The following is a 115,343-nucleotide window of genomic DNA, read 5'->3' as shown; positions in this document are numbered from 1 at the left end:
GCAGTCGCGGCTGAATTCGGCCAGGCGCACCATGCGCTCCTTGTTGACCGCATAGCGGTCGGCGGTGCAGTTGCGCAACATCTCGAGCATCCACTGCAATTGGAACAGGCTGCCGTCCGGGCGGATCGCCAGCGGCGCGTGGCGCTGGAACAGCCATTTCGCGGCCTTCAGGGGAATGCCGGGTGCGGCCCAGGGCGAGGCATAGCCGGGCGAGATCTGGCCGGCGTTGGCGAAGCTGGTCTCCAGGGCGGGGCCGGGTTGACGGTCGATGACGGTGACGTCGTGGCCGGCCTTGGCCAGATAGTATGCCGTGGTCACGCCGACCACGCCGCTGCCCAGTACGAGAACGCGCATGTTGTCCCTTGAATCCCGAAAGGATGAGTAAAAAAGCCGGATTTAGAAAAGATTGCCATCCTACCGCGGGAAGTGGAATAATTGATTCTGTTATTAACGCGGTTTTCAGTGAAAAATCATGCGCGTCCAAAAGAATTCCAACCGCGTCCTCGACAAGATCGACCTGCACATCCTGTCCATCCTCCAGATTGATGCGCGCATCGTCATGAAGGACCTGGCCGAGCAGGTGGGATTGTCGTTGACGCCCTGTATCGAGCGGGTCAAGCGCATGGAACGCGATGGCGTGATCGCCGGCTACCACGCGCGCGTGAACCCGCAGGCGATGGGCCTGCAGATCCTGGTATTCGTCGAGATCACGCTGCACCAGAAATCCGAAAAGGCTTTTGATCGCTTCCGGCGCGCGATGCTGGGCATTCCCGAGGTGATGGAATGCCACCTGGTGTCGGGCGACTTCGACTACCTGATCAAGGCGCGCATCCCCGAGATGTCGGAATACCGCCGGCTGCTCGGCGAGATCCTGCACGTGGCCGATGCCGGCCAGTCGAAGAGCTATGTGGTGATGGAAGAGCTGAAGGAAACGCTGGCGTTGTCGATCCCGCGCTGAACTAGTAGGGCATGCGCGCCTGCCATAAAGGCCGGCGCGCATGCTTGGAAGAACGGCTTACCAGGCCATCTTGTTCCAGGTGTCGTCGCCGACGATGCCGTCCGCGCTCAATCCCTTCGAGCTCTGGAAGTTGCGCACCGCCGTCGCCGTGGCCGGGCCGAAGGCGCCGTCCACCGTGATGCCCGCGCCGCTCTCATTGAGCTGGCTTTGCACCGCGCGCACCTTGGCGCCCGAATCGCCCTGCTGGGTGAGGATGACCAGCGCCGGCCAGGTGGCGTTGCCGACGATGCCGTCCGAGCCCAGGCCATGCGAGGACTGGAAGCTCTTCACCGCGTTCTGCGTGGCGGTGTCGAAGCTGGCGTTGACGGTCAGCGAATAGCCCCACTGCTGCAGCAGGTACTGGATGGTGCGTACGCGCTCGCCCGTGTTCCCGTACTGGACCAGCGGCCAGGTGGCGTTGCTGCCGCCCCCGGTGCTGCCGGCCACCAGCGATTTATAGCGCGGCCAGTCCCAGCCCGAACCCGGGTCGGTGTGGCTCTGGCTGGCGAAGTTGACGTGGCCCTTGACGTTGTACAGCGAGTCCGAGGGCACCGCATTCCAGCCGCCGGCGCCGTCGTAGACCTTCTGGGCCAGGCTGCGCGACGCCAGGATGTCGCGCGTGAGCGCGGCCGAGGCGGTGTACATCGCGGTGGTGTACCACACCGACGGGTTGGCGACATAGCCCTCGTGCTCGATGCCGACCGTGTAGCCGTTCGAGTTCCCCACGTGCCAGGCCTTGGCCGACTCGTTCACCATCTGGGTGACCTGGCCGTCCGAGGAGCGGATCACGTAGTGGGCGCTGACGCCGGCGCTGCAGTTCTGGAACCACGAGATCGAGCCCGCGTAGGAGCCCTGGGTGGTGTGCACGGTAACGTGGCTGATGGCGGCGGTGCGGGCCGAATAATTGCAGCTGGCCGCCGGGTTCCAGATGGCGGGAGGATAGTCGGTGGAAGCGAGCGCCGGCTGCACCGAAGCGAGTATGCACAGGCCTGCGAGCAAGCCTTTCAAGAAGGTCTTCATGGATTTGGTCTCCGTATGCTGCTTTATTTTTTATTCGGGGTATCGAAAAAATCAGGCGCCGAGATCTTCGGGTCCGGCGTGCCGGTTTCGACCACGATGCGGCGGGCGGACAGCTTTTTCAGCTTGTCGCGGCCGTAGGCCTTTTCCATCTCGACGTGCTTCTGGTCGATCTCGAACTTGTCGCTCCGGCGGCCCTGGCGGATGGCCGTGAGGACTTCGTAGCTGTAGATCTGTGCGATCTCGGGCTGCGGGATGCCGCTGTAGCGCGCCACGGCGCCTTCCCAGTCGGCGAGCGGGAAGGACTTGCTCTTGCGGGTGCCGTGCTGGGCCAGCAGGGCGGCGGCGGCGCGGATGTTGGTGCGGGTGTCCGAGGCCGCCTGTTCCGGCGTGACGCGGATCAGCGCCGCGCCCTGGACCAGCGACTGGCCGAAGTGGGTGTCGTTGCGCAGGCCCATGATGCCGTAGCTGATCGGCATGCCGTGGTGCGACTCGACCTCGATTTCGGGCTCGCCGTTTTTCTTGAGCTGGCCCTTGGGGACGTGGGGGTGCCAGCGCGTCTCGGCATACGCGATCGATTGCAGCAGCTCGACCGGCACGTTGAACTCGTTCGAGGCATCCCTGAAATACTGCTTGTACTGCTTGGCCGAGACGGTCAGTTCGGCCGGCTTGCCGTCGGCGTAGGCCAGCGGCGCGCCGGCCAGCGAGGCACAGAGCGCGACCAGCAGCCGCGCCTTGGTGGTGAGTTTCATTGCTTGTCTCCAGTCTTATTGGCTATGCCCCGGCGAACGGCCGGGGAGGGTGCTCCGGAGCGGCAAAATGACATACCGTTTCCGTGCCTGAGAAGTATATGCACACTCAGCAATAAGAAACGCTAAGCGTTTGATTCAAAACAATATTTCTTCAGAAATGAATCGTGCGCAAGGTGCCACTGAAAGTCGGTACATAAGCGCGCATTAAGGGTCCTTAATGGGCGGTTATCGCTCCATGCGATACGCATAATGGCAGGCGCGCAGGCGGCGTCGCGGCCGGTGCAAGCTGGCTAACCCGTTCACGGCGCGGCTGGCGGTACAATATCGAATTCACCATTCTTCGAACACGAGATCGCCATGGCCGTCAATTCCCCCCTGCCAGTCGCAGCTGAGCTGAAACCCGTCAACGGTATCGAGATCGGCTTTGCCGAAGCCGGTATCAAGAAGCCCAACCGCAAGGACCTGCTCGTGATGAAGCTGGCCGAGGACGCGACCGTGAGCGGCGTCTTCACGCTGAACCGCTTCTGCGCCGCACCGGTCCAGGTGAGCAAGGCCCACCTCGAAGCCGTCAGGAACGGCGGCAAGCCGATCCGCGCGCTGGTGGTCAATACCGGCAACGCCAACGCCGGCACGGGCGAGACTGGCCTGGCCAATGCGCAGGCCACCTGTCTCGAGGTGGCCAGGCTGCTGGGCCTGGAGCCGCAGCAGGTGCTGCCGTTCTCCACCGGCGTGATCCTGGAGCAGCTGCCGCTGCCGAAGATCGTCGCCGGCCTGCCGGCGGCTTGCGCCAACCTGAAGGCCGACAACTGGTTCAACGCCGCCGAGGCGATCATGACCACCGACACCCAGCCGAAGGCCGCGTCGACCACCGTCACCATCGGCGGCCACAGCGTCACCATGACCGGCATCAGCAAGGGCGCCGGCATGATCAAGCCGAACATGGCGACCATGCTGGGCTACCTCGCGATCGACGCCAAGGTCGCCCAGCCGGTGCTCGACGAACTGGTCAAGCACGCGGCCGACCACTCCTTCAACAGCATCACCATCGACGGCGACACCTCGACCAACGATTCCTTCATCGTCGTCGCCACCGGCGCCGGTTCCCTGGTGGTCGATACCGCCGGCGGCGTCGAATACGAAGCACTGAAGGATGCGGTAACGAGCATCTCGCGCAACCTGGCGCAGCAGATCATCCGCGACGGCGAAGGCGCGACCAAGTTCATGACCATCACGGTGGAGCAGGGCCGCGACGTCCAGGAATGCCGCAAGATCGCCTATTCGATCGCCCACTCGCCGCTGGTGAAGACCGCCTTCTTCGCCTCGGACCCGAACCTGGGCCGCATCCTGGCCGCCGTCGGCTATGCCGGCGTGGACGACCTCGACGTCACCACGCTCGACCTGTACCTGGACGACGTATTGGTGGCCAAGAACGGCGGCCGCAACCCGGACTACAAGGAAGAAGACGGCCAGCGCGTCATGAAGCAGTCGGAGATCACGGTGCGCGTCACGCTCGGCCGGGGCGAGGCCGCGGCCACGGTCTGGACCTGCGACCTGTCGCACGACTACGTGTCGATCAACGCCGACTATCGTTCGTAAGCGGCCCCGATGACGCCGCTGGAACAGTTCCTGCACCGCGCCGAAGCCCTGCTGGCGCGGGTGGAAGCGGTGCTGCCGCCAGCCGTGCCGCGCGAGCCGGACTGGAAGCGCAGCTTCGCCTTCCGCTGGCGGCGCCGCGCCAATGGCGGCGGCAACTACCTGCAGCCGGTGCTGCATGCGTCCACCATCCGGCTGGACGACCTGCACCACGTCGAGGCGCAGAAGCGCCAGATCGAGCAGAACACCCGCCAGTTCGTGCTGCGCCGCCCGGCCAACAACGTGCTGCTGACCGGCGCGCGCGGCACCGGCAAGTCGTCCCTGATCAAGGCTTGCCTGAACGGCTTTGCAGAGCAGGGCCTGCGCCTGATCGAAGTCGACAAGGCCGATCTCGCCGACCTGCCCGACATCGTCGACCTGGTGGCGGGCCGGCCCGAGCGCTTCGTGGTCTTCTGCGACGACCTGTCGTTCGAGGAGGGCGAGGCCGGCTACAAGGCGCTGAAGGTGGCGCTCGACGGCAGCATCGCGGCGCAGTCGGACAATGTGCTGATCTACGCCACCTCGAACCGGCGCCACCTGCTGCCCGAAAAGCATGCGGACAACGCCGGCTACCGCCCTGGCGAGGACGGCGACCTGCACCCGGGCGAGACGGTGGAAGAGCGCATCTCGCTGTCGGAGCGCTTCGGCCTGTGGCTGTCGTTCTATCCGTTCCGGCAGGACGACTACCTCGGCATCGCGGCGTACTGGCTGGCCAGCTTCGGCTGTACGCCGCAGCAGGTCGAGGCGGCGCGGCCGGAGGCGCTGCAATGGGCCTTGCAGCGCGGCTCGCGCTCGGGCCGCGTGGCCTGGCAGTTTGCGAAAGACTATGCCGGCCGCCTGCCGGACAATGGACACGATGAGTAAAGCAGAAGCACAACCGGTCGACGTCGCGGTCGGCATCCTGATGCGTCCCAACGGCGACGTGCTGCTGGGCCAGCGGCCCGAAGGCAAGCCCTACGCCGGCTACTGGGAGTTCCCGGGCGGGAAAGTCGAAGCGGGCGAGGACATCTTCCACGCCCTGCAGCGCGAGTTCGTCGAGGAACTGGGCGTGCAGGTCGTGAGCGGCGAGGCCTGGTGCTGCGTCGAGCACGTCTACGAGCACGCCCACGTGCGCCTGTATTTCTACATCTGCCGGGAGTGGGCGGGCGAGCCGCAAAGCCTGGAAGGGCAGGCCTTTGCCTGGCAGGGCGCCTATAGTGTGGCGCCGCTGCTGCCGGCGACGATTCCGCTGCTCGAGTGGCTGGACCGAGTGCGTTTCGCACCGACGCAGGGGTGATGGCGCCGCGCCGTATCCTGGGCATCGTGCTGGCCTGCATCGCGCTGGCGGCGTTCGGTGTCGGCGTACGCGGCGGCTGGCATCTCATGCAAGACTATGTGGCCGCTGCCGAGGCCCGCGCGCACTAATGCATGTGCGGGCGTGTCCCGCGTCAGTCGTCGGCCAGCGGATCGTCCTGGTTCTCGTTCGGCGCCGCACCGGGGATCGTGTACTTTTCCTCGGCCCAGGCGCCCAAGTCGATCTGCTTGCAGCGTTCGGAACAGAACGGGCGGAACTTATTGGCGGGGGTCCATTCGACCTTCTTGCCACAGGTCGGGCACGCAACGACAGTCATACCATTACCAATCAAGAATCAGAAATTACAGAGGGTCAGCTCGAAGCGCACGTCTTCTTCCAGCGCCTTGGGCTTGCAGTCGCCGTCCTGGCTGGTAAAACGCACCCACAGCATGTATTTATTGGCCGAGATCTCGGGGATCGCGCCCAGCTTGTCGTCGATCGACAGGCGCAGCATCTGGTACACCTTACCCTGCAGCATCTGCTGGTAGCTGCCGCCGTTGGCCACCATGGGCACCGGACCGCCCGAGTCGCGCAGCAGGCGCAGCACCAGCGACAGCGCCTCGAACAGCGGCGCCAGCGGTGCGAACCATTTCATGATGTCGGCATGGCGCTGGGCGCCGGGACGCTGTTGCCACGCGTGGTAGGAGGGCAGGTCGAATTCGGAGGCGCCGCCGGGAATGATGGTGCGGCCGCGGATGCTCATCAGCCACTCGTTGTCGCGCACGTTCTGGCCGGTCTTGCCCTGCGCGCCCACCAGGGCGCTGCTGACGCTGTCGAGCTCGGCCAGCACGGCGTCGAGCGCCTCGGCCGCCACGTTCGGATTGCTCCGGTAAGCCATCAGGCTTTGCTTCTGGCGTTCGAGTTCCTGCAAGAGGTCGGATTTCAGGTCGGCGCGGCCAGCCACTTCCAGCATGTCGAATATCGTGGCGAGCGCCACGTGATGCTGCATGGGATGTTCTTGCTGCACAAAGAACTTGAATTTCTCGTACAAATCTTCCAGCCGCAACAACGTGCGAATCCGCTCGTTGAAAGGATATTCGTAGACGATCAAAGTAACATTCCCCTGAATGTGGGCTGGAGAGCAACCCTGTGATTCTGAACCATGCAGCGCAAAATTACAAATAGCGCATTGACTTTATTGGTTTTCATGGCGTCCGGGCCCTGGCCAGGCCGAGATACAGGGCGTGCAGGGCCTCGACCTGGGGGCGCAACCGGTCCAGTCCGTCGTCGTTGACGATGATGTCGTCGGCCGCGGCCCGGCGCTGTGCGCGCGTGACCTGGGCCGCCATGACGGCGCGCACCTGCTCTTCGCTCAGGCTGTTGCGCGCCATGACACGCGCCACCTGCAGCTCTTCCGGGCAGTCGATCGCCAGCACCCGCGTGACGCGCTCGCGCCAGGTGCCCGATTCGATCAGGAGCGGCACCACATAGATGACGTAGTCGCCGGTGGCGATGCTGGCCGCCGCTGCGGTCGCGTCGCGGATGCGCGGGTGCAGGATGGCTTCCAGGCGCGCGCGCGCGGTCGCGTCCGAGAACACCAGGGCGCGCATCCTGGCGCGGTCGAGGGCGCCGTCCGGCGTGGCGAACGCGTCGCCGAATTCGGCTACCAGGGCCGGCATGGCCGCGCCGTGGGGTGCGGTGAGCGCATGCGCGATCGCATCGGTGTCGATGACCGCGGCGCCATGCGCCGCGAACATGTCGGCCACCGTGGTCTTGCCGCAGCCGATGCCGCCGGTGAGCCCGACCGAGAACGCGAGCGAGGCAGTCATGTCAGCCGGCGACCACGGCCTGGATCTGCTGGCTGATCTGGCTGCCATACAGAAGCGCGATCAGGCCGGCCGCCGCCAGGTAGGGACCGAAGGGGATCGGCTTGTCGCGGCCGCGCTTGGCGAGCACGATCAGGCTGATGCCCACCACCGCGCCCACCACCGAGGACAGCAGGATGATGGTCGGCAGCATCGCCCAGCCCAGCCAGGCGCCCAGCGCCGCGAGCAGCTTGAAGTCGCCGTAGCCCATGCCTTCCTTGCCGGTGACGAGCTTGAACAGCCAGTACACCGCCCACAGCGCCAGGTAGCCGGCGGCCGCGCCGATCACGGCGTCCTGCAGCGGCACGAAGGTGCCGTGCAGGTTCACCAAGAGGCCGGCCCACAGCAGCGGATAGGTCAGGTCGTCGGGCAGCAGCTGGGTGTCGATGTCGATGAAGGTCATCGCCACCAGCAGGTAGAGGAAGAGCAGGGTGGCCAGGCCCGCCATGCCGCTGCCGAAGGTCCAGACCAGCACGCCGGAGAGCACGCCGGTGAGCAGCTCGATGGCCGGGTAGCGCGCCGAGATCGGGGCCTTGCACTTGCTGCACTTGCCGCGCAGCGCCAGCCAGCTCACGACCGGGATGTTTTCCAGCGCCGTGATCTGGTGGCCGCAATGCGGGCAGGCGGAACGGGGCACCATCAGGTTGTAGCGGCCGGTATGAGGCGGCTCCTTGCCGCTTTCCTGGGCCACGTAATTGTCGGACTCGCGCTGCATCATCTTCGGGATGCGGTGGATGACCACGTTCAGGAAGCTGCCGATGAGCAGCCCGAACAGGACAGCCACGATGGTCGCGCCCAGGTTGGCGGGTGCGGCAAACAGGAAGGATTCCACGGGCATGGCGGTGAGGTCCGATCAATAAGGGTCGAAAAGATTCTTTACATCAACCTATTGTAGAGGTTTCCCCGCGATTTGGCGAAGCCTGAACACAGCGCTGCCGGGCTGCCTGCCTCTGGCGCCTGATTGTGGGGGATCATGGGACAAACGTGGCGCGCGGCTACGCTGGATTTTTCCGCCACTGCCGGGTGACTGCGATGCCGCGCGCAAACTTTACCTTCATTAATCACGCCTGCTTCATGGTGCGCACCGATGGCGCCCTCCTGGTGTCCGATCCCTGGTGCGAGGGCAGCGTCCTCGACGGCGCCTGGGACCTGGTCGACGGCTCGACCAGCAGCGCCGCCCTGATCGAGGAGCTCGGCGCCGCCGGCGTGCCGGTCTATATATGGTGCTCGCGCGCCCAGCCCGACCGCTTCTCGCTGCCTTTCCTGAAACGCTTCCGCGCCGAATTCCGCGGCATCGCCACTTTCCTCTACCGCCCCGGGCGCGACATGCGCATCGGCGACGAATTGCGGCGCTTGCGCCTGCCCGTGGCCGAATGCCCCGACGGCGTCACCGTCGGCCTGGCCGGCGACTTGCGCCTGACGGCAATCGCCAACGGCGACGGCGACACCGCCTGCCTCATCGGCTGCGCCGGGCGCACCATCCTGAACCTGGGCGAGCGCGCGCTCGTCACGGCTGCCGCCTGCCAGGCCGCCGCGCCGCGCATCGCCCGGCTGGCCCCGCGCATCGACCTGCTGCTCACGGGCTTCGGCAGCATGGGCTGGTGCGGCAACCCCGATGGCTTCGCCGAGCGCGAAGCGGCCGGCAACGCGGCGGTGGAGCGCCTGGCGCTGCAGGTCGAGGCCTTCCGGCCGAAGATGGTCGTGCCGGTCGCCTCGTTCGCCCGCTTCGCGCGGGCCGACAATGCCTGGCTCAACGGCGGCAGGCTGGCGCCGGCCGACCTGCTGGAAGCGCCGCGCCTGGAGGGCGTGCGCGGCTTGCTGCGCTTCCTGGCGCCGGGCGGCAGCATCGACCTGCAGCGCGATACGCCCGCATCGCTGGCGCCCATCCACCACCTGGCGCTGGCGCACTGGACCGATTGCTGGCGCAAGCGTCCGGCCCCGCTGCCCGGACCACAGCAAGCCTCGCTGGGCGAGCTCAAGGCCGCCTTCACCCGCTACCGCGAGCGCGTCGCGGCGGCCACCCACCTGCTGCCGCAACTGCTGGAAACCCTTGGCCTGCTGCGGCCGCTGCGGGTACACCTGCCCGACCTGCGCCAGAACGTCGAACTGTCCTACCGCCACGGCCTGCGCATGCTGCCGCGCGAAACGGCGGCGCACGTGGCCATGTTCTCGGGCACCGCGCTGCAGCTGCTGCGCCTGGAAGACGGTTTCGATACCGTGTACGCGGGAGGGTGCTTCTGGACGCTGCGGCGCAGCGGCTTGTCCGCCTTCGGGCGCTTCTTCCTGCCCCAGCGCATGGCCCGGCGCGGCGCCGACCGCCACCGGCCGCTGGCGATGGGCGGCTTCCTGCTGCGCGTCTTGCTGGGCAAGATGACGCGGCAGGTGCAGGCGGCGCTGCGCTAGGGCGCCGCCTGCTTCCCCGTCCCGGTTCAGCCTGCGGCCGGGTGCGCACCCTTGCGGGTGCGCCAGAGCGAGTACAGGATGCCCGATGCGATCAGCGCGCCGGTCACGGCCAGCGACAGCGTTGCCGGTACCTTGCCGCCGAACACGAAGTCGCCCAGGAAGATCTTCGAGCCGATGAACACCAGCACCGCTGCCAGCGAATACTTCAGGTAGCTGAAGCGCTCGACCATGGCGGCCAGTGCAAAGTAGAGCGCACGCAGGCCCAGCACGGCGAAGATGTTCGAGGTGTACACGATGAACGGATCGCTCGTGATCGCAAAGATCGCCGGCACGCTGTCGACCGCGAACACCACGTCGGTCAGCTCGACCATGCACAGGGCAAGGAACAGCGGCGTGGCCCACAGCAGCGTCTTGCCAGGCCGCGCCGGATCGGGCTGGCGCACCAGGAAGGCATTGCCGTGCAGCTCGGGCGTGATGCGCAGGTGGCGCCGTAGCCAGGCCAGCACCGCGCTGTCGCGGATGTCGTTGCTGCCGGTGGTCACGAAGAACATGCGGATACCGGTGAGCACCAGGAAGGCGCCGAACAGATAGAGCGTCCAGTAATAGCTCTCCACCAGCGCGGAGCCGGCGCCGATCATGATGCCGCGCGTGACGATCACGCCGACGATGCCCCAGAACAGCACCCGGTGCTGGTACAGGGGCGGGATCGCCAGCGTCGCGAAGATCAGCGAGATCACAAAGATGTTATCCAGCGACAGGCTCTTCTCGATCAGGAAGCCCGTGTAGAAATGCAGGCCCTTCTCGCTGCCCAGCTCGAACCATACCCACAGCCCGAAGGCCAGGCCCGCCGTCAGGTAGAGCGCCGACAGCTTCAGGCTTTCCTTGACCCCGATGACATGGTCGCGCTTGTTCAGTACGCCGAGGTCGAAGGCCAGCAGCACCACCACGATCGTCAGGAACACCAGCCAGGTCCAGGCCGGTGTTCCCAACCAGATAGCATTGAACATGTCCATGACGATCTCCTTGCAGGCCGGCGCTTAGCCGGCAACTTCCTCGAGCGGGAGTGGGGCATCGGGCCGGGCCTGGCCGAACCAGGCCCGGGCGGCGCGCCGCACCAGCGTGGTTTCGCGTCCGTCCAGGTGGCCGTCCGCATGGATGATGTCGACCATGGCTTTCCACAGGCGCAGCTGCAGCAGCGGATCGCGGATCTCGGCCAGCAAGCCGTCGAGCAGGACCGGGTCGATCTCGACCATGCCCGCATGGCGGTTGGCCGCGGCGCACAGCAGGTCTTCGCACAGCTGGCGCAAGGTGCGGTCGAAGGTGGCGTCGTCGACCCCGGCCGTTCCGATAAAGGGGCAGGCGTGCATGGCGCGCACCTCGGACGGATCGAGATGGCCGTCGACGATCATGCCCAGGGCAAGGATGCGGCTGACGGCTTCCGGACTGTTGACTGCGTAGACTTGCATGGCGATCTCCTCAAGTGGTTGGTGAAATCACTATAGGGATCGGCAATGCGAAAGTAAAATCGATTAATCTTTCGAGATAAGACAGGTTTTTCGATGTGTTCGCCGCCGGCGCGTGCCGGCCTGGGAGAGGGCGCGGCGCCGCCGGGGCCGGCGGCGCGCGCAGGGGAGAACTAGACCACCGAACCCAGCTTGAAGATCGGCATATACATCGCAATCACCAGGCCGCCAATCAGTACGCCCAGGATCACCATGATCAGCGGCTCCATCAAGGAAGACAGCCCCGCCACCGCCTCGTCGACTTCCTCTTCGAAGAAGTCCGCCACCTTGCCCAGCATGGCGTCGAGCGAGCCGGATTCCTCGCCGATCTGCACCATCTGGATCACCATGTTGGGGAACACGTTCACGTTCTGCATCGACAGCGTCAGGCTGGTGCCGGTGCTGACCTCGTTCTGGATCTTGCGGGTCGCTTCCAGGTAGACCGCGTTGCCGGAGGCGCCGCCGACCGAGTCGAGCGCTTCGACCAGCGGCACGCCGGCGGCGAACATGGTCGACAGGGTGCGGGTCCAGCGGGCGATGGTGGCCTTGCGGATCACCGCGCCGAAAATGGGCAGGCGCAGCATGATGCGGTCCATCGCCTGCTGCATCTTGAGCGAGCGCTGCCAGGCCTGGAAGAAGAAGTACAGGCCGCCGAAGATCGAGCCGAAGATCAGGTACCACCAGGTCACGAAGAATTCCGACATCGCCATCACGATCAGGGTCGGGGCGGGCAGGTCGGCGCCGAAGGTCTTGAACACTTCCTTGAAGGCCGGGACCACCCAGATCATGATCACGGCCGTGACGACGAAGGCGATCGCGATGATCGAAATCGGGTACATCAATGCCGACTTGATCTTGGCCTTGATGGCCAGGGTCTTTTCCTTGTAGATCGCCAGGCGGGTGAGCAGGTCTTCCAGGATACCGGCCTGTTCGCCCGCGCCTACCAGGTTGCAGAACAGCGGGTCGAAATACAGCGGGTACTTGCGGAAAGCGTTGTTCAGGCTGGTGCCGGTCTCGACGTCATTGCGCAGGTCCATGATCAGCTTGGACATCGAGGGGTTGGCGTGGCCCTTGCCGACGATGTCGAAGGCCTGCAGCAGCGGCACGCCGGCCTTCATCATGGTGGCCAGCTGGCGCGTGAACAGGGTCAGGTCCTTGTCGGTGATCTTCTTGCCGCTGCGGTAGGCCTTCTTCTTGACCTTGGTGACCAGGATGCCCTGGCGGCGCAGCGTGACGTTGACGATCGCCTCGCCGCCTGCGCGCAGTTCGCCGCGCACGGTCTTGCCGGTCTTGTCCTTGCCTTCCCAGGCGTAGACCGATTCCTTGACCTGCGCGCCGCTGCGGCTCCGGGTGGGTAGGGAGGTTGCCATAGTCATTTGCCTATTCGTTGGTGCAGCCGAGCACTTCTTCGAGGCTGGTCAGCCCCTGTTTGACTTTCATCAGGCCCGAGCGGCGCAGCGAGTTCACGCCTTCCTTCTCGGCCTGTTCGGCGATCTGCATGGAGTTGCCGTGCGCCAGGATCAGCGACTCGATCGCCGGGGTGATCGGCATGATCTGGTAGATGCCCACGCGGCCCTTGTAGCCGGAGCCCAGGCAGCGGTCGCAGCCCGCCGGGCCGTAGGGCTTCCAGCTGCCGTCCAGGTCGGCCTCGCGGTAGCCGGCGGCGACCAGCGCCTCGCGCGGCGTCTCGAGCGGCTGCTTGCAGGTGCACAGGCGGCGCGCCAGGCGCTGCGCCGTGATCAGGATGACGGACGAGGCGATGTTGAAGGGCGCCACGCCCATGTTCATCAGGCGCGTCAGGGTCGAGGGCGCGTCGTTCGTGTGCAGGGTCGAGAACACCATGTGGCCGGTCTGGGCGGCCTTGATCGCGATGTCGGCGGTTTCCAGGTCGCGGATCTCGCCGACCATGATGATGTCGGGATCCTGGCGCAGGAAGGATTTCAGCGCGACCGGAAAGGTGAGGCCGGCCTTGTCGTTGACGTTGACCTGGTTCACGCCGGGCAGGTTGATCTCGGCCGGGTCTTCCGCGGTCGAGATGTTGATGCCCGGCTTGTTCAGCACGTTCAGGCAGGTGTACAGCGACACCGTCTTGCCCGAGCCGGTCGGGCCGGTCACCAGCACCATGCCGTAGGGGCGCGAGATGGCGTCCAGCAGCAGGGCCTTCTGGTCCGGGTCGTAGCCGAGCGCGTCGATGCCCATCTGGGCCTGGGTGGCGTCCAGGATACGCATGACGGTCTTTTCGCCGAACAGGGTCGGCAGGGTCGACACGCGCAGGTCGATGGTGCGGGTCGGGCCCATGACCAGGCGCATGCGGCCGTCCTGCGGCACGCGCTTTTCCGAGATGTCGAGCTTGGCCAGCACCTTGATGCGCGAGACCAGCTTTTCGCGGATCGACAGCGGCGGCGAGGCATGGTCGCGCAGCACGCCATCGACGCGCATGCGGATCCGGTAGTATTTTTCGTAGGGCTCGAAGTGGATGTCCGAGGCGCCCATCTGCACCGCGTCCATCAGGATCTTGTTCAGGAAGCGCACGATCGGCGCGTCCTCGACCTCGTTGGTGGCGTCCGGCGGCGCCAGCGCCTGCGCTTCCTCTTCGGCGAACTCGATTTCCGCTTCTTCGCCGGCCAGCTCGTTCAGGCTCTGCTCGGCGCTCTTGGCCAGGCCGGCCAGCAGCTTGAGCAGGACGTCGTGGGCCACGATCACCGGTTCTACCGAGGCTTCGCTCTGGAACTTGATCTGGTCCAGGGCCTGGGTATTGGTCGGGTCGGACAGCGCCACCGACATCTTGTTGCCGCGCTTGGCCAGCGCGATGACGCGCTGGGCCTGCATCAGCTTGGCGTCGATGGCGGTGAGGGGGAAGGCTTCCGGCGCGAAGCTCGACAGGTCGAGCAGGGGGTAGCCGAAGGTCTCGGCGCAGAAGGCGGCCAGGGCGCCCGCGTCGATGATGGCGCTCTCGAGCAGGGCGTCGATGAAGGCCGTCTTGTCGGCCGCCGCCTTCTTTTGCAGCGCGTCGGCCTGCCCCACGCTCAGCCGGCTGGCCTGGACCAGCGCGCGCGCCAGTCCGGACAGTTGCGTGCCGGTCGTCGTGTTGGGGAGGACTGCTGCCATATGCGCCGTGTGAAGGAGGGCCGGAAAAGGGGAAACAATGCGGGAAGGATTGTTTGGATGATGCCTACAGGCATCAATTTTGTAAAGGATTTGTACCCTTGTAGATGCGTGCGCGCCACGCCGGCGCACCGGCAGCGCCGCGTTCATGGTGCACCCGACAAGCCTTGTGGTTGGGCCGACAAGGATTATGGTTCAGGCGACAAGGGAAGGTCTTGACGGCGCCGGACGCATCAGCTTGACCAGGCGGATGGCCTGGTTCTCGACCTGCACCACCTCGATGACACAATCGGCCAGCCTCAGGGCGATCGGCGCGTCGGGGATTTCCTGCAGCACTTCCAGCAGCAGGCCGTTGACGGTGCGCGGGCCGTCCAGCGGCAGGTCCAGGCCGAGCTGCTTGTTGATGTCGCGCAGCGGGGTGCTGCCGGCGATCAGGCATTCGCCATGCGCATCCCAGCTCGCCGCGTCGCACACTTCGCCTTGCGTCTGCGGCGTGGTGAAGTTGCCGACCATTTCCTCGATGATGTCGTCGAGCGTGACCAGCCCCTGCACCTCGCTGTATTCGTCGACGATGATGCCCAGCCGCTCGTGCGCTTCCTGGAAATGCTGGAGCTGGTCGAGGGCGCGCGTGTCCTCGGGGATGAAATAGGGCGGCGCCAGCAGGGCGCGCAAGTGGGCCGTACCCAGCTCGCCCGGCTCGCGCAGCAGCCCGAGCGCCTTGCGCACGTGCAGGATGCCGGCGATGCGGTTGATCTCGCCCTCGAACACGGGCAGCGCGTTGTGGGAGCTGGTCGCCAGCGTGGCGAGGATGGTGTCGATCGGGTCATGCAGGTCGATCGCTTCGATCTGGCTGCGCGGGGTCATGATGTCGTCGACCTTGACCGATTCCAGGTCGAACAGGTTGAGCAGGATGCTGCGGTGCTTCTGCGGGATGAAGCTGCCGCCCTCGAGCACCACCGAGCGCAGTTCCTCGCGCGACAGGCGCTGGCGCGCGGCGTCCGGCGCGGTCGAAATGCGCAGCAGCTGCAAGAGGCCGCGCACGAACAGGTTGACGAAGGAAATCAAGGGACGCCCCAGGCGCATCAAGGCCTTGAGCGGCAGGCTGGTGGCCACCGCGATCGGTTCCGGGTAGGTGGCGCCGATCACCTTGGGCGCGACTTCGGCAAACACGATCAGCAGGAAGGCCACGGCCGCCGCGGCCCCGGTGATCACGCTTTCCTCGGCGCCGAACAGGCGGATCGCGACCACCGTGAGCAGGGCGGCGCACATGGCGTTGAGCAGGACGTTCGCGATCAGCACCAGGGACAGGAAGCGGTCGGTGCGGTCGAGCAGCCAGAGGGAAGTGATGGCGCCGCGGTTGCCGCGGCCGGCCAGGTGGCGCAGTCGGTATTTATTGGCGGCCATCAGGGCCGTTTCCGTCATCGCGAAGAAGGCGGAAAACAGGATCAGCAGCGCGAGTGCCAGCACGAGCACCCACAAAGGGACGGTATCCAAGGGTCACCGTGAAGGAGCTTGCGGGGTATTGAGTTTAAGGCAAGCTGGGGTGGGGGGCAAGCGGGGGGGGTGAAGCAGGTGGTGCAAGGATGCGCCAGGGGTAGTCGGGCAAGATGGGGTCCCGGCCTTCGCCGGGACCCAGGTTCGTAGCAAGCCGCCAACGCCCGCGGTAGCCGCTACGATGAGAACAACTTAACGCAGCGCCAGGCGCTTGCCCGCGGCATCGCCCACCGGCGCACCCGCTTCCAGCTTGAACACCGACAGCGCCCCGGTCAGCTGGGTGGTCTGCTCGGTGAGCGACTCCGCCGCCGCCGACGCTTCTTCGACCAGCGCCGAATTCTGCTGGGTCATCTCGTCGATGCTGCCGATGGCGCGGCCGATTTCGTCGATGCCGGCGCTCTGGCGGGCGCCGGCGGCGCTGATTTCCATCATGATCGCCTGCACCTTGCGCACCGATTCCACGATCTGGCCCATGGTGACGCCGGCTTCGTCCACCAGCACGCTGCCGGCCGAGACCTTGGCCACCGAGTCGCCGATCAGGCCCTTGATTTCCTTGGCCGCCGCCGCCGAGCGCTGCGCCAGGTTGCGCACTTCGCCTGCAACGACCGCGAAACCGCGGCCCTGTTCGCCGGCGCGCGCCGCTTCCACGGCCGCATTGAGCGCCAGGATGTTGGTCTGGAAGGCGATGCCGTCGATGACCGAGATGATCTCGACGATCTTGTTGGCCGAGCTGTTGATGTCGCCCATGGTGGTGACCACGCCGCCCACCACCTGGCCGCCGCGGGTGGCGATATCGGTCGCGGTTTCCACCAGTGCGTTGGCCTGGTTGGCGGCGCTGGCGTTCTCGCGCACGGCGCCGGTCAGTTCTTCCATCGAACGGCTGGTGCGGTCCAGGCTCGCGGCCTGCGATTCGGTGCGCTGCGCCAGGTCGGCATTGCCGCTGGCGATTTCGGCGCTGGCCAGCGCGATGGTGTCGGCCGAGGCCTTGATCTCCGCGACCAGGGTCGCCAGGCGGCCGCGCATGTCCTTCAGCGCCACCAGCAGGCTGCTGTCGTCGCCGGCTTCGATGCGGATCTCGGTCGACAGGTCGCCGGAGGCCACTGCGCGTGCGATCTCGCGCGCATAGGCCGGCTCGCCGCCGAGCTGGGCCCAGATGGTGCGCACCACGAACCACGAGATCACGGCCAGGCAGGCGATCACCACCAGGGCGGTGAGCAGCATCGACATCATGACCTTGTTCACGCTGTTCTTGCTGTCCTCGATGCCGGTGGCGAACTGGCGCTGGGCCGCTTCGTTGACCTTGGCCAGGTCGGTGTTGAGCACCGCCAGCGAGGACTGCATCTTGCCGACGACCGCCTGCGGGTCGCCTTGCTCCATCTCGAGCATGATGCGCGCGGCCGACAGGGCCGGGGCGTAGTAGGCGTCGAATTCCTTGCCCAGGCGGGTGCCGGTCTCGAGCTGGCCCGGGATGGCCTTGAATTTGTCCAGTTTTGCGCGCAGCTTGCCAGCCTGCTCGCCGACCTGGCCGATCTTTTCCTTGTCGCCCTCGGCGACGGCGTCACGGAAGCCGTCGGCCACGGCCGCGACGTCCAGGGTCAGCGCCTTGGCGGCGTCCAGGACCGGGTAGTCGACGCTGGCGGTCGTGGTGATCGAACGGAGTGCGCCGTTCGCGATCATCGCGCTCGCGCCGGCACCCAGGCCGAAAATAATGGCGGAAATGACGGGCAGTGCCCAGATCCTGCGCTTGATGCTCATGGTTGTCTCCAGAATGCAGAAACCGCCGCGGGTGGTCATACCGGCGGCGGGTGATGCTGACGGTTGATCCGTTTATGGTGCGGTGTAGACGACTTTGACGGTCGCGTCGACTGCGCTCTTCTCGATGTAGCCGATGGCCTTCGGGTTGGCGGCGACGGCAGCCTTGACGGCGGCGTTGTCGGCGACTTCCTTCGGCATCGTGGCCTTGCCGGTGAACACCAGCTTGGACCACAGGGCCTTGGCCTGGGCCGCGTCCTTGTCCGCGACCTTCTTGTAGAACTCGGCGCGGACCGGGGCGGAGTCGGCCTGGTCGACCGGCGTCATCGACGACGACTTACCCAGGAAGAACTGGGCGACCTGCTCCTTGGTCATCGACGATTCGGCGGCCTTCGGGCTGACCACGACCACTACTTCGGCCAGGGCCGGCGCGGCGGAGCCCAGGGTAGCGGCTGCGAACAGTGCTGCAATAATCTTGTTCATGGTCGCTCCTTAGAAGACGAAATCGAGGGCGACGGCGCCGACGGTCACGGTGTCGTTGAAGCCGGGCTGCGCATTGATGAACAGGCCGTTGCCGTTCTTCGGCTTGATGCGGTCGACCTGGGCTTTCAGTGCGACCGAGCTGGCGAAGTCCCAGCGCACGCCGATCGTGTTGGTCGACTGCTCGCCCTGTCCCACGCCGGTGTTCGGCAGGCGGCGCACGCCGGCGCCGAGCGCCTGCATGGTCGGGGTGCAGGCGGCCGGGAAGCCGGCCGGGCAGGCGGCGCGCACGGTGTTGACGATGGCGCTGTCGACCTTCAGGTTGCTGTGGGTGACGTATGGCAGGAATTTGCCGATGCGGTAGCCGCCCATCACGTACCAGGCGCTGGTGTCGTTGATATAGGTCTCGGACTTGCGCTTGGCGAATTCGGTCTGGACGACGATGTTATTCCAGTCCATCGACAGGCCTAGCGAGCTGAAGCGCGCGCGCTTTTCCTTGGCTTCGATCTCGGCAGCCAGCGGAGCCAGTTCCGGGAAGCGGTAGCCGGCGGCGGCGGCGCGCAGGCCACCGACCAGGGTGTTGAGCGAGACCGAGTCGTCGATCGTGATCTTGCCGGTGGCGTGGCCGGCGCGGACGGTGAACGGGCCGTGTTCGGCGCTCACGTTGACGGCGGCCAGCTCCTTGCCCTGGGCGTGGATGTTGCCCGAGATCGGCGACTTCACGCGGCCATAGGCCAGCTGCGAGGTCACGGTGGTGTCGCCGAAGCTGTGCTGCCAGGTGACGTCGGCGCCGTCGATGCTGTTGAACGGCACCTGCGAATACACTTCCGCCGGTGGGCGCAGCATGTTGTTGGCGTAGCCGACGTTGCGGTAGTCCGAGATCATGAAGACCGGCAGGCCGACGCGGCCGACGCGCACGCTGATCTCGTCCGAGATGCGGGCCTTGGCAAATGCCCAGCTCAGTTCGGCGCCGTAGTTCTCTTCGGCGTCCTTGCGCACCAGGCCCTGGGCGGTCAGCGACAGCCAGCTGTTGACCGGCATGTCGGCCTGCAGGCCGAGGTTCGAATCGATACCGGTGCGGAAGTCTTTCGACGAGCCTTCGGCCTGGTTCGGACGTGCGAACTCGGCCTTGTCGGTATCGGCATAGGTCAGGGCGCCGGTACCGAAGCCGCTGATCTTGACGGATGGGAAGCCAGCGCTTTCCTGCGCGAAGCTCGTGGAAGCTGCCAGCGGAAACGCCAGCAGGGTAGCAATCAAACGTTTTTTCATGATGATTCTTGTTGCGCTCAATGTTGCATACAGCTGCTTGGGAAAGGCGGTGCGGCCAAAGCAGCGAGCAGGCAGCACCGTGAAACACTGGAAATCATTCTATCCAGTGGGCAATTTTTCCCGCAACATATTGATGAGAATCAGTGAGAATTTCTGTAGGATTAGTACTACACTGTTGTTAGATTGAAACAGTGCATTGTCAGAATTAATTCCACCAATGACAAGTCGTGCCGGCGGCCGGGAGCCGGGCCTGCACGGCCTCGTGGATAAGGCCGGCCTTGACGGCTTCGTCGGCGTCGAAGATGCGCGCGTTGCCAAACAGGTTGGCGTGGATGTCGGTGGGGGTGCCGGCCTCGGTGGTGGCGTCGAGCACGGCCTTGGCATAACGTTCGGCGTCGAAGTCGAGGCAGTCGCGCCATTCGGACACGCGGGCGTGGTCGGCCGCGGCCAGGCTGCCGAAGCCCCAGTGCAGCGGGTGGATCAGGAAGCGGGTGCCGGGGCAGGCATAGCGTTTTCGCCCGGCCAGGAAGATCACCACGGCGACTGACTCGACGCTGCCGATGTTGTGGGTGGTGAGCGGCACCGGGAGCGATTTCAGGAAGAAATAGAGCGCGAAGCCGGCCGTCATGTTGCCGCCTTCGCTGGACATGTGGAGTTCGATCTCGGTGGCGCCATTTTGCAGCGCCTGCAGGCACAGGTTGCGTACCGTGCTGGCGGAACTATGGTTGATGGGCCCGATGAAATGAACGATGTGCAATGCCATGTGCTCTCCCGATGCTGAAGGCCAGCATAGCAAGATTCACGGTGGTGCAGCGTCCGGCTGGACCGGCGCCGGCGGGGAAGCGGCGCCTTTCCCCGGCGCGCATTGAAACGGCCGGACCTGCTGCATCTCGAGCGGGAACCGCTGGCCGGCGATCTCGAGCTCGCTCCAGGCCGCCGGTGCGGCCTGAAACCTGCCCTCGCGCAGGGCCTGCAGCAGGGGTGGGCAGCTCGTCAGGGTGGGCGGGAGCGAGCCGACCACGCGCCATGCGCCGCCGGCTTCCTGCAACACTGCGGTGTCATGGGTCCGGGCCTCGCCCACCAGCACGACTTCCGGCGCGGTACTGCCGCCCAGGTCGAGCAGGAAGGCGTCGCACACGGCGCCGGCCCGGCGCAGGCATTCCGGCAATTCGCCCGCGCCTGCGCTCCAGTCCATCGTCATGAAGCTCTGCGGCAGCCGCGCGCCCTGCGGCCAGACACGCAAGCTGTCGGCCAGCACCGGCGGATCCTGCAGCCGCCTGTCCCAGCGCCGGTAGGTTTGCTTGCGCACTGCGGCGATGCGGGCGCGCAGGATGGCGGCCTGGGGCAGGGCGGCGTCGGCCTCGAGCCGCGCCAGGGCCGCGCGCCCGTAGCGGCCGGCGTCGAAATGCAGGTAGTCGACGTCGAGCTGCGCGGCCGTCACCTTGCCGGCCGCCAGCCGGGCCAGCTGGTTGTTGGTCGACAGGCGGTCCGGGTCGCCCAGCGGCGAGAACAGCAGCGCCAGCACGCCCAGCACGACAAAGGCGGCCGCGATGTTGACGCCGGCCAGCCCGGCCAGCCAGCCCCGGCGCCATGCCGCGGCCGCGTAGCCGCCGGCATAGCAGCCGGCCACCAGCAGGCAGGCGGCGGCGATCACCCGGTCGTCGGTCCAGCCATGCTCGCCGACCCGCACGGCCAGGGCGTAGACGGCAAGCGCCACCACCGGCACCAGCAGCAGGGCGGCGATGCGCGCCGCCAGCGCGACCGGGCGCGCGACTGCTACCTGGCCGTTTTGCCACGCCGCATTAATCAGCACCACGAAGGCCGCGGCCGCGCCCAGCAGCACGGCCGCGGCGCGGCGCGTGGCCCACAGCGGTTCCAGCCCGGTGAACAGCAGGCTGGCCAGGAAGCCGCCGACCAGCAGCGTGAGCACCGGGAGGAGCCAGGACAGCAGCACCAGCAGCAGGTTGCGGATGCCGCGCACGATGGCCGGGCGCACGTCGGTCAGGTGCATGGCGCAGGCGAAGGCGAAGGTGGTGACGGGAATGGCGAACCAGGATTGGCCGATCGCGCGGCGCAGGAAGTCGAGTTCGACCAGCAGGAACAGCTGGGCGCCGAGGTGCAGCACCAGCCAGGTGACGCCCACGAACAGGCCGCTGAACGCCAGCTGCACGCCCAGCTTCCAGGCGGTCTCGAAATACGCGTCGTAGCTGGCGACGCGGCGCCCTTCCTGCGCCCCGGACAGCACCAGCGCATGGGCGATGAAGAAGCCGGCCGCAAGGAACACGCACAGCTGGGACGAAGGCTCGGCGGCCCGCGGCGCCGCCTGGGGCAAGCCGGCGCCTGTCATGCGCCAGGCGTCGTAGAAGGCAAACGCGGCGACCAGGACCGCGGCGCCCGCGACCCACGGCAGCAGGCGGCGCCGCGCCAGCTGGCCAAGGCTGCTGATCGCGATCACCGGGACCATCACCGCTACCATCAGCAGGGGCAGGAAGAGCAGGGGTTCGGTCGCCGGCCAGGCCATGCCGGTCCCGGCGCGGTAGAGCAGGTAGACCAGCAGGCCCTGGACCAGGCCGATGGCGATGCGGGTGGAGGCGATGCCGGGCATCCCGGTCATCTCGAAATCGCTGGCGGACGACTGCACGGACAGCTGCCTAGCTTCCGCGATACGTGGAGTAGGACCAGGGCGTAACCACCAGCGGCACGTGATAGTTCTGGCTGCTGTCGAAGACGCCGAAGGCGATGGCGATGCGGTCGAGGAAACGCGGCGCCGGCAGATCGACCCCCTGGGCCGCGAAATAGTCGCCCGCATGGAAGACCAGTTCGTATTCGCCCACCCGCAGGGCCTCGCCTTCGAGCAGCGGGGCGCCGCAGCGGCCGTCGGCATTGGTCAGCTCGGTCTTGAGCAGGCTGCGCAGGCCCTGGTGGATGGCGAACAGCTCCACCTTGACGCCGGCGCCGGGCCGGCCGTGGGCGGTGTCGAGGACGTGGGTGGAAAGTTTGCCCATGCTGCTCCCATATTGGATGGATGAGTTGAAGTATGCGGCTAATCATATACCCTTGTGCTTCCTGCAATATATGATCGCCGATATACCTGCCTCTTGATGGATCCCATGGACACCTATTCGAACTATCCGCGCGACCTGGCCGGCTACGGCCGCAATCCGCCCCATGCCCAATGGCCGGGCCAGGCCAGGATCGCCCTGCAGTTCGTTCTCAACTACGAGGAGGGCGGCGAGAATTCCGTGCTGCACGGCGATCCGGCCTCGGAAACCTTCCTGTCCGAGATCATCGGTGCGCAAGCTTTCCCGATGCGCCACATGAGCATGGAGTCGCTCTACGAATACGGTTCGCGCGCCGGGCTGTGGCGGATCCTGCGCCTGTTCGAGGAGCGCGGCCTGCCGCTGACGGTGTTCGCGGTGGCGATGGCGCTCAAGCGCCATCCGGAGGCCGCCAGCGCCTTCCGCGAGCTTGGCCACGAGATCGCCTGCCACGGGCTGCGCTGGATTTCGTACCAGAACATGGACGAGGAGACCGAGCGCGCCCACATGCGCGAAGCGGTGCAGATCATGCGCGAGCTCACCGGCGAAGCGCCGCTGGGCTGGTACACCGGGCGCGATTCGCCCAATACCCGCAGGCTGGTGGTCGAGCACGGCGGCTTTGCCTATGATGCCGACCACTATGGCGACGACCTGCCGTTCTGGCAGCGCGTGGCGGTCCGCGGCCCGGCAGGCGAGGAGCGGGTCGCGCCGCACCTGGTGGTGCCGTACACGCTGGACACCAACGACATGCGCTTTGCCGCCATGCAGGGCTTCAATTCCGGCACCCAGTTCTTCGATTACCTGAAAGATGCCTTCGATGTGCTGTATGCCGAGGGCGACCCGAACGGCCTGGACCGGCCGAAGATGCTGTCGATCGGCCTGCATTGCCGCATCGTGGGGCGGCCGGCGCGGGCGGCGGCGCTGGCGCGCTTCCTCGATTACGTGCAGCGCCACAACCATGTGTGGATCACGCGGCGCATCGATATCGCCAATCATTGGAAAAGCGTCCATCCTTTCCTAGAATGAAGCTGCGAGCCCTTTCATAAGATATGCTTATATATTGATAAGCAATATATGCAAAATCTTATACTTGCCGGTGCCGCGGGTGGTAGCCTTCCGCCCTTGGTGAGTAGCCCCAGTACCCGATAACGAGACGAGACCCACGATGCAAGAGCCGATCCGATTTTTCTACCGTGGGGCCGTCCAGGAAGTGCGGGACGTTTCGCCGACCCAGACCATCCTGCAGCACCTGCGGGAAGACCTGCATTGCACCGGCACCAAGGAAGGCTGCGCCGAGGGCGATTGCGGCGCCTGCACGGTCGTGATCGGTTCGATGGAAAGCGGTACGCTCCAGCTCAAGGCGGTCAATTCCTGCATCCAGTTCACGCCCACGCTCGACGGCAAGGCCTTGTTTACCGTGGAAGACCTGCAACAGCAGGACGGCAGGCTGCATCCGGTGCAGCAGGCCCTGGTCGAATGCCATGGCTCGCAATGCGGTTTCTGCACCCCGGGTTTCGCCATGTCGCTGTGGGGCATGTACCTGAAACAGGAAGGGCGCCAGCCTTCGCGCTGCCAGATCGACGACGCGCTGTCGGGCAACCTGTGCCGCTGCACCGGCTACCGCCCGATCATCGACGCCGCCCGCCGCATGGTCGAGCTGCCGCCCGCGGCCTTCGACCGCGCAGCGCTGGCCGAGCGCCTGCAGGCCTTGCAGCGCGCGCACGGCTTCCATTACGAGGCAAGGGGCGGGCGCTTCCACGCCCCGCGCACGCTCGATGAACTCGTCCAGTTACGCGCCGCACACCCCACCGCATTGCTGCTGGCCGGGTCGACCGACGTCGGCCTCTGGGTCACCAAGCACATGCGCGAGCTGAACGACATCATCTACCTGGGCCAGGTCGAGGCGCTGAAAACCATCGCCGAAGCGGACGGCTCGCTGGAGATCGGCGCGGGCGCGACCCTGGACGATGCGTATGCGGCGGTGTGCCGCCACTATCCGAGCGAGCTGGGCGAGATGTGGCAGCGCTTTGCTTCGCTGCCGATCCGCCAGGCCGGCACCCTGGGCGGCAATGTCGCCAACGGCTCGCCGATCGGCGATTCGATGCCCTGGCTGATCGCGCTGGGCTCCCAGGTGGTGCTGCGCGGCGCCGCCGGCGAACGCACGCTGGCGCTGGAAGATTTCTACCTCGGCTATCAGCAGAAAGACCTGCGCGCCGACGAATTCGTGCAGGCGGTGCGCATTCCGCTGCCGCAGGCAGGCAGGCGGTTCCGCACCTATAAACTGGCCAAGCGCTTCGACCAGGACATCTCGGCCGTGTGCGCGGCCTTTGCGGTGACGCTCGACGGCGACACCGTGCGCGAAGCGCGCATCGCGTTCGGGGGCATGGCGGCCACGCCCAGGCGCGCGCCACACGCCGAAGCGGCGCTGGCCGGCCAGCGCTGGACCGAAGACGCCGTGCGCGCAGCGATGGAAGCCATGGCCCAGGATTACGCGCCGCTGAGCGACATGCGCGCCTCCAGCAGCTACCGCATGCAAGCCGCGCAGAACCTGCTGCGCCGCTTCTGGCTGGAGACGCGGATCGACGATCCGCTGCCGGCCACCGCCGTCAATGCCTTCGCCGCCGGCGCCTGAGAGGAGAACGACCATGAACGACGCAGGCGCACCACAGCTCTCGACCGCGGCGTGGAACGAAGTGGGCCGCGCGCGGCCGCATGAATCGGCCGTGCTGCACGTGCTCGGCCAGGCCACCTATACCGACGACATCCCGGAAATCGCCGGCACGCTGCACGCCGCGCTCGGCCTGTCCAGCCGCGCCCATGCGCGCATCACGGCCATCGACCTCGAACCGGTCCGCGCCAGCCGCGGCGTGGTGGCCGTGCTGCTGGCCCAGGACATCCCGGGCACCAACGATTGCGGCCCGATCATCCACGACGACCCGATCCTGGCCGATGGGCTGGTGCAGTATGTCGGCCAGCCGGTGTTCATCGTGGTGGCCGACAGCCACGACAACGCGCGCCGCGCGGCCAGACTGGCAAGGATCGACTACGACGACCTGCCGGCCATCCTGACCCCGCAGGCCGCGCGCGCCGCCCAATCCTGGGTGCTGCCGCCGATGCGCCTGGCGCGCGGCGACGCCGAAACTGCCTTTGCCCGGGCCCCTTACCGGGCCAAGGGCGAGCTCTACGTCGGCGGCCAGGAACAGTTCTACCTGGAGGGGCAGATCGCCTATGCGATTCCCGGCGAAGACCGCGGCATGCACGTCTACTGCTCGACCCAGCACCCGAGCGAGATGCAGCACGTGGTCGCGCACGCGCTCGGCCTGCATTCGCACCACGTGGTGGTCGAATGCCGCCGCATGGGCGGGGGCTTCGGCGGCAAGGAATCGCAGTCGGCGCTGTGGGCATCAAGCGCCGCGATTGCGGCGGCGCGCCTGCGCCGCCCGGTCAAGCTGCGCGCCGACCGCGACGACGACATGCTGGTCACCGGCAAGCGCCACTGCTTCCATTACGAATACGAAGTCGGCTACGACCGCGAAGGACGCATCGTCGCGGCCAAGGTCGACATGGTCACGCGCGCCGGCTATTCGGCGGATCTGTCGGGCCCGGTGGCCACGCGCGCGGTCTGCCACTTCGACAATACCTATTACTTGTCCGACGTCGAGATCCGCGCCGCCTGCGGCAAGACCAATACCCAGTCGAACACCGCCTTCAGGGGCTTCGGCGGGCCGCAGGGCGCGATCGCCATCGAATACGTGATCGACGAGATCGCGCGCAACCTGGGGCGCGACCCGCTCGACATCCGGCGCCTGAATTTCTACGGCCGCACGGACCGCAACGTCACGCCCTACGGCCAGGTCATCGTCGACAACGTCATCCACGAGCTGGTGGCCGAGCTGGAAGAAACGAGCAGCTACCGCGCGCGCCGCGCCGCCATTGCCGAATACAACTGCACCAGTCCCGTGCTGAAGAAGGGCCTGGCGATCACGCCCGTGAAGTTCGGCATCGCCTTCAACGTCACCCACCTGAACCAGGCCGGCGCGCTGGTGCACGTCTACGTGGACGGCTCGATCCTGGTCAACCACGGCGGCACCGAGATGGGGCAGGGCATCAACACCAAGGTGATGCAGGTGGTCGCGCACGAGCTGGGCGTGGACCTGGCGCGGGTGCGCGCCACCGCCACCAATACGAGCAAGGTGTCCAACACCTCGGCCACTGCGGCATCGACCGGCGCGGACCTGAACGGCAAGGCCGCGCAGGACGCCGCGCGCACCATCCGCGACCGCCTGGCTGCGTTCGCGGCCGGGGAATATGGCGGTGAGGCCCTCGAGGTGCGCTTCGCGGCCGATACCGTGCTCGTGGGGGGACGCGAAGTCCCCTTCGGCGAGCTGGTGGCCAAGGCCTACCTGGCGCGGGTGCAGCTGTGGTCCGACGGCTTCTACGCCACTCCCGGCCTGCACTGGGACCCGAAGACCATGAACGGCCACCCCTTCTCCTACTATGCCTACGGCGCGGCGGTGTCGGAAGTGGTGGTGGACACGCTGACCGGCGAATGGAAGCTGCTGCGCGCCGACGCCTTGTACGACGCCGGCAATTCGCTCAATCCGGCCATCGACATCGGCCAGGTCGAAGGCGCCTTCATCCAGGGCATGGGCTGGCTCACCACCGAGGAGTTATGGTGGAACCCGACCGGCAAGTTGATGACGCATGCGCCCTCGACCTACAAGATCCCGGGCATTTCGGACTGTCCGGAAGACTTCCGCGTGCAGTTGTTCAAGAACCGCAACGCCGAGGACAGCATCCACCGCTCCAAGGCCGTGGGCGAGCCGCCGCTGCTGCTGCCGTTCTCGGTCTTCTTCGCCATCCGCGACGCGATCTCCGCCGTGGGCGGGCACACCGTCAACCCGCCCTTGAATGCGCCGGCCACCTGCGAGGAAATCCTCAAGGCGGTGGCGGCCGTCGAAGCGGCCCGGGACGCGTGATGATCGAGGGATTGAACGCTGCGCCCCGGGCGCCGGCCGTGCTGGTTACGGTCGCCCGCGTCGAAGGCTCCGTGCCGCGCGAGCCGGGCGCACGCATGCTGGTGCAGGCCGACCGCTTCCACGGCACCATCGGCGGCGGCCACCTGGAGCACCGCGCGCTGGAGATCGCGCGTGCGATGCTGCAAACCGGCGGCGCCGCGCAGGTCGAGCGTTTTCCGCTGGGCCCGAGCCTGGGCCAATGCTGCGGCGGCGTCGCCTGGCTAGCCTTCGAGCCGGCCGATCCGGCGCAGTTGGCGCTGCTCGATGCGCGCCGCAACGACGATACCTGGCGCCTCGTGGCGCTGGGCGGCGAACCCCGCTGGGCCCTGGTCGATGCGGCCGGACGGCTTCTTGCAGGCGAAGCCGGGCCTGCGTTCGAGCGCGGCCGCGGCACCCATGTGATGGAGGAGGGCGGGCGACGCTGGCTGGTCGACGCGGTCCTCGCGCCGCGCGCGCACCTGATGCTGTTCGGCGCCGGGCATGTGGGCGCGGCCATCGTGCGGGCGCTGGCCGACTTGCCCTGCCGCGTGACCTGGGTCGACGAGCGCGACGACCTGTTTCCGTCCACGGTCCCGGCCAACGTGACGCTGGAAGCGACCGACACGCCCGAAGCGCTTGTTGAAAAAGCGCCACAGGGCACCAGCTTCCTGGTCATGACGCACAGCCATGCCCTTGACCTGCGCCTGTCGCACGCGATACTGTGCCGGCCTCTCGTGGGCCGCCCCGGCCCGGATTGGTTCGGCCTGATCGGGTCCGAGACCAAGCGCCGCCAGTTCGAGCACCGCCTGCGCGAGCGCGGGGTCGAGGCCGACCGCCTCGAGGCCATGGCCTGCCCCATCGGCTTGCCCGGCATCAAGGGCAAGGCCCCGGCCGTGATCGCGGCCTCCGTGGCGGCGCAGCTGCTGGCCATCTGGGAAGCAGCCGCCCGCCAACCTGACGTTTCTTCGGAAGTAAATTGATGTCCACCGTACCAAACAAGGTGCAAGCCTACCGCGCGAGCTTGCTGCATTTCCGCGCCGATCCGGCCTTCGATCCCGACGCCCACGCCTGGCACGAGGACGGCCTGCTAGTTGTCGAAGACGGCCGCGTCAAGGCCGCGGGCGACTACGCGAAGCTGGCCTGCACGCTGCCCGACGGCGTGACCCTGGTCGATCATCGCGGCAAGCTGATTACCCCCGGTTTCATCGACACCCACCTGCATTTCCCGCAGACCGACATGATCGCCTCTCCGGCGCCCGGCCTGCTGCCCTGGCTGGACACCTACACCTTCCCGACCGAGCGCCGCTTCGGCGAGAGCGACCATGCGCGCGAGACCGCCGAGTTCTTCCTGGACGAGCTGCTGCGCTGCGGAACCACCACCGCGGTGGTCTACTGCACCGTGCACCGCGAGTCGGTCGACACCTTCTTCGAGGCCAGCGCAGCGCGCAACCTGCGCATGGTGGCCGGCAAGGTGCTGATGGACCGCCACTGCCCGGACTTCCTGCGCGACGTCGAGGGCGGCGTGGGCGACAGCGCCGACCTGATCGAGAAGTGGCACAAGCGCGGCCGCGCGCTGTATGCGATCACCCCGCGCTTCGCGCCGACGTCCACCGACGCCCAGCTGCGCGCCACCGGCGAGCTGGCCGCGGCCTATCCGGACACCTTCATCCAGACCCACGTTTCGGAAAACCAGGACGAATGCAAGTGGGTGGGCGAGCTGCACCCGCAGGCGCGCAGCTACCTGGACGTGTACGAGCGCTTCGGGCTGATGCGCCCGCGCGCGCTGTTCGGCCACTGCATCTGGTTGGATAACGAAGACTTCGCGCGCATGACGGCCACCGGCTCGGCCGCGGCGGTGTGCCCGACCTCCAACCTGTTCCTGGGCAGCGGCCTGTTCGACTTCGACCGCGCCGACCGCGCCCGGACGCTCCTGTCGCTGGGCACGGATGTGGGCGCCGGCACCTCGTTCTCGATGCTGCAGACCATGAACGAAGCCTACAAGGTGGCGCGCCTGAAGGGCAGCTACCTGCCGGCCCTGCGCATGTTCTACCTGGCCACCCTGGGCGCGGCGCGCGCCATGGAGCTGGAAGGCACGATCGGCAGCTTCGCGCCGGGCGCGGAAGCGGACTTCATCGTGCTCGACCCGGCCTCGACGCCGCTGCTGGCGCGCCGGACCAGGAACCTGGCCTCGCTGGAGGAGCTGGTGTTTGCGCTGGCGCTGCTGGGGGATGACCGGGCGGTGCAGGCGACGTATTCGATGGGTACACTGGTTCATAGCCGCGACGCGTGAACATTGCTGACTCGTAGGGTGGGCAGGAAAACCTGCCCACCCTACGATGCGCGACTACGCTGGCACGACCATTGGCCATATTGCCAACCCTAACTCAACCGTATAGAGTTGCGCGGTCACCGCGAGCCCCTGGCTTGCTTTTAACCGCACCAGAAAGTCACCACCCATGCACATCAAACTGACCGGCAGCGCCTTGCTCGCCCTGGCTTTTGCCGCTGCCACGCCTGCCCTGGCCAAAGGCCCCGCGAACACCGCCAACGAAACCGCGACCGCGCGTCATTACGCCAGCCTGATCGCCGGCGAGCCGAAGACGGCCGAGCTGACCCTGTTCTTCACCCAGATGCCCAAGGGCGGCGACCTGCACCACCATTATTCGGGATCGGTCTACGCCGAGCAGTACCTCGACTTCGTCGACCGCCAGGGCCTGTGCGTCAACAAGCAGACCTACCGCATCGAGACCAAGAAGGAGCTGATCGCCCAGGAGCGCGCCAAGCCGGCCGAGGAGCGCAACTGCCTGTCGGGCGCCGAGGTGTTCGCCGACGACTTCACCTACCGCGAAGTGCTGCAGCGCTGGTCGAACAAGGATTTCCACAACCACGGCGCGATCCAGCCGCCGCCGGACCGCCTGTTCTTCCAGACCTTCGGCTTCTTCGGCCCGGTGTCGAACGCGAACTTCCGCGAGGGTCTGCAAGAGCTGAAGAAGCGCGCGATCGAGGAAAACGTCGGCTATATCGAGACCATGTTCAAGATGTCGCCATTCGTGGTCAACAAGGACTTCGACACCCAGGCCTGGCAGAACGCGAACGACGACAAGGCGTTCGACGCGCAGATGGGCGCCTGGCTGGCCGTGCTGGAGCAGGATGCCGCCTTCCGCAAGTCGACCGAAGACTTCGTCGCCAAGATCCACGAGTCGGCCGAAGGCATCGACGACGAGCGCTTCACCATGCGCTACCAGACCTATGTGCTGCGCCTGCTGAATCCTTCGCAGGTGTTCTCGTCGATGGTGTCGGGCTTCAAGTCCGCGAAGATGAGCGACAAGATCGTCGGCGTGAACATCGTGGGCCAGGAAAGCACCATGGTCTCGATGCGCGACTACGCGCTGCACATGAAGATGTTCCGCTTCCTGAAGGCGCGCTATCCAAGCGTGAAGGTGGCCATGCATGCGGGCGAGCTGGCGCTGGGCGACGTGCCGCCGGAAGGCCTGAAATTCCACATCGACCAGGCCCTGGTGGTGGCCGGCGCCGACCGCATCGGCCACGGCATCGACCTGGCCCATGAAACCAATGCAGCGGCCATCATGGCCAAGATGCGCAAGGACGACATCCCGGTCGAGGTCAACCTGACCTCGAACGCTTTTATTAGCGGCATCGAAGGGGCGAACCATCCCGTTACCCTGTACCGCAAATACGGCGTGCCCTATGTGATCTCGACCGACGACGCCGGCGTGACCCGCCACACGCTGTCGAACGAGTACGTGCTGTTCGCCAGCCGCTACAAGCCGGGCTATGCGGAAATGAAGAAGACCTCGTACAACAGCATCCGCTATGCATTCCTGCCGGTGGCAGAAAAACAACGCCTGACCCGCCAGCTGGATGCCCGGTTTGCCGCCTTCGAGGCGAAGATCGCCGGTCTCGTCAAGACGCAAACGGCAGCAAAATAAGTTTGCACGGGCGGTCCGGCAACGCGCCGGATCGCCTGCCAGTTACCCGGATTCGGTAACTTTTCGATCACGCCTGCTTCGTCGCGTAAATTCTGTGGCCATCCTGCTACAGATTCCCCCTCGCCCAGCGCGCTTCCGCGAAATTTATATCAAAAAAATTTCGTCCAAGAATGCCCCCCGTATAATTCCGCCTTGTAATTTCGCTTGGGCTGAGCCCAAGCCTGTAGTGTCAGATCAAGGTGCTGAGCCGTATTTATAGCTGGAAAGTATAAATAGCGAAGCCAAAACGAATTTGCCGGAATGTTAACGGTCATGCATATTGGACATCGATGTCCGTAGCTCTTGAAGTCGTTATCACCAACGCCGCCGTGTAATTTTGTTGAAATATTGACAGGTTAAACTTGCCGCCGCCAGTCGGCAGGCCCGCCGGCGCTACATGCAGCAAATAAAGATTGCAGTACTGTAAGAGAGGGGCAACCGTCGGCTGCCCGTTATAACTATTAAGTTCCTTTTGGGGTTATCAATGATCACTCAACAACAGATCCGGCTCACCAAGCTCGCGCTGGCTTTGTCGGTTGCGTTGGCTGCCGCGCCAGTCTTCGCACAGAACACCACCTCGGCCATCGGCGGCCGTATTTCGGCTGCGGACGGCAAGCCTGCGGCCGGCGCCCAGGTGCAGATTGTTCACGCTGAGTCCGGTTCTGTCAGCAATGTCGTCACCGACGCGGAAGGCCGTTACGTTGCACGCGGCCTGCGCGTGGGCGGTCCTTACACCATCGTCATCAGCAAGGATGGCGTCACCGAGCGCCGCGAGAACGTGTTCATCGAGCTGGCGGAAACCGCCGCCGTGGACGCGACCCTGGGCCAGGCGATGCAGACCGTGACCGTGACCGGTTCGGCTGCCCGCTCGGAGATCTTCTCGAACAACGCGATGGGTTCGGTCACCACCATCTCGCGCGCCGACCTGGAAACCCAGGCATCGATCAACCGCAACCTGCAGGACTTCGCGCGTATCGACCCGCGCATCTCGCAGACCGACAAGGACCGCGGCGAAATGTCCGTGGCCGGCCAGAACTCGCGCTACAACTCGATGACCATCGACGGCGTGGCCATCAACGATACCTTCGGCCTGGAAGCCAACGGCAGCCCGACCGCCCGCCAGCCGATCTCGATGGAAGCCATCGCCTCGGTGCAGGTCAACGTCGCCAACTACGACGTGACCCAGCGCGGCTACACCGGCGCCAACATCAACGCCGTCACCAAGTCGGGTACCAACCAGTACCACGGCGGCGCCTACTACGTGACCCGCGACGACCGCCTGGTCGGCAAGCGCTACAACCGCTCGACCGACGCCTACGTCGACGCGCCTGACTTCAAGGACAACACCAAGGGCCTGTGGGTCAGCGGCCCGCTGGTCCAGGACAAGCTGTTCTTCTTCGCCCTGGCCGAGAACTACGAAAGCAGCCGCAGCGGCCCTGAATTCGGCGCCATCGGCTCCGGTTCCGGCACCACCGTCGGCATCAGCCCGACCCAGATCGCCCGCCTGACCGACATCGCCAAGAGCCGCTACAACTTCGACCTGGGCAGCACCGAAGTGCCAAGCGGCACCAAGATGAAGGTCGAAGAGCGCATGATCAAGTTCGACTGGAACATCAGCGACGACCACCGCGCCAGCCTGCGCTACTCGAAGACCTCGCAGAACGAGCCGATCTTCCCAGGCTTCTCGCAGAGCGGCGTGGCGCTGAGCTCGCAGTTCTACAACCAGGACAAGACCATCGAAACCCTGGTCGGCCAGGTGTTCTCGGACTGGACCCAGAACTTCTCGACCGAGTTCAAGGTCTCGCAGCGCGACTATGATTCGGTGCCGATCAACAACTCGACCCTGCCGACCATGTCGTTCTCGTTCACCGGCCCGCTGCCGTCGGATGCACCGGCCGGCACCCGCACCGGTGGCCGTTTCCTGAACACCGGTACCGAGAGCAGCCGCCACAACAACGTGCTGGGCACCAAGACCCTCGACCTGTACGCCGGCGCCAACTACCTGTGGGGCGACCACGAGTTCAAGCTCGGCGCGGACTACACCTCGAACGAGGTCTACAACGCCTTCCTGCAGAACGTGTACGGCAACTACACCTTCCAGTGCGATAACAACTTCACCTACGGCGCCGTGCCGGGTGCATCGGCTGCCGGCGCCATCAACTGCGCAACCGCGACCGCGGCCCAGATCGATGCTGCGATCTACGAGAACTTCTCGCGCGGCCGTCCTTCGTCGTACACCGTGCAGCTGCCGGTCGCCGGTGGTTCGCTGAGCAACGCGATCGCCCAGTTCACGATGAAGAACACCGGTTTCTTCCTGCAGGATAACTGGTCGGTCAACAAGAACCTGACCGTCAGCGCCGGCGTGCGCGTCGACCTGACCAGTGTCGACAACAACCCGCTGCGCAACAACGCCGTGGCCCAGCCGACCATCGCCGGCAATCCAGCCACCTTCACGCGCCAGACCGGCGGCTACAGCCTGGACAACACCCGTACCTTCGACGGCAACAAGCTGTGGCAGCCGCGCGTCGGCTTCAACTACAAGTTCGACTCGGCCCGTCCAATGCAGCTGCGCGGTGGCGCAGGCCTGTTCCAGGGCGCCGCGGCGACCGTCTGGATGTCGAACCCGTTCTCGAACCCGGGCGCGGCTACCCGCAGCATCACCTGCTCGGGCTCGGGCGCGACCCGCTGCCCGAACACCGACGGCCTGTTCACCCCGGACGTCAACGCCCAGCGCACCGTGACCGGCTCGACGCCTGCGGCAAACGTCGACATCCTGTCGCCGGACCTGAAGCAGCCATCGATCTGGAAAGCCAACCTGGCCTTCGAGCATGAACTGCCATGGAACGGCCTGGTCTTCGGCGCCGAGCTGCTGGCCACCCAGAACAAGGATGCAATCTTCTACCAGCACCTGAACCTGGGCGCACCGACCCGCACCGGCACCGATGGCCGCGCGCTGTACTACAACGCCAACGGCCTGAGCGCCAACTGCTACACCTTCACCAACAACGCGGTGGGTACGGCAACCGGCTGCCAGAACACCGCCAAGGCGCTGTCGAACCTGAGCTACGACCGCGTGCTGCTGGCCCAGCATACCGACAAGGGCGACGCCCAGATCGTGACGCTGTCGGTCACCAGCCCGACCCGCAAGGGCTTCGGCTGGTCGGTCGCCTATTCGCACACCAATGCGACCGAAGTCTCGCCGCTGACCTCGTCGACCTCGAACTCGAGCTGGTCGGGCCGTTCGGTCTTCAACCCGAACGAAGAAGTCGCCGCCAACTCGTCGTACCTGGTGCGTGACCGCGTCAACGCCCGCCTGTCGTGGGAAAAGCGCTTCTTCGGCAACTACCGCACCCGCCTGGGCGTCTTCTACGAAGGCCGCGAAGGCAAGCCGTACAGCTGGACCATCAACAACGACCTGAACGGCGACGGCCTGGCAGGCAATGACCTGATGTACATCCCGTCGGCCATCGGTTCGGGCGAAGTCGTGTTCTTCGGCGACACCGCGACCAACAAGGCCAACGAGACCAAGTTCTTCGACATCGTCGAAGCGAACAAGGCCCTGCGCAATGCCAAGGGTGGCGTGGTGGAGCGTAACAGCGCCTTCTCGCCATGGACCAACAGCTTCGACGTGAAGGTCACCCAGGAACTGCCTGGCTTCGCCGCCAAGCACAAGGCCAGCTTCTCGCTCGACATCCTGAACTTCGGCAACCTGCTGAACAAGAAGTGGGGCCGTATCGAAGAAGTGGGCTTCCAGTCCGCCGGCGCGCAGGCTCGCAGCTTCGTCGACTACGTCGGCCTGAATGCCCAGGGCAAGTACGTCTACGCCGTGCGCAACAACGTCGAAGACCTCGACGTGCGCCAGGCCAAGGGCGAGTCGCAGTGGGCCATCCAGGCAACCGTCAAGTACGAATTCTAAGCAGCGCGATTCGTAGCCTGATGTGAAGAACGGCCAGTGGCGACACTGGCCGTTTTTTTATGGGTGAGGGCGGGTTTTTTCGCGCCTGTAAAGATGGCCTGCCCCTGCTTGCCCATGCAATAATGCCGAGGGCCGCTGCCGGCCTCCCGTCCCTGATCGAGAATAGTCCATGACCGTTTCCCTTCGTGCCCCGGCACGCCTTTCCTGCGCCGCCGTCGCCCTCGTCCTGGCAGGCTGCGCTGCTACCGCCAGCCGCGCGCCGGTGACCATCAACCTGGTTGCCATCAACGATTTCCACGGCAACCTCGAGCCGAGCCGCTATACGCCGACCGGGCTTGACGGCGCCAAGACCGCCGCCATCCGCGCCGGCGGCGCCGAAGCCGTGGCGGCCGCGCTGCAGGCCTGGCGCAAGGAAGACAAGGACCTGCTGTTCGTCTCCGCCGGCGACCTGGTGGGCGCCAGCCCGGCGATGTCCTCGCTGTGGGCCGATGAGCCGACCATCGAGGCGATGAACATGCTCGGCCTGCGTGCCAGCGCGGTGGGCAACCACGAGTTCGACGCCGGCCGCAAGGAATTGCTGCGCCAGCAGAACGGCGGCTGCGATTCGGTGCGCCCGGCCAAGGCCTGCCAGATGGCGCCGAACTACGGCGGCGCGAAGTTCACCTACCTGGCCGCCAACGTGGTCGACAGCGCCACCGGCCAGCCCTTCATCCCGGGCTTCAAGATCGAGACCGTCAAGGGCGTGAAGGTCGGCCTGGTTGGCGTGGTCCTGCAGGACACCCGGTCGGTCGTCATGGCCTCGGGGATCGCGGGCCTCACCTTCGGCGACGAAGCCGAGGCGATCAACCGCGCGATTCCCGCCATGCGCGCGCAGGGCGCCGACGTCATCGTCGCGCTGGTGCACGAAGGCGGCACCACCACCGACAACCCGATGGCTGCCGGCTGCAGCAACCTGAAAGGCCCGCTGGTCGACATCGTCAAGAAACTCGACCCGGCGATTCGCCTGGTCATTTCCGGCCACTCGCACCAGGGCTACCTGTGCAAGGTGGACGGCCGCACCGTGACCCAGGCCGGCTCGTATGGCCACCTGGCCACCCGCATCGCCATGCAGGTCGATGCCGCCACCGACACCGTCACCGACCTGCGGGTGGAGAACGTGGTGCTCAAGCCGGGCGACTTCCCGGCCGACCCGAAGATGGCGGCCTTCATTGCCTCGGTCAAGGAGCGCAGCCGCGCGGCCTTGACGCGCCCGGTGGCGCGCCTGGCGACGGCGCCGCTGCTGCGCAAGAAGAACGAGGCCGGCGAATCCGCGCTGGGCAGCACGATTGCCGACGCGGTGCTGGCGGCCACGCGCAACCTCGGCGTGCAGGTCGGCTTCATGAACGAAGGCGGCATCCGCAAGGACCTGGAAGCGGGCGAGAACAATGTGGCCGCCTTTGGCCAGACCCAGGCCGTGCTCCCGTTCGGGAACACCCTGGTGGTCATGGACCTGAGCGGCGCCCAGATCCGCAGCCTGCTCGAGCAGCAGTGGGCGCGCCCGGAATCGTCCTCGCCGTCGATCCTGCAGGTGTCGAACGGTTTCAGCTACCAGTGGGACGAGAAGCGCCCGGTCGGCAGCCGCGTGGTCCCGGGCAGCATCCGCATCAACGGCGCGCCGCTGGAAGACGCCAAGCGCTACCGCATCGTGGCCAACAACTTCCTGGCCGAGGGCGGCGACAACTTCCCCGAATTCGCCAAGGGCACGAATCGCCTCGAGACCGGCATGCTGGACCTCGACGCCTTTACCGAATTCCTGCGCGCCAGCGAAGGGCAGGGCGCTTCGCTGGCGCCCGCCGCGCCGCGCATCGTCAAGACGAAGTAAAACAGCAGATAAGCAGTACTGTCCAACAAGGATCGACCATGAAAAAACTCGCAGTCGTACTCGCGCTCACCAGCGCATTCGCCTCCTTCGACGCCATGGCCTGGGGCCGCGACGGCCACAAGGCCATCGGCGCCATCGCCGACAAGCTGCTCAAGGGCACCAAGGCGCAGAAGGAGATCGCTTTGCTGCTCAAGCCGGGCGAGTCGCTCGAGCTGGTGGCCAACTGGGCCGATTGCGTCAAGGGCACCTATTGCGGCGAGCAGACTGCCGAGATGGTCGACTACGTCAACGCCAATCCGCAGCACGACAAGTACCACTACACCAACGTGCCCTTCCAGCAGGACCACTACGACGACCACGGCGTGGGCCGCACGGGCGTGGACATCGTCCAGACCCTGCGCCAGTGCATCGCGGTCCTGCAGGGCAAGACCGACCCTGCGCTGAACCCGCACAAGTTCACCAAGCGCCAGGCCCTTATCCTGATCGCCCACTTCGCCGGCGACATCCACCAGCCGCTGCACGTGGGCGCGGCCTATGTCGGCAAGGACAGCAAGTTCGTGGTGCCGGCCAGCCAGGCCGACGTCAACGAAGTGGCGATCTTCGATTCGCGCGGCAGCAACAACCTGCTGCTGGACGACGCGAAGATCACCTCGCTGGCCGATGGCCTGATCGGCCCCGGCGAGCCGATGCCGGTGCGCGAAGGCGTGCCGAAGGCGCTGACCAAGCCCTTCCACTCGTACTGGGACAGCACCACGGTCGACTACGCCTTCCGCCGCATCCAGACCAAGACCCCGGACCAGTTCGCCACCAAGGTCATCGGCAACAACATGCAGATCCCGAAGATCGAGGGCGACCCGATCGTCGCACCGTATGCGTGGGCCAACCACTCGCTGTTCGTGGCCAAGCAGGCCTTCGAGGGCGTGGTGCCGGGCAAGCTGGTTCCGCAGACCAGCCGTAAGGGCGAGACCTACTACACCTTTGCGCTGGAAGTGCCGGCCAACTACCCGGTGCCGAGCTCGGAGATCGCCAAGCAGCAATTGATCAAGGGCGGGTACAACCTGGCGGCGCTGTTGCAGGCGATCTGGCCGGAAAAGACCTGATCCGCTTCCAGCATTGCCCGCGGGGCCGCGCGCACGCCACGTGCGCGGCGCGCCCTGCAGCTGGTCTTGGATAGAATCCGGTTCACCCACCGAACCGGATCCAGGACCATGACCCTTCTGTCCAGGGCAGCCTGCTGCGCTGCCTGCTTGCTGCCGCTAGCTTCCCTTGCCCAAACCGACCCCGAACGCGGCCTGCCGCTCTGGGAAATCGGCCTGGGCGCCGCCGCCATCTCCACCCCTGCCTACCCGGGCGCCGACGAGCGCGAATCCCGGCTGCTGGTCTTCCCCAACATCGTCTACCGCGGCAAGGTACTGCGTGCGGACCGCTCCGGCATCGCGGCGCGGGTGTTTCGCAGCGACCGGGTCGAGCTCGATGTCGGCTTTGCCGGCGCGCTGCCCTCGGACTCGGACGATGTCGACGAGCGCGCGGGCATGCCGGACCTGGGTCCGCTGGTGGAGTTCGGCCCGCGCCTGAAGGTCAAGCTGGCGGACCTGGGCGGCAACCGCAGCCTGCGCGCCGAACTGCCGCTGCGCGCAGTGATCGAGGCGAGAAGCGGCCTGCATCATCGCGGCTATACCTTTGAACCGCGCCTGGCCTATGAGCTGGCTGGAGAGCGGGGGCTGTGGTCGCTGGAGGGAAATGTTTCGGTGGTCGTGGGCGACCGCAAGATCAACCGGCATTTCTATGAAGTGGCGCCGCAGTTTGCGCGGGCGGGAAGGCCGGCCTATGCGGCCGATGCCGGACTGTTGCTGACGCGCCTGGGCCTGTTCGGCACGCGCCGCATCAACGAAGACCTGCGGCTGTTCGGCTACCTGCGCTACGAGACCTACCGTGGCGCGGCCAACCGGGAGAGTCCGCTGCATGTGAAGGACAACGGGGTGTCGGGAGGCGTCGGGCTGGCCTGGATCTTCAAGCGCTCCAGCCGCCGTGCAAGCGGGGAGGAAAGAATCGATCCGGCGACGGAGTAGCCGCCGCGCGGGGGCCCGCGCGACGGCAACCCGGGCGTGAGCCCGGGTGAGGGGACTTACTTGGTGCCGTCCTTGGCGTCCTTGGACTTCTTGTCGTGCTTGGTGTGCTTGTCGTGCTTCATGGCCGCCTTGTCGGTCTTGTCGGTCATGTCGGCCTTGGTTGCCGATGCAGGAACGGCCGGGGTGGCCGGCACGGCCGGGGTAGCAGCGGTGTCCGCCGTGGCCGGCACTGCCGGCGTGGCAGGAATGGCAGGGGTGGCCGTAGTCGGGCCGGTGCCGGTCGCCGGCATGGTGGTCGTGGTCGGCACCGCGGTGGTGGTCGGGGTGGCCGTGGTGGTGGTCTGGGCGAAGGCCGAGGTAGCGGACAGGGCGACGATCAGGGTAGCGATAGTGTTCTTCATGTGAAGTTCCTTTCTGGTTCGGTTTCTGGCGTACGTGGTTCGTTTCACCTCTGCCAATAACGGCTTGCCGGACCGGGCTGTTGACCGTCCTTACATTGGCTTACGCCCGTCACATTTGCTAACAAGTCTGGCAACGTTCAGTTTCACGAGGCAAAAAAAAGGGCCCGCAATTGCGGGCCCTTGTTTCACGCCGAAGCGTTCAGCGCGACTTGACGAACGGCCGTCCCAGCGCCTTGGGCGCCACCGACTTGGCCATCAGGCCCGCCAGCACGATCACGGTCAGCACGTAAGGAATCATCTGGATCAGCGAGCCCGGGATGCGGCCGACCACCGGCAGGTCCACGCCCTCGATCTGGATCTGCACCGCGCCGAAGAAGCCGAACATCAGGCAGCCCAGCACCGTGTGCAGGGGACGCCAGTTGCCGAACACCATGGCCGTCAGGGCCAGGTAGCCGGCGCCGGCCGACATGTCGCGCAGGAAGAAGCCGCTCTGGACGATCGACAGGTAGGCGCCCGAGAACGAGCACAGCACGCCGGCGATCAGCATGGCCGCATAGCGGGTCTGCTGCACCGACACGCCGGCCGCGTCGGCCGCATGCGGGTTCTCGCCGCAGGCGCGCAGGCGCAGGCCGAAGCGGCTGTGGTAGAGCACCCAGTGGATCACCGGCAGCAGCAGGAAGGCGGCATAGACCAGCACCGTATGGCCGCCGATCACGTGGCCATAGAACCAGCCCATGAAGGGGATGTCGGCAAGTAGCGCGGTTCCCGGCAGCACGATGTCGGTGAGACGCGCCGCGCCCAGCTCCGGCGTGCGTCCGCCCTGCTGGAAGAAGTACTGCGCCACGACGAAGGTCAGGCCGCTCATCGCGATATTGATCGCCATGCCGGCGACCAGCTGGTTGCCGCGCTGGGTGATCGACACGAAGGCCTGCACCATGGCCAGCACGCTCGACGCGAGGATGCCGGCGGCGATGCCCAGCCACGGGTCCTGGTAGGCATAGGCGACGCCGGCCGAGACAAAGGCCGAAGCGAGGATCTTGCCCTCCAGGCCAAGGTCGATCACGCCGCTGCGTTCGGCGAACAGGCCGGCCATGGCTGCGAAGATCAGGACCGGCGCATTGCGGATCGTCGAGACGACGATACTGGCGAATTGGAAGTCTTCCATGGCTTAACCCTTGCGTGCGTTGATCAATTTAAGGACTGCCGGCGCGTACAGATTCTCCATCGCGCCGCAGAACAGGATGATCAGGCCCTGGATGAAAATGAAGGTCTCCTGCGGGATGTTCGGTTTTTCCAGCGACAGGTCGAAGCCGCCCTGGATCAGGGCGCCGAACAGCACCGACGACAGGAAGATGCCCACCGGGTGCTGGCGGCCCATCAGGGCAATCGCGATGCCGATGAAGCCGGCGCCGGCCGGGAAGTTCAGGCTCAGGTAGTGGGTCGACCCCAGGATCGAGTTCACCGCGGCCAGGCCGGCCAGGGCGCCCGAGATCAGCATCGCGACGATGATCATGCGGCTGATGCGCACGCCCGCGTAGTGGGCCGCATGCGCGTTCAGGCCGGTGGCCTGCAGCTTGTAGCCCCAGGCCGAGCGCGAGATCACGACGCCGTAGATCGCCAGCGCGGCGATCGCCAGGAAGAAGCCGATGTTCAGCGGGGTGTCGCCCAGCGCCGGGAACCATTCGCCCAGGCGCGGCATCCACGCCGCTTCCGCGAACACGCGGCTGGCAGGATTCTGGTCGCCTTCGGGAATGAGCTTGAGGATCAGGTAGTTCATCAGGCTGGCGGCGATGAAGTTGAACATGATGGTCGTGACGACCACGTGGCTGCCGCGCTTGGCCTGCAGGTAGCCGGGCAGGAAGGCCCAGCCGGCGCCGAACACGGCGCTGGCCACCATCGCCAGCGGGATCAGGAGCCAGGGCGAGAGCGTGGCGTCGAACGCCAGCATGGCCAGGGTCAGGCCCAGGCCGCCGAGGTACATCTGGCCTTCGGCGCCGATGTTGAACAGGCCCGCCTTCATCGCCACCGAGACCGCCAGGCCCGTGAAGACAAAGGTGGAGGCATAGAACAGCGTATAGCTCAGCCCTTCCGGATTGACGATGGCGCTGTTGACCAGGATCTGCAGCGACTCGACCGGGCTTTCGCCGAGCAGGTGGATGACCAGCGCCGCGACCAAGAGGGCCGAGAGCAGGTTCAGGACGGGCAGGACGAAGCCGGATGCCCAGCGTGGAAGTTCAGTGGTTTTCATGTGTGTGCACCCGCTCAGGATTTATGCATCCCGCCCATCAGCAGGCCGATGCGGGTGGTGTCGAATTCGTCGATGTTCAGTTCCCCGGTCACGCGTCCGCTCGAGACGACCACGATGCGGTCGGCCAGGGCGCGCACTTCTTCCAGCTCGGTCGAGACCAGCAGGATGGCCACGCCTTCGTCGCGCAGGCGCAGCAACTGGGTGTGGATGCTTTCGATGGTGCCGATGTCCACGCCGCGGGTCGGCTGGCCGACCAGCATCAGTTTCGGCGCGGCCGAGACTTCGCGCGCGATCACCACCTTCTGCTGGTTGCCGCCCGAGAGAAGACCGATGCGCAGGTCCGGGTTCTTTGGGCGTACATCGAAGGCTTCCAGCAGGTGGGCGCAGCGCTTGGCGATGGCCTCGAAGTCGAACAGGCCGAGCTTGTTCTTCACGCGGTCCTGGTAGCCGAACACGGTGTTCTGCATCACCGAGAAATCCTTGATGACGCCGTCGCGCAGGCGGTCTTCCGGCACGTGGCCGATGCCCAGCTCGCGGAATTCGGCGGGCAGGCCGTCGGCGTTGGAGCGGCGCGCGTAGGGCAGTTCCTTGCCGAGGAATTCCACCTTGCCGGAAGTCGGCAGGCGCATGCCCGACAGGATTTCCATCAGTTCGCTCTGGCCGTTGCCCGATACGCCGGCAATGGCGACGATCTCGCCGGCGCGCACCGTGAGGTCGATGTCGGCCAGCAGCCGCACCTTGTTCTTGTCTTCCAGCTGCAGGTTCGACACCTGCAGCACCGGCGCGCCGGGCTGGTAGGGTTTGCGCGGCAGGTTGCCCTCGATCGGGCGGCCGACCATCATGTTGGCCAGCTGCTCTTTCGAGGTCTCGCGGGTCGACACGGCGCCCACCACGCGGCCGGCGCGCATCACGGTCACCTGGTCGGTGATGTCCATGATCTCCTGCAACTTGTGGGTGATCAGGATGATGGTCTTGCCCTGTTCCTTGAACAGCTTCAGGATCTCGAACAGCGAGGCCGTTTCCTGGGCGGTGAGCACGGCGGTCGGCTCGTCCAGGATCAGGATGTTGGCGCTGCGGTAGATCTGCTTGAGGATCTCGACGCGCTGCTGGGCGCCCACCGACAGATCGTGGATGGTCGCGAGCGGGTCGACGTCGAGGCGGTAGCGGGCGCAGATCTCGCGCAGCGCCTTTTCCGTCTCGGCGCGCTTGGCAGCCAGCTTGAACCCGCCCTCGGTGCCGAGCATGACGTTGTCGAGCACCGTCATGTTCTCGACCAGCATGAAGTGCTGGTGGACCATGCCGATGCCCAGCGCGATCGCTTCGTGCGAGGTACGGATGGTGCGCTCCTGGCCATCGATCAGGAGCTGTCCGCTGTCGGCATTGTAGTAGCCGTACAGGATGCTCATGAGGGTGGACTTGCCCGCGCCATTCTCGCCGATCACACCGTGGATCGAGCCCTTGGCGATCGGGAAGCTGACGTCAGCGTTCGCCTGCACGGCCCCGAAGGCCTTGCTGATGTTGCGAAATTCTACGGCTGGCTGCATTGCGATCAATAGTAAAAAGGGGTGTGCTTCATTCAAAAGCGCGCCGGGCCGGATTGACCGGCGCGGCGCGCTTTTTCATGGAGAGGAGTAGATCAGACCGGGCAGCTGCTCGCGGCGCGGTAGTCGATGACCTTGATCTTGCCGTTGATGATGTCCGAGCGCACGCCCATGACGCGCTTCTCGATTTCCGGCGTGACGACCTTGCGGTTGTCCTTGTCCAGCACCCAGTCCACGCCGCCTTCTTTCAGGCCCTTGTGGGTGACGCCTGCTTTCCAGGTGCCGTTCTTCTGCGCCATGAAGGAGTCGTAGACGGCGATGTCCACGCGCTTGACCATCGAGGTCAGCATGGTGCCCGGATGCAGGTAGTTCTGGTTCGAGTCGACGCCGATGGCCAGCTTGCCTTTTTCCTTGGCCATCTGCAGGGTGCCCATGCCGCTGCCGCCGGCAACGGCGAACACCACGTCCACGCCGCGGTCGAACTGCGCGCGCGCCAGCTCGCCGCCCTTGGCCGGATCGTTCCAGGCGGCGGCGGTGGTGCCGACCATGTTCTGGACGATTTCGGCTTTCGGGAACTGCGCCTTGGCGCCTTGTGCGTAACCGCAGGCGAAGGCGCGGATCAAGGGGATGTCCATGCCGCCCACGAAGCCGAGCTTCTTCGACTTGGAAGCCATGGCGGCGGCGACGCCGACCAGGTAGGAGCCTTCCTGTTCCTTGAACATCACCGAATTGATGTTGTTACCCGGCGCGATGCTGTCGATCAGCACGAAGCGCACGTTCGGGAATTCCTTGGCGACCTTGGCCACGGCCTGGGTCTGCGAGAAGCCGATGGCGGCGATCAGGTCGAGCTTCTTGCGGGCCAGGCCGCGCATGACCTGCTCGGCCTGGGTGTCGCTGCTGGCTTGCGCCTCGAACACCTTGACGCCGGTTTCCTTGGAAAAGCGCTGCAGGCCCTCGAAGGCCGACTGGTTGAACGATTTGTCGAACTTGCCGCCCGCATCGTAGACCATGCCGAGCTTGGGTGCGGCAGGGGCTGCGGCCGCGCTGCCGGCGACGCACAGCGCCGCGATGGTCATGGTGAATTGCTTGAGTTTCATGAATGAGGCTCCTGGAATTTCGATATTGTACCCGGCACAACGGTAAGCTTGGAACGGGCTGCGCAAGCTGCATCGTCAACAGCCAACCGGCCGACCATGCGAAGCGCATTGTGTCAGCCAAGGACAGCATGAGGGGTTACGATTTGTATCGCGGCCTTGCTTCCCTCGACAGTGCCAGAAACATGTAGCCTAGTTGCAACATCACAGTCGCAGAACCCGGCCGTCACATGGCCTGGGCCTGGAGGTGGAAGCGCCGCGGCGCCGCATACCGGGCCAAACGGCCCTATGCAGCGCAACCTGTCAAATATGCATCAATCCGCATATTGATGACAAATACGATTTTACTTGGCAATTTATTCCAAGGAAATATAACTGCTGACAATTTTCGCCAATTATTTTGCAATAGCGGCGATCTTGTCCTCGGCGGCAGCGGGCGGGACGGCCGGAAGCGCCGCCCTGGGCAGGGAAATCGCAGGCGCGACGGGCGCGATGGGCGCGTCGGCCGGCTTGGGACCGACCTCGATGCCGACTTCGGCCACGGTGGCCGGGTCGGCAGGCAGCAGCGCGCTGGCCTGCGCCAGCGCCGTGTCGACCGGCTGGGCGAAGCGGCGCGTCAGGAAGCTGGCGATCAGCGCCTGGGTCGCCTCGAGATAGGGGATGTTCATGTGGTCCGAGGCCGGCACCGTGTCGTCGCCGACCAGGGTGGCGAGCTTCTCGACCAGCTGGTCGGTGTGCGAATGCGGCACCACGTCGTCCATCGCTGCGCGCAGCACGTAGGTCGGGGCCTTGAGCGAAGGCGCATGCTTGATCGACTCGAAGCGGTGGCGCAGCATGTACTCGATCGGCATCACGCGGAAGCGCCGCTTGGCGATCGCGAGGATCGAATCGTAGGGCGTGATCAGGACCACCGCATTGGCCGGGCGTTCTTTCGCCACCTGCACCGCGACGCCGGAACCCAGGCTGCGGCCGACCACGGCGATGCGCGCCGCGTCGACCTGGCCGAGCGCGGCCAGCCAGTCGAACAGGGTGCAGCCGTCTTCGATCATGTGCAGTTCGTCGGGCGCGCCGTGGGACTGGCCGTAGCCGCGGTAGTTCATGGCCAGCACGGTCATGCCGGGGAAGAGCTTGCCGGCGTCGCGCGCGACCCAGGAGACTTCTTCGGAGCGTCCGCCGAAATACATGACGGCCGGACGCGGACCCTGGACCAGCGGGGTGAGCAGCCAGCCGCACAAACGGGTGCCGTCCTTGGCGCGCAGGACGATGGGCCGGGTGCGGTGCCCGGTGCTGCGCGGGCTCTCGACTTCGGGCGTGATGCAGGGATTGAAGACCAGGCGACGCTGGTTGGCCGCGATCGCGGCCGTCATCGTCAGCCACAAAAAGCTGGCAAACCCGGTGAGCCCCGCTGCCATTTTCTTTGAAGTGTCCATGGTTCCAGTCTACCCCTGCCGTACAGAGTTGTTCTGTGCGGCACTTCGCTAAGTGAGCAGCGATAAGGATGAGATGTGGAACAGTTGGCTTATTACAACAGCGAGTTCACGGGCAGGCAGGCAGGGGCCTGGCGGCCCCCTTGTTTACTGCGGTGGGTGGAGCGTGGAGGGACCGGCGGCGACGTACTGTTCGACGTCGACATTGGTGTGGTCGATGCGCACCTTGTCGTCGTCGGTATGCACGCCGGCCTCGGCGTGCTCGCCCCCCGTGTGCTTGCCGACCGCGCCATTGGCCAGCGTACCGGCCGCGGCAATCGCCGACAGCACCAGGGCGCCGGTGCTGTTCTGGCGGTTGCTGCGTTTCAGGATCAGGTTGGCGACGCTGGCCAGCAGGGCCGCGCCGGTGAGCACGGCGTGCAGCTGGGTCTCCTGCTTGGCCTCGCCCTGCGGCTTGTCGGCCACGTAGTCCGCGACCCCGACCGCGCTGGCGGCCAGCCCGCCGACCACGCCGCCGGCCATGCTGTAGAACGAGGCCTTGGCATAGTCTTCGTCGCCGGTGGCGCTGTGCAGCGCGTCGAGGATGAAGCCGAAGGGAATGAGGACGGCCGGCGCGGCCATCAGGATCGTGTGCAGCGGCTGGCCGGCGATGGTGGTCTGGTGCATGGCGTTCTCCTGGCGGTTGTTGTGCTGTCCGCCCAGTGTGACATAGGGGCGGAGACGGACACGCACGCTTGGCGCCGGTTCACTGCCGGGTGAAGCCGATGCCGCCTTCCACTTCGGCCGCCACCTGCTGCTTGTTCTCGGCGCTTTCGCTGAACTCGGCCAGCACCCGCTCGACGCGCATGCCCCTGGCCATCTGGTCCAGCCAGTAGGCGGCGCCCGCGGCGTCCGGCACCCGGTGCAGCACGTTCCAGTACAGCGCGGTGACCACCTGCTGGTGCGTCGGCGCGGCGCCCACCAGGCTGGCGAACTCGGTCGAGGTGGCGAATTCGCGCGCCATCGGTTCCAGGGCCAGGCCGCCGTCCATCGACTGGATCCAGAAGCCCAGGCCGGCCGCGTCGGGCTTGCGGTTGAAGGCTGCGCGGTAGAGGCGGTAGGCCTTGCCGGCATTGCCATCGATGTCGAAGGCCAGCGTGAGGTCGGTGAAGTCGAGGCGGAATGGGTTGCGCACGGTCTGGGTGCCGTCCAGGCCCGTGTTGTCGACGATGGTGAGCACGCCGTCGCGGCGCGTGAGCGTGTAGGCCGCGCGCGGGCCGTGCAGGACCGCTCCCTCGATGATGGTCTGGACCGGCATGCCGTCGTCGCCGTAATACAGGCCTTGCAGCTCGATGCGCGGGCTGAACACATAGGTGCCCGGCTGGCCCCCGGTGAAGTGGAACACGCCGTCGGCGCTGCGGTATTCGCGTTCGTCGGCGAGCTCGCCGACGCCTTCGAACGCGATGCTGCCGACGGTCCATCCGGTGTTGCGCCCCAGGTAGGCTTCGCCCACCTGGTCGGCCATCAGGCGCAGGCGCACGTGGCGGCCCGCATAGCGCTCCAGCGATACCTTCAGCTGCGCGGTCGCGTCCACGTTCGAGACCCGGCCCGGCTCCATATGGATGTCGCTCCAGGTCGCCCCGTCGTCGACCGACACCTGCACATGGAAGCGCTGCTTGGGCGAGGTGAGCCGGACCGTGCGGGTCAGGCTCACGCTGGCGCCGGCGGATCCGATCGACAGCTTGCGGTTCAGGACGGCCGTTTGCTCCTGCATGTTGGCGCCACCCGATTCCATATAGAAGTTCAGCACGCCGGGGCTGAACAGGGAATGGGTCCCGCCATGTGCGACGGTCCAGTTGCCCGCATCGAAGCCGGGCGCATTCGCCGCCCCCATCGGCTTGCGCAGCCAGCTGCGCAGGCTGTAGCCGGTGGCCTGGGGCAGACGGCCGACCTGCACCGTATAGGACTGGCCGGGGAGCACGCTCTGGGGAGCGCTGACGCTCGGGTTGAGCGCGCTCGGCGCGGCCACCGCAGGATCGAACACGGTGACGTCGTAGGAGAAGCTGCGCACCTGGCCGCCGACCACCACGTTCGACACGGTGACGCGGTAGGCCAGGTCGGCCTCGGGCCGGGCGTGGGCGCCGTTCGGGGCGCTGCTGGCCAGCAGCCACACGATCGTGTTCTCGCCGGCGTTGTTGGCGACCGGTTCCAGCGTCACGCCGACCGGCTGGCCGTCGCGTGTGACGGCGACCCTGGCATGCGTGAAATCGGCGCCGGGATAGGACAGCGACCAGCGCGGGAACACCACCTGGTAGGGGACGTAACCTTTTGAGGGCCAGGCCACGAAGTCGTCGCGCACCCGGGGACGGGCGCTGCCGTAGTTGCCGTCGAAGACCCACAGGGCGTTGGCGCCGTTGATGCCGGGCGCACCGCCGCTGGGCGGCACACCCGGGACGTCGCCGGTGCCGAAGCTGCGGGTCTGCGGATACAGGATCCAGCGCCGGTGGCCGACCGCGGCATTGTTGTCGCCGTAGTCGTGCATGTAGGCCGTGATCGCATCCGGACCGGTGTTGCCTAGCGCCAGGTTCGACGAACCGGCAGCCTGGGCGCCGGCGGCGCTGTAGAACTTCCAGGTGGAGGGCGGCGTATGCGACAGCGCGTTGTTGGCGCTCATCATGAGCGCCGCTTCCTGGGCCTTGGCGCCGTGTTCGGCCGACAGGGTGGTGGCGGCGGACAGCCCGGCCATGGCGCGGTACCAGTTCAGGCGCTGCAAGGTGGAAGCCTGGAAGGCCGCGCTGGTGGCGCCGGGCGTGCCGCTCGCATGATTGCCGGTCCATCCGATCGGGACCGGCGGCTCCAGGTAGAGGCGGTTGTAGAACAGGCGCACGGCTTCCCGGTCGCTCGTATCGACCGCCAGTGCCTGGCCGCTTGCGACCAGGGCCGATTGCCCTTGCTGGTAAGCGGCGCCTGGATGGACGGCGGCCTTGCGGGCATCCGCATGGGTCAGGTGCGTGTCGAGCCGGGCCTGCGCGGGCGATAGTTGCGCACGCTGCGCGGAGACGCTGGCATGCGCGCTGGGCGGCGGGTCTTCCGGGCTGCCGCAGCCGGCCAGGGTAAGCAGGCCGAGCAGGGCAAGGGAGGCAAATGGGGTGGGCTTCATCATGGGGGCCAGGGAGCAGGGAGACAGCCGGGGATTATGCCGTGCCGGCCACAATGTTGCCTATAGTCAACTGCCAGCTTTGTCGGGAAAAGGCCTCATTGCACGCAATTCATGCGCGGTGCATGCCGGCGCGGCCGCGGCAGGCCCCATGGCGGATTGCGTCGGCAGAAGCCGGCACGATCAAGTACCATCGTCGTTCCGGCCCCGCGCCGCCCCTTCCTGGAGACCCCGTGCACTACCTGCTCATGTATGACCTCGCCCCCGACTACCTCGAGCGCCGCGGCGAATTCCGCGATGCGCACTTGCAGCTGGCCTGGGAGGCGCAGCAGCGCGGCGAACTGGTGATCGCCGGCGCCCTGGTGGAACCGGCCGACCAGGCGGTGCTGATGTTCTCCTGCGATACGCCGGAGCCGGTGCAGCTGTTCGCCGCGCGCGACCCCTATGTGACCAACGGGCTGGTGCGTGCCTTCCATGTGCGCCAGTGGAATACGGTGGTGGGCGACGGCGCCTTCAATCCGGTGCGCCCGGGCTGACATTCCCAATAGCAAATTTGCACTGCGGATGAGGTAATATTCCCCGGCTTTCCACCTGAGCCGGAGTATCCATGCAACCTGCAGTCAACCTGTGGCCGCTGCTCGGCGTCGCAGTCATCGTCGCCGGCTTCCTGCTGCGCGCCCATCCGGTGCTGGTGGTGGTGGTGGCCTGCGGCGTCACCGGCGCGGCCGCCTTCATGCCCATCGAAGCCATCCTGGCCTCGCTCGGCACCGCCTTCGTCAAGACCCGCAACCTGCCGCTGATCCTGCTGCTGCCGCTCGCCGCCATCGGCCTGCTGGAGCGCTTCGGCCTGCGCGAGCGCGCCCAGACCGCGATTGCAAAAGTGCGCTCGGCCACCGCGGGGCGCCTGCTGATCGTCTACCTGTTCGCGCGCGAGACCTCGGCCGCCGCCGGCCTGACCAGCCTGGGCGGCCAGGCCTCGATGGTGCGTCCGCTGGTCGCGCCGATGGCCGAAGCCGCGGCCGAAACCCAGTACGGTCCTTTGCCCGACCACGTGCGCCACCGCATCCGTGCGATGTCCGCCGCCACCGACAACGTCGGCCTGTTCTTCGGCGAAGACATTTTCGTGGCATTCGGCGCCATCGTGCTGATGCAGACCATCCTGAACGCCGAAGGCATCGCGGTCGACCCGCTGCACATGGCGCTGTGGGGCATCCCCACGGCGATCACGGCCTTCGTCATCCATGCATGGAACCTGCGGCGGCTCGATGCGGAGATCCGCCGCAAGATGGCGAAGGTCGTGGAGACGGCATGATCACGCTCGAATTCTTCTATATCTTGATGGGCCTGCTGTTCGTGGCCGTCGCCGTGATGAACCTGCGCGACCGGACCACTCCGCGCCGCTACACGACCGCGCTGTTCTGGGGCCTGTACGCGCTGCTCTACCTGGCCGGCGAGCGCCTGCCGCCGGCTGTGGTGGGCGGACTGATGATCCTGATGGCCCTCATTGCCGGCTTCAAGGGTGTCGCCGCGGGCAAGCCCGCCACGTTGCCGGAAGAGGCGCGCCGGGCCAGCGCCGCGCGGCTGGGCAACCGCCTGTTCATCCCGGCGCTGCTGCTGCCGCTGGTGACCATGCTGGGCGCGACCCTGTTCTCGGACCTGCAGCTTGGCGGCGGGCCGCTGCTCGACCCCAAGCACCTGACCCTGGTGAGCCTGGGCTGCGCCGCGATCGTGGCCCTGGGCGCTGCCTGCTGGATGACGCGCGCCACGCCCCTGCAGGGCGTGCGCGAGGCGCGCCGGCTGGTCGATGCGATGAGCTGGGCCGTGGTGCTGCCGCACATGCTGGCGGTACTCGGCCTGCTGTTCACCGAGGCGGGCGTGGGCAAGGCAGTGGCGCATGTGACGACCTCGTACATCGACATGGATTCGCGCTTCGTCGCGGTGGCCGTGTTCTGCATCGGCATGGCCCTGTTCACGATCGTGATGGGCAACGGCTTCGCGGCCTTCCCGGTGATGGCGGGCGGCGTCGGCATCCCGGTGCTGGTGGGGGTGTATGGCGCCAACCCGGCGGTGATGGCGGCGATCGGCATGTTCAGCGCGTATTGCGGTACATTGATGACGCCGATGGCGGCCAACTTCAATATCGTGCCGGCCGCGCTGCTCGACCTGCCCGACAAGAATGCCGTGATCCGGGCCCAGGTCCCGACCGCGCTGCCGCTCCTGGTAGCGAATATCTTCCTGCTGTATTTCTTGATGAACCGATGAAAACCGTTTTACTGACCGGCTTCGAGCCCTTCAACGGCGCCACCATCAACCCTGCATGGGAGGCCGTGCGCGCCCTGGAGGGCTGGAGCGGGGCGGACTTCCGGGTAGAAGTGCGCCAGCTACCCTGCGTCTTCGTCGAGGCCAACCGGGCCCTGGCCGCGATGGTCGACGAGCTGGAGCCGAGCGTTGTCATCGCCGTGGGCCAGGCCGGCGGGCGCGCCGAGATCTCGGTCGAGCGCGTGGCGATCAATGTGGACGACGCCTCGATTCTCGACAATGCCGGCGGCCAGCCGGTCGACCGCACCATCCAGGACGGCGGGCCGGCGGCCTATTTCACCACGCTGCCGATCAAGGCGATGGTCGCGGCCATGCGCGCGGCCGGCTTGCGCGCCGGCGTGTCGCAGACGGCCGGCACCTTCGTGTGCAACCATGTGTTCTATGGGCTGATGCACCACACGGCAGGGCGAGCGCTCAAGGCCGGCTTCATCCACGTGCCCTACCTGCCGGAACAGGCCGCAGGCCGGGCGGACGATCCGCCGTCGATGGCGCTGGGCGAGATCATTGCCGCGATCCGCATTGCGGTCGACACCGCGCTGACGGTCGAGCAGGATGTGGCCCAGGCCGGCGGCGCCACCCACTGAAGACAGGCGTAAAAAAACCGGGGCCGCGGCCCCGGTTTTTTTTGTCCAGTAAAGCGGATTAACGCTTTTCCTGCAGCTTCTCGCCGGCGCGCTCCAGAGCGGCGCCAGTCTTGTCGCCCACTTTGTCCGACGCCTGGCGGACTTCCGCAGCGGCTTCCTTGGTTTCTTCTTTCACTTCGGCGCCGGCGGCCTGGATGTTGTCGCCGGCTTTTTCGGCGGCAGCGTCCACGTTGGCAGCGGCGCGGTCGGCAGCGGCTTCGGTAGCCTGTGCGGCTTCCTTGGTTTCTTCAGCGACTTTCGCGCCTGCGTTGTCGACGGCAGCGCCGGCTTCCTGTGCAGGACCCATGTTCGGGTTGTCGTCGGCTTTCTTGCAGCCGGTTGCCATCACGGCGACGGCCAGCATCAGGGCGGAAATGGTAGCGGTGGTGTTTTTCATGGTGTGCTCCTTGTGGAAGGGGGGGTTATTTAAGTATTCATGTTTTGACAAGAGTTTGCCCCATGATCCGGCCGCGAACGGTGCGCAAAGTAACGCAGAATAAAGAAAGTTGGCCTTTTTACGAAGTTTTATGGAAACTATGCCGTTCATCGCTTCGGCATATCACAGGCGCGCACTGGCACTTTATCTATGCACAAAGAATGGTAGGATTTACGGATGGACCGACGAAACGACTATAAAACCGCACTGCTGATCGATGCCGCCATCCACGAGGCCGCAAGCGAAGGGCGCCCGCGCGCCGCGACCGAGTTGGCCGGCATCGGCGTTCCCCTCGAAGTGACCATGCGGGTGCTGACCCGGCCCGCCGAGCGGCGCCACCAGATCGCTTCCCTGAATACCGTCGCGGTCGAGATCAAGCGCCAGGAAGGCTGAGGCCTGGCCTCATGCCGGCTGGGGCGCGGCGTCCGGGAACAGGATGTTCAGGAAGGCCCGCACCACCGGCGCATCGTCCTGGGCCAGGTAAGTGATATACAGGTTGGCCGAAGGCGCATTGCTGCGCACCGGCAGGAAGCGCACGCCCGGCCAGCCGATGCGGCTGGTGGTCTGCGGCAGCAGCGCCACGCCCAGGCCCGCCCCGACCATGGCCAGCAGGGTCTGCGGTTCGGCCGCCTCCTGGAAGATCGTCGGCTCGAAGCCGGCGTTCACGCAGCACTGGATCAGGTAGCGCGGCTCGGCCGACTGGTCCAGGTGCAGGGTCAGCATCGGCTCATGGGCGATGTCGATCAGTTCGATGGCGTCCTGCCGGGCCAGCGGATGGCGCTCGCTGATCGCCACGCACACGTCTTCGCGCGAGCACAGGTCCTGGCGCAGGTTGGCCTGTTTCAGCACGTCCGGCTCGATGCGCGGCTCGCGCCAGAAGCCGACGTCGATCTGGCGCGCGCGCAGCGCTTCCCACTGGTCGTTCGGCCCCATCTCGTGGATGGTCCAGGTCACGCGCGGGTACTGGCTCTGGAACTGTTCCAGCAGGCCGGGGATCGGTCCCCACATCGCCGAGCCGACGATGCCCACCCGCAGGCGGCCCACTTCGCCGCGGTCGATCTGGCGGATGGTGTCGATCGTCATGCGCATCTTGGCCAGCAGCTCGGCCGCCTCGCCCATCAAGGCCTTGCCGGCCACCGTCAGCTCGAAGCTGCGCGTGGTGCGGGTAAACAGGCGCACCCCCAGTTCGCTTTCCAGCTTCATGATCTGCTGGCTCAGCGGCGGCTGCGAAATGTGCAGGCGCTCGGCCGCGCGCGAGAAGCTTTTCTCTTCGGCCACCGCAAGGAAGTAGCGCAGCTGTTTCAGGTCGATCGACATGGCGGCCCGGGACTCAGGCCGAGGGCAGGGCGTTCAGCGCCACCGCCATGCGCGCGCCGACCAGGGCGTTGTGCTTGACCAGGGCGATGTTGGTCGCCAGGCTGCGGCCTTCGGTCAGCTCCTTGATGCGCGAGAGCAGGAAGGGCGTGACCGCCTTGCCCTTGACGCCCTGCCGGCTCGCTTCGCCCAGCGCCTGCTGGATGATGGTGTCGATTTCTTCAGTGGGCATCGCATATTGGGCGGGCACCGGATTGCTCACCACCACGCCGCCCGCCAGGCCGAGCTGCCACTTGGTGCGGATGAAGGCTGCCTGTTCCTCCGGCGTGTCGAGCTGGAAGTCGGCCTGGAAGCCGCTGTCGCGGGTGAAGAAGGCCGGGAAGCCCGGCTGGCCGACGCTCACCACCGGCACGCCATGGGTTTCCAGGTATTCGAGCGTCAGGCCGATGTCGAGGATGGACTTCACGCCGGCGCAGACCACCGCCACGCTGGTCTGGCTGAGTTCCTGCAGGTCGGCCGAGATATCGAAGCTGGTCTCGGCCCCGCGGTGCACGCCGCCGATGCCGCCGGTGACGAACACCTCGATGCCGGCCAGATGCGCGCAGATCATGGTCGCGGCCACCGTGGTGGCGCCCAGGCGCCCTTGCGACAGCACATAGGCCAGGTCGCGGCGACTTACTTTCATGGCGTCCGGCGAGGAGCCGAGCAGCTCGAGCTGCTCTTCGGAGAGGCCGACGCAGATCTTGCCGTCGATGATGGCGATCGTCGCCGGCACGGCGCCGGCGTCGCGGATGACCTGCTCGACTTCGCGTGCGGTCTGCACGTTCTGCGGGTAGGGCATGCCGTGCGAGATGATGGTCGACTCCAGGGCGACGACGGGTTTGCCGGCGGTGCGGGCGGCCGCCACTTCGGGCGAGAACAGGAGGAAGGAATGCATATTAGTCCAGGTCGGATTCGGTAAGGGTGGCAGCAAGGCCGTCGAAAAGGCCGGGCGCCAGCTGGGGGCAGACGGTCTGCCCGCATGCGATGGTGAGGGCGGCCAGCTGCAGGCCGCGGCGGCAGGCCAGCGCCAGGTCGCCTTCGCCGCTGTGCAGCGACCAGCACAGGGCGGCGGCAAAGGCGTCGCCTGCGCCGGTGACGTCGACCACCTCGGCTTTGGGAGCGTCCAGGCGCATCACGCCGATGGGCGAGGTGTGCAGCACGCCGCGCGCGCCGCGCGTAACCACGACGTCCTGTACGCCCTGGCGCTGCACCTCGGCGCAGGCGGCGTCGAACTCGGCGTCGGTGGCTAGAAGCCGGCCGACGCGGGCCGCCAGTTCGCCTTCGTTCAGGATCAAGAGGCGCAGGCCCTGCAGGCTGGCGGGCAGGCGCGCCATCTTCGGTTCGGACACCGCCACCAGCACCAGCGCGACGCCGTCGCGCGCCGCATCGAGCCGCAGGGCGTCGATGGTCTCCAGCGGCAGGTTCAGGTCGGCCACCACCAGGGCTGCGCCCGCGCGCTGCTGCTGGCGGGTGGCCAGGAAGGCGGGGGTGAGGCGGTCGTTGAGCGCCATGTCGGCCAGGGCCACGATCATCTCGCCATCCTGGTCCAGCACCGCGGTATAGGTGCCGCTGCTCACGCCATCCAGGCGCAGGGCGCCGCGCGTGTCGATGCCGGCATCATCAAGATGGGCCAGCAGGGCGCGGCCCGAGGCGTCGTTGCCGACCGCCGTGATCAGGGCGACCGGGGCGCCCATCCGCGCCAGGTTCTCGGCGATGTTGCGGGCCACGCCGCCGAAGGATTCATCCTGCGTGGCGGGGTTCGAGGTGCCCAGCGCCAGCGGCTGCACGCTGCGCAGCTTGCGGTCGAGGTTGGAGGCGCCGATGCACAGGATCGGGCGCTGGTCGGGCAGCACATAAGCGCGCCCGAGGATGCGGCGCTCGCGCACCAGGGTGGCGATGTAGTTGGCGATGGCCGAGCGCGACAGCCCCAGCTGGGCGGCGAGGTCCTGCTGCGAAATGAAGGGGTTCGCGCGGATCAGCTCGTACAACTGTTCTTTTTTGGGCAGCTCGGTCACGGATGTGGATGGATCGTTTAAACTTATGTTTATTGATACTAGACAATTGTTTGAATGGTGTCAAATGACGATTGCTACTGGCTCGCCAAGCCAGCAAACATACCCGATCATATATTTTTAAAACAAATAAATCGACAAGAAAAATGGTATTTGCCATACATATTGGCCCTCGTGCATAGTTATAATATTCCGGCTGATATGTGCCGCGTGCTACTGCTCGGTAGCACCCTCCGGCGCCTGCCTCTTCATCCCGTCTCCCGAATTTCCGCAAACGACAAGGAACAACCATGTTCAGCAATACCCCATTCGAAGCAGCAGAAGTCATCAAGGCCCGCAAACCAGGCTTTCAACCGCGCGCGGCCCTGATCCTCGGCTCCGGCCTGGGCGTGCTCGCCGAGCAGATGACCGACGCCGTCTCGATCAGCTATGCCGAGCTGCCGGGCTTCCCGATCAGCACCGTGCACGGCCATGCGGGCGAGCTGGTGCTGGGCATGCTGGCCGGCGTGCCGGTCGTGTGCATGAAGGGCCGCGGCCACTTCTACGAAGGCTATGGCGCCAGCGTGATGACCTCCGCCGTGCGCACCTTCAAGCTGATCGGCTGCGAGATGCTGTTCGTGACCAATGCGGCCGGATCGCTCCGTCCTGAAGTCGATGCCGGCAGCGTCGTGGTCCTGAACGACCATATCAACCTGCTGCCGGGCAGCCCGATGTCGGGCCCGAACGACGAGCGCTTCGGCCCGCGCTTCTTCAGCATGGCCAATGCCTACGACGCCGAGCTGCGCAGCATGATCAAGGAAACGGCAGCTGCCAAGGGCATCACCCTGAACGAAGGCGTCTACCTGGCCTGCCCGGGTCCGAACTTCGAGACCGCCGCCGAAATCCGCGCCTTCAAGACCCTCGGCGCCGACGTGGTCGGCATGTCGGTGGTGCCGGAAGTGATCGCCGCGCGCCACTGCGGCCTGAAGGTCGCCGGCGTCTCGGCCGTCACCAACCTGGCCGAAGGCCTGAGCCCCTTCCCGCTGTCGCACGAGCAGACCCTGAAATACGCGGCCATCGCCGCCAAGGACCTGGTCACCCTGATCCACGCGTTCATCGAGCGCCTGGGCGCGACCCCACGCACTGCCAACTAACAGAAAGCGAGCGATCCAATGTCACGCGCATTCATCCTCCTGCTCGACTCGTTCGGCCTGGGCGCGCTGCCCGACGCCGACAAATACGGCGACACGGGCGCCAACACCTTCGGCCACATCGCCGAGTGGGCCGCGAAAGAGGGCAAGCCGATGTCGCTGCCGAACCTGGAGCGTCTCGGCCTGGCTGCCGCCGCGCACAAGGCCAGCGGCGAATGGGCTGCGGGCTTTGCAAAGCGCGACGGTTTCACGGGCGCCTGGGGCGCTGCGCGCGAACAGTCGACCGGCAAGGACACGCAGAGCGGCCACTGGGAAATCGCCGGCGTGCCGGTGCTGTTCGACTGGGGCTACTTCCCGAAGACGGTGCCGTCCTTCCCGAAAGAGTTGACCGACAAGCTGCAGGCGCTCACTAGCGTGCCGGGCTGGCTGGGCAACTGCCATGCGTCGGGCACCACCATTATCGACGAGCTGGGCGACGAGCACGTTGCCACCGGCAAGCCGATCCTGTACACCTCGGCCGACTCGGTGCTGCAGATCGCCGCGCACGAAGAACACTTCGGCCTGGACCGCCTGTACGCAGTGTGCGAAGCGGCCTACGAGCTGGTCAAGCCCTACAACATCGGCCGCGTGATCGCGCGTCCCTTCCTGGGCGCGAACGGCAAGTACAAGCGCACCAGCAATCGCCACGACTACGCCGTGCCGCCCACTGCGCCGACCCTGCTCGACCACGTCAAGGACGCGGGCGGCGAGGTCATCGCGCTCGGTAAAATCAGCGACATCTTCGCCGCGCAAGGCGTGACCAAGCTGGTCAAGGGCGTCGACAACATGGCGCTGTTCGACCGCCTGCTGGAAGAAACCGAGACCGCGCCGGACAAGTCGCTCACCTTCGTCAACTTCGTCGACTTCGACATGCACTTCGGCCATCGCCGCGACGTCGCGGGTTACTCGAACGCGCTGCACGAGCTGGACGCGCGCATGCCGGAATTCCTGGCCAGGCTGAAGGACGGCGACCTGTGCGTGATCACCGCCGACCATGGCTGCGACCCGACCGCGCCGGGCTCGGACCACACGCGCGAGCACATCCCGATGATCTTCTTCGGCCCGAACGTCGCCGCGCAGGAACTGCCGACCGCGGACACTTTCTCGAGCATCGGCGCCACCCTTGCCAAGCACCTTGGCGTCAAACCACTTTCGAACGGAACCGCACTGCTATGACCCAGCCACTGGACTTCAAACGTAATACCGCCGTCGGCCTCGACCTCGGTTGGGTCAACAGCATCAAGGTCAACCGCAACGCGGCCGACCGCCGCGCCACCAGCCTGGCGAACCGCCGCACGGTCAAGAAGGAATACCAGGCTGCGTGGCTGATCCGCGCGGTTCAGTGCATGGACCTGACCACCCTGGGCGGCGACGACACCCCGGGCCGCGTCGAGCGCCTGTGCATGAAGGCGATGCGCCCGCTGCGCACCGACTTGATGCAGGCACTGGGCCTGGAGACCCTCACCACCGGCGCCGTCTGCGTGTATCACGAGATGATCCAGCCCGCCGTGAGCGTGCTGAAAGGCCGCCTGCCGATCGCCGCGGTGTCCACCGCCTTCCCGGCCGGCCTGTCCAGCCTGGAGACCAAGCTGCGTGAAATCGAACTGTCGGTCGCTGCAGGCGCGACCGAGATCGACATCGTCATCACCCGCCAGCACGTGTTGCTAGGGGACTGGCAGGCGCTGTACGACGAAATGCTGGCCTACCGCCAGGCTTGCGGCGACGCGCACGTGAAGGCGATCCTGGCCACCGGCGACATCGTCACGCTGGACAACGTGGCCAAGGCCTCGTGGGTCTGCATGATGGCCGGCGCCGATTTCATCAAGACCTCGACCGGCAAGGAAGGCGTCAACGCGACGATTCCCGTGTCGCTGGTGATGACCCGCGCGATCCGCGAATACTACGAGCAGACCGGCTTCCAGGTCGGCTACAAGCCGGCCGGCGGCGTGTCGACCGCCAAGAGCGCGCTGCAATACCTGACCGTGATGAAGGAAGAACTGGGCAACGACTGGCTGCAGCCGCACCTGTTCCGCATCGGCGCCTCGAGCCTGATGACCGACATCGAGCGCCAGCTCGAGCACTACGTCACCGGCAACTACTCGGCCGCCCATCGCCACGCGCAACCTTAAAGATTAACGGATTCGTCATGCCAACTATTAAAGAGATTCTTCAGACCATGGATTACGGCCCCGCACCAGAAAGCACCAAGGAAGCACAAGCGTGGCTGGACCAGCATGGACGCCGTTTCGGCCTGTTCATCGACGGCGCCTGGAGCGAGGCCGCGACCACCTTCGCCACCAGCAATCCTGCCGACGGCAGCGAGCTGGCGCAGGTCACGCAAGCGACCGGTGACGACGTCGAGCGCGCCGTGCAGGCCGCGCGCCGTGCGCAGCCGGGCTGGGTCGCACTGGGCGGCCATGGCCGCGCACGCGTCATGTATTCGCTGGCACGCCTGCTGCAAAAGCACTCGCGCCTGTTCGCCGTGCTCGAGACCCTGGACAACGGCAAGACCATCCGCGAAACCCGCGATGCCGACCTGCCGCTGGCCGCGCGCCACTTCTACCACCACGCCGGCTGGGCCCAGCTGCAATCGGAAGAATTCGCGGACTACCGCGCCGTGGGCGTGGTCGGCCAGATCGTCCCCTGGAATTTCCCGCTCCTGATGCTGGCATGGAAGATCGCACCGGCGCTGGCCGCCGGTAACACGATCGTATTCAAGCCGGCCGAGTACACGCCGCTGACCGCGCTGCTGTTTGCGCAAGTTTGCCAGCAGGCCGGCGTGCCGGCTGGCGTGGTGAACATCGTCACCGGCGATGGCGCCGTGGGCGAAGCCATCGTCAACCACCCCGGCATCGACAAGCTGGCCTTCACCGGCTCGACCGAAGTCGGCCGCATCATCCGCAAAGCCACTGCCGGCACCGGCAAGAAGCTGTCGCTGGAACTGGGCGGAAAGTCGCCCTTCATCGTCTTCGACGACGCCGACCTGGACGCCGCGGTCGAAGGCCTGGTCGATTCGATCTGGTTCAACCAGGGCCAGGTCTGCTGCGCCGGTTCGCGCCTGCTGGTGCAGGAATCGGTCTACGACCGCTTCATCGCCAAGGTCAAGCTGCGCATGCAGAACCTGCGCGTGGGCTCGCCGCTGGACAAATCGAACGACATCGGGGCACTGGTCGACCCGGTGCAGCAGCAGCGCATCCACGGCCTGGTGGAGTCCGCCCGTGCCGAAGGCTGCGAAGTGTGGCAGCCGACCTGCGACATACCGCAAGCCGGCTCGTGGTACCTGCCGACCCTGATCACGGGCGCCTCGACCTCGGCTGCCGTGGCCCAGGCCGAGATCTTCGGCCCGGTGCTGGTGGCCATGAGCTTCCGCACCCCGCACGAAGCGGTGCAGCTGGCGAACAACACGGTGTACGGCCTGGCCGCCTGCGTGTGGTCGGAATCGATCTCGCTGGCGCTGGACGTCGCGCCGCAGATCAAGGCCGGCGTCGTGTGGATCAACACCGCCAACCAGTTCGACGCAGCCTGCGGCTTCGGCGGCTACAAGGAATCCGGTTTCGGCCGCGAAGGCGGCAAGGAAGGCATGTACGAGTACCTGACGCCCTTGTCGGAAGACGCGCGTCCTGCAGCGCCGGTCGCGGCAGAAAAAGGGCGCGTGAAAGCCTCGGAAGAGGGCAACGCATTCGCGGTGGACCGCACCGCCAAGCTCTACATCGGCGGCAAGCAGACCCGCCCCGACGGCGCCTACAGCCGCGCCATCCACGGCGCAAACGGTTCCTTCCTGGCCGATGTCGGCGAAGGCAACCGCAAGGACCTGCGCAACGCCGTGGAAGCCGCGCACAAGGCGGCCGGCTGGTCCAAGGCCACCGCGCACAACCGCGCGCAGGTGCTGTACTACCTGGCCGAGAACCTGGCCATCCGCGCCGACGAATTCGTCGCCCGCATCGCCGCGCAGACCGGCTCGCGCGACGCGGCCCGCGAAGTCGAGGCCTCGATCGAGCGCCTGTTCTACTGGGCCGCATGGTGCGACAAGTATGACGGCGCGGCCCACCAGCCGCCGATGCACGGCATCACCGTCGCGCTGAACGAGCCGGTCGGCGTGATCGGCATCATCTGCCCGAACGAGAACCCGCTGCTGGGCTTCATCTCGCTGGTCGCTCCCGCCATTGCGCTGGGCAACCGCGTGGTGGCGGTGCCGTCGGAAGCGCATCCGCTGTCGGCGACGGACCTGTACCAGGTGCTGGATACCTCGGACCTGCCGGGCGGCGTACTGAACATCGTGACCGGCTCGGCCGATGAGCTGGCGCGCACGCTGGCTTCGCACGGCGACGTCGATGCGGTGTGGCGTCACGATGGTTCGGCAGCAGGCTGCGCGGAAGTCGAGCGCTTATCGAGCGATTCGCTCAAGCGCACCTGGGTTGGCGGCGGCAAGGGCCGCGACTGGTTCGATGCGAAGCAGGCATGCGGCCGCACCGTGCTGCAGCATGCGTCGCAAGTGAAGAACATCTGGATTCCGTACGGCGTCTAATTGAATTGTTGGCGCCTTCGGGCGTCGTAGGGTGGGCGGCTTTGCCGCCCACGCGGTGATAGTTCGCGGCAAGATCATCAAGCGAGATCGGAGCCTGTACCTATCCCCGCGTGGGCGGGAGACCCGCCCACGCTACGTTATAGAAAAAGGTATTGTCATGTTCCTCCCCCAAGAAATCGTCCGCAAAAAGCGCGACGGCGGCATCCTCACTGCCGAAGAAATCCAGTTTTTCGTGCGCGGCATCCCTGACGGCAGCGTCACCGAAGGCCAGATCGCAGCCCTCGCCATGGCCGTCTACTTCAACGACATGAGCATGGACGAACGCGTTGCCTTCACGCTGGCGATGCGCGATTCCGGCCAGGTGCTGGAATGGACATCCCTGAACCTCCCGGGCCCAGTGGTCGACAAGCACTCGACCGGCGGCGTCGGCGACGTGGTCTCCCTCATGCTGGGGCCGATGATCGCCGCCTGCGGCGGCTTCGTGCCGATGATCTCGGGCCGCGGCCTGGGCCACACCGGCGGCACGCTCGACAAGTTCGACTCGATCCCCGGCTACAGCACGGTGCCCGATCCCGACCTGTTCCGCAAAGTGGTCAAGGACGTGGGCGTGGCCATCATCGGCCAGACCGCCCAGCTGGCGCCGGCCGACAAGCGCTTCTACAGCATCCGCGATACCACGGCGACCGTGGAATCGGTGGCGATGATCACCGGTTCCATCCTCTCCAAAAAGCTGTCGGCCGGCCTGGACGCGCTGGTGATGGACGTGAAAGTGGGCAGCGGCGCCTTCATGCCGACCTACGAGAAATCGGTCGAACTGGCCGAGAGCATCGTCGCCGTGGGTAATGGCGCCGGCACCCGCACCTCGGCCATCCTGACCGGCATGGACGAATCGCTCTGCCACGCCGCCGGCAATGCTGTCGAAGTGCGCGTCGCGATCGACTACCTGACGGGCAAGGCCCGCCCGGCGCGCCTGCATGAAGTGACGATGGCGCTGTGCGCCGAGATGCTGGTCATCTCGGGCATCGCCTCCAGCGAACAGGAGGCGCGCGCCAAGCTGCAAACCGCGCTCGATTCGGGCGAAGCGGCCGAGCGTTTCGCACGCATGGTAACCGCTCTGGGCGGCCCGGGCGACCTGATGGACAAGCCGGACGCCTACCTGGAAACCGCACCGGTCATCGTGCCGGCGCCGGCACTGCAGTCGGGCTTCGCTACTTCGGTCGACACCCGTGGCCTGGGCCTGGCGGTGGTCGCACTGGGCGGCGGCCGCGTACGTCCGCAGGATGCGATCGACTTCGCGGTCGGCCTGACCGGACTGGTCGAGCTGGGCGACAAGATCGAGGTGGGCCAGCCGCTGGCGATGGTCCATGCACGCAACCAGGCAGCTGCCGAGCAGGCCGTGGGCCAGGTGCAGGCTGCCTACCAGATCGGTGGAGAAAAGTCGGCCGCAACGCCAATGATCCACCGCACCATCCGTCCATAAGAGGCTGTCAATGAACTACGCAAAACTGATCGACGAAGCCCGCGCCGCGCGCGAGATGGCTTACGTGCCGTACTCGAAATTCAAGGTCGGCGCCGCGCTGGAAACGAAGGATGGCCGCATCTTCCGTGGCTGTAACGTGGAGAACGCTTCCTACGGCCTGTGCAATTGCGCCGAACGCACCGCTTTCTTCAGCGCCATCGCCGAAGGCTACAAGCCGGGCGATTTCACCGCCCTGGCCGTCATCGGCCAGACCGACGGCCCCATCGCCCCCTGCGGCGCCTGCCGCCAGGTGATCCTGGAACTCGGCGGCAACGCACTGCCGGTCGTGCTGACCAACCTGAAGGGCGACGTGTTCGAGACCACGGCTGCGCAGCAGTTGCCGAACGCCTTTGGCGGTGCGGACCTGAACTAGCCACTCCGGCTCCAAGCGCCCCGGCGACTGGGGCATCGGTATTGCCAGAAGCGCTGTTCGCAGAAATGCGACAGCGCTTTTGTTTTGGCTTGTCGCGCGGCATGCGGCCTGATCCTTCTCAAGAGCAAAAATGCAATCCCGGCGTGTAATCGCTTAATCGCGTGCATATGCGCGTGATCAATCTTGGGAGACAGCGATGTCGGAACACGTCCATGGCGCCAATCTGCTTGCATCCCTGAGCCGCTTCACCCAGGACACGCGCCTGCTCAAGTTATTCACGCCCTCGGGCGCAGACTTGCTGGCCGAATGCGTGCATGGCGAGGAGGGGATCAGCGAAGGCTACCGCTTCAAGGTCGACGCCTTATGCACGGACGCGCACCTGGAGCTCAAAGGCTTGATTGGCCAGCCGGCCCTGCTGCAACTGCTCACGGCCGAGAGCTTCAGCGCGCTGCGCCCCTTCCACGGATACATTACCTCGGCCGAAATCACCGGCGCGAATGGCGGTTTTGCGCGCTACGTGTTGAAGATCGAGCCGTGGAGCACATTCCTGTCGCTGGGCAGGGACAGCCGTACCTTCCAGGACATGACCGTCTTCGACATCCTGGATGTGGTGTTCGGCAGCTATGCGGGCCGCGGCAAGCTGGTTTCGGCCTGGCGCTTCGACATTGCCGGCCAGGGCATCTACCCCAAGCGCAGCCTCACCACGCAATACCAGGAGAGCGACCTGGCCTTCGTGCAGCGCCTGATGCTCGAGGAAGGCCTGTTTTATTTCTTCGAGCATAGCGGCGACCCGGACAGCGCCTCGCTGGGCAGCCACACCATGGTAATTGCCGACCACAACGGCGCATTCGCACCGAATCCGCAATCGTCGGTGGAGTTCACCCGGCCCGGCGCCGTCATGAAGGGCGACAGCATCGACCGCTGGCGTACCGAGATCCGCTTGACCACGAATGCGGTCGAGATGGGCAGCTGGGATTACCGCACCGTACGCCAGCGGCAAGTAAGCGCGGCGGGCACGGACAGTAGCGGCGCACAACTAAGCAGCCGCGATGTCCCTGGCGTCTATGCCTGGCAAAGCCGTGAACAGGGCCAGCGCATCGCCCTCAACCAGATCCAGGCAGCCGAGGCGTCGCGCCAGCTGCATATCGGCGCAGGCACCGTGCGCAGTTTCGTGCCGGGAACGACGTTTACGCTGCATGGGCACGCCAGGTTCGACGAGGCGGACAGCGACGATGGCCGCAGCTTCGTCATCGTTCGCGCGAAGCACCTGATGCACAACAACCTCTCGGCGGACATGGCCGATGTGGTGGGCAAGTTGCTGGGAAAGGGTTTGGCGGCATTGGCCAACAGCAAGGAGTCGAGCCAGGCCGACCTGCGGCAGCCTGGTTCCGAGCGGCCCCTGTACCGCAATCGGATCGAAGCCATCCTGGCCAGCGTTCCCTTCCGCAGCGCTCGTATCGATGGGCACGGCCATGTCCTCCGGCCAAGCCCGACCGTACGTGGCCAGCACACCGCCATCGTGGTGGGCCCTCCCGGCGCCGTGATCCACACCGACCGGGACCATCGGATCAAGGTGCAGTTCCACTGGCAGCGCGGGGTGAACAGTCATGGCCGGATGAACCATCCCTATCCGGAAGGACATACCGGCGCCCCGGGCGATGACACCGCCGGCACCTGGGTGCGCGTCGCCACGCCCGTGGCCGGCGCGAACTGGGGCAGCAACATGGTTCCCCGCGTCGGGCAGGAAGTGCTCATCGATTTCCTGGAAGGCGACATCGACCGTCCCGTCGTCATCGGCTGCTTGTACAACGGCCGCGGACGGCTCGACGCCCAGCATAACGAGGTCGCGCAAGGTGGGGGAGCCTCAACCGGCAACGCCTCACCCTGGTTCCCCGGCGAAAACGGCGGCCACGCGCATCCGGCCGCCCTGTCCGGCATCAAGTCCCAGGCCATGCAGGGCAGCCAGGGCGGCGATGGAGCATACAACCAGCTCGTATTCGACGACAGTGCCGGCCAGCCCCGCGTCGCGCTCCAACATCACGCCAAGCCCCATGCGGGAACAGCCGAGCTGAACCTCGGACACCTGCGGCACCAGACCGACAACGAGCGCCTGCAGCCGGCCGGCTTCGGGGCCGAACTCAAGACTGCGCACAGTCTCGCCATGCGGGCAGGGCAGGGCATGTTGCTGTCGACCGACATGCGCAGCGGCGGCAACGGGAGCCAGCTCGGTGCGCGGGAAGCGGAGGCGCAGATCGACGCGGCGCACCAGCTCGCCCTCGCCCTGGCGACTCAGGCAGGCAAGCATAATGCCAGGCTGAACGATGAAGCTGAGCCGGAAGAGCTGCCGGCCGTCAAGCAGATGCGGCACAGCGCGGACGTGCTGAAAGGCGGGGAGGGCGGGGGCGAGCGGCAAACGGATGAATTCAGCGAGCCGCAGCTGCAACTGTCGAGCCCTGCGGGAATTGCGGTGTGCACACCGGCTGATGTAGTGCTGTCGGCGGGGACGACCAGCAGCGTGGTTGCCGGGCAGGATATCAATCTGATTGCGCAGGGGGCGAGCTCCACGCTCGTGGCCAAGGGCATCAGTCTGTTCACTTACGGTAAGACCAGCAGCAAGGACAAGCCGAACCAGGAGGTGGGGATCAAGCTGCATGCGGCAAGCGGGAAGGTGAGTGTGCAGAGCCAGTCAGGGGCGACGACTATTACTGCGGACAAGAAAGTCACGGTGGCGAGCGTGACTAAGTCGGTATCGATTTCGGCGCCGAAGAAGCATGTGCTGCTGACTGCGCAGGGGGCGTATATCAAGCTGGAGGGGGGGAATATCGAGGTGCATGCGCCGGGGAAGGTGGAGTTCAAGGCGAGCAAGAAGGAGTTGGCGGGGCCCCAAAGCACAAAACAAGAAAAGGTGCTGCCAAAACCAGGGGACCTGACATTATGCGAGCTCCGCGCAGCCGGAGCTGCTACTGCTGGCGACAGCAGTGTACCGCTGTTGTGAGCAGATCTGTGATGAGCCATTTCCTCAACGCGACTGTGCTCCGCAAATATCAGCTGGCCGTCGTAGACGCAGCGGTATTTGGAATGCTGCCAGAAGGCATGACGACTGAGATTCTCATACCAAAGCACATGGCGCAATGCGCCAATTTGATGCCCAGGCTAATCGATCTCGAAGGCCTGAATGAGAATCGCAGAGATGCCCTTCAATCATGCTTGCAATATGCGCAAGTAAATCAGGAACTGCTAGCTGCCATCATTTTCATTGCTACATCGAAAGGCACAAAGGAATTCACTCGCCACTGGAATGTCCTCCAAATATTCACACACGTGGATATGCGCAAGTCATGGCTTCGAGCTCATGATCCGCGGGTACTTCATCAATTGCTTCGTGTGTTGAATCCAAAGCAGCGCCGCTGGTTATTCGGACCAGTTCATGCTTTTCATTACTGCATAGGTAGCGACTGGAATACGGCCTTACGTGATACCGAGGGACCGCTCGGACACATGTCCTCAATCGGCCCAGCCGGATGGGATTGGGGGCGGATCGAGCAGATTGGTATGGTCAACCGTGCGCTATGTGGAGCAGGCGTCCGTGACCTGCCAACGCTGACGACCCAAGGAGCATTAGCCGAGCAGCTAATTCAACGCGCGATCGTTCGTCACGGGCTAAGCGACAAAGCTGACCTCGTCGAGTTCGCGACCCGTGGCCTTGTTGCTGGCCCGCTGTTCGATGAGCATCCACAAGTTGCGAACGCCATCAAGGGTGCTATAGCGTCCGGCGAACCTACGAGTTTGTCTGATCGTTTTGCGCTCCTGGAGGATGCCATTTGGGCCTCCTTCACCGAAATCCCTCAACCCTGTTTATGAGACCATATATGAATTCGGCAGCGACATGTGAGTTCTGTGACAAGCGCGGCTTACCCTTGCTACTCGTGCGTCATGCTATCGCGCCAGCGGATTCCGGGGCGCCCGTCGTCTCCGGCTCGCCGATTGAATTTGCCTCTTCTGCTGGCCACTACACCAAGCGGCTGATTCGAAGCGGTTATGTCAATGTGTTCGATGAGGCACGCAGACGCTGGGAAGCATATTTCGTAACGCCGGATGGGTTCTTTTTCAAGCTGCTTCAAACATCCGGTATGGCACCAGTGATACCGAAGAAACCCTTTAACTGCCCAGATGAAGGCCACCGCGCCGTGGCAAGCTGCATCACAATTCCTGACCCGTCACATGCCTCAACAGTCTGGGTGGGCTTTAGTGATGTCTTGTGGACTGATGCGGTCCGAAAGAAAAATGAAGAGACGGCATATCGTCGAAGGCACATGGCCGAGATTGACGTCAAGGCCGCCCTGAAAGGAATTCAAAAAGACCATAAACCAATCGGGCAAGCAGATACCGAGGTAGCTGAGTATGCGATGAGTCCGGTCGAGGCCCGGAGGGCTTTTGAAGGAAGCCCATTCGTGTTTCATTCGCGCCAGCACGACACTGCTCGACTCAAGCGGGAATGCGAGTTAATGCGGCCTGGACGTGGATTAATTGTCACCATACCGGACCCCGGCGGATTAGCACAGGAACTGGCGTTCCTGATGCAGTATAAGACCGAAGCATTCGTTAATCAGAAGCCGGAAGATAAGCGGAAGCTAGCTGCAAGCCTGGCGATTGACCAGATCAAGACAGCAATCCAAACAAATGCGGAAGATATGGAAATCGCCCTCGCTGATGAAATCGCGGATCAACGAATGGTCGATGACCCTTTTGGACATTGGGTATCAAGTTCCGCACGGGCAACGACTGAAAAAATCCGCAACATCGAACCTGCGCAATTGAAGCGGGTGTCGAACTCGGCATGGATAAAATACGGCGAAAAATTTGACGATAGAAAGCGTGGCGGATGGCTCAAGTCATTCCATGGAGAACTCGAAAAATTTGATAAGATTCACATTTCCCCATTAGCTGAAGCGCACATTGCCTGGATGAGGAGTTCGAGCATGGCTGCTTACTTCGAATGCAACTTCGATCAGAAAAATGTCGACTCTGGAAAAACTTACACGGTCGCATTGAGCCATTGCATACATTCTACTCAGGATAAAAAAGCTTGCTCCGATCTTTACGTGGAATGGTTAGGGGGCGATATTGCGGATTCAAATAATTTGCTTCTAAGGGCAATGGTTTTGAATCAATCGCCAGCTATTAATGCAATAAAAAATGCCGTATCAGTCAGTACGGATTTCCGGCAAATTCCTTGGGATAATTTGTTTTCTATACACGATGCAGTTGTTGACAGACTCGATAGGAACGCGCAAGACGTAGCCGCTGGGTTTATGGCGCAAATTAGTGGTCCGGTGGCACGTGCGTTTAATAAAGTATTGGATGGAAGTGTAACGTTCCGCGCTGCAGTCATGGCCAGTGGATTAATTTCTGGTCATCCTGTGGTTATATGTGAAGTCACTGGTTCAAAAAAGATGTTCCTTGAGCGCTTGGTTCGACAGTTAATGCGAGCAAATTCCAACCAGATAACCGAACCTGAAATGAAGCGCGCAATCAAGCTTCAGCTAAAACGCCTGCAGGTCCAAGGGGTGCGCATGGAGGGGGAGGCGAGAAAGAGGTGGATGATTGTTGCAGATGAAGACGTTCTCAAAAATATGCCGCACGGGCTCAGACCTGAACAGCAGGCACAGTGGTTAGCAAAAAGTGTAAGAACTGTTGAGAGCCTAAACAAATTGAATTTGGAACGTTGGCGAACTGTAGTCAACAACAACGCTCCGAAGGTGGTCACGGCCCTAGTTCAAGCGGTATGCCTGACAAAGGTGTGGGAGGACGAACAAAAAAGCCTTTCCCATGATAAGTCTGATGCAACTGGACGTCTCTACGGCGGCATTGCGGCATTATTATCCACCACGGCCGAAGCGATTGGTGGAGTCATGGAAGCAAAGAGCGCGCTTGGCTTACGTTACGGGCAGGGTATAGCGTCGCGCGGCAGCGTTTTCTTGAAGACGGCCGGTAGATTTGGCGGAATTTGTGCGGGAATAACCTTAGCGATTTTGGACGGCGTGAAAGCAAACGACGCAAAGGTCGAAAATCAAATGGGTCTGGCGTGGCTCTATGGTGGCTCGGCTGCGATCGGGTTTTGCTTAACGCTGGCTTTAGCTTTTCCATTCGTTTTAGGTGCCGCAGCCATTCCAATAATTGGGCTGTTATTCGTTTTAGTGATTGCAATAGGCTTGATCATCGAACGTTTGAAAGATAACCCGATTCAGGATTGGTTGGAGCGTTGTCCTTGGGGATATTTAGAAGGAAAACGCTACCCAAATATGGGTACTGAACAGTCTGAACTGGCCATTGCGTTGAAGTGAGGGTGATATGGAATTTTCGGGCCTAATTGGCAAGTATCCTGTTAATCGCCTGCTTACTGAGCAGGAGCGCTCTCATCAACTTCATCAAGGGCGTGGTTTGAACTTGGCCCCGCATTACCAGTTGAGCGTCATCGAAATGAACTCGACATTCCTTGAAACAGTAGATAAGTGGTACGGATGGAAGGGCAGCGCTACTGCAATTACTTCGACGATTCTGATAATGATTAGCGTTACTTTGGGCTGGTTAGGCCTTGAGCTTACCCTGGAAGGGTTTGGTATTCTGGAGTCAACGCTCACTTCAGGCGTGGCCCTTGCAAATGGCTTGGGGATGCTGGCCTTGGTCGGGATGATGGATTGGTTAGTAATTCGAATACTGCGTAAAGAATCTTTTGCTTATACACATTATCCAGTTCGATATAATCGGAAGAATCGCACGGTCTATTTCTTCAGGATTGACGGTACTGTTTCATCCCATTCCTGGGATCAGTTATTCTTCACCTTGGGACATATTCCTGTTTCGAACTTGTGGGAAGTGCGGGCCCATGTTTTGGGTTCCGATAAGGCGACCGTGCTGGAGACGTTTGCACTGAGTTATTCGGGGACTCTCAGCGCCGCTGATCTGTCCCATAATGTTGCCAACTATTCGGCTGAGGACTTCATCCGTGCGCATTGGGAATTCATCCGACGTTATATGGAAGATGGGCCGAGGGATATCTCTAGGCAAATCCGGTTTTGCATGCCTATTCGTACAAAACGTGAGAGCGTGCGACTAAGTTTTGAGCGCATATTTGCCAATTTCGCAGGAGCGCCGGCCCTATTGTATCTGGTCATGGTTCCCTTCTGCTTTATCATAAGTGTTTTTCGGTTGTTTGCTATACACACGAGCAAAATTCCGCAATGGCCCTCAGACGTCAACGCAAGTTGTACTGTTGAATCGAATGATCCTTATGCAATCATAGGAGCAGAGAATGGCGAGCGGATTGCTGTTTATCCGAAAGCAGCTCTTGATGCAGGGGTGCAATTTGGTGTGTCTTAGCTGTCTTGAGTTCGACTCTGTCATACGATCGACGGGAAGCTAAAATACATGTTGTTGTGTTGATCGATTCTTGAAATTTCGAACGCCCGCACGCGTGTCTCCTTGAACTAATGTTGAAGAGGAGCATGACCATTGGCCCGTGCGACGCACAGGTATTGCACGATTTCCTCGGCCAACGTATGAAATTTGGGCAAGCGCTCGCTTCAGGAGCAGGCAGCCTTTTTAAATGGGCAGGGGCAAGGGCAGGAATATTAGCAGGCCTTGTCATGGCAGGGTTGGATTTCAACAAAGCCCATAACCGAGTTCAAGGAGGGGGCAGGTCAGGTGGTTGTAGGTGCATACGTTGGTTCGGGTTTGGCGAGCATTATCCTCACTCTTGCGATCGTAAACGCATGGGCTATACCAGTTATCGGTCTCTTGTTGTTGCTGGTAATCGGCATCGGTGTTTTGATCGAATATGTTAAGGATAATCCAATTCAAGATTGTTTAGAGCGTTGTCCATGGGGAAAGTTTGAACATCAGCGCTTTTCTGATTTTTCAACAGAGCAAGCGCAGTTGCAGCTTGCATTAGGATGAAAACATGATGGACTTCATGGGTCTCACTAGGAAATATCCCGTCAATCGACCCCTCACGGAAATTGAGAAGGCTCTGCAATTGAAGCAGAAGGTGCGCTTGAGCCTTGAACCGCATTATCAGCTGTCGATAATCAAAATGAATTCAAACTTTCTGGAGTCAGTTGACAAGTGGTTTGGTTGGAAAGGCGTTATCTCAGGGGTTGCGCTAGGAGCGATTTCGATAATGGTTGTTTTCTACGTTGCAATGTTGCAGGTTGCTTTTTCTCGTGAAAATACCGCGGATAGCGTAAATGATGATTTGTCTATAATGACGATGGTAACGTTGATGATGTTGCCGGTCGTGATCGCTGCTGTCTGGACTCTCTTGAAAGAGTCCTTCGCTTATACTCATTATCCGATACGCTTCGATCGAAAAAACCGCGAGGTACATATATTTCGAACTAACGGATCGGTTTTGTCTGCGAGATGGAGTGAAATATTTTTTACATTGAGTAAGCTCCGTTCTGGGGGAGGGTGGGAAGTTCTTGGACATATTCTTGGGCCAGAGCGCGACATAGTTCTTGAAACATTTTCACTAAGTTATATGGGCTCCGTGAGTGCCAACAGTATTGCACCCGAGGTGAAGAGCTATTCCGCTGACGATTATCTTCATGCGCATTGGGAATTCATTCGTCGATATATGGAAGAAGGTCCCGAATACTTGTCACGTCAAGTTCAGTTTTGCATGCCGGTGGATGCCCGCCGTGAAACAGCACGAATCAGCTTCGAAAGGATATTCGCAAATTTTGCAAGCGCTCCGGGTCTGCTCCGGTGGATGGCGGTGCCCTTATGTCTTGTAATAGGATTTTTTAGAATTATTTCAATGAGGACCTGCAAAATTCCGGCATGGCCTGCAGCGTTGGAAGCCAGATGTACGACCTACCCAGATGATCCCTACGCGATTGAGGGCGGGTCGGATGGCAAGAAGAAAGCCGTATTTCCTGAAGCTGCGCGGGCTGCCGGCGTTTTTTTTACGATGGCCCGGGAAGTTTAGGCTAGATAGGATACTTATAGAAATATGGCAAGCCTGTATGCCGCTGCGGCCCGTTTATCGGTCGATAACGCGAACACCCACGCTCACAGGCCTGAGCAACTTGCTAAGCGGAATCAGTCCGTTGGCTCCAGGAGACATCACAATACAGCCTTGAAATCGCTGACGGACACACAACATGTTGTCTTGACACGATTCCGATGAGGAGCACGACATGAGCCCGTCCGACGCACAGGTATTGCACGATTTCCTCGGCCAGCTAGTCCAAGCTCGCGGCCTGAAGAAAGACCCCGAAGCCGACGCGCTGATCCAGCGCGCGGTCGAGCAGCAGCCCGACGCCGCTTACCTGCTGGTGCAGCGGGTGCTGCTGATGGAGCAGGCCCTGAACAGCGCCAAATCCCAGATCGCCACGTTGGAAAATCAACTGCGCCAGCAGCAACATTCCCAACACCAGCAACAGCAAAGCGGCGGCTTCCTCGAGAACGTGTTCGGCCATCGCCGCCACGTCTCTCACCCGCAGTCCCACCACATGTCTTACCAGCATGCCTATCCAGGTTCGACGGGCGGCGGCATGCCCGGCTTCTTGCGCGGCGGTGGCGGCGGAGGGATGCTCGGATCGATCGCCGCCACTGCAGCAGGCGTAGCGGCAGGCAGTTTCCTCTTCCACGGCCTGGATAACCTGTTCCATGACCACGACGGCAACGGAGCAGCCCACCTGTTAGGCGGCGAGCAATTGGGAAGCGCGGACCAGTTGGGCAGCAGCGACCTCTCCGGCAGCGCACTGGCCGAACAGGCCGGCCTGGGCGACATCGGCCAGTCCGACAACCTGCTCGACAGCGAACCTGGCCTGGACGGCAACGGCGGCTTCTTCGACGGCGACGGTTCCGACGACGGCCTGTTCGGCTAAACGCCAGTAGGCGGCAGCGACGCTACATCTGCTGGAACAGGTGCGAGTGATTGCGGCTGACTTCCAGCTCGCCCGCGAAGTTGCGCAGCTTGAGCATCTGCCGCCCGCGCAGGTCGCGCGTGACTTCGGCAATGGCATCGACCCGCACCAGGGTGGAACGATGGATGCGCCAGAATTCGTCCGGGTCCAGCTCGTCCGCCAACTCCTTGAGCGTCTTGCGGATCAGGAGCTGCGCGGTGGCGGTCTGCACGCAGGTGTACTTGTCTTCGGCCTGGAAAAACAGGATCTCGCGGGTGCTGACCATGCGCAGGCTACCGCCAACTTGCGCCTGGATCCAGCGCAGGTAATCCGGTTTGGCGGCCGCGCCGCCCTGCTTGAGCAGGGCGCCCAGTTCGGCCAACTGCGCGCCGATATCCTGCGGCGCCTGGCTCAGGCGCTTGCGCACCCGCTCGCAGGTGGTCTGCAGGCGTGCCGGCGTCACCGGCTTGAGCAGGTAGTCGATCGCGCCCTGTTCGAAGGCGTCCAGCGCATATTGGTCGTAGGCGGTAACGAACACGATGTGGCAGCGGTTGTAGAGCTGGCGCGCCGCGTCGATGCCGCCCATGCCGGGCATGCGGATATCGAGGAAGGCGATGTCTGGCTGGTGCTGCGCGGCCAGGGCCAGCGCCTCCATGCCGTTCGCGGCTTCTCCCACGATCTGCAGGTCCGGCCATGCTTCAAGAAGCCGCATGCGCAGCTGCTCGCGCAGTGGTGCTTCGTCGTCGGCGATCAGGGCGGTAATGGGCATCAGTCGAACTCCGTCATCCGGTAGGGCAGGCGGATCGAGGCGCAGGCGCCGCCGCCCGGGGGCAGCTCGATCACCAGCTCCGCATTCTTCCCATACAGCAGGGCCAGGCGTTCGCGGATGTTGGCCAGGCCCACGCCTTCGTCGGCATGCAGGTCGATGCCGACGCCGTCGTCGCAGACATCGACATGCAGGATCGCGCCTTCGACATGGGCCTTGACCGTGATGGTGCCGCCCGCGACCTTGGGCTCCAGCCCGTGCTTGATGGCGTTTTCGATCAGGGTCTGCAGCATCATCGGCGGGAAGGGCGAGCTGCCGAGGAAGTCCGGCACTTCGAAGCGCACGGCCAGCCGTTCCTTCATGCGTGCCTGCATGATGGCGAGATAGGCCTTCGAGAGTTCCACCTGCTTGCCGAGGGTGCCGCCGCCACCGGCGCGCATCTGCGGCAGCGAGGAGCGCAGGTATTCGATCAGGTGGGCATGGACGCGCGCAGCTTCCTTCGGATCGGTCTCGATCAGCTGGCCGATCAGGGCCAGGGTATTGAACAGGAAGTGCGGCTCGACCTGGGCCTGCAGCGTGGCCATCTGCGCTTCCATCAGGCGCCGCTCGAGCGTGGCGACATCCGCCTTGTCCGAGGCAGCCTTGGCCTGCAATTCGGCGCGGCGCTTGCCGCCGGCCAGCACCTTCACGCCGAACGAGATCAGGATGAAGGAGATGGCCGGCTCTTCCAGCTGGAAGAACAGGCCGAACACGAAGACCAGGAACCAGGTCACGTACAGCTGGCGCCACTCGACCAGGGCCAGCCAGTCGAAGAAGCTCCAAGCGATGGTGCTTGCTTCGCTGACGGCTTCGCGCACGAAGTCGAGTGCGCGGTTGATCGGTGCGGCGGCCATGGCTTACTCCACGATCTGGGAAGGACGGCGGCCGAACAGGGCCGTGGCGACGAGCTTGAGCAGCAGGAAGCCGACGAACAGCGTCAGCGCCAGCGGCACGATGGTCAGCAGGCAGGCCAGCAGGATCGACACGGCCAGCAGCGCCGGCCAGGGCAGGGCGGCAAGGGTGCGGGCGCCCGAGCGCACGGCGCGGTTGCATTTGCGGCCGAGGTCTTCCATGTCGGCGACGAAGGATTGGAAAGCGGTGGTTTTCATGTGCTGCGTCCTTTGCTGGAGTTGATGGTGCTACTTTAGGAGGAGCACATCCAGCGCGCCAGACGTATCCGACGAAGTGCCGGAAAGCCGGCATTGACGGTAGAGAAGGCGGATAAGCGGGAAGCTCGCGCGGCTCAGAGGCTGGGACGCGCGTCCCAGTAACGCTTGAGCAGGCCGTAGTTGATCGTGTCGGCCATCTCGCCGTGCACGAACCAGCGCTCGGGCATGAAGCCCTCCTTGCGAAAGCCCATCCGTTCCAGCACCGCGGCCGAGGCGGCGTTGCGCGGGTCGATGTCGGCCTCGACGCGGTTCAGGCGCAGTTCGTGGAAGCCGTAGTCGAGCGCGGCGCCCAGGGCTTCGCAGGCGTAACCCTTGCCCCAATGCGCGCTGCCGAGGGCGTAGCCGATCTCGCAGCGGCGGTTCTGCGGGAAGACATGGTGCAGGCCAACGGTGCCGATCAGCACGCCCGTCTCGGCCAGCTCGATGCCGAAGCGGACCTCGCTCTGGTCGCGGTAGCCGTCGAGCGCCTGTCCGATCATGGTTTCCGCATCCGCCACCGAGGTCCACGGCTCGGCGCTCCAGTAGCGCACCACGGCCGGGTCGGAAAACACGGTGAACAGGTCGGCGGCATCCATCATCGTCAGCGGACGCAGGGTGAGCCGGTTGGTCGTCAGGATGGGCGTAGGATAGCTGGGCATGGTGGGAATGATAACATTGCTGATTCGAGAATGCTCAGCCGGCAGCCGCCACTGCCCGTACCACCAGGTCGCCGACCAGCTGCTCGGCATCCTCGAAATCCCTGCCCGTGAGCTCCGGCTGGCCCAGCACCAGCGCCATCTGCGCCGAGAAGTCGGCGTAGGACTGCGTCATCGCCCACAGTGCGAACAGCAGGTGGGTGGCATTCACGCGGGCGATGCGCCCGTCCGCCATCCAGCGCTCGAACACCTCGATGTCGCGGCGCAGCAGCGGCACCACGCGCTCGCGGATCTGGTCGCCGTAGAATGTCGCGCCGCCGATGACTTCCATCGCATACACGCGCGAGGCCCAGGGCTGCTCGCGCGAGAAGCGCAGCTTGGCCGCGACATAGGCGCGCAGCACGTCGGCCGGCGCGCCGTCGGCATTGGCCAGGTGGGCCATGCGTTCCAGCCAGTCATCGAGCACGTCGTCGAGCACGCGCTTGTACAGGACTTGCTTGGTGGGGAAGTAGTACATCAGGTTCTGCTTGGACATCGCGGCGCGTTCGGCGACGGCGGCGATGGTCGTGCCTTCGAAGCCGCATTCGGCGAACAGGCGGGTGGCTTCGAACAGGATCGCGGTCTCGAGCCGGTCGCGGCGCTTGGCGGCGGTGTCGGTGTCGCTGGTTTGCAGGTCCATGGATTCCTCAGCGCTGCGTACGCAGGAAGGCAAGCAGTTGCGGGTTGGCCGCATAGGCGGCATTGAAGCGGAACCAGATGCGGCTTGGGGTGCGCTGGGTGAAGAACTCGCCGGGCGCGAGCAGGATGCCCGCCTTCAGGGCGGCGTCGGCGATGCTGCGGCCGTTGCGTGCGGGTGTCGGCGATGCGTGCCAGCCGGCGCTGACGAACATGCCGCCGCGCGGGCGCGCCAGCGGGCCCATGCCGATGCCGTCCAGGGCCTCGAGCGTACGTTCGCGCGCGTCGCCCAGCTGCACCACCAGGCGCTCGACCATGCGGCGGTAGCCGCGCGTGCTGGTGGCGTCGAATACGGCGCGCTCGTTGATCTCGGACGTGGTCAGGCCGGTCACCATCTTCACGCGCAGCAGTTCCGGCACCAGCGAGGCGGAGGCGCACAGCGAACCCACGCGCAGCACCGGTGACAGGGTCTTGGAAAAGCTGCCGACCCGGATCACGCGGCGCAGCCCGTCCATCGCCGCCAGCGAGGCGTCGCCGGGCGCGGCCAGCTCGCGGTAGATGTCGTCCTCCACCAGCCAGAAATCGAACTGCTCGGCCAGCAGGAGCAGCCGGTGCGCCTGCGCCTGCGACAGCGAGGTGCCGAGGGGATTCTGCAGCACCGTGTTGACGAACATGAGCTTGGGCTGCAGCAGGGCCGCCTGGCGCGCCAGCTCCTCCATGTCCAGGCCCGCTTCGCCGCGCGGGATGCCGACCGGGATGCAGCCGTGGTGGCGCACCAGCGACAGCAGGTTGCTGTAGCCGGGGTCTTCCACCAGTACCACGTCGCCTGGCCGCGTCAGGGTGCGCAGCACGAGGTCGAACGCATGGGTGGCGCCATGGGTCAGGATGACCTGGTCGGGCTCGACGTGGAACAGCTCGTCGGACAGGGTCGAAGCCAGGTGCTGGCGCAGCGAGGGAAAGCCGAGCGGGTGGCCATAGCCGCGCAGGCGACCCGCCGGGATCTTCATCGCATGGCGCACGGCGTCGAGGATGGTGTTTTCGCCATACCAGTCGGGCGGCAGCCAGCCGGCGCCGACCGGCAAGGCTTCGCCCTGGCCGGAATACAAATCAGGGGCGAGGGCGTCGATCTCGGAATGCAGGCTTGAGGGCGCTTCGCTCGGTGCGCAGGGCGCCGGCGCCAGGCTGCGGGTAACGAAAAATCCGGAACCGCGGCGCGAGGATAGCAGGCCGAGCTGGTGCAGCCGCTCGTAGGCATCGACCACCGTGTAGGTGCTGACGCAATTGATCTTTGCGAATTGTCTAACCGAGGGCATTTTCGACCCACTACCCAACTGACGCTCGTTTACCATCGTCGAGATGGCCGCGACGATCTGATCGACCAGGCTGCCGCGGCGGCTCCTGTCGATGGGCAACAGCGGCCAGGCCGTACCGGACGCCGTACCGGACGCCGCATCGGACGCTTTGCAGGGAAATCCTTCTGTCAAAACAGCTTCTTCCATCGTCGCCGCTCCGTTCCACGGGTCTTCAACTGTACCGGTTAAGCTACCAATACGGTTGGTCGGTTTTGCCCTTGGTGTATCTGTGCCGGTGTTGCCTTGCTGACTATTATTGATCAATATTTTGCCAACTGGTAAAAATTTTTCGCCACCATGGCGGGGAGAGTCGCATGAACGAATCCAGGCCCAAGTCGATGTCGTCGTTTTGGATGCCCTTCACCAATAACCGCGATTTCAAGGCCAATCCGCGCCTCTTGGTCTCGGCCGAAGGCATGTATTACAAGGACGTCGACGGCAACCACATCCTCGACGGCACCGCCGGCCTGTGGTGCGTTCCCTGCGGCCACGCCCAGCCGCGCATCACGCAAGCCGTGAGCCAGATGGTCGGACAGCTCGACTTCGCGCCCACCTTCCAGATGGGCCATCCGGCCGCGTTTGATCTGGCCGAGCAGCTGATGGACTATACCGGCCACAAGTTCGGCCACGTCTTCTATACCAACTCGGGTTCGGAAGCGGTGGACACGGCGCTGAAGATGGCGCTGGCCTACCACCGGGCCCGCGGGGAGGGCGGGCGAACCCGCCTGATCGGCCGCGAGCGCGGCTACCATGGCGTCGGTTTCGGCGGCCTGTCGGTGGGCGGCATCGGCAACAACCGCAAGAGCTTCGGCCCGCTGCTGCCGGGCGTGGACCACCTGCCGCACACGCACAACCTGCTCAAGAACGCCTTCTCGCGCGGCGAGCCGGATTTCGGGGTCGAGCTGGCCGACGAGCTCGAACGCCTGGTCACGCTGCACGACGCCTCGACCATCGCCGCCGTCATCATCGAGCCGGTGTCCGGCTCCACCGGTGTGCTGGTGCCGCCCAAGGGCTACCTGAAACGCCTGCGCGAGATCTGCGACAAGCACGGCATCCTGCTCATCTTCGACGAAGTAATCACCGGTTTCGGCCGCCTGGCCACGCCCTTTGCCAGCGATTATTTCGGCGTCGAGCCTGACATGATGACGACCGCGAAAGGCCTGACCAATGGCGTGGTGCCGATGGGCGCGGTGTTCACCAAATCCTTCATCCACGACGCCTTCATGGATGCGCCGGCCGGCATCGAGCTGTTCCACGGCTATACCTACTCGGGCCATCCGCTGGCCTGCGCCGCGGCCATCGCGACGCTCGAGGTCTTCCGCGAGCAGGGCATCACCGAGAACGCCAAGGCGCTGCAGCCCTACTTCGAAGACGCCCTGCACTCGCTGCGCGGCCTGCCGCACGTGATCGACATCCGCTCGATCGGCCTGGTGGCCGGCATCGAACTGCAACCCATCGCCGGGAAGCCGGGCGCGCGCGCCTACAGCGCCTTCAAGCAGGCCTTCGCGGACGGCATCCTGATCCGCGTGACGGGCGACATCATCGCGCTGTCGCCGCCGCTCGTCCTCACCAAGCAGCACATCGACGAATTGTTCGGCAAGCTGGCCAACGTACTGAAAAACCTGGATTGACCATGAACCTGATTTCCCATTTCATCGACGGCCAGCAGGCCCACCCGGAAGGCACGCGCCAGGCCGATGTGTACAACCCGGCCAGGGGCGAGCCTTGTGCGCGCGTGGCGCTGGCCGAGCCGCGCGACGTGGATGCCGCGGTGGCCGCAGCAAGCAGGGCCTTCCCGGCCTGGGCCGCGACCCCGCCGCTGGCGCGCGCCCGCGTGCTGTTCAAATACCTGCAGCTGTGCCAGCAGCACACCGACGAATTCGCGGCGCTGGTCACGCGCGAGCACGGCAAGACCTTCGCCGATGCGCAAGGAGAGGTCGCGCGCGGCATCGAGATCGTGGAATTCGCGGTCGGCATCCCGCAGATGCTCAAGGGCGAATTCTCGGACCAGATCGCGCGCGGCATCGACGCCTGGTCGATGCGCCAGCCGCTGGGCGTGGTCGCCGGCATCACCCCGTTCAACTTCCCGGTGATGGTGCCGATGTGGATGTTCCCGGTTGCGATCGCGTGCGGGAACACGTTTGTCCTGAAACCCTCCGAGCGCGACCCGTCGCCTTCGCTGCTGCATGCGCGCCTGCTCAAGGAAGCGGGCCTGCCGGACGGCGTCTTCAACGTGGTCCAGGGCGACAAGGTGGCGGTCGATGCGCTGCTCGACCATCCCGACATCCAGGCCATCAGTTTCGTCGGCTCCACGCCGATCGCCGAATACATCTATTCGCGTGGCTCCGCCAAGGGCAAGCGGGTGCAGGCCCTGGGCGGCGCCAAGAACCACATGGTCGTCATGCCCGACGCCGACATGGAAATGGCGGTCGACGCCCTGACCGGCGCGGCCTACGGCTCGGCCGGCGAGCGCTGCATGGCGATCTCGGTGGCGGTGGCGATCGGCGACGCCGGCGACAGGCTGGTGGCAGGCCTGGCCGAGCGCGCCGCGCGCCTGAAGATCGGCGACGGCATGAGCGAAGGCGCCGAAATGGGGCCGCTGGTCACGGCTGCGGCCAAGGAGCGCGTCGAGCGCCTGATCGGCCAGGGCGTGGAGCAGGGCGCCACCCTGGTGGTCGACGGCCGCGCCTGCCGCGTCGAAGGCTGCGAGAAGGGCTTCTTTGTCGGCGGCACCCTGTTCGACCACGTCAAGCCCACCATGAGCATCTACCAGGAAGAGATCTTTGGCCCGGTGCTGTGCGTGGTGCGCCTGCCGGACGTGGGCAGTGCGGTAGAGCTCATCAACGCCAATGAATACGGCAACGGCGTGGCGATCTTCACGCGCGACGGCGGCGTGGCGCGCGAGTTCGTGCGCCAGATCGAGGTGGGCATGGTCGGCGTGAACGTGCCGCTGCCGGTGCCGATGGCCTTCAACAGCTTCGGCGGCTGGAAGCGCAGCCTGTTCGGCGACCACCACGCCTACGGCCCGGAAGGCGTGCGTTTCTACACCCGCCACAAGGCGGTGATGCAGCGCTGGCCCAACACCGCCAGCAGCGGACCGGAATTCTCTTTCCCGCAGATGAAGTAAGCAGGTCGATTAACACAAGAGCATAGGGATGCCCATGATCGAATCACTCCAGCACCTCCCCCCTGCGGCAGGGTCGAACGGCGAACTCGCGTCGCAATTCACCGACCTGGCGCCGCCGCTCACCGCCCGCCAGGCGGCTGTCGAAGCTGCGCGCTGCCTGTACTGCTACGACGCCCCCTGCATGAATGCCTGCCCGACCGGCATCGACGTCGCCAGCTTCATCAAGAACATCCACGACCAGAACATCAATGGGGCCGCCTACGGCATCCTGAAGGCGAACATTTTCGGCGGCAGCTGCGCCCGGGTCTGCCCGACCGAGATCCTGTGCGAGGATGCCTGCGTGCGCAACAACCCGCTCGAACGCGAGCCGGTGCGCATCGGCCTGCTCCAGCGCCATGCCATCGACCATGCCAGCTTTGCCGGCCACCCGTTCGAGCGCGCGCCTTCCACCGGCAAGGTGATCGCCGTGGTCGGCGCCGGCCCGGCCGGCCTGTCCTGCGCGCACCGCCTGGCCATGCTGGGCAACGATGTGGTGGTGTACGAAGCGCGCCCGAAGGCGGGCGGCCTGAACGAATACGGCATCGCCAAGTACAAGCTGCCGGGCGACTTCGCCCAGCAGGAAGTCGACTTCCTGCTGTCGATCGGCGGCATCCATATCGAATATGGACGCAAGCTGGGCGAGAACCTGAGCCTGGCCGAGCTGCACACCCGCTACGACGCGGTCTTCCTGGGCCTGGGCCTGGCGGCCAGCCGAACGCTCGGCCTGACGGGCGAGAACGCGCCGGGCCTGATGGCGGCGGTCGACTACATCGCCGCGCTGCGCCAGGCGGCCGATCTGTCCCAGCTTCCCGTGCCGCGCCGCGCGATCGTCATCGGCGCCGGCAATACGGCCATCGACATGGCGGTGCAGATCAAGCGCCTCGGCGCCGAAGACGTCACCCTGGTCTACCGCCGCGGCCTGGAATCGATGAGCGCGACCGGCCACGAGATCGAGATCGCCAAGGCCAACTACGTGCGCATCCGCACCTGGGCTTCGCCGCTGGAGGTGCTGCTGGACGACGCGGGCCGCGTGACCGGCATGCGCTTCGAGCAGACCCGCATGGAAGAAGGACGGCTGGTGCGCACCGGCGGCTTCCTGGAGATCGCGGCCGACGCCGTGTTCAAGGCCATCGGCCAGGGCATGGACGATGGCGGTTTCAACGAGCCGATCGCCAGGGAACTGTCGCGCGAGGGCGACCGCATCTGGATCGACAATCGCTTCCGCACCGCGCTGCCCGGCATCTACGCCGGCGGCGACTGCGTTGCGCCGGGCCAGGACCTGACGGTGCAGGCGGTCCAGCACGGAAAGCTGGCGGCCCTGGCCATCCACGAAGACATCCTATCGACATCGGAGGCAGCATGGCCGACCTGAGCATCGATTTCTGCGGCATCAAGAGCCCGAACCCGTTCTGGCTGGCCTCCGCGCCGCCGACCGACAAGGCCTACAACGTGGTGCGCGCCTTCGAGGCGGGGTGGGGCGGCGTGGTGTGGAAGACGCTGGGCGAAGATCCACCGGCGGTCAACGTCTCCTCGCGTTACTCGGCCCACTACGGCAAGAACCGCGAAGTCATCGGCTTCAACAACATCGAGCTGATCACCGACCGCAGCCTGGAAGTCAACCTGCGCGAGATCAAGCAAGTGAAAAAGGACTGGCCGGACCGGGCCATGATCGTGTCGCTGATGCTGCCCTGCGAGGAAGCGCTGTGGGCGGCGATCCTGCCGCTGGTGGAAGCGACCGGCGCCGACGGCTTCGAACTCAATTTCGGCTGCCCGCACGGCATGCCCGAGCGCGGCATGGGCGCGGCGGTCGGCCAGGTGCCGGAGTACGTGCAGATGGTGACCAGCTGGTGCAAGAAGCACACGCGCCTGCCGGTCATCGTCAAGCTCACGCCGAACATCACCGACGTGCGCGCCCCGGCGCGGGCGGCGCTGGCCGGCGGGGCCGACGCGGTATCCCTAATCAATACGATCAACTCGATCACCCACCTTGACCTGGAACGCATGGTGGCCTTCCCGGCGGTGGGCAACGCCAGCACGCATGGCGGCTACTGCGGCTCGGCGGTCAAGCCGATCGCGCTGAACATGGTGGCCGAGATCGCGCGCGATCCCGCGACGCGCGGGCTGCCGATCTCCGGCATCGGCGGCATCGGCAGCTGGCGCGACGCGGCCGAGTTCATCGCGCTGGGCGCCGGCTCGGTGCAGGTGTGCACCGCGGCCATGCTGCACGGCTTCCGGATCGTCGAAGAGATGAAGGACGGCCTGTCGCGCTGGATGGACAGCCAGGGCTACGCCAACATCGCCGCGTTTTCGGGCCGGGCGGTGCCGAATACCACCGACTGGAAATACCTGGACATGAATTACCACGTCATCGCCCAGATCGACCAGGACAAGTGCATCAAGTGCGGCAAGTGCTACGTGGCCTGCGAGGATACCTCGCACCAGGCGGTGGGACGGTCGGTGGATGCGGTGGGCATCCGGCGCTATGAAATCATCAAGGACGAGTGCGTGGGCTGCAACCTGTGCGAGATTACCTGTCCGGTGGAGGCCTGCATCACCATGGTGCCGCAGGAGAGCGGCAAGCCGTACATGAACTGGACGCAGGATCCGCGCAATCCCCGGGCGGAGCCGGTAGTCGCCTGATTGGGGGGGGGCGGCCATGCCGCCCATGCGGTCAACTGTTCGATTGCGCTACACTCGGCTGCATCCTTCGCAAGCGACGAAAAGGGTTCAACATGCACCAACACGCAAGCTCCGATCTCTGGAACGAAGACCTGGCCCCCACCACCGCGGCCCAGCGCACCTGGCGCTGGTACCACTTCGCGGCGCTGTGGGTGGGCATGGTGATGTGCATTCCCGCCTACACCCTGTCGGCCAGCCTGATCGAATCGGGCATGTCCGGCTGGCAGGCGGTATGGACGGTCTTCCTGGCCAACGCCATCGTGCTCGTTCCGATGCTCCTGATCGGCCATGCCGGCACCAAGTACGGCATTCCCTACGCGGTGCTGGCGCGCAGCTCCTTCGGCACCAGCGGCGCCAAGCTGCCGGCGCTGATGCGCGCCATCGTGGCCTGCGGCTGGTACGGCATCCAGACCTGGTTCGGCGGCAGCATGATCTACACGCTGCTGGGCGTGATGAACGGCGCGCCGATCGGCGGCGAGGCCATCGCGGGCCTGGGCATCAATGGGGCGCAGCTGCTGTGCTTCCTGGGCTTCTGGGCGATCCAGCTCTACTTCATCGTGCACGGCATCGAATCGATCCGCAAGCTCGAGACCTATACCGCGCCTTTGAAAATCGCGATCTGCTTCGTGCTGCTGTGGTGGGTGTACGAGCGCGCCGGCGGCTTCGGCCCGCTGCTCGACCGCCCATCGGCCTTCGTGCCGGGCGGCGCCAAGGAGGGCCAATTCTGGCAGGTGTTCTGGCCTTCGCTCACCGCCATGATCGGCTTCTGGGCCACGCTGGCCCTGAACATTCCCGACTTCACGCGTTTTGCCAAGACCCAGCGCGACCAGGTGATCGGCCAGTCGGTCGGCCTGCCGGTGCCCATGGGATTGCTGGCCGCGCTGGCGGTGATCGTCACCTCGGCCACCGTGGTCCTGTACGGCAAGGCGCTGTGGGACCCGGTCGACCTGGCCAGCCGCATGGAAGGCATCGCGGTGCTGGTGGCCCTGATCGTGCTGCTGGTCGATACGGTCAGCGTCAACCTGGCGGCCAACCTGGTCGGCCCGGCCTATGATTTCTCGGCGCTGGCGCCGCGCGCAATCAGCTACCGCCTGGGCGGCTATATCACCGCCGGCCTGGCCTTGGTGATGATGCCCTGGAAGATCCTGGAAACCACCCAGAACTACATCTTCACCTGGCTGGTCGGCTATTCGGCGCTGCTCGGGCCGATCGCCGGCATCCTGATCGTCGACTACTACCTGGTGCGCAAGACCGAGCTGGACGTGCCCCAGCTATACCGCGACGACGGCATCTACTCGTACGGCAAGGGCTGGAACATGGCGGCCATCGTGGCCTTCGTGCTGGGCGTGCTGCCGAATATCCCGGGCTTCCTGAACGCCGCCTTCCCGGCTTCTTTCCCGGAAGTGAGCGAGACCTTCAAGACCATTTATACCTACGCATGGTTCGTCGGCGTCGCCATCGCGGCGCTCGTCTACGGCGCCATGATGCGAGGCCACCGTGTCCCGGCGCTGGCGCCGCGCCATTCCTGAACCGAGGAGAGACATTCGATGAAGACCCTGATCCGTGGCGGTACCGTAGTGAACGCCGACCGCGCCTTCCGTGCCGACGTGCTGTGCGAAGGCGACAAGATCGTGGCGGTCGGCGCGGACCTGGAAGCCCCCGCCGGCGCGACGATTGTCGATGCGGGCGGCCAGTACGTCATGCCGGGCGGGATCGACACCCATACCCACATGCAGCTGCCCTTCATGGGCACCGTCACCGCCGACGATTTCTTCACCGGCACGGCCGCTGGCCTCGCGGGCGGCACGACGACCATCATGGATTTCGTGATCCCGAATCCGCAGCAATCCCTGCTGGAGGCCTACCACACCTGGCGCGGCTGGGCCGAGAAGTCCGCCGGCGACTACACCTTCCACGTCGCCGTGACCTGGTGGGACCAGTCGGTGCACGAGGAGATGGGCGTGCTGGTGCGCGACCATGGCGTGAACAGCTTCAAGCACTTCATGGCCTACAAGAACGCCATCATGGCCGACGACGAGACCCTGGTGAAGAGCTTCCGTCGTTCGCTGGAGCTGGGCGCCATCCCGACCGTCCACGCCGAGAACGGCGAGCTGGTCTACCAGCTGCAGCAGGAGTTGCTAGCGAAAGGCATCCGCGGCGCCGAGGCGCATCCGCTCTCGCGCCCGCCGGAAGTGGAAGCGGAAGCGGCCAACCGGGCGATTGCGATTGCGGGCGTGCTGGGCACGCCGGTCTACATCGTGCACGTGTCCTGCGCCGAGTCGCTCGACGCGATTACGCGCGCCCGCGCCAAGGGCCAGCGAGTCTACGGCGAGGCCTTGGCCGGCCACCTTGTCATCGACGACAGCGTCTACCGCCACCCGGATCCGGACTTCGCGCGTGCCCACGTCATGAGCCCGCCGTTTCGCAGCAAGCACCACCAGCAAGCCTTGTGGCAGGGCCTGCGCGGCGGGAACCTGCACACCACCGCGACCGACCACTGCACCTTCTGCGCCGAGCAGAAAGCGGCCGGCAAGGACGACTTCACCCGCATCCCGAACGGCTGCGGCGGCGTAGAGGAGCGCATGGCGGTGGTCTGGAACGATGGCGTGAACACGGGGCTCCTGACCCCATCGGAATTCGTGCGTGTCACGTCCACCAATGCGGCGCAGATCTTCAATGTCTATCCGCGCAAGGGTGTGATCCAGGCGGGCGCCGACGCCGACATCGTGGTCTGGGACCCTGAAGGCACCCGCACCATCTCGGCGGCGACCCAGCATTCGAAAGGCGGTTTCAACGTGTTCGAGGGCCGCACCGTACGCGGCATCCCGACCCATACCATCGCCGCCGGCAAAGTCGTGTACGAGCGCGGCGAATTGCGCGCCGAACCGGGCGCCGGCCGCCACATCGACCGCCCGGCCTTTGCCGCCACCGTCGCCTGAACCAGGGGGAAAACAATGAACGAACTGCGTATCAATGGGGACCGCCTGTGGAAGTCCCTGATGGACCTGGCCGCGATCGGCGCCACCGAGAAGGGCGGCGTCAAGCGCCTGGCCTTGACGGACCTGGATCGCCAGGGACGCGACCTGGTGGTGAAGTGGGCGCGCGAAGCAGGGCTGGCGATCACGGTCGACCGGATCGGCAACGTCTTCATGCGGCGCGCAGGGCGTAACCCGGCCTTGCCCCCGATCGTCACCGGCAGCCATGTCGACACCCAGCCGACCGGCGGCAAGTTCGACGGCAACTACGGCGTGCTGGCCGGGCTGGAAGTGGTGCGCACCCTGAACGACGGGGGCATCCAGACCGAGGCGCCGATCGAGGTCGCCTTCTGGACCAACGAGGAAGGCTCGCGCTTCGTGCCGGTGATGATGGGCTCGGGCGTGTTTTGCGGCGCTTTCAGCCTGGAGACCGCGTATGCGGCGAAAGACACCGAAGGAAAAAGCGTGCGCGAGGAATTGGAACGCATCGGCTATCTCGGCGACGAGGTACCTGGGCAGCACCCGATCGGCGCCTATTTCGAAACCCATATCGAGCAAGGCCCGGTGCTGGAAGACGCCGACAAGGTGATCGGGGTGGTCCCGGCCGTGATGGGCCTGTCGTGGTATGACTGCGTGGTGACCGGCATGGAAGCGCACGCCGGCCCGACCCCGATGGGCCTGCGCCGCGACGCACTGCAGGTAGCGACCGGCATCATGCAGGAAGTCGTGCAGATCGCGCAGCGCTACCAGCCCTATGGCCGCGGCACGGTCGGCATGGTGGAGGTTTTCCCGAACAGCCGCAACGTGATTCCGGGCCGGGTCAAGTTCAGCATCGACCTGCGCAATGTGAACGACGAGTTGCTCAACACCATGCACGAAGAGATGCTGGCCTTCGTGGCAAAGACGCGCGAGCAGAGCGGCCTGGGGATCGATCTCGAGCGCGTGTCCTACTATCCGCCTTGCCCCTTCCATCCGGACTGCGTGGGGGCGGTGCGCGCCGCGACCGAAAAACTGGGCTATTCGACGATGGACGTGGTCTCCGGCGCCGGCCACGACGCCATCTACGCCGCGCGCGTAGCGCCCTCGGGCATGATCTTCGTGCCCTGTAAAGACGGCATCAGCCACAACGAGATCGAAGACGCCCAGCCGGCCCACCTGGAGGCGGGCTGCAACGTGCTGCTGCATGCGATGCTGGAGCGCGCCGGCATCGTGGACCGGACCAGGGAGTAGCGGCCGCGGCCGAACGTGGCGACATTATTGCTGTGAAGATGTCATCATCGTGTCATGACTTGGGAGGATGACACGGTGTGGCTGGAACGCAGTTGGCAGACGATTTTGCTGGAATTTTCGGACCTGGGCGATGTGGAATCCATCACCCGCGTCGTGTTGCGGCTGCTGGTCGCGGTGCTATTGGGCGGCCTGCTGGGCTATGAGCGCGAGACAGTAGGAGCCTCCGCGGGCCTGCGCACCCACATGCTGGTCTCGCTGGGCTCGGCGCTGTTCGTGCTGATTCCGCTGCAGGCCGGCATGAGTATCGGCGACATCTCGCGCGTGCTGCAGGGCGTCACCGCCGGCATCGGCTTCATCGGCGCCGGGGCCATCCTGAAGCACTCCAGCCACAACGACATCAAGGGCGTCACCACGGCGGCCAGTGTCTGGCTCACCGCCGCCGTCGGTATCGCGGCCGGCATGGGGCGCGAAGCCACGGCCGTGCTCAGCGCCTTGTTCGCGCTCGCCATCCTGGGCTTGCTGCGGCTCACGCCAAGGCAGAAGGTCATCATCGATCCTTCCGACCCGAAGCAGGCCTCAAACCGGCTTGTGGTCGAGACGACGGAGCAAGCCGAGTAGCACCTCGCCCGCAATCTCCGCATCGTCCGCCGTCATGGTTTCGAGCGGGTTGTGGCTGATGCCTCCATTGCCGCAGCGCGTGAACAGCATCGCCACATCGGTGATGGCCGCCATCTCCATGGCGTCGTGCCCGGCGCCGGACAGCAGGTCGTAGCGCGGCAGGCCGCAGCCTTCGATGGCATGGCCCAGCAGGTCCATTAGGCGCGGCGCGCACGGCGCGGCGTCGGCTTCCACCAGCTTCCACAGTTTTTCGTCGATGCCGCGACGCGCGCAAATCGCGCTGATGCCGGCCAGGATCTCGTCCACCGCTTCCAGGCGCACCGCGTCGCTTGCTGCGCGGATGTCGAGCGACAGCCGGCACTGGCCCGGAATCACGTTGACCGAGCCGGATGGCACTTCGAGCTGGCCGACGGTGCCCACGAGCGAGCCGCGCCCGCTGCAGCGGCTTTCCACCAGCAGCACGATCTCGGCGGCGGCAGCGGCCGCATCGCGCCGCATGCCCATCGGCGTGGTGCCGGCATGGCTGGCCACGCCACCCAGCTCCACCAGGTAGCGCGAGCTGCCCGCGATCGCCGTTACCACGCCCACCGGCAGGCCGCGCTCGAGCAGTACCGGTCCCTGTTCGATATGGACTTCGACGAAGCCCAGCAGCGTCGCCGGGTCGCGCGCGATGCCGGGTATCGCTGCCGGATCGTGGCCGGCCTGCACCAGGGCCTCGCGCATGCCCACGCCCTCGCTGTCCTGCTGCTCCAGCAGGATCGGGTTGAAGCGCCCGGTAATGGCGCTGCTGCCGAGGAAAGTGCTGCGAAAGCGCACGCCTTCTTCTTCGGCGAAGCCGATGACTTCCAGGTGGAAGGGCAGGCGCTCGCCGCGTGCTTTCAGGTGGCGAACCAGGGCGATCGGCAGCAGGATGCCGAGCCGGCCGTCGTACTTGCCGCCATTGCGTACGGTGTCGTAGTGCGAGCCGGTGATGAGCGTCTTCGCATCGGGCTGCGCGGCCGCGTAGCGCCCGACCACATTGCCGATGGCGTCGACATTAGCGTCCATGCCGGCTTCCACCATCCAGTCGCGCAGCTGGCTGGCGGTGCGCTGGTGCGCCGGCGTCATGTAGGCGCAGGTCAGCTTGTCGACGCTGTCGCTGATGGCCGCCAACTGCTCGGCCCATTCCATCACCTGCGCGCCAAACGCAAACTGCACGTCCAGCAGCTCGTTGAGGCGGATCTCGGCGATGCGGTGCACCTGGCGCAGGCATTCGGCCAGCTCGTCGGCCGGCTGGTTCTTGAGGCGCCGTGCGAAGGTGTCGATGATGGCGCTGCGGGTCAAGCCTTTCCCCGTCGGGCCCTTCACCGCCAGGATGAAGGGAAAGCCGAACTTGTCCTTGTAGGCGGCGTTCAGCTCGTGCAGCAGGGCGTATTCCTCGGCGCTGCAGCGGTTCAGGCCCGATGCAGCCTGTTCGCCCGTGGATTCAGCGGTGAGCTCGCCGGCGATCGCCGCCTTGCCGGCCAGTTCGGGGTGGGCGCGCAGCAGGGCCAGCTGCTGGTCTGTCGGGGCCAGCGTCACCACGGCCTGCAAGCCCTGCTTCAGGGCGGCCAGGCTGGCAAACGGACGCAGCACGGCTGCACCCTCGGCGATCCAGGGCGAGTGTTCGTAGATGCCGCGCAGGGCGGCCACGAAGGCGCCGCGCTCGCAGTTGTTCAGCTCTAGCAAGGTGGTCATGGTCTGCCTCTTCAATCCCGGGATGATAAATCCTGCAAGCCTTCCAGCTTATACGCGCCGCCGCATAAACAGTATTGCGCTTACTTCGTGACCAGGGCGCGCGCCGCCGCACTCACCTGGTCGCGCAGCCACTTGTGCTCGGTCGACTGGTGCACGCGCTGGTGCCACAATTGGTAGAAGCGCATCGGCGGGAACTTGATCGGCACGGTGAAGCTCTTGAGCGGCAGGATGCGCTCGTAGAAGCGGATGAACTGGCGCCCGGTCGTCAGGACCAGGTCGCTCTGCGTCAGCATGTAGGGGATCACGCCGAAATACGGCGACTCGACCGCCACCGTGCGCTGCAGGCCCATGCGGTCAAGGTGGGCGTCGATCACGCCATGGTAGCCCGGCAGCATCTGCGAGGGCGCCACGTGCGGCAGGCTGAGGTAGTCCTCGACCGTCATGGCATCGACCGCGGTGCGGCGCGCATACGGGCTGTCGGCGCGCATGGTGCAGATGATCGGGTCTTCGAACAGCTTCGAGATGTGCAGGTGGGCCGGCGGCTCGTCCCAGTTGGCGATCACCAGGTCCATGTCGCCGTCGGAGAGCATGCGCAGGTAGTCCACGCCCGGCCCCAGGCTGTGGAAGACCACCTTGCTGCCCGGCGAGCCGCGCCGCAGCGCCGCCACCACGTTCGGCAGGAACTGGGTGTCGAGGTAGTCGGGCGCGGCGATGTGGAAGGTGCGGGTGGCTTCTTCCGGCACGAAGGGCGACTTGCGCACGAACAGGCTCTCGGTTTCGTCGAGGATGCGCTTGGCCGGCTTGAGCAGGCTCTCGCCGTGCTGCGTCGGCACCATGCCGCGCGCGCCGCGCACCAGCAGCGGGTCGCCCGTGAGTTCGCGGAGTTTACGCAGCGAGGCCGAGATCGAGGGCTGCGGCTGGTTCAGCTTGAGGGCCACGCGCGAGACGTTTTTCTCCACCAGCAGCAGGTAGAGGATGCGGATCAGGTGCAGGTCGAGGTGCTGGGGCAGGCTGGACATCGAAACGCTCTCTGCGATAAGGGGTTCGGGTATATCAATCCGTGTATGTCGAATATACGCTAAGTTTCATGTTGCAGAAAAAGAAATCCTTTATTGTCGAGGGATACCGCCAACCAGGAAGCTTCATGGACGTTTTCGGATATCTCGGGCCTTATGTGCTCGAATGGTTCAACATGCTGCTGCGCTGGCTGCACATCATCACGGGCATCGCCTGGATCGGCGCCTCCTTTTATTTCGTCTGGCTCGACAACACGATCCGGCCGCCCGCGCCGGGCTCCGACCTGGCAAAGAAAGGCGTGGCCGGCGAATTGTGGGCGGTGCACGGCGGCGGCTTCTACAACCCGCAGAAATACCTGGTGGCGCCCGCCGAACTGCCGAAGGAACTCCACTGGTTCAAGTGGGAAGCCTATTCCACCTGGATCTCGGGCTTCGCGCTGCTTATCATCGTGTATTACCTGAATGCGCAGGCGATGATGGTCGACCGCAGCGTGGCTGACCTCTCGAGCATGCAGGCGGTGGGCATTGGTCTCGGCAGCCTGGTGATCGGCTGGATCGTCTACGACCTGCTGTGCCGCTCGCCGCTGGGCAAGCACGACCTGGCCTTCGGCCTGGTGATCTTTGCCTTCCTGGTGGCCAGCAGCTATGTGCTGGGCCAGTTGCTCAGCGGGCGCGCGGCCTACCTGCACGTGGGCGCGATGATCGGCACCATGATGGTGGCGAATGTGGCGATGCTGATCATCCCGGGCCAGCGCAAGATGGTGGACGCCATGACCTCGGGCCAGAAGCCCGACCCGATCCACGGCATCAAGGCCAAGCAGCGCAGCGTCCACAATAACTACTTCACGCTGCCGGTACTGTTCATCATGATCAGCAACCACTATGCGATGACCTACCGCCACGAGCATGCCTGGGCGGTGCTGGGCGTGATCATGGCCGCGGGCGTCCTGATCCGCCACTTCTTCAACCTGCGCCACAAGGGCCGGGTCGAGTGGAGGTATCCGCTGGCCGGGGTGGCGCTGCTGCTGGGGCTGGCGGTGGCGATCGCCCCGAAGGCGCCGGTGCAGGCCAAGGCGGGAGCCGGCCTCGATGACGCTGCGCGCTTCGCCCGGGTGCGCACCATCATCGGCCAGCGCTGCGTGTCCTGCCACGCGCAGCAGCCGACCCAGCCGGGCTTTGCGACGGCGCCGGGCGGCGTCATGCTGCACACGCCGGAACTGGTGAGCCAGAACGCGCTGCGCATCTACCAGCAGACGGTGCAACTGAAAGCCATGCCGCTGGCGAACCTGACCAACATGACCGATGCCGAACGGGCGCAGGTCGGCGCCTGGTTCGAGGCCGGCGCAAAAACGGGGAAGAACTGATGGACAAACAAGTACAGGAGCGTTTGCTCGCCTGGATCGACGACCACTTCGACGAAGAAGTCGGCTTCCTGCAGCAGGTCGTGCGCATTCCGACCGACACGCCGCCGGGGAATAACGCACCGCATGCCGAAGCGGTGGCAGGCATGCTGGCCCGATACGGCTGGACGGCCGAGCAGCACGCCGTGCCCGACCAGGACGTGCGCGACTACGGCATGGAGAGCATCACCAACCTGATCGTGCGCCGTCCGTATGCCGAAGGCGGCCCGACGCTGGCGCTCAATGCCCACGGCGACGTGGTGCCGCCCGGCGAAGGCTGGACCCGGCCACCCTACGGCGGCGAGATCCATGATGGGGCCATCTATGGGCGCGCCACGGCGGTCTCGAAAGGCGACTTCGCCACCTATGTGTTCGCGGTGCGCGCGCTCGAAGCGCTCGGCTTGCCGCTCAAGGGCGGGATCGAACTGCACTTTACCTATGACGAGGAATTCGGCGGCCTGCTGGGCCCCGGCTGGCTGCTCGAGCAGGGCCTCACCAAGCCAGATTATGTCATCGCGGCAGGCTTCAGCTACCAGATCGTCACCGCCCACAACGCCTGCCTGCAGCTGGAACTCACCGTGCACGGCAAGGCCGGGCATGGCGCCATGCCGGAGACCGCGGTCGACGCGCTCCAGGCCGCCACCCGCATCCTGAACGCGATCTACGGCCAGCTGCCGGAACTGAAGAAAACCAGGTCGCAGGTCCCGGGCATCGATTCGCCTACCATGCTGGTCGGCCGCATCGATGGCGGCACCAACACCAATGTGGTGCCGGGCAAGGTGGTCATGAAGATGGACCGCCGCATGATTCCCGAAGAAGACCCGGTCGCGGTCGAGGCCCAGGTGCGCAAGCTGGTCGAGGACGCGGTGGCCGGCATGCCCGGCATCCGGCTCGAGATCAGGCGCCTGCTGCTGTCGCATGCGCTGCGCCCGCTGCCCGGATCGGACCAGCTGGTAGCCAGCCTGCAGCGCCACGGCCGCGCCATCCTGGGCGAAGACATCCCCGCCCAGGGCACGCCGCTGTATGCGGACGCGCGCCTGTACGGCGAGCGCGGCATCCCGGCGGTGCTCTACGGCGCCGGCCCGCGCACGGTGCCCGAATCGAACGCCAAGAAGGCGGACGAGCACCTGCAGCTGGAAGACCTGCGCCGCGCCACCAAGGTGGTGGCGCTCACCCTGCTGGACTTCCTCGCGGCTTGACCGCTTAGCGCGGCACGATCGCGAACTGCGGCCCCAGGCCGTAGTCGGGCTTGACGCTGCGCGCCATGAAGCGCTCCCAGGCCTTGCGGCCGGCGTCGCCCAGCGGGGCGGCGTAGGCCAGCGCCGGCTGCATGTTCGACGGCAGCCCGACCACCGCATCGGAAAACCCGGTCATTTCGCCGCTCTTGACCTTGAGGGCAGACGCCATGTCCGCGCCGCCGCATTGCATGGCCTGGACCTCGGGCGTATGGCTGGCACGGTAGGCTTGTGCGAAGCTGCCATAGAAGGGAGCGTTTGCCGCATCGCGCACCTTCAGCGCATAGATGGCGCCGTCGACCCAGCAGGCACCTGGGCCAACCATGCGCGCGACCGGGAAGGCAGCTTTCCAGGCCAGCAGCTGCTTTGCCTTGGTAAATCCCAGCTCAGCGGTATGTCCAACCGCCGCGGTGAAGAAATCATCCTGCCATGGGGCCAGGCCGGTGTTGTTCGCATACTCGAGCGCGTAGCCGTTGACGATGACGCCGAGCTTGTTTGCTTGCGGGTTTCCTGGGTAAGTCGCGTTGTACCAGTCCAGGTTGCTGTCGAGGATGCGCAGGAAAGCCTGCTTGAGCGCGTCGCCGTCCGGCGTGATGTAGGCCGCCTGCGCGAGCGTGCGCAGGCTCCAGGCCTGACCTCGCACCTGCTCGGACTTGAGCAATCCTTTCCTGTTGTCGCGGTAGCCTGGATTGGACGAGAACACGTTGTACATCGCCCAGAACTGCAGCTCTTCCAGATAGTAATGATCGCCCGTGAGGAGATAGGGAAGGTAGGCCAGCGAAGGCTGGTGCGCCGTATCGTGCTCGTTCGGCGTGCTGCAGGCATTGTCGGCGGCACAGGCCGGGAAATTCTCATGTTTCCCGGTAGCGGGATTGAGCGTATCGCCCGGCCGGCCGACGATCGTCACGTAAGGATAGTCGAGCAGGTTGAGCGGGCGCCCGGTGCGCTTGTCGCGATAGTGCGCCGAATAGCTTCCAGCCAGGTCACCCGTACCCAATGTCGTTCGCTTGGCGCGGATATCGCCGCTCACGACATACGCGGCGGCCCAGCCGGGAAGCAGGCCGATATCGGCGCGTCCGCCGGTGGTGGGCATGTAAGGTGTCGCCAGGCCCGTGCCCATCGGTTCAATGCGCGCTCCCTGCCAGCCAGCCTGCATCTCCGCCAGCGTCCGCTCAGCGATCACCACGGTCGGATCGTAATTCGGCACCGCGCGGCTGGCGACCAGGTCCTGCATGTTCGCGCGCACGTCCACGCCCGGATCGCCCCCGACCCAGAACACCTTGCGCCAGCGCGCATGGTGATAGTGGACCAGCGCCGGCCGGGCATAGGCGGGCGTTCCGTTCAGGGTGATCTCGGCGTCGTAGGTGAAGTTGCGCGGGGCCTGCTCGAAGGCCCAGTTGTTCTCGACCGTGACGTCGATCCGCGCCCGCTGCGTGCCCGTGTACGCCCGTAGCGCGAAGCGCGCGCTCAGGTGCGGATGCTCTTCGCCCGAAGCGGTGCGCAGCGGACCGGCGACATGCCATTCGTTGACCACGGGCCCTGCCAGCCAGGTGGCGGGGCGGGCGTCGCCCAGCAGGCGTTCCAGCGAAGCGGTGTAGCGCTTGCCGCCGATGACGGCGCTGACCGTGGCCCCACTGCTCAAGCGGCGCGCATCCGGCGACGCCGGGGCGAGTGCGGTGCCCACTACGGACAGGCGCGAAGGCGTGGCCGCCACCAGCGCCAGTGCGAACGGCTTCCTCGCGGCGGGGCGCGGCACAATCGCCGAAATCACTGCATGCCGCACCGACCCGTCGGGATGGCTCGCCTTGATATCGGCTTGCAAGGCGGTGCTGGCGTCCGCCGTGGTCTTGCCATGGAGGGTCGCCCCTCGCGGCAACACGCCGGGGGCGAATACCTGGCCGAAGGTGACTGGGACGAGTTCCCCCGCCACGCCGCCATCCACGTTGTCTACCATGACCGTCGCCACGCTGCCCTCGATCCGGGGCATGGGCGCGGGCGCCGTCGCCGAAGGCGCCGGGCCCGGGCCCGGGCCCGCGCCGTAGCGTTTCTCGACGACCTTGCGCGCATCGAGCCCGCCGCCGGCCGGCAGGCCCGCCGGCGCCTGCGCGGCGGCCTCGAAGGCGGCGCAGAGCAGGGCGGTGGAAAGGAACAGCGAAAGGCGGGGTTGTCGGGGCAGGAACATGGGACTCCACAAGTAAGGCAAGAACCGGGGCGCCCATGTTACCCCCTTCGCCGCGCGGGCGCGTTCCGGTAGCCGCCATGGAAAAAGGCGCCTGGAGGCGCCTTTGGAGACTGCTTACTGCTTGAGCGTGCGCTCGAACAGCTGGTAGATGCGGCGGTACTGGTCGTACCAGGCTTCCGGCTGCACATACGAGTGGCGCTCGAGCGGGTAGCTCGCCAGTTCCCAGTTGTCCTTCTTCAGTTCGATCAGGCGCTGGGCCATGCGCACCGAGTCCTGGTAGAACACGTTGTCGTCGACCATGCCGTGCGCGATCAGCAGGTGGCCCTGCAGCTTGTCGGCGTATTCGATCGGCGACGAGATCTTGTAGGCCTGCGGGTCGATGTCCGGCGTGTTCAGGATGTTGGCGGTGTACTCGTGGTTGTAGGTCACCCAGTCGGTCACCGGGCGCAGCGCGGCGCCGGCCTTAAAGGTCTCCGGTGCGCGCATCAGGCCCATGAAGGCCATGAAGCCGCCATAGCTGCCGCCATAGATGCCGACGTTCTTCGGATCGCCCTGGTGCTTGCTCACCATGTACTTGACGCCGTCGAGGTAGTCGACCAGTTCCGGATGGCCCATCTGGCGGTAGATCGCGGTGCGCCACTTGCTGCCGTAGCCTTTCGAGGCGCGGTAGTCCATGTCGAGCACGATGTAGCCCTTCTGGACCAGCAGGTTGTGGAACATCTGCTCGCGGAAGTAGTTCGGGTAGCGGCGGCTGACGTTCTGCAGGTAGCCGGCGCCATGCACGAACATCACGACCGGATACTTCTTGCTCGGGTCCATCTGGGCCGGGCGGTACAGCTTGGCCCAGACCGGGTCGCCGCCGTCGCTCGAGGGCACTGCCACGTATTCCGGCTCGATCCACTGGCGCGCCTTGAATTCCGCGCTGCGGGTATCGGTCAGTCTGGCGGCCGCGCCGCCGCCCACCGCCACGGTGGCCAGCTGCACCGGGGTGTAGCTGCTCGAATAATGCACCAGCAGCTTGCGCTCGTCCGGCGACAGGCGGAAGCGCTCCACGCCATCGAGGCTCGTCACTTCGCGGATCGCGCCGTCTTTCGCGTTGACGGCGCAGACTTCGTAGTCGCCCGGGGTGGCGCGGTTGCACATCACATAGGCGACGCTGCCGTCATGCGACCAGCGCACGTCCGAGGCTTCCCATTTGCCCGAGGTGAGGGCGCGCGCGGCACCGCCATTCGCTTCCTGGGTGTACAGGTGCGAATAGCCGCTTTGCTCCGACAGGTACCACAGCGTGCGGTTGTCCGGCATCCAGCCGAATTCGTTGTTGTCGTAGTTGACCCAGGCCTGCTCGGTCAAGCGGTGCAGGGGCTTGAGCCGGGCGCCGGCCAGGTCGACGGTCGCGATCCAGCGGTCCTTGTTGTCGACCGAGCGCAGCATGACGGCGACGTTGGCGCCGTTGGCGCTCCATTCGATGGCGTCGGCGCCGTCGATCACGCGCACCGGACGGTTGCCCTTGAGCGGGTCTTTCTTGGCGGCGGCGCGCAGCTCGGCCAGCGGGTCGACCGTAATCCCGGGCAGCACGTCGAGCGACAGGTCCTGCACCTTGTTGGTGCGCAGGTCGACCAGCTTGAGTGCATGCGGCGCCGGCATGTTGCGGCCGACACGGGTGCGCTGGTCGTCGAATTCCTCGTAGCCCGACTCGGTCACGTAGCGCGGCATCTTGCCGACGCGTCCCTTGTCGCCGTTCTTCGGGGCGGTGACCACGATCAGCCAGCGGCCGTCGGGCGAGAGCACCGAGCCTTCGATGGTGACCTTGTCGCCGAAATACACAGGCGCCGGCGGCATCGACGGGTCGAGGCGGCGCTGTTCGTTCATGCGCTCGCGCAGGGCGTCGCGCTCGTCCTTCTGGCGCTTGAGGTGGGCGATCAGGCGCAGCTGCTGGTCGCGCAGCGGGTCGTCTTCGTTGACTGCGGGGTCCTTGGCGGCGCGCGGCAGCGCGACCGGGCCGACCACGCGGCTGGCGCGCTCGAAGGCATACCAGTCGGTGCCGATGCGGTAATGCACGCTGCGCTCGTCGTGCGAGTACTGCGGCGCTTCGAGGCGGCTGGCGCCGCGGGTGATCTGCACCAGCGCGCCGTTCTTCAGGTCGCGCTCGAACAGGTCGCCGTTACGCAGCATCAGGGCGCGGGTGTTGTCGCGGTTATGCACGACCACGTCGCCGTCGAGTTTCGACAGCTCGGTGTCCGCCACCAGTTTCGGCTTGCCGCCCTGGGTGACTTGCCAGGTGTCGCGGATCGGCGAGCCGGTACGCTTCTGCTTGTAGAACACCTGCTTGCTGTCCCAGCTCCACCAGGCGGTTTCCGCCGGGGTGCCGATCCAGTCGGGGTGGGCCATGGCCTGGTCGAGGGTGATCGGCGTGGACGCCGTCGCCGGCAGCGCGGCCAGCAGGAGGTGTGCCGCGAAGAGTGTGAGTGCAGGTGTACGCATCGTAGGTAGGGGACCGAGTGAAAGGAAATAGCTTTCTTGCTAGAAAATGCGAATTGCATTCTAGCTCAGTCACCTGCGCTACGGGTAAGGGAGAAGGCGGGCGCTAGAAGAATAAATGCCAGCGCCGGCCCGTGTCAGTACAGACGGCCATGCCGGTCGAACCGGCTGTTGCAGCGCGATGCCAATCCTGTTTGAACTCAGCCGCGCACTGCCGGCGCCCAGCCGCCATGGGCAGCGTAGAGTTCGATCGAGAAGCTGCGCACGGCCGAGACGGCGGTGGCGAAATGACGGCTGAGGATGCGGGTAGTGGCTGCCATGGTGATTCTCCTGTGAAGACTGTATTTGCTCGGATATTGCGTTGCAGTATAAGGAGCGCGGCGCCATAAATAAACTTTCTATTCGTGATTCCGGCGATACGATATGTGAATACTTGGCTGGAAGTTATCCTGCCAGATATCAAGCTGGGGAATGTCTCATCGTTGCTACAGTGAATGTGACGGGCAGGACTGCCGCGCCGCAGGCAAGCTGGCGGCGCGGCCCAGGCGTCTTAACGCAGCGTGCGAGCGAAGAAGGCTTCGGTGCGGCCGGCTGCAAGCGTGGCGGCCGCCGCGTCGTAGTGAGTGCCGCCCGGACGGGCAAAGGCATGGTTGCAGCCGGGATAGCTGTACAGCTCGGCCTTGCCGGCCAGCGCGGCGCGGATCTGGGCCTGGGCATCCTTGCTGATGAACTCGTCCTCTTCGGCGAGGTGGTAGAGCAGGGGCGCGCTGATGTTCGCGGCTTCGTCCACGTGCTGGTCGGTGCCGCCGCCGTAATAGGCGGCAAAGGCGTCGCCGTCGGTGCGCGCCGCGCTCAGGAATGTCATCAAGCCACCCAGGCAATAGCCGGTCACACCGGCCTTGCCGCTGGCGTCCTGCAGGCTGCGCGCCTGCTTGATGGTGAGGGCAATGTCTTCGACGCCCTTGTCCTTGTCATAAGCCTGGTACAGCGCGAAGCCCTTCTTCCAGTCACCTTCCTTATCTTCGGACATCGACAGACCCGGTTCGCTGCGCCAGAACAGGTCGGGGCAGACGGCGATATAGCCTTTGGACGCCCAGTCGGCGGCGATGCTGCGGATGCCGGCGTTCACGCCGAAGATTTCCTGCAATACGATGACGACGGGGTGAGGTCCCGGCGTGGCGGGGCGGTCGACGTGGCAGTCGAAACTGCCGTCCGGCGTCTGTACCTTCAGTTGTTCGGTCATGGAGATCCTTTCGAAGCGGGTGGCGCCGTCTGCGGGCGGGAAAACTCTGCCCGCCCATCATATCGGAACCGCCGCCCGCTTCGATCAAGCACGCATCACTTGGCGATCAGGACCGGCTCGCCGAAGCCCAGCTCCTTCATGCGCGGCAGCTGGGTCTTGGCGTCGCCCACCACCAGCCAGACCATTTTCGACGGATCGAGGTAGGTCGTCGACAAGGCCTGGACTTGCGGCAGGGTCATGGACTTGACGATGCGCTCGCGGTCTTTCACATAGTCGGCGCGCCAGCCGTACTTGCTGATGTTGTCCAGCATGCCCAGCTTGGCGGCGGCCGTCTCGAAGGCCCGCGCATTGCTCTTGACAAGGAAGTTGCGGGTGGTTTCCAGGTCGGCGGCCGAGTAGGTGGCAGGGTAGTCCTGCAGGATCTGCTTCACCAGCTGGGTCGACTCGAGCGTGACATTGCTGCGCACGCCGCTGGCGATGGTGAAGGCGCCGGCGCTCTTGCTGCCCGAGAAGTTCGAATTGATCCCGTAGGTGTAGCCTTTACCCTCGCGCAATTGCTGGGTCAGGCGGGACGCGAAGCCGCCGCCGCCCAGGATGTAGTTCGCCACGGAGGCCGGGTAGAAGTCGGCATCGGTGGCGGCCAGCGCGCGGTAGCCGACCTGCAGCACCGATTGCTTGGCGTCCGGCACGTCGACGAAATAGACTTTCGCCGGCGCCAGGCTTGCGGCTTTGGTCGGCGCCGGCAGTGCGACGGCCTTGGCCTTCCATTTGCTGCCGAGACCGGCGAGCGAGCGCGTCATGACGGCTTTCGGCAAGGCGCCGACCACGTGCATGCGCGCCACCGACGGCGACAGGTTGGCGGCGTAATATGCCTTCAGGTCGTCGATGCCGATCGCGTTCACGGTCTCGGCGGTGCCGAGGATGTTACGCGAGCGCAGGTCGTCCTTGGCATAGACCAGCTTATTGAAATTGCTGCTGGCCAGCGCGTTCGGATCGGCTTCCTGCTGGCGGATCTGGCTCAGCACGCTTTGCTTGATGAGGGCGAATTCCTTCTCGTCCCAGCGCGGCTCCAGCAGGATTTCTTCGACCAGGGCCAGCGTCGCCGGGTAATTGCGCGCCAGGGTGATGACGCTGATGCGCACGTCCTCCGTCCGGGCCGATACATTGATCGTCGCGCCCAGCTGCTGGATCGCTTCTTCCAGTTCCTGAGGCGTGCGCTTGGCGGTGCCTTGCGTCATCATGCGCGCCATCAGGTTGGCCACGCCTACCTTGTCGAGCCGGTCGAGCAGCAGGCCGCCGTCGATGGCGATATCGAACTGCACCAACGGCACTTCGCGGTTCTCGATGCCGATCACGCGCATGCCGTTGGCCAGCTTGGTGTCCCAGACCTGCGGCACCTTCAGCGCCGGCGTCGGGCCGTAGGCCGGTTCCTTGCTGCGGTCAAAGGTGGAGGCGGTCTTGGCGTACTCGGCATTCGCGCTCGGATCGACCGCTTTTTCGGCGCCCTGCACGACTTTTTCTTCCACGACTTCGGCCTTGCCCGAGCCGCTCAAGGCCAGGTCCAGCTTGCCTTTCGGGACGAAGCTGGTCGCGACATAGGGCTTGCCCTTGATATAGGTGTCGTAGACGCGCCGCACGTCGGCGCGCGAAACCGCCAGCGTCTTCTTGATGCCTTCCGCGACATAGCCCGGATTGCCGGTCAGGTAGTTGTACTCGGCCAGCAGCGCCGACTTGCCCAGTACGCTGGAGACCGAGTTGTAGAAACGGGTCTCGATGCCGGCCTTGATGCGGGCCAGGTCTTTCTCGGAAATGCCTTCCTGCTCGAACTTGGCGAAGGCCTGGCCGACGGCGGTCGCCACATTATCGAGCGGCTTGCCCTCGAAAGCGCGGATGCGCAGCATGAACTGGCCCGCCAGCTCCGAGGTCTGGTTGCCGATCTGGACGCTCGGGGCGAGCTTGGTGTCTTCCACCAGCACCTTGTAGAAGGGCGCGCGCTTGGTCTGGGACAGGTATTCGGCCAGTACCTCGAGTGCATAGGAATCGGCGTGCAGGTCTTCGACCGTCGGCCAGGCCATGGTCAGCTCGGGCAGCTTGGCGAAATTGTCTTCGTGGGCCAGCTTCACCGTTTGCGCCACGCTGCCGGGACGCTTGGCCATCGGCTTGATCGCCTCGCCGCGCTTGATCTCGGAGAAATACTTCTCGACCCATTTACGCGCCTGCACCGGATCGAAGTCGCCGGCCAGCACCAGGGTCACGTTGTTCGGCACATACCAGAGGCGGAAGAATTCCTTGACGTCGTCCAGTTGCGCGTTCTGCAGGTCTTCCAGCGAACCGATGACCTGCCAGTTGTACGGGTGGTCCGCCGGATACAAGGCCTTGTTGATCACGTAGCGGGTGTGGCCGTAGGGCGCGTTGTCGACGCCCTGGCGCTTCTCGTTCTTGACGACCTGCTTTTCCTTGGCCAGCACCGGCTCGGTGACGGTGTTGATGAACCAGCCCAGCTTGTCTGCTTCGGCCCAGATCATCTTTTCCAGCGCATCCTTCGGCACCGTCTGCAAGTAGTTGGTGCGGTCCTGCGAGGTCGAGCCGTTGGCGCCGGAGCCGCCGATGCGCGCCGTCATCTTGTCCAGGCCGCCCTTGCCGAGGTTTTCCGATTCCAGGAACAGCAGGTGCTCGAACAGGTGGGCAAAGCCGGTGCGGCCGACTTTTTCACGGGACGAGCCCACGTGCGCGGTGAGGTTCACGGCCACGACCGGATCGGAGCGGTCGATGTGGAAGATCACGTCCATGCCGTTGGGCAGGGTGAATTTTTGGTAGTCGACTTTCAGGACGGCGCCTGGTCCTGCGGCTGCCTTGGCCGGCGCGGCGGCGTGGGCGATGGAGATCGTGCTGGCGGCGAACAGTGCGGCGAACAAGAGAGGGAGGGGGCGAAGCTGCATGGGTATCAAATCCTGGCAATAGGGAAGGAACACGGAGTGCTCTGGATACTATTGCAATTTTTTGAATGCCACAACGAAAAAGCAAGGCGGCTGGAAACGAAAAAGCCAGAGCGGCGGCACGCGCGTTCTGGCTCTCGAATCGACTGGTCGGGGTGAGAGGATTCGAACCTCCGGCCTCTACGTCCCGAACGTAGCGCTCTACCGGGCTAAGCTACACCCCGACTGGTTCGAGGCGCCTGAAACAACTCTGCCTCGGGAAGCATTAATATAATTTTGCTCAGTGGTTCCTGTCAACAGCGAAGCTGCACAGTTGCAGCAGGCTTGACTTGTATACGCTGTCGGGCAGGTTGGAAATAGCCTCCGCCGCGCGCTTGCCAGCCTGTTCCGCCTGCTGGCGGGTGTAGTCGAGCGCGCCGCTCGAGGTGACGGCGGCCAGTACCGCTTCGAACTGGGCTTCGTCGCCGTGTTCGATGCAGTTGCGCACCAGCTCGCGCTGCTCCGGCGTGCCGTGGTCCATCAGCCAGATCAGGGGCAAGGTGGGTTTGCCTTCGCGCAGGTCGTCGCCCAGGTTCTTGCCGATCTCGGCGGCGTCGCCGGCGTAATCGAGCACGTCGTCGATCAGCTGGAACGCGGTGCCCAGCGAGCGGCCGTATTCGCCGGCCGCTTCGATCTGCTCGTCGTTGGCGCCGGCGATCAGCGCGCCCAGCTCGGCGGCGGCTTCGAACAGCTTGGCGGTCTTGGAGCGGATCACCTTGAGATAGCTCTCGTGGGTCACGTCGGGGTCGTGCATGTTCAGCAGCTGCAGTACTTCGCCTTCGGCGATGACGTTGGTGGCGTCGGAGAGGATGCGCATGATGCGCATGTCGTCGAGGCTGACCATCATCTGGAAGGAGCGCGAATACAGGAAGTCGCCGACCAGCACCGAGGCGGCGTTGCCGAACAGGGCGTTGGCGGTCTGGCGGCCGCGCCGCATCGAGGACTCGTCGACCACGTCGTCGTGCAGCAGGGTGGCGGTGTGGATGAATTCCACGACGGCGGCCAGCTCGTGGTGGGCGGTGCCGCGGTAGCCGTAGGCATTTGCCAGCAGCAGCACCAGGACAGGCCGGATGCGCTTGCCGCCGGCACTGATGATGTACTCGGCGATCTGGTTAACCAGGCTCACTTCCGAGTGCAGGCGCTGCCGGATCACCGCATTGACGGATTCCATGTCGGCGGCGATCGAGTGGGCGATGGTGTTCTGTGCGTGTTGGGTAGCGGCTGACAAGGCGAACCTGCAATAAACAGTGAGTATTTGGTTAAGTGGTGATTATACGACATGCAAAGGAAGGCTGCCCCCACTGATGACTAGCAGGTTGGCAGAGGCGTGCAGCGGACATGTCCGGAGGCAGTCGTTGCCCCTGCGCGACGGTGTCTGGCCGGCTGGTCCGAAATAGTCGCGCCGTTTTGACGCGCTGCAGCGAGTTATGTATAATCCTCTGTTCCCCGGCATCCGAACAGCTCAGCGCCTCTGGCGCCGGCGGGATTTCCTTAAACATTTGATGAGGTTTCAATCATGTACGCGGTCATAAAAACCGGTGGCAAGCAGTATAAAGTTGTCGCTGGTGAAAAACTCAAAGTAGAACAGATACCTGCTGACATTGGTTCCGAACTCACGATCGATCAGGTCCTCGCCATTGGCGCGGGCGATAGCCTCAAGTTTGGGGCGCCACTGGTCGAAGGTGCAACGGTTCTTGTGAAAGTGGTTTCCCACGGTCGTCACGACAAAGTGCGTATCTTCAAGATGCGTCGTCGTAAGCACTACCAGAAGCGTCAGGGCCACCGCCAGAACTTCACCGAAATCCAAGTGGTGTCGATCAACGGCTAATTGCCGTCCTGGTCCATCAGTTCAGTCATCAAGGAGTAAATAAATGGCACACAAAAAAGGCGGCGGTACTACCCGCAACGGCCGTGACTCAGAAAGCAAGCGCCTCGGCGTGAAAGTCTACGGCGGCCAGGCGATCAACGCCGGCGGCATCATCATTCGTCAGCGCGGCACCCCAGTGCGCGCCGGCACCAACGTCGGCACCGGCAAGGATCACACCCTGTTCGCGCTGGTCGACGGTACCGTCAAGTTCGTCAAGCAAGGCGTGGGCTCGAAGCAGTTCGTGACCGTCGTTGCTGCCGAAGCAGTCGCAGCGTAAATCATCACGCACGCAGCGCCGCATCATGTGCGGCGCATCTTTGCAAGGCGCAAGCCTTCCATCGAAAGGCTCTGCCCAAGGTAGGGCCTTTTTAGTTTTTAAGCGGTCACCATCATGAAGTTTATCGACGAAGCAAAAATTGAAGTCATCGCCGGCGACGGCGGCAACGGGTGCGCCTCGTTCCTGCGCGAGAAGTTCCGCCCGTTCGGCGGCCCGGATGGCGGTGACGGCGGTAAGGGCGGCTCGATCTACGTGGTGGCCGACCGTAACATCAACACCCTGGTGGACTTCCGCTATTCGAAGACCCACCACGGCAAGGACGGCGAACCGGGCCGCGGCTCCGACTGCTACGGCAAGGGCGCCGAAGACGTCTACCTGCGCATGCCGGTGGGCACCCTGATCATCGACGACGTCAACGGCGAGATCGTCGCCGACCTGACCGCGCATGGCCAGAGCGAACTGCTGGCCAAGGGCGGCGAGGGCGGCTGGGGCAACATCCACTTCAAGACCTCGACCAACCGCGCGCCGCGCCAGAAGACCGAAGGCAAGGAAGGCGAGCGCCGCACCCTGCGCCTGGAACTGAAAGTGCTGGCCGACGTGGGCCTGCTGGGCATGCCGAACGCCGGCAAGTCGACCTTCATCACCGCCGTGTCGAACGCCAAGCCGAAGATCGCCGACTACCCGTTCACGACCCTGCACCCGAACCTGGGCGTGGTGCGCGTCTCGCACGAGCGCAGCTTCGTGATCGCCGACATCCCGGGCCTGATCGAAGGCGCGTCCGAAGGCCTGGGCCTGGGCCACCAGTTCCTGCGCCACCTGGCGCGTACCGGCCTGCTGCTGCACATCGTCGACCTGTCCTCGTTCGAGACCAATGTCGATCCGGTCAAGGAAGCCAAGGCGCTGGTGAAGGAACTCGAGAAGTACGACGAAGAGCTGCTGAACAAGCCGCGCTGGATCGTGCTGAACAAGCTCGACGTGCTGGACGAGGCCGAGCGCAAGAAACGCGTGAAAGACTTCGTCAAGCGCATGGCCTGGAAGGGCCCGGTGTTCGAGATCTCGGCCCTGAACCGCGAAGGCTGCCAGGACCTGATCAACGCGATCTACCTGCACCTGGAAGAGAAGCGCCACAGCGCCCAGCGCGCCGAGGAAACCTCGATGACCGAGGAGGCGCGCGGCATCTCGTCGATCGATCCGGAAGACCCACGCTTCAAGATCCTTGAAGACTAAGCTGGACGCGGCAGCGCCGGGCAAGCAGGGCAGTCGCGGCATCGGCCGCGGCTGGCTGCGCGCCCAACTGCTGCAACTGGTCGCCACCGCCAGTTCGCTGGCGGCCCTGGCGACCTTGCTCGATCCCGACCGCATTGCGTCGGCGATGGGCCTGTTTCTCGTTGGCGTGAACGGCTACAGCCAGTTCTACGCCATCTACGTCGGAGTCCGGCTCGCTACCGCGCTGCTGGCACTGTTGGCAGCCAGGCGGGGCGACCAGCCCATCCTCGGCGACCTCACCGCACTGTTCCTCCTGGCCCAGCCGGCCGGGCGCCTGGCCGCGGCTTTCGCGATCGGGCTGCCGAAGGGGGTATTATTAGCAGTCAGCGCGGTCGAGTTGTTGGCGGGACTTTCCCTGCTGGCCTTGCGGCCGCGAGGAAAAATCCTGTCGCCATGACCCAAGTTCACCACTCCGCACTCCAGCAAGCTTCCCGCATCATCGTCAAGGTCGGTTCCTCGCTCGTCACCGACGAGGGCAGGGGCCTGGACCACAGCGCCATCGCCCGCTGGGCCTCGCAGATCGCCGCGCTGCGCGGCCTCGGCAAGGAAGTCGTGCTGGTGTCCTCGGGCGCCATCGCCGAGGGCATGCTGCGCCTGGGCTTCGCCAGGCGCCCCACCGATATCCATGAACTGCAGGCCTGCGCCGCCGTGGGCCAGATGGGCCTGGCGCAAATCTACGAGACCAGTTTCCGCAGCCACGGCATCGGCACGGCGCAAGTGCTGCTGACCCACGCCGACCTGGCCGACCGCGAGCGCTACCTGAATGCGCGCTCGACCCTGACCACCCTGCTGCGCCTGGGCGTGGTCCCGATCATCAACGAGAACGACACGGTGGTCACCGACGAAATCAAGTTCGGCGACAACGACACGCTCGGCGCGCTGGTCGCCAACCTGATCGAGGCCGACGTGCTCGTGATCCTGACCGACCAGCGCGGGCTGTTCTCGAGCGACCCGCGCAAGGATCCGGGCGCGCAGCTGATCGCCGAAGCGCAGGCGGGCGATCCGGCGCTCGAAGCGATGGCCGGCGGCGCGGGCTCCAGCCTGGGCCGCGGCGGCATGCTGACCAAGGTGCTGGCCGCGCGCCGCGCCGCGCGCTCGGGCGCCCACACCATCATCGCCTGGGGCCGCGAGGACGAGGTGCTGACCCGCCTGGCCGGCGGCGAAGCGATCGGCACGCAACTGACGGCGCCGACCGGCCGCCTGACCGCGCGCCGCCAGTGGATGATCGACCACCTTCACACCACCGGCGAAGTCGTGATCGACGCCGGCGCCGCGCAGAAGCTCACGCGCGAAGGCAAGTCGCTGCTGCCGATCGGCGTGGTGGCCGTGCGCGGCGAGTTCGGACGCGGGCAGGTGATCACCTGCATCGACGAAGCGGGCCGGCCGCTGGCGCGCGGGCTGACCAATTACACCAGCAGCGAAGTGCGGCGCATCATGCGCCATTCGTCGGCCGAGATCGAACGCATTCTCGGCTATGTCGAAGGGACGGAGCTGGTGCACCGGGACAACCTCGTCCTGTTGTAAGGAGCGCGTGCACCGTGCTGGTGCGGGCGTTGCTGCCAGGCTACATAGTAGTAACTTATGCATAATAAGTAGGTTCCTGATTTTGCCTGAAAGATACAAAACATCTAGACTGACGGGGCATGTCGCATAGCAGTTCGCGCCTTTCCAGTACGTTATCCAGGACCCGATCATGAAACTCAGCCGCAAACTGCCCATCGGCTTCGCCGCCGTCACCCTGCTGGTCGCCTGCGCCGGATTCTTCGGCATGAGCCAGATGAACCACGCCGTCGACACTTATAACGCCGCCGTCGTGCAGTCCACCCACGCCCAGCGCGTGGAAGGGCTGCTCTCGCATTTCCGCCTGCAGACCCAGGAATGGAAGAACACCCTGTTGCGCGGCAAGGACGAGGCGCAGCGCGTCAAATACTGGGAAGCCTTCCAGAAGAACGAGGCCGAACTGGCCAAGGACGTGAAAGAGCTGGCCGGCGTCATGCCGGCCGGTGAAGTGCGCGAGCTGCTGGTCCAGTTCGGGCAGGCCCACCTCAAGATGGGCGAAGGCTATCGCCGCGGCTTCGCCGACTTCACGGCCGCCGAATTCGATGCCACGGCCGGCGACCAGGCCGTCAAGGGCATGGACCGCGCGCCGGCCGAACTCCTGGTCAAGGCCCATGACGCGATGGCCAAGCAGACCTCCGCCACCGTGCTGGCAGCCGAAGCCGTCGGCAAGCGCGCCACCCTGCTCAGCTACACGCTGATGCTGCTGGGCGCGATCGCCGCCGTCGTCGCCGGTATCCTGGTATCGCGCTCGATTACCCGCCCGCTCGGCAAGGCCGTCAAGGTGGCGCAGAGCGTCGCCGCAGGCGACCTGCGCACCAGCATCGACGTGCGCACGGACGACGAAACCGGGCAGCTGCTGCAGGCCCTGAAGGACATGACCGGCAGCCTGCAGCACATCGTGGCGCAGGTGCGCGGCGGCGCCGAGACCATCGCCGTGGCATCGGACGAAATCGCGCGCGGCAACCTGGACCTGTCGTCCCGTACCGAACACCAGGCCGGCGCGATCGAGGAAACCGCCTCGTCGATGGAAGAGATCACCACGACCGTGCAGCAGAACGCGGCCAACGCCCGCCAGGCCAACCAGCTCGCCATCTCGGCCTGCGACGTGGCGGCCAAGGGCGGCGACATGGTCGAGCAGGTGGTCGGCACCATGGCCTCGATCAGCGATTCCTCGCGCAAGATCGTCGACATCATCAGCGTCATCGACGGCATCGCCTTCCAGACCAATATCCTGGCGCTGAACGCCGCCGTGGAAGCGGCGCGCGCCGGCGAGCAGGGCCGCGGGTTTGCGGTCGTCGCCAGCGAAGTGCGCAACCTGGCGCAGCGCTCGGCGACTGCGGCCAAGGAAATCAAGGGCCTGATCAACGATTCGGTTGCGCGTGTCGACGCCGGCAACCGCCTGGTCGGCGAGACCGGCGCCACCATGGGCGAGATCGTCACCAGCGTACGCCGCGTGATGGACATCATCGGCGAGATCAGCACCGCCAGCGACGAGCAGGGCGCTGGCATCGCCCAGGTCAACATGGCCGTCAGCGAGATGGACACCGCCACCCAGCAGAACGCCGCGCTGGTGGAAGAAGCCGCCGCCGCGGCGCAGTCGCTGCGCGACCAGACCCTGGCGCTCAACGAAGTCGTGGCCGTCTTCAAGCTCGAAGACGCGCGCGAGGCACGCGCCGGCGGCAAGCTGGTGGCGGCGCGTGCGCCGGCGCGCCTGGCCGTGGCCTGAGCCGACGAGGGCGTCCGGTAACGGCGCCCGGCATCGGGTAAGATGAACAACGCGCCCGGTCGGCCTGACCGCGGCGCGTTTTTTTATCTATCCCCGGAGCCTATGAACCCGCTTTCTCCCCTCGCTGTCGTGCAGGCACAGCTCGATGCCTACAACGCCAAGGACCTCGACGCGCTGATGCGCACCTATGCGCCGGATGCGCAGCAGTTTGCGCTGCATGGCGGCCTGCTCGCCCAAGGCATCGAACAGATCCGCCCGCGCTACCAGCAGCGCTTTGCCGAGCCGGATCTGCAGGCGCGCCTGCTGTCGCGCCAGGTTGCGGGCAATTTTGTCACCGACCTGGAAATCGTCACCCGCAACTTCCCGGAAGGGCCGGGGACGGTGGAGATGCTGTGCGTGTATGAAGTGGTCGACGGGCGCATCGTGCGCGCCTCGTTCGCCACCGGCGAGCCGCGGATGTCCTAGGCGCCGCCGCGCGCCAGCTCGGTGACCAGGAGCACGGGGGCCGGCGCGGCCGCCGGATCGAGCACACCGGCGGGCGCCGGCGTCTTGGCGCGGAATTCGCACAGGTCGGCGATCAGGCAGTTCCAGCACTTGGGTTTGCGCGCCACGCAGGTGTAGCGGCCGTGCAGGATCAGCCAGTGGTGGGCGTCATGTAAAAAATCCTTGGGCACGAACTTGAGCAGCTTCTGCTCGACGATGTCGACGTTCTTGCCCGGCGCGATACCGGTGCGGTTCGAGACCCGGAAGATATGGGTGTCCACCGCCATGGTCGGCTCGCCGAAGGCCGTGTTGAGCACCACGTTGGCGGTCTTGCGGCCCACGCCGGGCAGCGACTCCAAGGCCTCGCGGCTTTGTGGCACCTCGCCGCCGTACTGGTCCACCAGGATCTGGCAGGTGGCGATCACGTTCTTGGCCTTGGTGTTGTACAGCCCGATGGTCGCGATATACGACTTGAGTTCGTCCAGGCCCAGGTCGAGGATGGCCTGGGGGGTGTTGGCCACCGGGTAGAGCCGGCGCGTGGCCTTGTTCACGCCGACGTCGGTCGATTGCGCCGACAGCAGCACCGCGATCAGGAGTTCGAAAGGCGTGGTGAATTCGAGCTCGGTGGTCGGCTTCGGGTTGGCGGCGCGAAAGCGCGTGAAGATGGCGAGGCGTTTGGCGGCATTCATGGGGAGCGTGGGCTTACTTCTGGTCGGGCGGGGTGCTGGACGCCTTCTGGCGTGCGCGCTCGATCGCGGCGGCGATGATGGCGCGCTTGCGTTCTTTTTCCGCCAGTTCTTCCGGCGTATTGGTGGCTTCCAGCGTCACTTCGCGCATCTTCTCCAGCGCCTTGGCCGCCAGGCGCGCATCGTTTTCCGCTTTCTCGCGCTGCAGGCGCTCGCTGCGGAAGTCGTGGCGCGCACGCGCGGCGTCGGCCGCCTCCTGCGACCAGGCATCCCAGCCTGTCGTGTTCGTCACCGGCAGCATCGAGATGCAGTCGACCGGGCAGGGCGCGACGCACAGGTCGCAGCCGGTGCACAGGCTCGGCAGGATGGTGTGCATCTGCTTGGCCGCGCCCAGGATGGCGTCCACCGGGCAGGCCTGGATGCACAGGGTGCAGCCGATGCAGAGCGACTCGTCGATGAAGGCCACCGGGCGCGGGCGTTCGATGCCGTTGGCGGGATTGATCGGGATGACAGGCCGGCCCGTGACCGACGACAGGCGCCGCACGCCCTCGATGCCGCCGGGCGGGCACTGGTTGATCTCGGCTTCGCCGCGTGCGATCGCCTCCGCATACGGCCGGCATGCGGGATAGCCGCACTTCGTGCATTGCGTCTGCGGCAGCAGGTCTTCGATCTGGTCGGCGAGGGTCTTGGTCACGGCGCGCGGGTGCGGGGAAAGCCGACATTATCCGCCAAAACCGCAGGCCATGCGAAGTTCGCCAGTGCACGCAATCAGCGTGCATGAGCGAACAGACTGCGCGGCGCGTGCGTGGTGTACTGGAGCCATCGACGCCCATACAGGAGCTCACATGAACAAACTCATCGTTCCGGCCCTGGTTGCCGCGGTGCTGGCCGGTGGCGCCGCGGCCCAGGTCCACCAGCGCGGCGAACAGGAAGCGCGGGCACAGCAGGTGAAACAGGCAGAAAAGACGGGACGCTACCGCAGCGTGGACGCCAGCGGCCAGCTCAAGCGCGGCGAACAGCTGCCGCCGCGCTACCGCACGCATCATTACGTGGTCGAGAACTGGCAGGCGCACCGCCTGACGGAACCGCCGCGCGGGCACCAGTGGGTGCAGGCGGGGCACGATTATGCGCTGGTGTCGATTGCGACGGGCGTGGTGACGGAGGTACTGGTCGGGAAGTAAAGGCGCGTGCCAAAGAAAAATGCCGGAGCAAGCTCCGGCATTTTTACGTCCAGGGCTTGCGCCCCTGTCCTGGGTCAGGCATGCGCCCGGATGAATTCGCCGATCTTCGGGCAGATGATCTCGCGCCAGCGACGGCCCGAGAAGATGCCGTAGTGGCCGCATTTCGGCGCCTCGAAATCGAGGTGCATCTCCGGCGGGATGCCGGTGCACAGGTCGTGCGCCGCGCGGGTCTGGCCGGCGCCCGAGATGTCGTCGAGTTCGCCCTCGACGGTGAACAGCGCCACCGTGGTGATGTCCTGCGGACGCACCAGCTGGCCGCCGACTTCCCAGGTGCCCTTGGGCAGGCGGTGTTCCTGGAACACGGTCTTGATGGTGTCGAGGTAGTACTCGGCCGGCATGTCGAGCACGGCGTTGTATTCGTCGTAGAACTGGCGGTGCGATTCGGCCGAATCGTCGTCGCCCTGCACCAGGTGCTGGTAGAACTCGCGGTGGCTCTGGGCGTGGCGGCCCGGGTTCATCGCGATGAACCCGGCATGCTGCAGGAAGCCCGGATACACCTTGCGGCCGAAGCCCGGGTAGTTGCCGGGTACCGAATAGATCACGGTGTTCTCGAACCACGAGAACGGCTTTTCGACGGCCAGGTCGTTGACGGCGGTCGGCGACTTGCGCGGGTCGATCGGACCGCCCATCATGGTCATGGTCTTCGGCAGCTTCGGGTCTTTATTGGTCGCCATCAGCGAGATCGCGGCCAGCACCGGCACGGTCGGCTGGCAGACCGAGATCACGTGCACGTCCGGGCCGAGATGGCGGATGAAGTCCTGCACGTAGAAGATGTAGTCGTCCAGGTGGAAGGGGCCGTTCGACAGCGGCACCATGCGCGCGTCGGTCCAGTCGGTGATGAAGACGTCATGCTCGGCCAGCAGGGCGCGCACGGTGTCGCGCAGCAGGGTAGCGTGGTGGCCCGACAGGGGCGCGACGACCAGCACGGTCGGCTGCTTCAGCGCAGCGAAAGCCTGGTCGCCCAGGTCTTTCTTGAAATGGAGGAGCTTGCAGAATGGCTTTTCGACCACGGTGTGCTCGATGATGCCGACTTCCTCGCCGTTGACGGGAACGGTCTTGATGCCGAAGGCCGGCTTTTCGTAATCCTTGCCGAGGCGGTACATCAGCTCGTAACCGGCGGCGATACGCTGCGAGAACGGCGTGTGCGCGAAGGGCGACACCGGGTTCGAGAACATTTTGGAAGACGCATCCGCCCACTGCATCAGCGGGGTGAGGAAGGAGCGTTGCATCTCGTGCAATTGGTAAAGCATAGAGTTTTCCTTCGGGTAGACTGAGCGCGGCGCATGTTTGCGTAATGCCTCAAGTCAATTATAGGGGATAGTGATTTACTTGTGGAAACAGTCGTTTTCACTTCCCTGCGTTCACAACACCCTTGTAGCATATTTGTGCACGGTTGTTCGGTGAGGCTCCCCACATAACCGGAAATGCGTCGATCCACAGCGCTTCTTCGTCGTCCGGAGGTTACGGAACGTTGTGGTTTTTTTCACACCATGGCCATCCTGGCAGGCAAAAAAAATGCCGCCAGGCTTGCACCGGGCGGCATGTTTTACGCATCAAGCCTGGATCAGTCGAAGACCGGGCTCTCGACGCCGAGGATCTTGTGCAGCTTCGGCGAAGTCGTCGTGTACTGCATGTGGATCTTCTTGTCCGGGAAGATGTAGGGCGCGGCGCCGAAGGCGGCCAGCGCTGCTTCGTGGAAGCCCGACAGGATCAGCTTCTTCTTGCCCGGATAGGTGTTGATGTCGCCCACCGCGAAGATGCCCGGCACATTGGTCTCGAACTTTTCGGTATCCACGACCTTGAGCTGCTTGCGCTCGATGTCCAGGCCCCATTCGGCGATCGGGCCCAGCTTCGGCGACAGGCCGAAGAAGACCATCAGCATGTCCAGCGGCACGCGGCGGGTGACGCCGTCGGCGCCGGTGACCTTGACTTCCGACAGCTTGCCGTCGGTTTCATCGAAGCCGACGACCTGGCCGGTGATCAGCTGCATCTCGTATTCGTCGCACAGCGCCTTCATCTTGGCCACCGAAGCCGGGGCCGCGCGGAAGTCTTCGCGGCGGTGCAGCAGCACCACCGATTCGGCCTTGCCGACGAAGTTCAGCGCCCAGTCCAGCGCGGAGTCGCCGCCGCCGCAGATGACCAGGTTCTTGCCTTCGAAGATGGATGGATCCTTGACGCGGTAGTGCAGCTGGCTGCCTTCGAACTTCTCGATGCCGTCGACCTTCATCGTGCGCGCCTGGAACGAACCGACGCCGGCGGCGATGAAGATGGTCTTGGTGATGAACTGGGTACCTAGCGAGGTCTCGACGTTGAAGCGGCCGTCTTCGCGGCGCTGCACGGTCGTGACTTCCTGGCCCAGGTGGAAGGTCGGCTCGAACGGCTCGATCTGCTTGAGCAGGTTGTCGGTCAGTTCCTGGCCGGTGCACACCGGCACGGCCGGGATGTCGTAGATCGGCTTGTCCGGGTACAGTTCCACGCACTGGCCGCCGACGGCCGCCAGCGAATCGATGACGTGGGCCTTGATTTCGAGGAGGCCGAGTTCGAAGACCTGGAACAGGCCGACCGGACCGGCGCCGATGATCACGGCATCGGTGTCGATCGCGCCGGCGAACGAACTGTTGGGAGCGATGCTGCCCGCTTCGTGGGAGGCACTGATAGTCATGCGCTTAAATCCTGTGGTTTTTTTTGGGTGTGGGTGTGACGGTGGCCGCTAGTGTGCCACGATTGACGAACCTGCGCTGACGCCGGGCCCTGGCGGGCCCGGCTGTTCGGAGCTTAGCGGGCCAGCTGGTCCAGCTTGTCCTTGACGTCTTTCCACTCTTCCGCGTCGGGCAGGGCCGGCTTGGTCTTGGTGATCGACGGCCAGAAGCGCGACAGGTCGGCGTTAATCTTGATGAATTGCTGCTGGTCCGACGGCACGTCTTCTTCCGCGTAGATCGCATTCACCGGGCACTCGGCGACGCAGACGGCGCAGTCGATGCATTCGTCAGGGTCGATGGTGAGGAAATTCGGGCCTTCCCGGAAACAATCTACCGGGCATACATCGACGCAATCGGTATAACGACAGCGGATGCACGATTCGGTGACAACGTGGGTCATAACAGTCCTATTTATTGTGAAGGCGTCGCGTCGCCGGGCGCAAAGGGCCGGCCGGACATGGCAAAGCACTGTATTTTAGGGCAATTCC

Annotated in this window: 100 protein-coding genes and 1 tRNA gene (1 of these 101 only partly in view); 52 read left to right on the top strand and 49 right to left on the bottom strand. The window is 65.1% G+C overall.

The features are described 5' to 3' along the window. On the bottom strand, positions 1-354 hold the 5' end (the start) of the coding sequence (locus AC3XQU_RS12975; protein WP_489874572.1) for a D-amino acid dehydrogenase. 936 nt of this gene lie to the left of the window's left edge; the window shows 354 of its 1,290 coding nt (coding positions 1-354); it begins with the start codon at positions 352-354; the stop codon falls past the left edge of the window. A gap of 118 nt (positions 355-472) precedes the next feature. Between AC3XQU_RS12975 and AC3XQU_RS12970 the strand changes: the two genes are divergently transcribed. After that, the gene (locus AC3XQU_RS12970) at positions 473-958 is read left to right on the top strand and encodes an Lrp/AsnC ligand binding domain-containing protein (protein WP_489874571.1); all 486 of its coding nucleotides are present in this window, start codon (positions 473-475) and stop codon (positions 956-958) included. A gap of 57 nt (positions 959-1,015) precedes the next feature. On the opposite strand, the gene AC3XQU_RS12965 is transcribed toward AC3XQU_RS12970, so the two are convergent. Continuing rightward, positions 1,016-2,017 carry a peptidoglycan recognition protein family protein gene (locus tag AC3XQU_RS12965; protein WP_489874570.1) on the bottom strand — a complete coding sequence of 334 codons (1,002 nt, stop codon included), beginning with the start codon at positions 2,015-2,017 and terminating at the stop codon, positions 1,016-1,018. Positions 2,018-2,040: 23 nt separating this feature from the next. Beyond that, positions 2,041-2,766 (bottom strand): transglycosylase SLT domain-containing protein, encoded by a 726-nt coding sequence (locus AC3XQU_RS12960; RefSeq protein WP_489874569.1) that lies wholly within the window; start codon positions 2,764-2,766, stop codon positions 2,041-2,043. Positions 2,767-3,123: 357 nt separating this feature from the next. Between AC3XQU_RS12960 and argJ the strand changes: the two genes are divergently transcribed. From argJ to AC3XQU_RS12940, 4 genes are read left to right on the top strand one after another with little or no spacing between them, the layout of a single operon-like run. Beyond that, positions 3,124-4,362, top strand: a complete 1,239-nt coding sequence (gene argJ, locus AC3XQU_RS12955; protein ID WP_489874568.1) for a bifunctional glutamate N-acetyltransferase/amino-acid acetyltransferase ArgJ — start codon at positions 3,124-3,126, stop codon at positions 4,360-4,362. A 9-nt stretch (positions 4,363-4,371) separates the two neighbouring features. Next, entirely contained in the window at positions 4,372-5,262 is an 891-nt protein-coding gene (locus tag AC3XQU_RS12950; RefSeq protein ID WP_489874567.1) for an ATP-binding protein, read from the top strand. Further along, a complete protein-coding gene (locus tag AC3XQU_RS12945; protein WP_489874566.1) occupies positions 5,255-5,674 on the top strand; it encodes an NUDIX domain-containing protein in 420 nt (139 codons plus the stop codon). Before AC3XQU_RS12950 ends, AC3XQU_RS12945 begins: the two co-directional genes overlap by 8 nt. Further along, positions 5,674-5,802, top strand: coding sequence for a hypothetical protein (locus tag AC3XQU_RS12940; RefSeq protein WP_489874565.1), 129 nt, complete (start codon positions 5,674-5,676; stop codon positions 5,800-5,802). The genes AC3XQU_RS12945 and AC3XQU_RS12940 overlap by 1 nt, the downstream gene beginning before the upstream one ends. A gap of 23 nt (positions 5,803-5,825) precedes the next feature. Here AC3XQU_RS12940 and yacG read toward each other — a convergent pair whose 3' ends face one another. The 4 genes from yacG to AC3XQU_RS12920 form a co-directional block, all read right to left on the bottom strand. After that, complete coding sequence (gene yacG / locus AC3XQU_RS12935; RefSeq protein WP_489874564.1) at positions 5,826-6,008, bottom strand: DNA gyrase inhibitor YacG; 183 nt, start codon at positions 6,006-6,008, stop codon at positions 5,826-5,828. Between the two features lie 18 nt (positions 6,009-6,026). Continuing rightward, the gene (zapD, locus tag AC3XQU_RS12930; RefSeq protein WP_489874563.1) at positions 6,027-6,782 is read right to left on the bottom strand and encodes a cell division protein ZapD; all 756 of its coding nucleotides are present in this window, start codon (positions 6,780-6,782) and stop codon (positions 6,027-6,029) included. Positions 6,783-6,876: 94 nt separating this feature from the next. Then, complete coding sequence (gene coaE / locus AC3XQU_RS12925) at positions 6,877-7,500, bottom strand: dephospho-CoA kinase (protein WP_489874562.1); 624 nt, start codon at positions 7,498-7,500, stop codon at positions 6,877-6,879. Between the two features lies 1 nt (position 7,501). Then, positions 7,502-8,374 carry a prepilin peptidase gene (locus AC3XQU_RS12920; protein WP_489874561.1) on the bottom strand — a complete coding sequence of 291 codons (873 nt, stop codon included), beginning with the start codon at positions 8,372-8,374 and terminating at the stop codon, positions 7,502-7,504. Positions 8,375-8,568: 194 nt separating this feature from the next. Here AC3XQU_RS12920 and AC3XQU_RS12915 point away from each other — a divergent pair, with 194 nt between their 5' ends. Further along, a complete protein-coding gene (locus tag AC3XQU_RS12915; RefSeq protein ID WP_489874560.1) occupies positions 8,569-9,939 on the top strand; it encodes a hypothetical protein in 1,371 nt (456 codons plus the stop codon). A 26-nt stretch (positions 9,940-9,965) separates the two neighbouring features. Here AC3XQU_RS12915 and AC3XQU_RS12910 read toward each other — a convergent pair whose 3' ends face one another. The 11 genes from AC3XQU_RS12910 to uraH form a co-directional block, all read right to left on the bottom strand. Beyond that, positions 9,966-10,952 carry a TerC family protein gene (locus AC3XQU_RS12910; RefSeq protein WP_489874559.1) on the bottom strand — a complete coding sequence of 329 codons (987 nt, stop codon included), beginning with the start codon at positions 10,950-10,952 and terminating at the stop codon, positions 9,966-9,968. Positions 10,953-10,976: 24 nt separating this feature from the next. Then, positions 10,977-11,405 carry a tellurite resistance TerB family protein gene (locus tag AC3XQU_RS12905; protein WP_489874558.1) on the bottom strand — a complete coding sequence of 143 codons (429 nt, stop codon included), beginning with the start codon at positions 11,403-11,405 and terminating at the stop codon, positions 10,977-10,979. Between the two features lie 170 nt (positions 11,406-11,575). After that, the gene (locus AC3XQU_RS12900) at positions 11,576-12,811 is read right to left on the bottom strand and encodes a type II secretion system F family protein (protein WP_489874557.1); all 1,236 of its coding nucleotides are present in this window, start codon (positions 12,809-12,811) and stop codon (positions 11,576-11,578) included. 10 nt (positions 12,812-12,821) lie between these two features. Continuing rightward, a complete protein-coding gene (gene pilB, locus AC3XQU_RS12895; protein ID WP_489874556.1) occupies positions 12,822-14,549 on the bottom strand; it encodes a type IV-A pilus assembly ATPase PilB in 1,728 nt (575 codons plus the stop codon). Positions 14,550-14,741: 192 nt separating this feature from the next. After that, entirely contained in the window at positions 14,742-16,040 is a 1,299-nt protein-coding gene (locus AC3XQU_RS12890; protein ID WP_489874555.1) for an HlyC/CorC family transporter, read from the bottom strand. 192 nt (positions 16,041-16,232) lie between these two features. Further along, positions 16,233-17,795 carry a methyl-accepting chemotaxis protein gene (locus AC3XQU_RS12885; RefSeq protein ID WP_489874554.1) on the bottom strand — a complete coding sequence of 521 codons (1,563 nt, stop codon included), beginning with the start codon at positions 17,793-17,795 and terminating at the stop codon, positions 16,233-16,235. A gap of 72 nt (positions 17,796-17,867) precedes the next feature. Beyond that, positions 17,868-18,275 carry a hypothetical protein gene (locus AC3XQU_RS12880; RefSeq protein ID WP_489874553.1) on the bottom strand — a complete coding sequence of 136 codons (408 nt, stop codon included), beginning with the start codon at positions 18,273-18,275 and terminating at the stop codon, positions 17,868-17,870. Between the two features lie 9 nt (positions 18,276-18,284). After that, a complete protein-coding gene (locus AC3XQU_RS12875) occupies positions 18,285-19,541 on the bottom strand; it encodes a porin (protein ID WP_489874552.1) in 1,257 nt (418 codons plus the stop codon). 205 nt (positions 19,542-19,746) lie between these two features. Continuing rightward, a complete protein-coding gene (locus AC3XQU_RS12870; RefSeq protein WP_489874551.1) occupies positions 19,747-20,304 on the bottom strand; it encodes a ClpP family protease in 558 nt (185 codons plus the stop codon). A 36-nt stretch (positions 20,305-20,340) separates the two neighbouring features. Next, on the bottom strand, positions 20,341-22,182 hold the full coding sequence (locus tag AC3XQU_RS12865) for a DUF4153 domain-containing protein (protein WP_489874550.1): 1,842 nt from the start codon (positions 22,180-22,182) through the stop codon (positions 20,341-20,343). A gap of 10 nt (positions 22,183-22,192) precedes the next feature. After that, entirely contained in the window at positions 22,193-22,546 is a 354-nt protein-coding gene (uraH, locus tag AC3XQU_RS12860) for a hydroxyisourate hydrolase (RefSeq protein ID WP_489874549.1), read from the bottom strand. Positions 22,547-22,651: 105 nt separating this feature from the next. Between uraH and puuE the strand changes: the two genes are divergently transcribed. The 10 genes from puuE (at position 22,652) to AC3XQU_RS12810 (ending at position 39,411) form a co-directional block, all read left to right on the top strand. Next, complete coding sequence (gene puuE, locus AC3XQU_RS12855; protein ID WP_489874548.1) at positions 22,652-23,605, top strand: allantoinase PuuE; 954 nt, start codon at positions 22,652-22,654, stop codon at positions 23,603-23,605. Between the two features lie 139 nt (positions 23,606-23,744). Next, positions 23,745-25,211, top strand: coding sequence for a xanthine dehydrogenase small subunit (gene xdhA, locus AC3XQU_RS12850; protein ID WP_489874547.1), 1,467 nt, complete (start codon positions 23,745-23,747; stop codon positions 25,209-25,211). Positions 25,212-25,224: 13 nt separating this feature from the next. Beyond that, a complete protein-coding gene (gene xdhB, locus AC3XQU_RS12845) occupies positions 25,225-27,558 on the top strand; it encodes a xanthine dehydrogenase molybdopterin binding subunit (RefSeq protein ID WP_489874546.1) in 2,334 nt (777 codons plus the stop codon). Next, a complete protein-coding gene (gene xdhC / locus AC3XQU_RS12840) occupies positions 27,558-28,556 on the top strand; it encodes a xanthine dehydrogenase accessory protein XdhC (protein ID WP_489874545.1) in 999 nt (332 codons plus the stop codon). The genes xdhB and xdhC overlap by 1 nt, the downstream gene beginning before the upstream one ends. Then, positions 28,556-29,866: a guanine deaminase gene (guaD, locus tag AC3XQU_RS12835; protein ID WP_489874544.1), complete on the top strand. Its 1,311-nt coding sequence runs from the start codon at positions 28,556-28,558 to the stop codon at positions 29,864-29,866. Before xdhC ends, guaD begins: the two co-directional genes overlap by 1 nt. Before the next feature lie 166 nt (positions 29,867-30,032). Further along, on the top strand, positions 30,033-31,526 hold the full coding sequence (locus AC3XQU_RS12830; RefSeq protein WP_489874543.1) for an adenosine deaminase: 1,494 nt from the start codon (positions 30,033-30,035) through the stop codon (positions 31,524-31,526). Positions 31,527-32,049: 523 nt separating this feature from the next. Continuing rightward, the gene (locus AC3XQU_RS12825) at positions 32,050-35,481 is read left to right on the top strand and encodes a TonB-dependent receptor (protein WP_489874542.1); all 3,432 of its coding nucleotides are present in this window, start codon (positions 32,050-32,052) and stop codon (positions 35,479-35,481) included. Between the two features lie 169 nt (positions 35,482-35,650). Beyond that, a complete protein-coding gene (locus AC3XQU_RS12820; RefSeq protein WP_489874541.1) occupies positions 35,651-37,342 on the top strand; it encodes a bifunctional metallophosphatase/5'-nucleotidase in 1,692 nt (563 codons plus the stop codon). Positions 37,343-37,380: 38 nt separating this feature from the next. Continuing rightward, on the top strand, positions 37,381-38,442 hold the full coding sequence (locus AC3XQU_RS12815) for a S1/P1 nuclease (protein ID WP_489874540.1): 1,062 nt from the start codon (positions 37,381-37,383) through the stop codon (positions 38,440-38,442). 108 nt (positions 38,443-38,550) lie between these two features. Further along, positions 38,551-39,411, top strand: a complete 861-nt coding sequence (locus tag AC3XQU_RS12810; protein WP_489874539.1) for a MipA/OmpV family protein — start codon at positions 38,551-38,553, stop codon at positions 39,409-39,411. A gap of 56 nt (positions 39,412-39,467) precedes the next feature. Here AC3XQU_RS12810 and AC3XQU_RS12805 read toward each other — a convergent pair whose 3' ends face one another. From AC3XQU_RS12805 to AC3XQU_RS12770, 8 genes are all read right to left on the bottom strand, one after another. Continuing rightward, positions 39,468-39,812, bottom strand: a complete 345-nt coding sequence (locus AC3XQU_RS12805) for a hypothetical protein (RefSeq protein ID WP_489874538.1) — start codon at positions 39,810-39,812, stop codon at positions 39,468-39,470. 199 nt (positions 39,813-40,011) lie between these two features. After that, positions 40,012-40,977: an ABC transporter permease gene (locus AC3XQU_RS12800; RefSeq protein ID WP_489874537.1), complete on the bottom strand. Its 966-nt coding sequence runs from the start codon at positions 40,975-40,977 to the stop codon at positions 40,012-40,014. A gap of 3 nt (positions 40,978-40,980) precedes the next feature. Then, the gene (locus AC3XQU_RS12795) at positions 40,981-42,060 is read right to left on the bottom strand and encodes an ABC transporter permease (RefSeq protein WP_489874536.1); all 1,080 of its coding nucleotides are present in this window, start codon (positions 42,058-42,060) and stop codon (positions 40,981-40,983) included. Positions 42,061-42,074: 14 nt separating this feature from the next. Next, positions 42,075-43,604, bottom strand: coding sequence for an ABC transporter ATP-binding protein (locus tag AC3XQU_RS12790; RefSeq protein ID WP_489874535.1), 1,530 nt, complete (start codon positions 43,602-43,604; stop codon positions 42,075-42,077). Between the two features lie 92 nt (positions 43,605-43,696). Further along, positions 43,697-44,698, bottom strand: coding sequence for a BMP family lipoprotein (locus tag AC3XQU_RS12785; protein WP_489874534.1), 1,002 nt, complete (start codon positions 44,696-44,698; stop codon positions 43,697-43,699). A gap of 392 nt (positions 44,699-45,090) precedes the next feature. After that, entirely contained in the window at positions 45,091-46,125 is a 1,035-nt protein-coding gene (locus AC3XQU_RS12780; protein ID WP_489874533.1) for an alpha/beta hydrolase, read from the bottom strand. A 144-nt stretch (positions 46,126-46,269) separates the two neighbouring features. Then, positions 46,270-46,854 (bottom strand): DUF2231 domain-containing protein, encoded by a 585-nt coding sequence (locus tag AC3XQU_RS12775; RefSeq protein WP_489874532.1) that lies wholly within the window; start codon positions 46,852-46,854, stop codon positions 46,270-46,272. A 13-nt stretch (positions 46,855-46,867) separates the two neighbouring features. Next, a complete protein-coding gene (locus tag AC3XQU_RS12770) occupies positions 46,868-49,264 on the bottom strand; it encodes a DUF4214 domain-containing protein (RefSeq protein ID WP_489874531.1) in 2,397 nt (798 codons plus the stop codon). 227 nt (positions 49,265-49,491) lie between these two features. Between AC3XQU_RS12770 and AC3XQU_RS12765 the strand changes: the two genes are divergently transcribed. The 4 genes from AC3XQU_RS12765 to pcp all read left to right on the top strand — a co-directional run bounded on the left by AC3XQU_RS12765 (position 49,492) and on the right by pcp (position 52,161). Further along, positions 49,492-49,794, top strand: a complete 303-nt coding sequence (locus AC3XQU_RS12765; protein ID WP_489874530.1) for a YciI-like protein — start codon at positions 49,492-49,494, stop codon at positions 49,792-49,794. Between the two features lie 71 nt (positions 49,795-49,865). Further along, a complete protein-coding gene (locus AC3XQU_RS12760) occupies positions 49,866-50,570 on the top strand; it encodes a DUF969 domain-containing protein (protein ID WP_489874529.1) in 705 nt (234 codons plus the stop codon). Continuing rightward, positions 50,567-51,520, top strand: a complete 954-nt coding sequence (locus AC3XQU_RS12755; protein ID WP_489874528.1) for a DUF979 domain-containing protein — start codon at positions 50,567-50,569, stop codon at positions 51,518-51,520. Before AC3XQU_RS12760 ends, AC3XQU_RS12755 begins: the two co-directional genes overlap by 4 nt. Beyond that, positions 51,517-52,161 carry a pyroglutamyl-peptidase I gene (gene pcp / locus AC3XQU_RS12750; RefSeq protein ID WP_489874527.1) on the top strand — a complete coding sequence of 215 codons (645 nt, stop codon included), beginning with the start codon at positions 51,517-51,519 and terminating at the stop codon, positions 52,159-52,161. Before AC3XQU_RS12755 ends, pcp begins: the two co-directional genes overlap by 4 nt. Positions 52,162-52,219: 58 nt before the next feature. On the opposite strand, the gene AC3XQU_RS12745 is transcribed toward pcp, so the two are convergent. After that, on the bottom strand, positions 52,220-52,597 hold the full coding sequence (locus tag AC3XQU_RS12745) for a hypothetical protein (RefSeq protein ID WP_489874526.1): 378 nt from the start codon (positions 52,595-52,597) through the stop codon (positions 52,220-52,222). Positions 52,598-52,813: 216 nt separating this feature from the next. Between AC3XQU_RS12745 and AC3XQU_RS12740 the strand changes: the two genes are divergently transcribed. Further along, complete coding sequence (locus tag AC3XQU_RS12740) at positions 52,814-53,029, top strand: hypothetical protein (protein ID WP_489874525.1); 216 nt, start codon at positions 52,814-52,816, stop codon at positions 53,027-53,029. Between the two features lie 9 nt (positions 53,030-53,038). Here the strand turns inward: AC3XQU_RS12740 and AC3XQU_RS12735 are convergent, their stop codons facing one another. From AC3XQU_RS12735 to AC3XQU_RS12725, 3 genes are read right to left on the bottom strand one after another with little or no spacing between them, the layout of a single operon-like run. After that, the gene (locus AC3XQU_RS12735) at positions 53,039-53,953 is read right to left on the bottom strand and encodes a LysR family transcriptional regulator (protein WP_489874524.1); all 915 of its coding nucleotides are present in this window, start codon (positions 53,951-53,953) and stop codon (positions 53,039-53,041) included. A gap of 13 nt (positions 53,954-53,966) precedes the next feature. Beyond that, positions 53,967-54,887 (bottom strand): pseudouridine-5'-phosphate glycosidase, encoded by a 921-nt coding sequence (locus tag AC3XQU_RS12730; RefSeq protein WP_489874523.1) that lies wholly within the window; start codon positions 54,885-54,887, stop codon positions 53,967-53,969. A gap of 1 nt (position 54,888) precedes the next feature. Continuing rightward, a complete protein-coding gene (locus tag AC3XQU_RS12725; protein WP_489874522.1) occupies positions 54,889-56,007 on the bottom strand; it encodes a carbohydrate kinase in 1,119 nt (372 codons plus the stop codon). Between the two features lie 287 nt (positions 56,008-56,294). Here AC3XQU_RS12725 and xapA point away from each other — a divergent pair, with 287 nt between their 5' ends. From xapA to AC3XQU_RS12660, 13 genes are all read left to right on the top strand, one after another. Continuing rightward, positions 56,295-57,137: a xanthosine phosphorylase gene (gene xapA, locus AC3XQU_RS12720; RefSeq protein WP_489874521.1), complete on the top strand. Its 843-nt coding sequence runs from the start codon at positions 56,295-56,297 to the stop codon at positions 57,135-57,137. Positions 57,138-57,155: 18 nt separating this feature from the next. Continuing rightward, the gene (locus AC3XQU_RS12715; RefSeq protein ID WP_489874520.1) at positions 57,156-58,349 is read left to right on the top strand and encodes a phosphopentomutase; all 1,194 of its coding nucleotides are present in this window, start codon (positions 57,156-57,158) and stop codon (positions 58,347-58,349) included. Next, positions 58,346-59,302, top strand: a complete 957-nt coding sequence (deoC, locus tag AC3XQU_RS12710; RefSeq protein WP_489874519.1) for a deoxyribose-phosphate aldolase — start codon at positions 58,346-58,348, stop codon at positions 59,300-59,302. The genes AC3XQU_RS12715 and deoC overlap by 4 nt, the downstream gene beginning before the upstream one ends. Before the next feature lie 17 nt (positions 59,303-59,319). After that, the gene (locus AC3XQU_RS12705) at positions 59,320-61,698 is read left to right on the top strand and encodes an aldehyde dehydrogenase family protein (protein ID WP_489874518.1); all 2,379 of its coding nucleotides are present in this window, start codon (positions 59,320-59,322) and stop codon (positions 61,696-61,698) included. 157 nt (positions 61,699-61,855) lie between these two features. Then, positions 61,856-63,178 (top strand): thymidine phosphorylase, encoded by a 1,323-nt coding sequence (gene deoA / locus AC3XQU_RS12700; protein WP_489874517.1) that lies wholly within the window; start codon positions 61,856-61,858, stop codon positions 63,176-63,178. Between the two features lie 10 nt (positions 63,179-63,188). Further along, a complete protein-coding gene (locus AC3XQU_RS12695) occupies positions 63,189-63,590 on the top strand; it encodes a cytidine deaminase (protein ID WP_489874516.1) in 402 nt (133 codons plus the stop codon). A gap of 196 nt (positions 63,591-63,786) precedes the next feature. After that, positions 63,787-66,585 carry a type VI secretion system Vgr family protein gene (locus AC3XQU_RS12690; protein ID WP_489874515.1) on the top strand — a complete coding sequence of 933 codons (2,799 nt, stop codon included), beginning with the start codon at positions 63,787-63,789 and terminating at the stop codon, positions 66,583-66,585. Between the two features lie 11 nt (positions 66,586-66,596). Then, entirely contained in the window at positions 66,597-67,451 is an 855-nt protein-coding gene (locus tag AC3XQU_RS12685; protein ID WP_489874514.1) for a DUF4123 domain-containing protein, read from the top strand. Beyond that, entirely contained in the window at positions 67,448-69,934 is a 2,487-nt protein-coding gene (locus AC3XQU_RS12680; protein WP_489874513.1) for a T6SS effector BTH_I2691 family protein, read from the top strand. The genes AC3XQU_RS12685 and AC3XQU_RS12680 overlap by 4 nt, the downstream gene beginning before the upstream one ends. 7 nt (positions 69,935-69,941) lie before the next feature. Beyond that, on the top strand, positions 69,942-70,970 hold the full coding sequence (locus tag AC3XQU_RS12675) for a DUF6708 domain-containing protein (RefSeq protein ID WP_489874512.1): 1,029 nt from the start codon (positions 69,942-69,944) through the stop codon (positions 70,968-70,970). A 261-nt stretch (positions 70,971-71,231) separates the two neighbouring features. Then, on the top strand, positions 71,232-71,546 hold the full coding sequence (locus tag AC3XQU_RS12670; protein ID WP_489874511.1) for a hypothetical protein: 315 nt from the start codon (positions 71,232-71,234) through the stop codon (positions 71,544-71,546). A 4-nt stretch (positions 71,547-71,550) separates the two neighbouring features. Then, positions 71,551-72,579, top strand: coding sequence for a DUF6708 domain-containing protein (locus AC3XQU_RS12665; protein ID WP_489874510.1), 1,029 nt, complete (start codon positions 71,551-71,553; stop codon positions 72,577-72,579). A 211-nt stretch (positions 72,580-72,790) separates the two neighbouring features. Beyond that, positions 72,791-73,483, top strand: a complete 693-nt coding sequence (locus tag AC3XQU_RS12660; protein ID WP_489874509.1) for a DUF2076 domain-containing protein — start codon at positions 72,791-72,793, stop codon at positions 73,481-73,483. Positions 73,484-73,505: 22 nt separating this feature from the next. Here AC3XQU_RS12660 and AC3XQU_RS12655 read toward each other — a convergent pair whose 3' ends face one another. From AC3XQU_RS12655 to AC3XQU_RS12630, 6 genes are all read right to left on the bottom strand, one after another. Further along, positions 73,506-74,270: a LytR/AlgR family response regulator transcription factor gene (locus AC3XQU_RS12655; protein WP_489874508.1), complete on the bottom strand. Its 765-nt coding sequence runs from the start codon at positions 74,268-74,270 to the stop codon at positions 73,506-73,508. Further along, positions 74,270-75,160: a sensor histidine kinase gene (locus AC3XQU_RS12650; RefSeq protein WP_489874507.1), complete on the bottom strand. Its 891-nt coding sequence runs from the start codon at positions 75,158-75,160 to the stop codon at positions 74,270-74,272. Before AC3XQU_RS12650 ends, AC3XQU_RS12655 begins: the two co-directional genes overlap by 1 nt. A gap of 3 nt (positions 75,161-75,163) precedes the next feature. Further along, on the bottom strand, positions 75,164-75,415 hold the full coding sequence (locus tag AC3XQU_RS12645) for a hypothetical protein (RefSeq protein ID WP_489874506.1): 252 nt from the start codon (positions 75,413-75,415) through the stop codon (positions 75,164-75,166). 134 nt (positions 75,416-75,549) lie between these two features. Continuing rightward, entirely contained in the window at positions 75,550-76,113 is a 564-nt protein-coding gene (locus AC3XQU_RS12640) for a GNAT family N-acetyltransferase (protein ID WP_489874505.1), read from the bottom strand. A 34-nt stretch (positions 76,114-76,147) separates the two neighbouring features. Further along, positions 76,148-76,789 (bottom strand): TetR/AcrR family transcriptional regulator, encoded by a 642-nt coding sequence (locus tag AC3XQU_RS12635; protein WP_489874504.1) that lies wholly within the window; start codon positions 76,787-76,789, stop codon positions 76,148-76,150. 7 nt (positions 76,790-76,796) lie between these two features. Next, entirely contained in the window at positions 76,797-78,284 is a 1,488-nt protein-coding gene (locus AC3XQU_RS12630) for an aminotransferase-like domain-containing protein (RefSeq protein WP_489874503.1), read from the bottom strand. Positions 78,285-78,451: 167 nt separating this feature from the next. On the opposite strand from AC3XQU_RS12630, the gene aptA reads away from it, so the two are divergent. The 8 genes from aptA to AC3XQU_RS12590 all read left to right on the top strand — a co-directional run bounded on the left by aptA (position 78,452) and on the right by AC3XQU_RS12590 (position 88,805). Next, positions 78,452-79,768: an omega-aminotransferase AptA gene (aptA, locus tag AC3XQU_RS12625; RefSeq protein ID WP_489874502.1), complete on the top strand. Its 1,317-nt coding sequence runs from the start codon at positions 78,452-78,454 to the stop codon at positions 79,766-79,768. 2 nt (positions 79,769-79,770) lie between these two features. Next, a complete protein-coding gene (locus AC3XQU_RS12620; protein WP_489874501.1) occupies positions 79,771-81,264 on the top strand; it encodes a CoA-acylating methylmalonate-semialdehyde dehydrogenase in 1,494 nt (497 codons plus the stop codon). Positions 81,265-81,298: 34 nt separating this feature from the next. After that, positions 81,299-82,675 (top strand): NAD(P)-dependent oxidoreductase, encoded by a 1,377-nt coding sequence (locus AC3XQU_RS12615; protein WP_489874500.1) that lies wholly within the window; start codon positions 81,299-81,301, stop codon positions 82,673-82,675. Further along, positions 82,663-83,943 carry an NAD-dependent dihydropyrimidine dehydrogenase subunit PreA gene (preA, locus tag AC3XQU_RS12610; RefSeq protein ID WP_489874499.1) on the top strand — a complete coding sequence of 427 codons (1,281 nt, stop codon included), beginning with the start codon at positions 82,663-82,665 and terminating at the stop codon, positions 83,941-83,943. The genes AC3XQU_RS12615 and preA overlap by 13 nt, the downstream gene beginning before the upstream one ends. A gap of 92 nt (positions 83,944-84,035) precedes the next feature. After that, a complete protein-coding gene (locus AC3XQU_RS12605) occupies positions 84,036-85,511 on the top strand; it encodes an NCS1 family nucleobase:cation symporter-1 (protein ID WP_489874498.1) in 1,476 nt (491 codons plus the stop codon). A gap of 18 nt (positions 85,512-85,529) precedes the next feature. Next, on the top strand, positions 85,530-86,921 hold the full coding sequence (gene hydA, locus AC3XQU_RS12600) for a dihydropyrimidinase (RefSeq protein WP_489874497.1): 1,392 nt from the start codon (positions 85,530-85,532) through the stop codon (positions 86,919-86,921). Positions 86,922-86,936: 15 nt separating this feature from the next. Next, positions 86,937-88,187, top strand: coding sequence for a Zn-dependent hydrolase (locus tag AC3XQU_RS12595; protein ID WP_489874496.1), 1,251 nt, complete (start codon positions 86,937-86,939; stop codon positions 88,185-88,187). A 54-nt stretch (positions 88,188-88,241) separates the two neighbouring features. Further along, positions 88,242-88,805 carry an MgtC/SapB family protein gene (locus tag AC3XQU_RS12590; protein WP_489874495.1) on the top strand — a complete coding sequence of 188 codons (564 nt, stop codon included), beginning with the start codon at positions 88,242-88,244 and terminating at the stop codon, positions 88,803-88,805. Here AC3XQU_RS12590 and AC3XQU_RS12585 read toward each other — a convergent pair. Both AC3XQU_RS12585 and AC3XQU_RS12580 read right to left on the bottom strand, forming a co-directional pair. Beyond that, entirely contained in the window at positions 88,764-90,521 is a 1,758-nt protein-coding gene (locus tag AC3XQU_RS12585) for an allantoate amidohydrolase (RefSeq protein WP_489874494.1), read from the bottom strand. The genes AC3XQU_RS12590 and AC3XQU_RS12585 overlap by 42 nt on opposite strands. Before the next feature lie 80 nt (positions 90,522-90,601). Then, a complete protein-coding gene (locus AC3XQU_RS12580) occupies positions 90,602-91,540 on the bottom strand; it encodes a LysR substrate-binding domain-containing protein (protein ID WP_489874493.1) in 939 nt (312 codons plus the stop codon). A 125-nt stretch (positions 91,541-91,665) separates the two neighbouring features. Here AC3XQU_RS12580 and AC3XQU_RS12575 point away from each other — a divergent pair, with 125 nt between their 5' ends. Continuing rightward, entirely contained in the window at positions 91,666-92,901 is a 1,236-nt protein-coding gene (locus tag AC3XQU_RS12575; protein WP_489874492.1) for a urate hydroxylase PuuD, read from the top strand. Continuing rightward, the gene (locus AC3XQU_RS12570; protein ID WP_489874491.1) at positions 92,901-94,136 is read left to right on the top strand and encodes a M20/M25/M40 family metallo-hydrolase; all 1,236 of its coding nucleotides are present in this window, start codon (positions 92,901-92,903) and stop codon (positions 94,134-94,136) included. Before AC3XQU_RS12575 ends, AC3XQU_RS12570 begins: the two co-directional genes overlap by 1 nt. Before the next feature lie 4 nt (positions 94,137-94,140). Here the strand turns inward: AC3XQU_RS12570 and AC3XQU_RS12565 are convergent, their stop codons facing one another. From AC3XQU_RS12565 to ispB, 6 genes are all read right to left on the bottom strand, one after another. Beyond that, entirely contained in the window at positions 94,141-96,354 is a 2,214-nt protein-coding gene (locus tag AC3XQU_RS12565; RefSeq protein ID WP_489874490.1) for a hypothetical protein, read from the bottom strand. A gap of 114 nt (positions 96,355-96,468) precedes the next feature. Continuing rightward, positions 96,469-98,835, bottom strand: a complete 2,367-nt coding sequence (locus AC3XQU_RS12560; protein WP_489874489.1) for a S9 family peptidase — start codon at positions 98,833-98,835, stop codon at positions 96,469-96,471. Between the two features lie 547 nt (positions 98,836-99,382). Next, the gene (locus tag AC3XQU_RS12555) at positions 99,383-100,075 is read right to left on the bottom strand and encodes a dienelactone hydrolase family protein (protein WP_489874488.1); all 693 of its coding nucleotides are present in this window, start codon (positions 100,073-100,075) and stop codon (positions 99,383-99,385) included. 95 nt (positions 100,076-100,170) lie between these two features. Next, entirely contained in the window at positions 100,171-103,014 is a 2,844-nt protein-coding gene (locus AC3XQU_RS12550) for a M16 family metallopeptidase (protein ID WP_489874487.1), read from the bottom strand. 144 nt (positions 103,015-103,158) lie between these two features. Next, a tRNA-Pro gene (locus AC3XQU_RS12545) sits at positions 103,159-103,235 on the bottom strand. A gap of 56 nt (positions 103,236-103,291) precedes the next feature. After that, positions 103,292-104,278 (bottom strand): octaprenyl diphosphate synthase, encoded by a 987-nt coding sequence (ispB, locus tag AC3XQU_RS12540; protein WP_489874486.1) that lies wholly within the window; start codon positions 104,276-104,278, stop codon positions 103,292-103,294. 288 nt (positions 104,279-104,566) lie between these two features. Here ispB and rplU point away from each other — a divergent pair, with 288 nt between their 5' ends. The 7 genes from rplU (at position 104,567) to AC3XQU_RS12505 (ending at position 110,211) form a co-directional block, all read left to right on the top strand. Next, positions 104,567-104,878, top strand: coding sequence for a 50S ribosomal protein L21 (rplU, locus tag AC3XQU_RS12535; RefSeq protein WP_489874485.1), 312 nt, complete (start codon positions 104,567-104,569; stop codon positions 104,876-104,878). A 43-nt stretch (positions 104,879-104,921) separates the two neighbouring features. Further along, on the top strand, positions 104,922-105,194 hold the full coding sequence (rpmA, locus tag AC3XQU_RS12530) for a 50S ribosomal protein L27 (RefSeq protein WP_489874484.1): 273 nt from the start codon (positions 104,922-104,924) through the stop codon (positions 105,192-105,194). A 114-nt stretch (positions 105,195-105,308) separates the two neighbouring features. After that, positions 105,309-106,421 (top strand): Obg family GTPase CgtA, encoded by a 1,113-nt coding sequence (gene cgtA, locus AC3XQU_RS12525; protein ID WP_489874483.1) that lies wholly within the window; start codon positions 105,309-105,311, stop codon positions 106,419-106,421. Beyond that, on the top strand, positions 106,411-106,857 hold the full coding sequence (locus AC3XQU_RS12520; RefSeq protein ID WP_489874482.1) for a hypothetical protein: 447 nt from the start codon (positions 106,411-106,413) through the stop codon (positions 106,855-106,857). The genes cgtA and AC3XQU_RS12520 overlap by 11 nt, the downstream gene beginning before the upstream one ends. After that, the gene (proB, locus tag AC3XQU_RS12515; RefSeq protein ID WP_489874481.1) at positions 106,854-107,984 is read left to right on the top strand and encodes a glutamate 5-kinase; all 1,131 of its coding nucleotides are present in this window, start codon (positions 106,854-106,856) and stop codon (positions 107,982-107,984) included. The genes AC3XQU_RS12520 and proB overlap by 4 nt, the downstream gene beginning before the upstream one ends. A 169-nt stretch (positions 107,985-108,153) precedes the next feature. Beyond that, positions 108,154-109,746 carry a methyl-accepting chemotaxis protein gene (locus tag AC3XQU_RS12510; protein ID WP_489874480.1) on the top strand — a complete coding sequence of 531 codons (1,593 nt, stop codon included), beginning with the start codon at positions 108,154-108,156 and terminating at the stop codon, positions 109,744-109,746. A 102-nt stretch (positions 109,747-109,848) separates the two neighbouring features. Next, positions 109,849-110,211, top strand: a complete 363-nt coding sequence (locus tag AC3XQU_RS12505) for a nuclear transport factor 2 family protein (protein WP_489874479.1) — start codon at positions 109,849-109,851, stop codon at positions 110,209-110,211. Here the strand turns inward: AC3XQU_RS12505 and nth are convergent. Further along, positions 110,208-110,918 (bottom strand): endonuclease III, encoded by a 711-nt coding sequence (gene nth / locus AC3XQU_RS12500; RefSeq protein ID WP_489874478.1) that lies wholly within the window; start codon positions 110,916-110,918, stop codon positions 110,208-110,210. The genes AC3XQU_RS12505 and nth overlap by 4 nt on opposite strands. A 13-nt stretch (positions 110,919-110,931) precedes the next feature. Continuing rightward, positions 110,932-111,609 carry an electron transport complex subunit RsxB gene (rsxB, locus tag AC3XQU_RS12495; protein WP_489874477.1) on the bottom strand — a complete coding sequence of 226 codons (678 nt, stop codon included), beginning with the start codon at positions 111,607-111,609 and terminating at the stop codon, positions 110,932-110,934. Positions 111,610-111,760: 151 nt separating this feature from the next. Here rsxB and AC3XQU_RS12490 point away from each other — a divergent pair, with 151 nt between their 5' ends. Beyond that, complete coding sequence (locus AC3XQU_RS12490; RefSeq protein WP_489874476.1) at positions 111,761-112,096, top strand: RcnB family protein; 336 nt, start codon at positions 111,761-111,763, stop codon at positions 112,094-112,096. A gap of 74 nt (positions 112,097-112,170) precedes the next feature. Here the strand turns inward: AC3XQU_RS12490 and AC3XQU_RS12485 are convergent, their stop codons facing one another. The 3 genes from AC3XQU_RS12485 to fdxA all read right to left on the bottom strand — a co-directional run bounded on the left by AC3XQU_RS12485 (position 112,171) and on the right by fdxA (position 115,255). After that, on the bottom strand, positions 112,171-113,406 hold the full coding sequence (locus AC3XQU_RS12485; RefSeq protein ID WP_489874475.1) for a polyhydroxyalkanoate depolymerase: 1,236 nt from the start codon (positions 113,404-113,406) through the stop codon (positions 112,171-112,173). Between the two features lie 314 nt (positions 113,407-113,720). Continuing rightward, positions 113,721-114,818 carry an NAD(P)/FAD-dependent oxidoreductase gene (locus AC3XQU_RS12480; protein ID WP_489874474.1) on the bottom strand — a complete coding sequence of 366 codons (1,098 nt, stop codon included), beginning with the start codon at positions 114,816-114,818 and terminating at the stop codon, positions 113,721-113,723. Between the two features lie 113 nt (positions 114,819-114,931). Further along, a complete protein-coding gene (fdxA, locus tag AC3XQU_RS12475) occupies positions 114,932-115,255 on the bottom strand; it encodes a ferredoxin FdxA (RefSeq protein ID WP_091871505.1) in 324 nt (107 codons plus the stop codon). Positions 115,256-115,343: the final 88 nt, after the last annotated feature.

The organism is Telluria sp. AZSoR62 (assembly GCF_058111565.1).
This window is presented reverse-complemented; position numbering and strand designations above follow the sequence as displayed.

Coding starts and splice junctions, on each gene's coding strand:
- guaD (WP_489874544.1), top strand. CDS start 28,556: ATGTCCACCGTACCAAACAAGGTGCAAGCCTACCGCGCGAGCTTGCTG.
- AC3XQU_RS12690 (WP_489874515.1), top strand. CDS start 63,787: ATGTCGGAACACGTCCATGGCGCCAATCTGCTTGCATCCCTGAGCCGC.
- argJ (WP_489874568.1), top strand. CDS start 3,124: ATGGCCGTCAATTCCCCCCTGCCAGTCGCAGCTGAGCTGAAACCCGTC.
- yacG (WP_489874564.1), bottom strand. CDS start 6,008: ATGACTGTCGTTGCGTGCCCGACCTGTGGCAAGAAGGTCGAATGGACC.
- AC3XQU_RS12790 (WP_489874535.1), bottom strand. CDS start 43,604: ATGCAGCCAGCCGTAGAATTTCGCAACATCAGCAAGGCCTTCGGGGCC.
- AC3XQU_RS12780 (WP_489874533.1), bottom strand. CDS start 46,125: ATGGACACTTCAAAGAAAATGGCAGCGGGGCTCACCGGGTTTGCCAGC.
- AC3XQU_RS12730 (WP_489874523.1), bottom strand. CDS start 54,887: ATGCATTCCTTCCTCCTGTTCTCGCCCGAAGTGGCGGCCGCCCGCACC.
- xdhB (WP_489874546.1), top strand. CDS start 25,225: ATGAACGACGCAGGCGCACCACAGCTCTCGACCGCGGCGTGGAACGAA.
- AC3XQU_RS12580 (WP_489874493.1), bottom strand. CDS start 91,540: ATGTCCAGCCTGCCCCAGCACCTCGACCTGCACCTGATCCGCATCCTC.
- AC3XQU_RS12685 (WP_489874514.1), top strand. CDS start 66,597: ATGAGCCATTTCCTCAACGCGACTGTGCTCCGCAAATATCAGCTGGCC.
- AC3XQU_RS12755 (WP_489874528.1), top strand. CDS start 50,567: ATGATCACGCTCGAATTCTTCTATATCTTGATGGGCCTGCTGTTCGTG.
- pilB (WP_489874556.1), bottom strand. CDS start 14,549: ATGGCAGCAGTCCTCCCCAACACGACGACCGGCACGCAACTGTCCGGA.
- AC3XQU_RS12565 (WP_489874490.1), bottom strand. CDS start 96,354: ATGTTCCTGCCCCGACAACCCCGCCTTTCGCTGTTCCTTTCCACCGCC.
- hydA (WP_489874497.1), top strand. CDS start 85,530: ATGAAGACCCTGATCCGTGGCGGTACCGTAGTGAACGCCGACCGCGCC.
- cgtA (WP_489874483.1), top strand. CDS start 105,309: ATGAAGTTTATCGACGAAGCAAAAATTGAAGTCATCGCCGGCGACGGC.
- AC3XQU_RS12740 (WP_489874525.1), top strand. CDS start 52,814: ATGGACCGACGAAACGACTATAAAACCGCACTGCTGATCGATGCCGCC.
- AC3XQU_RS12715 (WP_489874520.1), top strand. CDS start 57,156: ATGTCACGCGCATTCATCCTCCTGCTCGACTCGTTCGGCCTGGGCGCG.
- AC3XQU_RS12880 (WP_489874553.1), bottom strand. CDS start 18,275: ATGAACAAGATTATTGCAGCACTGTTCGCAGCCGCTACCCTGGGCTCC.
- AC3XQU_RS12805 (WP_489874538.1), bottom strand. CDS start 39,812: ATGAAGAACACTATCGCTACCCTGATCGTCGCCCTGTCCGCTACCTCG.
- AC3XQU_RS12550 (WP_489874487.1), bottom strand. CDS start 103,014: ATGCAGCTTCGCCCCCTCCCTCTCTTGTTCGCCGCACTGTTCGCCGCC.
- AC3XQU_RS12815 (WP_489874540.1), top strand. CDS start 37,381: ATGAAAAAACTCGCAGTCGTACTCGCGCTCACCAGCGCATTCGCCTCC.
- AC3XQU_RS12940 (WP_489874565.1), top strand. CDS start 5,674: ATGGCGCCGCGCCGTATCCTGGGCATCGTGCTGGCCTGCATCGCGCTG.
- AC3XQU_RS12505 (WP_489874479.1), top strand. CDS start 109,849: ATGAACCCGCTTTCTCCCCTCGCTGTCGTGCAGGCACAGCTCGATGCC.
- AC3XQU_RS12970 (WP_489874571.1), top strand. CDS start 473: ATGCGCGTCCAAAAGAATTCCAACCGCGTCCTCGACAAGATCGACCTG.
- AC3XQU_RS12675 (WP_489874512.1), top strand. CDS start 69,942: ATGGAATTTTCGGGCCTAATTGGCAAGTATCCTGTTAATCGCCTGCTT.
- AC3XQU_RS12650 (WP_489874507.1), bottom strand. CDS start 75,160: ATGGCCGCCGCACCGATCAACCGCGCACTCGACTTCGTGCGCGAAGCC.
- AC3XQU_RS12585 (WP_489874494.1), bottom strand. CDS start 90,521: ATGACCACCTTGCTAGAGCTGAACAACTGCGAGCGCGGCGCCTTCGTG.
- AC3XQU_RS12575 (WP_489874492.1), top strand. CDS start 91,666: ATGGACGTTTTCGGATATCTCGGGCCTTATGTGCTCGAATGGTTCAAC.
- AC3XQU_RS12735 (WP_489874524.1), bottom strand. CDS start 53,953: ATGTCGATCGACCTGAAACAGCTGCGCTACTTCCTTGCGGTGGCCGAA.
- puuE (WP_489874548.1), top strand. CDS start 22,652: ATGGACACCTATTCGAACTATCCGCGCGACCTGGCCGGCTACGGCCGC.
- AC3XQU_RS12570 (WP_489874491.1), top strand. CDS start 92,901: ATGGACAAACAAGTACAGGAGCGTTTGCTCGCCTGGATCGACGACCAC.
- aptA (WP_489874502.1), top strand. CDS start 78,452: ATGAACGAATCCAGGCCCAAGTCGATGTCGTCGTTTTGGATGCCCTTC.
- AC3XQU_RS12760 (WP_489874529.1), top strand. CDS start 49,866: ATGCAACCTGCAGTCAACCTGTGGCCGCTGCTCGGCGTCGCAGTCATC.
- proB (WP_489874481.1), top strand. CDS start 106,854: ATGACCCAAGTTCACCACTCCGCACTCCAGCAAGCTTCCCGCATCATC.
- AC3XQU_RS12905 (WP_489874558.1), bottom strand. CDS start 11,405: ATGCAAGTCTACGCAGTCAACAGTCCGGAAGCCGTCAGCCGCATCCTT.
- AC3XQU_RS12480 (WP_489874474.1), bottom strand. CDS start 114,818: ATGACTATCAGTGCCTCCCACGAAGCGGGCAGCATCGCTCCCAACAGT.
- AC3XQU_RS12870 (WP_489874551.1), bottom strand. CDS start 20,304: ATGGCATTGCACATCGTTCATTTCATCGGGCCCATCAACCATAGTTCC.
- AC3XQU_RS12510 (WP_489874480.1), top strand. CDS start 108,154: ATGAAACTCAGCCGCAAACTGCCCATCGGCTTCGCCGCCGTCACCCTG.
- AC3XQU_RS12590 (WP_489874495.1), top strand. CDS start 88,242: ATGACTTGGGAGGATGACACGGTGTGGCTGGAACGCAGTTGGCAGACG.
- deoC (WP_489874519.1), top strand. CDS start 58,346: ATGACCCAGCCACTGGACTTCAAACGTAATACCGCCGTCGGCCTCGAC.
- AC3XQU_RS12950 (WP_489874567.1), top strand. CDS start 4,372: ATGACGCCGCTGGAACAGTTCCTGCACCGCGCCGAAGCCCTGCTGGCG.
- AC3XQU_RS12595 (WP_489874496.1), top strand. CDS start 86,937: ATGAACGAACTGCGTATCAATGGGGACCGCCTGTGGAAGTCCCTGATG.
- AC3XQU_RS12660 (WP_489874509.1), top strand. CDS start 72,791: ATGAGCCCGTCCGACGCACAGGTATTGCACGATTTCCTCGGCCAGCTA.
- AC3XQU_RS12615 (WP_489874500.1), top strand. CDS start 81,299: ATGATCGAATCACTCCAGCACCTCCCCCCTGCGGCAGGGTCGAACGGC.
- xdhC (WP_489874545.1), top strand. CDS start 27,558: ATGATCGAGGGATTGAACGCTGCGCCCCGGGCGCCGGCCGTGCTGGTT.
- AC3XQU_RS12490 (WP_489874476.1), top strand. CDS start 111,761: ATGAACAAACTCATCGTTCCGGCCCTGGTTGCCGCGGTGCTGGCCGGT.
- AC3XQU_RS12830 (WP_489874543.1), top strand. CDS start 30,033: ATGCACATCAAACTGACCGGCAGCGCCTTGCTCGCCCTGGCTTTTGCC.
- coaE (WP_489874562.1), bottom strand. CDS start 7,500: ATGACTGCCTCGCTCGCGTTCTCGGTCGGGCTCACCGGCGGCATCGGC.
- AC3XQU_RS12485 (WP_489874475.1), bottom strand. CDS start 113,406: ATGCTTTACCAATTGCACGAGATGCAACGCTCCTTCCTCACCCCGCTG.
- AC3XQU_RS12825 (WP_489874542.1), top strand. CDS start 32,050: ATGATCACTCAACAACAGATCCGGCTCACCAAGCTCGCGCTGGCTTTG.
- AC3XQU_RS12705 (WP_489874518.1), top strand. CDS start 59,320: ATGCCAACTATTAAAGAGATTCTTCAGACCATGGATTACGGCCCCGCA.
- AC3XQU_RS12640 (WP_489874505.1), bottom strand. CDS start 76,113: ATGCCCAGCTATCCTACGCCCATCCTGACGACCAACCGGCTCACCCTG.
- AC3XQU_RS12885 (WP_489874554.1), bottom strand. CDS start 17,795: ATGAGCATCAAGCGCAGGATCTGGGCACTGCCCGTCATTTCCGCCATT.
- AC3XQU_RS12630 (WP_489874503.1), bottom strand. CDS start 78,284: ATGGAAGAAGCTGTTTTGACAGAAGGATTTCCCTGCAAAGCGTCCGAT.
- xdhA (WP_489874547.1), top strand. CDS start 23,745: ATGCAAGAGCCGATCCGATTTTTCTACCGTGGGGCCGTCCAGGAAGTG.
- xapA (WP_489874521.1), top strand. CDS start 56,295: ATGTTCAGCAATACCCCATTCGAAGCAGCAGAAGTCATCAAGGCCCGC.
- AC3XQU_RS12785 (WP_489874534.1), bottom strand. CDS start 44,698: ATGAAACTCAAGCAATTCACCATGACCATCGCGGCGCTGTGCGTCGCC.
- AC3XQU_RS12875 (WP_489874552.1), bottom strand. CDS start 19,541: ATGAAAAAACGTTTGATTGCTACCCTGCTGGCGTTTCCGCTGGCAGCT.
- AC3XQU_RS12960 (WP_489874569.1), bottom strand. CDS start 2,766: ATGAAACTCACCACCAAGGCGCGGCTGCTGGTCGCGCTCTGTGCCTCG.
- AC3XQU_RS12635 (WP_489874504.1), bottom strand. CDS start 76,789: ATGGACCTGCAAACCAGCGACACCGACACCGCCGCCAAGCGCCGCGAC.
- fdxA (WP_091871505.1), bottom strand. CDS start 115,255: ATGACCCACGTTGTCACCGAATCGTGCATCCGCTGTCGTTATACCGAT.
- AC3XQU_RS12965 (WP_489874570.1), bottom strand. CDS start 2,017: ATGAAGACCTTCTTGAAAGGCTTGCTCGCAGGCCTGTGCATACTCGCT.
- deoA (WP_489874517.1), top strand. CDS start 61,856: ATGTTCCTCCCCCAAGAAATCGTCCGCAAAAAGCGCGACGGCGGCATC.
- preA (WP_489874499.1), top strand. CDS start 82,663: ATGGCCGACCTGAGCATCGATTTCTGCGGCATCAAGAGCCCGAACCCG.
- uraH (WP_489874549.1), bottom strand. CDS start 22,546: ATGGGCAAACTTTCCACCCACGTCCTCGACACCGCCCACGGCCGGCCC.
- AC3XQU_RS12645 (WP_489874506.1), bottom strand. CDS start 75,415: ATGAAAACCACCGCTTTCCAATCCTTCGTCGCCGACATGGAAGACCTC.
- AC3XQU_RS12770 (WP_489874531.1), bottom strand. CDS start 49,264: ATGATGAAGCCCACCCCATTTGCCTCCCTTGCCCTGCTCGGCCTGCTT.
- AC3XQU_RS12920 (WP_489874561.1), bottom strand. CDS start 8,374: ATGCCCGTGGAATCCTTCCTGTTTGCCGCACCCGCCAACCTGGGCGCG.
- AC3XQU_RS12655 (WP_489874508.1), bottom strand. CDS start 74,270: ATGCCCATTACCGCCCTGATCGCCGACGACGAAGCACCACTGCGCGAG.
- AC3XQU_RS12795 (WP_489874536.1), bottom strand. CDS start 42,060: ATGAAAACCACTGAACTTCCACGCTGGGCATCCGGCTTCGTCCTGCCC.
- AC3XQU_RS12560 (WP_489874489.1), bottom strand. CDS start 98,835: ATGCGTACACCTGCACTCACACTCTTCGCGGCACACCTCCTGCTGGCC.
- AC3XQU_RS12665 (WP_489874510.1), top strand. CDS start 71,551: ATGATGGACTTCATGGGTCTCACTAGGAAATATCCCGTCAATCGACCC.
- AC3XQU_RS12910 (WP_489874559.1), bottom strand. CDS start 10,952: ATGGACATGTTCAATGCTATCTGGTTGGGAACACCGGCCTGGACCTGG.
- AC3XQU_RS12680 (WP_489874513.1), top strand. CDS start 67,448: ATGAGACCATATATGAATTCGGCAGCGACATGTGAGTTCTGTGACAAG.
- AC3XQU_RS12820 (WP_489874541.1), top strand. CDS start 35,651: ATGACCGTTTCCCTTCGTGCCCCGGCACGCCTTTCCTGCGCCGCCGTC.
- AC3XQU_RS12800 (WP_489874537.1), bottom strand. CDS start 40,977: ATGGAAGACTTCCAATTCGCCAGTATCGTCGTCTCGACGATCCGCAAT.
- pcp (WP_489874527.1), top strand. CDS start 51,517: ATGAAAACCGTTTTACTGACCGGCTTCGAGCCCTTCAACGGCGCCACC.
- AC3XQU_RS12900 (WP_489874557.1), bottom strand. CDS start 12,811: ATGGCAACCTCCCTACCCACCCGGAGCCGCAGCGGCGCGCAGGTCAAG.
- AC3XQU_RS12695 (WP_489874516.1), top strand. CDS start 63,189: ATGAACTACGCAAAACTGATCGACGAAGCCCGCGCCGCGCGCGAGATG.
- AC3XQU_RS12605 (WP_489874498.1), top strand. CDS start 84,036: ATGCACCAACACGCAAGCTCCGATCTCTGGAACGAAGACCTGGCCCCC.
- AC3XQU_RS12620 (WP_489874501.1), top strand. CDS start 79,771: ATGAACCTGATTTCCCATTTCATCGACGGCCAGCAGGCCCACCCGGAA.
- AC3XQU_RS12915 (WP_489874560.1), top strand. CDS start 8,569: ATGCCGCGCGCAAACTTTACCTTCATTAATCACGCCTGCTTCATGGTG.
- AC3XQU_RS12745 (WP_489874526.1), bottom strand. CDS start 52,597: ATGAAAAACACCACCGCTACCATTTCCGCCCTGATGCTGGCCGTCGCC.
- AC3XQU_RS12555 (WP_489874488.1), bottom strand. CDS start 100,075: ATGACCGAACAACTGAAGGTACAGACGCCGGACGGCAGTTTCGACTGC.
- rplU (WP_489874485.1), top strand. CDS start 104,567: ATGTACGCGGTCATAAAAACCGGTGGCAAGCAGTATAAAGTTGTCGCT.
- AC3XQU_RS12810 (WP_489874539.1), top strand. CDS start 38,551: ATGACCCTTCTGTCCAGGGCAGCCTGCTGCGCTGCCTGCTTGCTGCCG.
- rpmA (WP_489874484.1), top strand. CDS start 104,922: ATGGCACACAAAAAAGGCGGCGGTACTACCCGCAACGGCCGTGACTCA.
- nth (WP_489874478.1), bottom strand. CDS start 110,918: ATGAATGCCGCCAAACGCCTCGCCATCTTCACGCGCTTTCGCGCCGCC.
- AC3XQU_RS12945 (WP_489874566.1), top strand. CDS start 5,255: ATGAGTAAAGCAGAAGCACAACCGGTCGACGTCGCGGTCGGCATCCTG.